Origin of the sequence: Planotetraspora sp. GP83 (assembly GCF_041262585.1) — a bacterium.
Lineage (GTDB): Bacteria > Actinomycetota > Actinomycetes > Streptosporangiales > Streptosporangiaceae > JAOEGB01.
Map to the genome: position 1 here is coordinate 1 of NZ_JBGCBZ010000024.1, position 105184 is coordinate 105184.

At 66.4% G+C, this 105184-nt stretch carries 87 protein-coding genes, 2 tRNA genes and 3 pseudogenes; 44 read left to right on the top strand and 48 right to left on the bottom strand.

Annotated features, from left to right (window positions below):
• Positions 1-559 precede the first annotated feature (559 nt).
• The 3 genes from ABH927_RS27670 to ABH927_RS27680 all read right to left on the bottom strand — a co-directional run bounded on the left by ABH927_RS27670 (position 560) and on the right by ABH927_RS27680 (position 3143).
• Positions 560-1051 (bottom strand): hypothetical protein, encoded by a 492-nt coding sequence (locus ABH927_RS27670; protein WP_370026291.1) that lies wholly within the window; start codon positions 1049-1051, stop codon positions 560-562.
• A 424-nt stretch (positions 1052-1475) separates the two neighbouring features.
• Positions 1476-1552, bottom strand: a tRNA-Thr gene (locus ABH927_RS27675).
• 58 nt (positions 1553-1610) lie between these two features.
• Positions 1611-3143: an alpha/beta hydrolase gene (locus tag ABH927_RS27680; RefSeq protein ID WP_370026293.1), complete on the bottom strand. Its 1533-nt coding sequence runs from the start codon at positions 3141-3143 to the stop codon at positions 1611-1613.
• Between the two features lie 175 nt (positions 3144-3318).
• Here ABH927_RS27680 and ABH927_RS27685 point away from each other — a divergent pair.
• A pseudogene (locus tag ABH927_RS27685) lies at positions 3319-3561 on the top strand (hypothetical protein); the annotation flags it as partial.
• Positions 3562-3615: 54 nt separating this feature from the next.
• Here the strand turns inward: ABH927_RS27685 and ABH927_RS27690 are convergent.
• The 6 genes from ABH927_RS27690 to topA all read right to left on the bottom strand — a co-directional run bounded on the left by ABH927_RS27690 (position 3616) and on the right by topA (position 13534).
• Entirely contained in the window at positions 3616-4458 is an 843-nt protein-coding gene (locus tag ABH927_RS27690; RefSeq protein WP_370026440.1) for a stage 0 sporulation family protein, read from the bottom strand.
• 154 nt (positions 4459-4612) lie between these two features.
• Complete coding sequence (locus ABH927_RS27695; protein ID WP_370026294.1) at positions 4613-6514, bottom strand: hypothetical protein; 1902 nt, start codon at positions 6512-6514, stop codon at positions 4613-4615.
• Positions 6511-7026 carry a SigE family RNA polymerase sigma factor gene (locus tag ABH927_RS27700; RefSeq protein WP_370026442.1) on the bottom strand — a complete coding sequence of 172 codons (516 nt, stop codon included), beginning with the start codon at positions 7024-7026 and terminating at the stop codon, positions 6511-6513. Before ABH927_RS27700 ends, ABH927_RS27695 begins: the two co-directional genes overlap by 4 nt.
• A gap of 203 nt (positions 7027-7229) precedes the next feature.
• On the bottom strand, positions 7230-8414 hold the full coding sequence (locus tag ABH927_RS27705; RefSeq protein ID WP_370026296.1) for a DNA polymerase III subunit delta': 1185 nt from the start codon (positions 8412-8414) through the stop codon (positions 7230-7232).
• 92 nt (positions 8415-8506) lie between these two features.
• Positions 8507-10564 (bottom strand): dTMP kinase, encoded by a 2058-nt coding sequence (gene tmk, locus ABH927_RS27710; protein WP_370026298.1) that lies wholly within the window; start codon positions 10562-10564, stop codon positions 8507-8509.
• Between the two features lie 258 nt (positions 10565-10822).
• Positions 10823-13534, bottom strand: coding sequence for a type I DNA topoisomerase (gene topA / locus ABH927_RS27715; protein WP_370026300.1), 2712 nt, complete (start codon positions 13532-13534; stop codon positions 10823-10825).
• A gap of 337 nt (positions 13535-13871) precedes the next feature.
• Here topA and ABH927_RS27720 point away from each other — a divergent pair, with 337 nt between their 5' ends.
• Positions 13872-14057: a DUF5703 family protein gene (locus tag ABH927_RS27720; protein ID WP_261582526.1), complete on the top strand. Its 186-nt coding sequence runs from the start codon at positions 13872-13874 to the stop codon at positions 14055-14057.
• 496 nt (positions 14058-14553) lie between these two features.
• Here the strand turns inward: ABH927_RS27720 and ABH927_RS27725 are convergent, their stop codons facing one another.
• The 3 genes from ABH927_RS27725 to ABH927_RS27735 all read right to left on the bottom strand — a co-directional run bounded on the left by ABH927_RS27725 (position 14554) and on the right by ABH927_RS27735 (position 19015).
• Positions 14554-16704, bottom strand: a complete 2151-nt coding sequence (locus ABH927_RS27725; protein WP_370026303.1) for a chaplin family protein — start codon at positions 16702-16704, stop codon at positions 14554-14556.
• 279 nt (positions 16705-16983) lie between these two features.
• The gene (locus ABH927_RS27730; RefSeq protein ID WP_370026305.1) at positions 16984-17622 is read right to left on the bottom strand and encodes a hypothetical protein; all 639 of its coding nucleotides are present in this window, start codon (positions 17620-17622) and stop codon (positions 16984-16986) included.
• A 94-nt stretch (positions 17623-17716) separates the two neighbouring features.
• Positions 17717-19015: a M20/M25/M40 family metallo-hydrolase gene (locus tag ABH927_RS27735; RefSeq protein WP_370026307.1), complete on the bottom strand. Its 1299-nt coding sequence runs from the start codon at positions 19013-19015 to the stop codon at positions 17717-17719.
• A gap of 308 nt (positions 19016-19323) precedes the next feature.
• On the opposite strand from ABH927_RS27735, the gene ABH927_RS27740 reads away from it, so the two are divergent.
• Positions 19324-19412 (top strand) — tRNA-Leu (locus ABH927_RS27740).
• On the opposite strand, the gene ABH927_RS27745 is transcribed toward ABH927_RS27740, so the two are convergent.
• From ABH927_RS27745 to ABH927_RS27755, 3 genes are all read right to left on the bottom strand, one after another.
• Positions 19391-21058 (bottom strand): recombinase family protein, encoded by a 1668-nt coding sequence (locus ABH927_RS27745; RefSeq protein WP_370026309.1) that lies wholly within the window; start codon positions 21056-21058, stop codon positions 19391-19393. The two genes, ABH927_RS27740 and ABH927_RS27745, sit on opposite strands and share 22 nt — an antisense overlap.
• Before the next feature lie 217 nt (positions 21059-21275).
• The gene (locus ABH927_RS27750) at positions 21276-22307 is read right to left on the bottom strand and encodes a site-specific DNA-methyltransferase (protein ID WP_370026310.1); all 1032 of its coding nucleotides are present in this window, start codon (positions 22305-22307) and stop codon (positions 21276-21278) included.
• The gene (locus ABH927_RS27755; RefSeq protein ID WP_370026312.1) at positions 22304-22816 is read right to left on the bottom strand and encodes an XF1762 family protein; all 513 of its coding nucleotides are present in this window, start codon (positions 22814-22816) and stop codon (positions 22304-22306) included. The genes ABH927_RS27750 and ABH927_RS27755 overlap by 4 nt, the downstream gene beginning before the upstream one ends.
• 274 nt (positions 22817-23090) lie before the next feature.
• Between ABH927_RS27755 and ABH927_RS27760 the strand changes: the two genes are divergently transcribed.
• The 8 genes from ABH927_RS27760 (at position 23091) to ABH927_RS27795 (ending at position 35796) form a co-directional block, all read left to right on the top strand.
• Positions 23091-24371 (top strand): pilin, encoded by a 1281-nt coding sequence (locus ABH927_RS27760; protein WP_370026314.1) that lies wholly within the window; start codon positions 23091-23093, stop codon positions 24369-24371.
• Positions 24372-24589: 218 nt separating this feature from the next.
• Positions 24590-26110, top strand: a complete 1521-nt coding sequence (locus tag ABH927_RS27765; RefSeq protein ID WP_370026315.1) for a conjugal transfer protein TrbL family protein — start codon at positions 24590-24592, stop codon at positions 26108-26110.
• Positions 26107-27045 (top strand): PrgI family protein, encoded by a 939-nt coding sequence (locus ABH927_RS27770; RefSeq protein WP_370026316.1) that lies wholly within the window; start codon positions 26107-26109, stop codon positions 27043-27045. Before ABH927_RS27765 ends, ABH927_RS27770 begins: the two co-directional genes overlap by 4 nt.
• On the top strand, positions 27042-28802 hold the full coding sequence (locus ABH927_RS27775) for a VirB4 family type IV secretion system protein (RefSeq protein WP_370026318.1): 1761 nt from the start codon (positions 27042-27044) through the stop codon (positions 28800-28802). The genes ABH927_RS27770 and ABH927_RS27775 overlap by 4 nt, the downstream gene beginning before the upstream one ends.
• Positions 28802-31171 carry a type IV secretory system conjugative DNA transfer family protein gene (locus tag ABH927_RS27780; protein WP_370026320.1) on the top strand — a complete coding sequence of 790 codons (2370 nt, stop codon included), beginning with the start codon at positions 28802-28804 and terminating at the stop codon, positions 31169-31171. The genes ABH927_RS27775 and ABH927_RS27780 overlap by 1 nt, the downstream gene beginning before the upstream one ends.
• A complete protein-coding gene (locus ABH927_RS27785; RefSeq protein WP_370026321.1) occupies positions 31168-32007 on the top strand; it encodes a replication-relaxation family protein in 840 nt (279 codons plus the stop codon). The genes ABH927_RS27780 and ABH927_RS27785 overlap by 4 nt, the downstream gene beginning before the upstream one ends.
• Entirely contained in the window at positions 32004-32678 is a 675-nt protein-coding gene (locus tag ABH927_RS27790) for a C40 family peptidase (RefSeq protein WP_370026323.1), read from the top strand. The genes ABH927_RS27785 and ABH927_RS27790 overlap by 4 nt, the downstream gene beginning before the upstream one ends.
• Before the next feature lie 1972 nt (positions 32679-34650).
• The gene (locus tag ABH927_RS27795) at positions 34651-35796 is read left to right on the top strand and encodes a hypothetical protein (protein ID WP_370026324.1); all 1146 of its coding nucleotides are present in this window, start codon (positions 34651-34653) and stop codon (positions 35794-35796) included.
• 756 nt (positions 35797-36552) lie between these two features.
• Here the strand turns inward: ABH927_RS27795 and ABH927_RS27800 are convergent.
• Entirely contained in the window at positions 36553-37038 is a 486-nt protein-coding gene (locus tag ABH927_RS27800) for a hypothetical protein (RefSeq protein WP_370026325.1), read from the bottom strand.
• A gap of 333 nt (positions 37039-37371) precedes the next feature.
• Complete coding sequence (locus ABH927_RS27805; protein ID WP_370026327.1) at positions 37372-37932, bottom strand: TetR/AcrR family transcriptional regulator; 561 nt, start codon at positions 37930-37932, stop codon at positions 37372-37374.
• 43 nt (positions 37933-37975) lie between these two features.
• Between ABH927_RS27805 and ABH927_RS27810 the strand changes: the two genes are divergently transcribed.
• A complete protein-coding gene (locus ABH927_RS27810; protein WP_370026329.1) occupies positions 37976-39208 on the top strand; it encodes an MFS transporter in 1233 nt (410 codons plus the stop codon).
• A 1684-nt stretch (positions 39209-40892) separates the two neighbouring features.
• Here ABH927_RS27810 and ABH927_RS27815 read toward each other — a convergent pair.
• The 13 genes from ABH927_RS27815 to ABH927_RS27875 all read right to left on the bottom strand — a co-directional run bounded on the left by ABH927_RS27815 (position 40893) and on the right by ABH927_RS27875 (position 53178).
• Positions 40893-41915: a DUF932 domain-containing protein gene (locus ABH927_RS27815; RefSeq protein ID WP_370026331.1), complete on the bottom strand. Its 1023-nt coding sequence runs from the start codon at positions 41913-41915 to the stop codon at positions 40893-40895.
• Positions 41916-42021: 106 nt separating this feature from the next.
• The gene (locus ABH927_RS27820; RefSeq protein ID WP_370026332.1) at positions 42022-42585 is read right to left on the bottom strand and encodes a hypothetical protein; all 564 of its coding nucleotides are present in this window, start codon (positions 42583-42585) and stop codon (positions 42022-42024) included.
• Between the two features lie 47 nt (positions 42586-42632).
• A complete protein-coding gene (locus ABH927_RS27825) occupies positions 42633-42941 on the bottom strand; it encodes a hypothetical protein (protein WP_370026334.1) in 309 nt (102 codons plus the stop codon).
• Positions 42928-44430, bottom strand: a complete 1503-nt coding sequence (locus ABH927_RS27830) for a YifB family Mg chelatase-like AAA ATPase (protein WP_370026336.1) — start codon at positions 44428-44430, stop codon at positions 42928-42930. The genes ABH927_RS27825 and ABH927_RS27830 overlap by 14 nt, the downstream gene beginning before the upstream one ends.
• Positions 44431-44434: 4 nt before the next feature.
• Positions 44435-45517 (bottom strand): DUF4192 domain-containing protein, encoded by a 1083-nt coding sequence (locus ABH927_RS27835; RefSeq protein ID WP_370026338.1) that lies wholly within the window; start codon positions 45515-45517, stop codon positions 44435-44437.
• A gap of 83 nt (positions 45518-45600) precedes the next feature.
• Positions 45601-45837, bottom strand: coding sequence for a hypothetical protein (locus ABH927_RS27840; protein WP_370026339.1), 237 nt, complete (start codon positions 45835-45837; stop codon positions 45601-45603).
• A gap of 131 nt (positions 45838-45968) precedes the next feature.
• Positions 45969-46349, bottom strand: a complete 381-nt coding sequence (locus tag ABH927_RS27845; RefSeq protein ID WP_370026341.1) for a hypothetical protein — start codon at positions 46347-46349, stop codon at positions 45969-45971.
• 72 nt (positions 46350-46421) lie between these two features.
• Entirely contained in the window at positions 46422-46853 is a 432-nt protein-coding gene (locus ABH927_RS27850; protein WP_370026343.1) for a hypothetical protein, read from the bottom strand.
• A complete protein-coding gene (locus ABH927_RS27855) occupies positions 46826-47302 on the bottom strand; it encodes a hypothetical protein (RefSeq protein ID WP_370026345.1) in 477 nt (158 codons plus the stop codon). The genes ABH927_RS27850 and ABH927_RS27855 overlap by 28 nt, the downstream gene beginning before the upstream one ends.
• Positions 47293-47736: a hypothetical protein gene (locus ABH927_RS27860; RefSeq protein WP_370026346.1), complete on the bottom strand. Its 444-nt coding sequence runs from the start codon at positions 47734-47736 to the stop codon at positions 47293-47295. The genes ABH927_RS27855 and ABH927_RS27860 overlap by 10 nt, the downstream gene beginning before the upstream one ends.
• Positions 47737-48292: 556 nt before the next feature.
• Complete coding sequence (locus ABH927_RS27865) at positions 48293-48943, bottom strand: hypothetical protein (RefSeq protein WP_370026348.1); 651 nt, start codon at positions 48941-48943, stop codon at positions 48293-48295.
• 848 nt (positions 48944-49791) lie between these two features.
• Positions 49792-51477: a pentapeptide repeat-containing protein gene (locus tag ABH927_RS27870; protein WP_370026350.1), complete on the bottom strand. Its 1686-nt coding sequence runs from the start codon at positions 51475-51477 to the stop codon at positions 49792-49794.
• A gap of 681 nt (positions 51478-52158) precedes the next feature.
• Positions 52159-53178, bottom strand: a complete 1020-nt coding sequence (locus ABH927_RS27875) for a hypothetical protein (RefSeq protein ID WP_370026352.1) — start codon at positions 53176-53178, stop codon at positions 52159-52161.
• 665 nt (positions 53179-53843) lie between these two features.
• On the opposite strand from ABH927_RS27875, the gene ABH927_RS27880 reads away from it, so the two are divergent.
• The 5 genes from ABH927_RS27880 to ABH927_RS27900 are packed head-to-tail and all read left to right on the top strand — an operon-like array spanning position 53844 to position 58480.
• Positions 53844-55268: a hypothetical protein gene (locus tag ABH927_RS27880; RefSeq protein ID WP_370026354.1), complete on the top strand. Its 1425-nt coding sequence runs from the start codon at positions 53844-53846 to the stop codon at positions 55266-55268.
• Positions 55265-55906, top strand: coding sequence for a hypothetical protein (locus tag ABH927_RS27885; protein WP_370026356.1), 642 nt, complete (start codon positions 55265-55267; stop codon positions 55904-55906). Before ABH927_RS27880 ends, ABH927_RS27885 begins: the two co-directional genes overlap by 4 nt.
• Positions 55903-56691 carry a methyltransferase gene (locus ABH927_RS27890; RefSeq protein ID WP_370026358.1) on the top strand — a complete coding sequence of 263 codons (789 nt, stop codon included), beginning with the start codon at positions 55903-55905 and terminating at the stop codon, positions 56689-56691. Before ABH927_RS27885 ends, ABH927_RS27890 begins: the two co-directional genes overlap by 4 nt.
• Positions 56688-57509: a hypothetical protein gene (locus ABH927_RS27895; RefSeq protein WP_370026360.1), complete on the top strand. Its 822-nt coding sequence runs from the start codon at positions 56688-56690 to the stop codon at positions 57507-57509. The genes ABH927_RS27890 and ABH927_RS27895 overlap by 4 nt, the downstream gene beginning before the upstream one ends.
• 2 nt (positions 57510-57511) lie before the next feature.
• Entirely contained in the window at positions 57512-58480 is a 969-nt protein-coding gene (locus ABH927_RS27900) for an N-acetyltransferase family protein (RefSeq protein WP_370026362.1), read from the top strand.
• A gap of 276 nt (positions 58481-58756) precedes the next feature.
• Here the strand turns inward: ABH927_RS27900 and ABH927_RS27905 are convergent, their stop codons facing one another.
• The 7 genes from ABH927_RS27905 to ABH927_RS27935 all read right to left on the bottom strand — a co-directional run bounded on the left by ABH927_RS27905 (position 58757) and on the right by ABH927_RS27935 (position 65792).
• A complete protein-coding gene (locus ABH927_RS27905) occupies positions 58757-59122 on the bottom strand; it encodes a DUF6300 family protein (protein WP_370026364.1) in 366 nt (121 codons plus the stop codon).
• Positions 59119-62703, bottom strand: a complete 3585-nt coding sequence (gene dnaE, locus ABH927_RS27910) for a DNA polymerase III subunit alpha (protein ID WP_370026365.1) — start codon at positions 62701-62703, stop codon at positions 59119-59121. Before dnaE ends, ABH927_RS27905 begins: the two co-directional genes overlap by 4 nt.
• 187 nt (positions 62704-62890) lie before the next feature.
• On the bottom strand, positions 62891-63100 hold the full coding sequence (locus ABH927_RS27915) for a hypothetical protein (RefSeq protein ID WP_370026367.1): 210 nt from the start codon (positions 63098-63100) through the stop codon (positions 62891-62893).
• A 32-nt stretch (positions 63101-63132) separates the two neighbouring features.
• Positions 63133-63693: a hypothetical protein gene (locus ABH927_RS27920; protein ID WP_370026369.1), complete on the bottom strand. Its 561-nt coding sequence runs from the start codon at positions 63691-63693 to the stop codon at positions 63133-63135.
• Positions 63690-64343: a TIGR02466 family protein gene (locus tag ABH927_RS27925; protein WP_370026371.1), complete on the bottom strand. Its 654-nt coding sequence runs from the start codon at positions 64341-64343 to the stop codon at positions 63690-63692. Before ABH927_RS27925 ends, ABH927_RS27920 begins: the two co-directional genes overlap by 4 nt.
• Positions 64336-65088, bottom strand: coding sequence for an aKG-HExxH-type peptide beta-hydroxylase (locus ABH927_RS27930; protein ID WP_370026373.1), 753 nt, complete (start codon positions 65086-65088; stop codon positions 64336-64338). Before ABH927_RS27930 ends, ABH927_RS27925 begins: the two co-directional genes overlap by 8 nt.
• Positions 65085-65792: a hypothetical protein gene (locus ABH927_RS27935; RefSeq protein ID WP_370026375.1), complete on the bottom strand. Its 708-nt coding sequence runs from the start codon at positions 65790-65792 to the stop codon at positions 65085-65087. Before ABH927_RS27935 ends, ABH927_RS27930 begins: the two co-directional genes overlap by 4 nt.
• Before the next feature lie 116 nt (positions 65793-65908).
• Here ABH927_RS27935 and cutA point away from each other — a divergent pair, with 116 nt between their 5' ends.
• Positions 65909-66244 carry a divalent-cation tolerance protein CutA gene (cutA, locus tag ABH927_RS27940; RefSeq protein ID WP_370026377.1) on the top strand — a complete coding sequence of 112 codons (336 nt, stop codon included), beginning with the start codon at positions 65909-65911 and terminating at the stop codon, positions 66242-66244.
• Here the strand turns inward: cutA and ABH927_RS27945 are convergent.
• The 6 genes and pseudogenes from ABH927_RS27945 to ABH927_RS27970 all read right to left on the bottom strand — a co-directional run bounded on the left by ABH927_RS27945 (position 66207) and on the right by ABH927_RS27970 (position 72146).
• Positions 66207-67538 (bottom strand): XRE family transcriptional regulator, encoded by a 1332-nt coding sequence (locus tag ABH927_RS27945; protein WP_370026379.1) that lies wholly within the window; start codon positions 67536-67538, stop codon positions 66207-66209. The genes cutA and ABH927_RS27945 overlap by 38 nt on opposite strands.
• Positions 67539-67841: 303 nt before the next feature.
• Positions 67842-68009: pseudogene (locus ABH927_RS27950) on the bottom strand (helix-turn-helix domain-containing protein); the annotation flags it as partial.
• Positions 68010-68141: 132 nt separating this feature from the next.
• The gene (locus ABH927_RS27955) at positions 68142-69242 is read right to left on the bottom strand and encodes a cytochrome P450 (RefSeq protein WP_370026444.1); all 1101 of its coding nucleotides are present in this window, start codon (positions 69240-69242) and stop codon (positions 68142-68144) included.
• On the bottom strand, positions 69239-70651 hold the full coding sequence (locus ABH927_RS27960) for a cytochrome P450 (RefSeq protein WP_370026380.1): 1413 nt from the start codon (positions 70649-70651) through the stop codon (positions 69239-69241). The genes ABH927_RS27955 and ABH927_RS27960 overlap by 4 nt, the downstream gene beginning before the upstream one ends.
• Before the next feature lie 699 nt (positions 70652-71350).
• On the bottom strand, positions 71351-71869 hold the full coding sequence (locus ABH927_RS27965; RefSeq protein ID WP_370026382.1) for an ATP-binding protein: 519 nt from the start codon (positions 71867-71869) through the stop codon (positions 71351-71353).
• 52 nt (positions 71870-71921) lie between these two features.
• Positions 71922-72146 carry a DUF397 domain-containing protein gene (locus ABH927_RS27970; RefSeq protein WP_370026384.1) on the bottom strand — a complete coding sequence of 75 codons (225 nt, stop codon included), beginning with the start codon at positions 72144-72146 and terminating at the stop codon, positions 71922-71924.
• Positions 72147-72466: 320 nt separating this feature from the next.
• Between ABH927_RS27970 and ABH927_RS27975 the strand changes: the two genes are divergently transcribed.
• Positions 72467-73849 (top strand): hypothetical protein, encoded by a 1383-nt coding sequence (locus ABH927_RS27975; RefSeq protein ID WP_370026386.1) that lies wholly within the window; start codon positions 72467-72469, stop codon positions 73847-73849.
• Between the two features lie 2 nt (positions 73850-73851).
• Here ABH927_RS27975 and ABH927_RS27980 read toward each other — a convergent pair whose 3' ends face one another.
• A complete protein-coding gene (locus ABH927_RS27980; RefSeq protein ID WP_370026388.1) occupies positions 73852-74859 on the bottom strand; it encodes an NAD-dependent epimerase/dehydratase family protein in 1008 nt (335 codons plus the stop codon).
• 305 nt (positions 74860-75164) lie between these two features.
• Here ABH927_RS27980 and ABH927_RS27985 point away from each other — a divergent pair, with 305 nt between their 5' ends.
• The 17 genes from ABH927_RS27985 (at position 75165) to ABH927_RS28065 (ending at position 88698) form a co-directional block, all read left to right on the top strand.
• Complete coding sequence (locus ABH927_RS27985) at positions 75165-75584, top strand: DUF6313 family protein (RefSeq protein WP_370026390.1); 420 nt, start codon at positions 75165-75167, stop codon at positions 75582-75584.
• 14 nt (positions 75585-75598) lie between these two features.
• Positions 75599-75838 carry a DUF6313 family protein gene (locus ABH927_RS27990; RefSeq protein ID WP_370026446.1) on the top strand — a complete coding sequence of 80 codons (240 nt, stop codon included), beginning with the start codon at positions 75599-75601 and terminating at the stop codon, positions 75836-75838.
• A 198-nt stretch (positions 75839-76036) separates the two neighbouring features.
• Entirely contained in the window at positions 76037-76243 is a 207-nt protein-coding gene (locus ABH927_RS27995; RefSeq protein ID WP_370026448.1) for a helix-turn-helix domain-containing protein, read from the top strand.
• A 124-nt stretch (positions 76244-76367) separates the two neighbouring features.
• Positions 76368-76859 carry a hypothetical protein gene (locus tag ABH927_RS28000; protein WP_370026391.1) on the top strand — a complete coding sequence of 164 codons (492 nt, stop codon included), beginning with the start codon at positions 76368-76370 and terminating at the stop codon, positions 76857-76859.
• A 72-nt stretch (positions 76860-76931) separates the two neighbouring features.
• Positions 76932-78383, top strand: coding sequence for a hypothetical protein (locus ABH927_RS28005; protein WP_370026393.1), 1452 nt, complete (start codon positions 76932-76934; stop codon positions 78381-78383).
• 316 nt (positions 78384-78699) lie between these two features.
• Positions 78700-79260 (top strand): hypothetical protein, encoded by a 561-nt coding sequence (locus ABH927_RS28010; RefSeq protein WP_370026395.1) that lies wholly within the window; start codon positions 78700-78702, stop codon positions 79258-79260.
• Complete coding sequence (locus ABH927_RS28015) at positions 79257-80054, top strand: hypothetical protein (RefSeq protein WP_370026397.1); 798 nt, start codon at positions 79257-79259, stop codon at positions 80052-80054. Before ABH927_RS28010 ends, ABH927_RS28015 begins: the two co-directional genes overlap by 4 nt.
• Positions 80055-80136: 82 nt before the next feature.
• On the top strand, positions 80137-80715 hold the full coding sequence (locus ABH927_RS28020; protein ID WP_370026399.1) for an SAF domain-containing protein: 579 nt from the start codon (positions 80137-80139) through the stop codon (positions 80713-80715).
• Positions 80716-80720: 5 nt separating this feature from the next.
• Positions 80721-81464: a MinD/ParA family protein gene (locus tag ABH927_RS28025; RefSeq protein ID WP_370026401.1), complete on the top strand. Its 744-nt coding sequence runs from the start codon at positions 80721-80723 to the stop codon at positions 81462-81464.
• Positions 81461-82774, top strand: coding sequence for a CpaF family protein (locus ABH927_RS28030; protein WP_370026403.1), 1314 nt, complete (start codon positions 81461-81463; stop codon positions 82772-82774). The genes ABH927_RS28025 and ABH927_RS28030 overlap by 4 nt, the downstream gene beginning before the upstream one ends.
• Positions 82771-83607 (top strand): type II secretion system F family protein, encoded by an 837-nt coding sequence (locus tag ABH927_RS28035; protein WP_370026405.1) that lies wholly within the window; start codon positions 82771-82773, stop codon positions 83605-83607. Before ABH927_RS28030 ends, ABH927_RS28035 begins: the two co-directional genes overlap by 4 nt.
• Positions 83604-84473 carry a type II secretion system F family protein gene (locus ABH927_RS28040; protein ID WP_370026407.1) on the top strand — a complete coding sequence of 290 codons (870 nt, stop codon included), beginning with the start codon at positions 83604-83606 and terminating at the stop codon, positions 84471-84473. Before ABH927_RS28035 ends, ABH927_RS28040 begins: the two co-directional genes overlap by 4 nt.
• 20 nt (positions 84474-84493) lie before the next feature.
• On the top strand, positions 84494-84709 hold the full coding sequence (locus tag ABH927_RS28045; RefSeq protein WP_370026409.1) for a hypothetical protein: 216 nt from the start codon (positions 84494-84496) through the stop codon (positions 84707-84709).
• Between the two features lie 26 nt (positions 84710-84735).
• Complete coding sequence (locus ABH927_RS28050) at positions 84736-85080, top strand: TadE/TadG family type IV pilus assembly protein (protein WP_370026411.1); 345 nt, start codon at positions 84736-84738, stop codon at positions 85078-85080.
• Positions 85077-85508 carry a TadE/TadG family type IV pilus assembly protein gene (locus ABH927_RS28055; RefSeq protein WP_370026413.1) on the top strand — a complete coding sequence of 144 codons (432 nt, stop codon included), beginning with the start codon at positions 85077-85079 and terminating at the stop codon, positions 85506-85508. Before ABH927_RS28050 ends, ABH927_RS28055 begins: the two co-directional genes overlap by 4 nt.
• Positions 85505-85924 (top strand): pilus assembly protein TadG-related protein, encoded by a 420-nt coding sequence (locus ABH927_RS28060; protein ID WP_370026415.1) that lies wholly within the window; start codon positions 85505-85507, stop codon positions 85922-85924. The genes ABH927_RS28055 and ABH927_RS28060 overlap by 4 nt, the downstream gene beginning before the upstream one ends.
• The gene (locus ABH927_RS28065; RefSeq protein ID WP_370026417.1) at positions 85921-88698 is read left to right on the top strand and encodes a LysM peptidoglycan-binding domain-containing protein; all 2778 of its coding nucleotides are present in this window, start codon (positions 85921-85923) and stop codon (positions 88696-88698) included. Before ABH927_RS28060 ends, ABH927_RS28065 begins: the two co-directional genes overlap by 4 nt.
• 157 nt (positions 88699-88855) lie before the next feature.
• Here the strand turns inward: ABH927_RS28065 and ABH927_RS28070 are convergent, their stop codons facing one another.
• Positions 88856-89854, bottom strand: coding sequence for an abortive infection family protein (locus ABH927_RS28070; protein ID WP_370026419.1), 999 nt, complete (start codon positions 89852-89854; stop codon positions 88856-88858).
• A 163-nt stretch (positions 89855-90017) separates the two neighbouring features.
• On the opposite strand from ABH927_RS28070, the gene ABH927_RS28075 reads away from it, so the two are divergent.
• The 3 genes from ABH927_RS28075 to ABH927_RS28085 are packed head-to-tail and all read left to right on the top strand — an operon-like array spanning position 90018 to position 93726.
• The gene (locus tag ABH927_RS28075; RefSeq protein WP_370026421.1) at positions 90018-91220 is read left to right on the top strand and encodes an ABC-three component system protein; all 1203 of its coding nucleotides are present in this window, start codon (positions 90018-90020) and stop codon (positions 91218-91220) included.
• Positions 91221-91258: 38 nt separating this feature from the next.
• Complete coding sequence (locus ABH927_RS28080) at positions 91259-91747, top strand: three component ABC system middle component (RefSeq protein ID WP_370026423.1); 489 nt, start codon at positions 91259-91261, stop codon at positions 91745-91747.
• 5 nt (positions 91748-91752) lie between these two features.
• Positions 91753-93726, top strand: coding sequence for a DUF3732 domain-containing protein (locus tag ABH927_RS28085; protein ID WP_370026425.1), 1974 nt, complete (start codon positions 91753-91755; stop codon positions 93724-93726).
• Between the two features lie 85 nt (positions 93727-93811).
• Here ABH927_RS28085 and ABH927_RS28090 read toward each other — a convergent pair whose 3' ends face one another.
• The 3 genes and pseudogenes from ABH927_RS28090 to cas3 form a co-directional block, all read right to left on the bottom strand.
• Complete coding sequence (locus ABH927_RS28090) at positions 93812-94009, bottom strand: hypothetical protein (protein ID WP_370026450.1); 198 nt, start codon at positions 94007-94009, stop codon at positions 93812-93814.
• Positions 94010-94276: pseudogene (locus ABH927_RS28095) on the bottom strand (helix-turn-helix domain-containing protein); the annotation flags it as partial.
• Between the two features lie 780 nt (positions 94277-95056).
• Positions 95057-98041, bottom strand: coding sequence for a CRISPR-associated helicase Cas3' (gene cas3 / locus ABH927_RS28100; protein WP_370026427.1), 2985 nt, complete (start codon positions 98039-98041; stop codon positions 95057-95059).
• A gap of 125 nt (positions 98042-98166) precedes the next feature.
• On the opposite strand from cas3, the gene ABH927_RS28105 reads away from it, so the two are divergent.
• Genes ABH927_RS28105 through cas6e form a run of 5 tightly spaced genes read left to right on the top strand, consistent with a single transcriptional unit; the run spans position 98167 to position 103162 of the window.
• On the top strand, positions 98167-99663 hold the full coding sequence (locus tag ABH927_RS28105) for a type I-E CRISPR-associated protein Cse1/CasA (RefSeq protein WP_370026429.1): 1497 nt from the start codon (positions 98167-98169) through the stop codon (positions 99661-99663).
• Positions 99650-100204: a type I-E CRISPR-associated protein Cse2/CasB gene (casB, locus tag ABH927_RS28110; protein WP_370026431.1), complete on the top strand. Its 555-nt coding sequence runs from the start codon at positions 99650-99652 to the stop codon at positions 100202-100204. Before ABH927_RS28105 ends, casB begins: the two co-directional genes overlap by 14 nt.
• On the top strand, positions 100129-101571 hold the full coding sequence (locus ABH927_RS28115) for a type I-E CRISPR-associated protein Cas7/Cse4/CasC (protein ID WP_370026433.1): 1443 nt from the start codon (positions 100129-100131) through the stop codon (positions 101569-101571). The genes casB and ABH927_RS28115 overlap by 76 nt, the downstream gene beginning before the upstream one ends.
• Positions 101568-102425 carry a type I-E CRISPR-associated protein Cas5/CasD gene (gene cas5e, locus ABH927_RS28120; protein WP_370026435.1) on the top strand — a complete coding sequence of 286 codons (858 nt, stop codon included), beginning with the start codon at positions 101568-101570 and terminating at the stop codon, positions 102423-102425. The genes ABH927_RS28115 and cas5e overlap by 4 nt, the downstream gene beginning before the upstream one ends.
• Positions 102422-103162 (top strand): type I-E CRISPR-associated protein Cas6/Cse3/CasE, encoded by a 741-nt coding sequence (gene cas6e / locus ABH927_RS28125; RefSeq protein WP_370026437.1) that lies wholly within the window; start codon positions 102422-102424, stop codon positions 103160-103162. Before cas5e ends, cas6e begins: the two co-directional genes overlap by 4 nt.
• Positions 103163-105184: the final 2022 nt, after the last annotated feature.

A 105184-nucleotide genomic window follows, 5' to 3' on the forward strand; every position in this document is an offset into this window, starting at 1 on the left:
CCCCGCCCGGCCCCCCCCCCCCCCCCCCCCCCCCATTTTAAAAAAAAAAAAACGCGGGCTCGCCCCCCATGTTGGCCCCCCCCCCCCCCCCGCCCCCCCCCCCCCCCCCGGCGGGGGGGGGCCCACGACGCCGTTTCGATGCAGTACAAGGCCGCCATACGCGAACACGCTCCGCAGCCGTCTCTTCATCCGCGTAGGCCGTTCGGAGATGTGACGCATCCTGCTGATCTCTTGCCCGCCGACTGGGTCTCTCGCCTTCGAAAGTCCCTCGGCAGCTGACTGACGTTGCAGAATAGGCCAGGCCCGTCCCCGTTGCTGTACGGCAAGCAAAAGGCCCGCACCGGTGTCCGGTGAGGGCCTCTGAGCTGGAGCCGCCTAAGGGACTCGGCCGGCCGCAACGGCTTCCGCCACGCCGGGCGTATGACTCAGTGAATCAAACTGGTGTAGAAGGGGTGCCACCGGAAAACGGCAGATTCGGGCCGCCTGGTTTCGCGATCGTGACCCCCGCGCACGCGAGGGGGTCACAGGCGCAATCGGGTTGTCAGCGGCCGCTGGACGCTCAGCAGTCGCCGAGCCAGTCGACCTTCGCGATCGTGTCGAACAGCGCGGGATCGACAACGACCGGCGTGCTTCGCTCGGTCGTGTAGGTGCGGAACGTCACGCGCATCGGCACCGAGTCGAAGGGGCCGACCGTGAGCACCGGAGTGCCGAACGCCGTCCTGAAGACGAACCTCCCGTGCCAGATGTCGGCGTTGTTCGTGTGCCGTGTATATGTGTGGGCGTGCCAGGTGAAGCGGGACCTGCCACTGGCGTCTGGCTTGTCCAGGCGAACCTCCGACTGCTCGGGCCCCAGTTGCTGACAGTCGCCGGCAGAGAACGGGGACGGCAGTGTCGATGTAATCCCCGGCGGAAGGCCTCGTGAGGTGTCGGTCGGCCCGACCCCGACTCCGACCTCGCTTCCCGAGGCAGCCTGCGCGACGCTCGGAAACAGCAGGACCCCAGCGGCCGCCGTGCCCAGGACCACTGCACTCCAACGGTTTAAGCCTTTCATCCTTCTCCCTTCAGCGGAGGTGCTCACCTCCGCAGTCTTAGGGCGTTCCAGCGCGTTCCAGCGCGTTCCACCCGTTCCAAAGGTGTTGGTAAGAAGGCCCTCCGCTCGGGTCCGTGCGATGAGTCCCAAAGTAGAGAAGTCCCAGGTCACAGCGGGTGACCGAAGCGCGGCTCAGACGCGGGTTCCGGTCGGGACGGTCAGGGATGAGTCGGGCGTGCACGGCTCTGATAACGCCGTGCGACGCGTTTCCCAGCTCGCCGTGCTCGGTAAGTGCTTTATGCCAAGCCGCCCGGGAACCCCTGGTCCATCGCCCACATCCCAGCGGTACGGCCGAGATCGGGCCCGCCAGTCTGACCTCGTGACGATCCCCGCGCACGGGGGTTGGCAAAAGGCCCTCACCGGTATCCGGTGAGGGCCTCTGAGGTGGAGCCGCCTAAGGGAATCGAACCCTTGACCCCTTCATTACGAGTGAAGTGCTCTGGCCGACTGAGCTAAGGCGGCGTGCCGTTCGACGGCACTCGAGAGTCTACAGGCTCGCCGGGGGTTCTCGCGCCCTTGACTACGGGGCTTTCGGGCACACCGTACCGTTCTTGGGCACCCGGAGGGAGATCATGTAGTCGTCGACCGCCGTGTCCACGCAGTTCGAGCCCATCTTGTAGGCGGTGTGGCCGTCGCCGTCGTACCCCAGCAGGACGCCGGAGGTGAGCTCCGACGCGAGCCCCTTCGCCCACTCGTACGGCGTGGCGGGGTCGCGCACGGTCCCGACGACGAGGATCGGCGGCGCTCCCTGTGCCCTGACCGGCTCGTCCGTGCCGACTGGCTTGACGGGCCAGAAGGAGCAGGGAAGCGAGCCCCACATCACGGTCGCCCCGAAGTGCGGAGCCGTCCTCTCGGCGTTGACCGCGGCCTTCTCGTAGGCCGTCATGGACTTGGGATACGGGTGGTCGAGGCAGTTGACCGCCATGTTCGACTCGGTCTGGTTCGAGTAGGACCCGTCAGCCCGCCGGTCGACCAGGATGTCGGCCAGGCGCAGCAGGTCGGTGCCGTCTCCGGCGAAGGCGTGCGACAGGGCCTGCCGTAGTTGCGGCCAGGCGGCGCGCTCGTACAGCGGGGTGACGATGCCGAGGACCGTCCACGCCTCGTTGATCACGCGGCCGTCCCCCAGGTCGTTCTTCAGAGGGTGCTCATCCGCCCGCTTCAGCAGCTGCGCGACCTCCGCCATCGCCCCGTCGGCCGTATGACTGGCGAAGGGGCCGGTCTGCCGTAGGGAGTCCTCGATGAAGGCCCTGAGCGCCACCTCGAACCCGCGGGCCTGCACCTCGTTGGCCTTGAGCGAGGGCACGGCCGGGTCGACGGCTCCGTCGAGGACCAGGGCGCGGACGTTCTTGGGGAACAGGTCCGCATATATCGCGCCAAGGTAGGTGCCGTATGACTTGCCGAGGTAGGTCATCCCAGAGTCCCCGACGACCCCGCGCAGCACGTCCATGTCCCTGGCCGCGTCAGCCGTACCGACGAAAGGAAGCAGACGGCCCGACTTGGCCTCGCAGCCCTCGGCGAACGCCTTGGAACTCTGCTCCAGCGCGTTGATCTCCGCCGGCGAGTCCGGGCTGGCGTCCAGGCCGACGTAGGCGTCCAGGTCGTGGCTCGACATGCACGTCACCGGCGAGGATTCGCCCACACCGCGAGGGTCGAAGCCGACGATGTCGAACCTCGCCAGCACGTTGGGGGTGAAGGCGGACCGGGCCGCCCGGGTGTACTGGATGCCCGATCCGCCCGGGCCGCCGGGATTGACGAGCAGCGAGCCGATGCGCTTCCCCGTCGCGGGCAGGCGGATCACGCTGATGTCGATCCGCTCCCCGGAGGGCTTCGTGTAGTCGAGCGGCACCTTGACGCGGGCGCACTGGAAGCCGTCACCACAGTCCGTCCACGCCGGCGACTGGCTGTAGAAGGGCTGGAGAGCGGGGGTCGGCGCCTTGATCGTCGGGCGCGCGTCCGGCGGTTCGGCACCCTGCCGCTGGTCCGTGGTGCAGCCTGCGGCACATCCGGCGGCGAGGACGAGCGCCGCGACGGCGGCGGCGAAACGACGGGTCACGCCTCGCCTCGTCCGCACCTCTGGCGTGCATACGTTCAACTCATGCCTCCGGAGGCAGAAATGCCCGAGTCTCGATGAATTGGATGACGATGGGTACGGGGGACGTCGCCGCGGCGCTTGAAGCTCGGCGTGATTTTGACTGACGGACTGACCGACCGCATAACTGTCGCATCTTATGTCCGGGCCACCCCGTAGGCGGCTCGTGACGTGCATAGATCTACTTAGCGTCGTGGGCACGACCGGCCCGGAACCCGCATGCCGCGCCTGCCTGGAATCGGCGCGGCTCCCAAGCTTCGATCACCCCAACACCCTGGCCGTCCGCCACAACCTCGCCAACGCGTACGAAATCGCGGGACGGCCGCATGAGGCCGTCACCATCTCGGAGGCGCTGGTCGCCGCCTCCGAGCGGGTGCTGAGCCCCGACCACCCGCCAACATCTCGCCAACGTACGGCAGGCCTGAAACCGGGGCCTCTACTCGGGATCGCTGACGGCCACCGACTGGGACTTGCCGTACATCGTGTCGTGTTGCTTGCGGGGCGAGCAGACGGAGGCGGAGGGGCACGCACAGCGCCGGCCTCCGTCGTCGAGGCGGACGATGACCGAGTCGGACGGCACGTTGTGCCCGACCACGGTGCCCGTGCCCTCGGGCGTCTCGACGGCCAGCCCCACCCGCGGCGCGGAAGCCCGGAACTCCTGATAGAGCGGGTGCTCGTACTTGAGGCAGCACATCAACCGGCCGCAGGCCCCCGCGATCCTGAGCGGGTTGACGGGAAGGTCCTGGTCCTTGGCCATCCGGACCGAGACGGGCTCGAAGTCCTTCAGGAACGTCGCACAGCACAGGTCGCGCCCGCACGGCCCGATGCCGCCCTGGAGCCTGGCCTCGTCACGAGGGCCGATCTGCCGCAGCTCCACACGGGCGCGCAGGTTGCGGGCCAGGTCGCGGACGAGAGCGCGGAAGTCGACGCGATGGGGCGCGGAGAAGTAGACCGTGTAGACGTTGTCCGCGTCCAGGTAATCGATGCCGACCACCTTCATGGGCAGCTCGTGCCGCTTGATGAGGCGCTTGGACACGCTGCGGGCCTCGGCCCGGTGACGGCGGTTGCCCTCGTCGCGGCTCAGGTGCTCCTCGGAGGCGATGCCCTGGCAGACGGGGAGTCCATCGACGTCCTCGCTCACGTACTGCGGTGCCCACACACACTCGGCCACCTCGGGCCCCGCGTCGGTCGGGACCAGCACCTTGTCGCCCACCTTGGGACTGTGGCCGCCCGGGTCGAGGTAGTAGAGCCGTCCGTAACGAGTGAAGCTCACGGCCATGATCATGCCCAAGAGCCGGCCCTCCTCGATCGTGTACGGCTTGCGCCTGAACCCCACCTTACGTGGCGTCCGCCGTACCCAATCATGACCATCTGTTGGCGCCGTCAATCCTCCGGTGGGCGAGAGGCCCGCCGGAGGATCGATGGCGCGGCGTCTACCAGGCGATCATGCCGGGGAAGACCATCGTGGCAGCGGCGTCGGCCGCTTCCACTGTCCGGTAGCCGGATCCGTCGATCACGCCGATGTCGCCATTCCGCGTCGTGATCACGTTCTGGCCGGTGCCGTCGAGGTCGAGTTGCCGCATCGCGCCCTTGTCGGCGTCCTTGTAGACGACTGCCACGGGTTTCCCGTCCGCCGTGCCGTACGCGATGACGCCGGCGGAACCGGGCAGCGGTCGCGGGGTGCCGTCCACGATCCGGACGCCGACGTGGCCGACCGAGGCGAGGATCCGGGTGCCGTCCGGCGAGATCGCCACTCCGAAGACCCCACCGGACACCCCGTCGTACGAGGCCGGGAGCGTGAACGTGCGGGCCTGGTCGACGCTGTCACCGGTCGTGGTGGTGTCGAGCAGCGACACCTCCGGGGAGTCCGCGCACGTCCAGACGCTCTCGGCCGTGACGGCGGGGGCCCCGGGCCCCGCCGTCGGCGGCGTGACCGGGATCGCGGGGGTCGGCGGTACGGCCGACGCCGGCGGGGGGACCGGCGCCTCTGAGGTCGGCGGGACGCCCGCGGAAGGGATGATCGTCACCGAGGGCGGCGACACGGGAGGCACCGCGGTAGACACCCCGGTAGGCACCGCGGGAGACGCCGCGGGAGACACCCCGGGAGGCAGGACGGCGGGGTCGAGGCTGTCGTCGAAGGGGGAGGACGAGCACATCGTGAACACAGTGACCGACGAGCCGAACGGGCCTTCGGCCGGCGAGCTTCCGCCCGCACCGGTCCCACCGCCGTCCGTCGCCTCGGCTCCGGGGGCGCCCTCGACGACGCTGACCACGGCGCCGGTGCTGGGGTCGACCGTGACCGTGTGCGACTCCGCGGTCGGCGGCCCGGAAGGCCGCGACCCGGCCGGGGACGGTGGCACGGGACCGCCGGACGCCACGGCACCCGCTCCGGGGTCGCCGCCGGGGCTCCCGGCGGGCTGGACGGGCTCCCCGGGGCTCTTGGCGGGCTGGACGGGCTCGGCGGGGCTCGCCGGCGGGGCGGTCGCCGTCAGGGTGAGCTCGCTCTCATACGGGGGCAGGGGCGAGACGCTCGCCGTCACGTCGTCCTCGGCGGAGAGCTGCGGCGACGGCTGGACGACGGCCGGTTCCGACGCCGGGATGAACGCGGACCCCCGGCGGAAGAGCACATAACGCCCGTCCGCGCTCATCGACACGTCGCGGACGCCGATCCCCTCCTTCGCCTTCCACGTACGGCTGTCGCCGGTCGCGGTGTCCGTGACCACCAAGCCGCCCGGCGCGTGACCGGGCCCGCACGGTGCGAGACCGTAGGCCAGCTTGGACCCGTCGCCGTTGACCGCGAGCGACGTCACCCTGGTGCCCTCCGGAGGCGTGAACGGCAGCACGCCGTACGACTTGATCTTGCCGTCGTCGTCGAGTGCGAACTGGTAGAGCCGGAAACGGCAGTCGGCGGCGCCCGCCGCGACGTAGAACAGCCGGTTGTCCTGGGCCGCCTGGATTCCGGAGAACAACTCGCCGCCTGAGGGGTGGGAGAGCTCGTTCGTGACCGATCCGTCCGAGACGCTCCTGATCGTGATCTTGTCGGGGCGGGCGTCGGCGAAGAACTTCGGCGCGGCGGGCGGACCGGCCGTCGAGGACGCGGACAGGTTCACCGCGTGGCCGCCGCGCTGGGCGACGGCCGCTCCCCCGGCGACCGCGACCGTGACCGAGGCGGCCGCGGCGACGGGCACCAGCCAGCTTCTCTTCCAGGTTCGGCTCTCGCTCTTCCGGCTGCGGCTCTCGCCCCGCCTCAGGACCGGAGCGTGGTCGATCGTCTCGCCCACGGCATGAGTGGCGTCACGGAGCCGGTTGACGATGTCCTCGTCGTGCTCGTTCATCGATCTTCCCCAAGCAGGCTGCCGAGCGCGTCGAGGGCTCGGGAGGTGGTGGATTTCACGGTGCCCCGGCTCACACCCATGACCTGGGCCGTCTCCTCTTCGGACAGGTCGGCGTAGTAGCGGAGCACGAGGGCCTCGCGCTGCCGCCTGGGCAGGCGATGGAGCGCCTCCATGACCTCGCGCCGTTCGGCGCCGAGGAGCATGGCGGACTCGGCCGACCAGACGGGCGGCTCGTACGTCCCGGCGAACCAGGACGGAAGGCGCCTTCTCCTCAGGACGGTCCTGGCGTTGTTTAGCACGGCACTGCGCAGGTAGAACAGCGCCTTGCCCTGGTCCCGAAGGGCGCCGAAACGACGGTGGAGACCGAGGAACGCCTCCTGGACCACGTCTTCGGCGCTCTCGCGGTCACCGACCATGATCAGCGCAAGACGGGTGAGCCCGAGCGCGTGCTCGGCGTAGAGCTCGGTGATCGTGTCGTCGGCGGCGGCCGACGACGGGGGCGAGGCGCTCATCGGCTCCCCGGGGGGTTTGTCGAGATCCAGCGTTTCGGCCTTCATGTACCAGAGACGCCAGATCGCCCCCTGGGTTGCTTCGCATTCCCACGCATGATCACGGTCGGCATCAGGTCAGGTCGGAACGGTCGGCGCGGAACCCGCGCATGATCACGCCCGGGGTGGGCCGAGGTCGGGGCCTGTGGTGCGGAAGCTGTGCATGATCACGCGGGGGTGGGGGCGCGGAGGGCGAGGGTCATCGCCTCCACGGCTATCTGGGGATTGACGTTGGCCGTGAGGCGTTCGCGGCACTGCATGATCGCGTTCGTACGGCGGAGCGTGTCCTCGGGCGTCGAACTCCGCGCCAGCGCCTCGACCTCGTGCCTGCGGTCCTCGTTGGCCAGCTCTATCCGCGCCCCGAACTGTACGGCCAGCACATCGCGGTAGAACGCGACCAGGTCGAGCAGGGCGATGTCGAGCGAGTCACGCTTGATCCGGGTAGCGCGTGACTTCTGCATGGTCTCGAGCTCCTTCAGCGCTCCCGCACCGCCGCGGACCAGGCCCTTGTTGAGGCCCTTGCCCGACGAGCCCTCGCCGTAGACCTGGCGCAGCTCCGTCGTCTCGACCTCGTTGAGGGCGGTCGTCGCGGCGTCCGCGTCCTCGGTGGAGGTCTTCACCAGCCGTTCGGCGGCGGTGATGCAGTCGCCCACGCCGGAGAGCGACCTGGGGATGGAGAGCACATCCTCGCGGCGCCGCCGTACCTCCTCGTCGAGGGCCAGCCGGCGCGCCCGCCCGATGTGCCCCTGGGCGGCCCGCGCGGCGAACAGGGCCATGTCGGGGGCGACGCCGTCCCTCGTGGCCAGGACGTGGGCGACCGCCTCGGTGGAGGGGGTGCTCAGCGTGATGACCCGGCAGCGGGACCGGATCGTGATGATCATGTCGTCGGGAGAGGGCGCGCAGAGCAGCCAGACCGTCCGCGGAGGAGGCTCCTCGATGGCCTTGAGCAGCGCGTTCGCCGCCGCCTCGGTCGCGCGGTCGGCGTCCTCGAAGAGCATGATCCGCCAGCGTCCGAGGGTCGGCGCGCCGGCGCCCTTGAGCACCAGCTCACGGGTCTGTCTCGCGCTGTACGAAAGCCCCTCGGGCCGAACCCACGTCACGTCGGGATGGGAGCCGACGTCGACCTGATGGCACGCGTCGCAGTGGCCGCATCCCTGGTCGGGGCAGAGCAGCGACGCGGCGAACGCCTTGGCGGCGTTGGACCGGCCTGATCCGGGCGGGCCGGTGAACAGCCAGGCGTGGGTCATGCCCGCGCCGCGACCTCCCGCGAGGGCCTCGGCCGCGGCGGCGGCGGCCTGCCGGAGCACGGCCACCGCCCGGTCCTGCCCCACCAGATCGCCGAAGAAACTCACCCCTCCAACCTACCCCCGTGATCATGCACAGGTTCCCCGGAAGCCATCGCGGGAACCTGTGCATGATCACCTCCCAACTTGGGGGGTGGTGGTCAGTCCCTGATGACGGGGATGGTCCCGGTGGCGGCCTCGGCCTCCTGGGGGACGGGGTCGGGAAGGACCTCCCGCACCCGGTCCTGGATGAGCCGGGACAACTCGCCTTGGGGCAGCGTGCCGTCGACCACGAGGTATCGCTCCGGGTCCGCGGCGGCCAGCGCCCGGAACTCCCTGCGGACCCGCTCGTGGAACTCCATCGGCTCGGCCTCGATCCGGTCGGCCGGGGAGGCCATCCGGCGGAGCCCGACCGACGGCGGCACGTCGATCAGCACAGTCAGGTCGGGCACGAGCCCGCCCGTGGCCCAAGAGTTGATCTTTGCTACCTCCTCCAGGTCGAGCGCCCGCCCCGCTCCCTGGTAGGCCAGCGACGAGTCGACATACCGGTCGGAGATGACGGTCGAGCCCCGGTTGAGCGCCGGCCGAATGACCTTCTCGACGTGCTCGGCCCGGTCGGCGGCGTAGAGCAGCGTCTCCGAGCGGGCGGACAGCCCCTGGTGGGTGGCGTCGAGGAGGATCGCGCGCAGCCGCATGCCGACCTTGGTCGAGCCCGGCTCCCGGGTCTGCACCACGTCGTAGCCCTGGTCGCGCAGCCAGATGGCCAGTAGCCGCGACTGCGTGGTCTTGCCCGAGCCCTCGCCGCCCTCGAAGGCCACGAACAGGCCGCGCGGCTGCTCCATGGTCTCCGGGACGAACTTCTCGCCCCTCAGCGCGGCGAGCAGGTCCACGCCGATGGGGATGCCGCGCCGGTCGTCCATGTGCCGGAGCGCGAGCAGGCCAACGATCACCGCGAGGAACGCGGCCACGACGAGGACCAGGTTCGAGCCGTCGAAACGGTAGCTCATCCCGGCGACCGTGAACAGATGCCTGCCGAAGACGGCGGCCAGCGTGGACGCCAGGGCCACCACGAGCAGCAGCACGACGCGGGCCAGAGACTGCAGGAACGAGAACGTACGGCCGCGCAGCCCGTCCTCCACCTCCAGGCCGATCATCGTGTAGCCGATGATCCACGCGATGCCGGCGCAGGCGCCCAGCACCACGGTCAGCATGACCACGATCACCAGGTTGGGGATGAGCGCGATGGCGGCGAGCGTCAGCCCGGCGAGGACGATCGACAGCCCGAACAGGCGGCGCCGGGACAGCCCGCGCAGCAGGCGCAGGCCGAAGAACATGCCCAGCCCCATGCCGAGGAACACGGCGCAGAACACCGCGCCATAACCCGCGTCGCCTCCCTGCAGGGCGCTGACGTAGGCCTTGGCGACGCCCACGACCGCTCCCCCGGCCGCGAAGGCGCCGAGCATGCCGATGATCAGCCCGCGGACGACCCGGTTGCCGCCGACGAAGCGCCACCCGTCCACGATCTGCCGGAGCACCGACGGCGTCGACACGTGCCGGGTGTGGTCCTTGGGGATCTCGCGCAACGTGAAGATCAGGACCGCGGACACCAGGTAGGCGAGGGCGTTGAGGCCCAGCGCCAGGTCGGTGGGCTTCGCCCCGAACCCGGGGATGGCGGTGGCCATCACGCCGGCGAGCGCCGACACGATCGCGAAGAGGGCGGCGGCGACGGGCGCCGTGCCGTACGTGACGAGGAGGTTGAGCTGGTTGGCCTCCTCCAGCCGGTCCTTGGCCACGAGGTTGGGAACGGTCGCGTCCTTGGCGGGCACCCAGAAGAGGTTCACGCATTCGAGCAGGAGCGTCGCGATGATCACCCACTGGTAGCTGCCGACCAGCGGGATCGACAGCACCACCGCGAAGCGGCAGATGTCCGCGATCACCATCGTCAGCCGCCGGTCGAACCGGTCGGCCACGGCTCCGGCGAGCGGCCCCAGCAGGATCGCGGGCAGCATCTTCGCGACGAAGACGCCGCCGATGGCGAGGCTCTGCGCCTGGTAGCCGGATCCGGCGGTGAGGTTCGCCGCGAGGGCCGTCAGCGCGATGATGTTGAGCCAGTCGCCGAGGCTGCAGACCGCCATCGCCGTCCAGAGCCTGCGGAACGCCGCGTTGGCCAGCACGTGGGGCGCCTTGCGCCGCTTGGCTGCCCGGCCAGGGGTGCTCATGATGTCAGCGTATCCAGGTGCTCGCTGGGCTGGGGAAAGGGCGAGCGGGCCGGATTTGCCCTGCCTGCTCGTCGCCTGAGGGTATTACGTCTGCTGTGTCCCCGCAGTCCGGACGCATGTATCCCCCCGCTACTTTTCCGTACGGCCACGCCCGCGGTCCGTACGGCCCCGATCGGTCCCCGGCTCCCCCGCCCCGGAACCCTTCTGGGAGCCGGGGCGGGAGCCGTACGGATCAGGCACTCAGGACCCTCAGGACACTCAGGACTTGGCTGCCGGCTTCTTGGTCGTCGGCTTCGCCCTGGTCGTGGTGCGCTTCGGGGCGGGTGCGCGCTCCCGGCGCTCGGCCAGCAGCTCGGCCGCCCGCTCGATCGTGATGTCCTCGACGGTGTCGCCCTTGCGGAGCGAGGCGTTCGTCTCGCCGTCGGTGACGTAGGGGCCGAAACGGCCCTCCTTGACCACCACCGGCTTCTTCGAGCTCGGGTCGTCGCCCAGCTCGCGCAGCGGCGGGGCGGCCGCGGCACGGCCCCGGCCACGGGCCTTGGGCTGCGCGAACAGTTCCTTGGCCTGCTCGATGGTGACCGTCAGCAGATCGTCCTCCGAGGGGAGGGAACGGGAGTCGGTGCCCTTCTTGATGTACGGGCCGAACCTGCCGTTCTGCGCGGTCACCTCCTCCCCGTCGATGTTCCCGACCAGGCGCGGCAGCGTCAGCAGCTTCAGCGCCTGCTCCAGCGTGATCGTGTCCAGGGTCATCGTCTTGAACAGGGAGCCGGTCCGCGGCTTGACCGCGTCGGCCTTCTTCGTCCGCTTCTTGCCGTCGGCCGGAGGCGGCTCCTCGGGCAGGACCTCGGTGACGTACGGCCCGAACCGGCCATCCTTGGCCACGATCATCCGGCCGGTCGACGGGTCCACGCCGAGCTCGCGATCGCCGCTCGGGCGGGAGAACAGCTCCTCGGCCTTCTCCGCGGTCAGCTCGTCGGGCGTCATGTCCTCGGGGATGTTCACCCGCGCGCCGTCGCGGTCGAGGTACGGCCCGTAGCGGCCGACCCTGATCACGATGTCGCTGCCCTTGATCGGGAAGGAGCTGATCTCCTTGGCGTCGATCTCGCCCAGGTCGGTGACCATCTCCTTGAGGCCCTCGTCGCCGTCCTCGCCGCCGAAGTAGAACCGGCGCAGCTCGGGCACCCGCTCGGCCCGGTCGTTGGCGATGTCGTCGAGAACCTTCTCCATCTCGGCCGTGAAGTCGTAGTCGACGAGGTTGCCGAAATGCTGCTCAAGCAGGTTGACCACGGCGAACGCCAGGAAGGACGGCACGAGGGCCGTGCCCTTCTTGAACACGTACCCCCGGTCGAGGATCGTCCCGATGATCGACGCGTAGGTCGACGGGCGGCCGATCTCCCGATCCTCCAGCTCCTTGACCAGCGACGCCTCGGTGTAGCGGGCGGGCGGCTTGGTCGAGTGGCCCAGGGCGTTAAGCTCCGCGGCTGTGAGCCTGTCGCCCTCGCTGAGGTTGGGCAGCCGCTTCTCGGAGTCGTCCCGGTCGGTGGACGGGTCGTCCGCGCCCTCGACGTACGCCTTGAGGAACCCGTAGAACGTGATCGTCCGGCCGGTGGCGCTGAACTCCACGTTCACGGGGTCCGGGGTCGTCCCCGGGGAGACACTGCCCTGGGCGCTCGAAGTGCCCACGACCTTGACCGACACCGACTCGCCGACGGCGTCCTTCATCTGGGAGGCGACCGTGCGCTGCCAGATCAGCTCGTAGAGCCGGAACATGTCCCCGGCGAGGCCGGTCTCGCCGGGCGTGCGGAACTCCTCACCGGACGGCCGGATCGCCTCGTGGGCCTCCTGGGCGTTCTTGACCTTGCTCGTGTAGACCCGGGGCTTGTCGGGCACATAGGCCGAGCCGTACAGCTTGATCGCCTGGCTGCGGGCGGCGGTGACGGCGGTCTCCGACAGCGTGATGCTGTCGGTACGCATGTAGGTGATGAACCCGTTCTCGTAGAGCCGCTGGGCGATCTGCATCGTGTACTTGGCGGAGAAGCCCAGCTTCCGGCTCGCCTCCTGCTGCAGCGTCGTCGTCCGGAACGGCGCGTACGGCTTGCGCGTGTACGGCTTGCGCTCGACGGACCTGACGGCGTACGACGCACCCTGGAGCCTGCCCACGAGAGCCGTGGCGGACGCCTCGTCGAGGTGGAGGACGTCGTTGCTCTTCAGCCTGCCGGTGGAGGCGAAGTCGCGGCCCTGCGCGACCCGCTTGCCGTCCACACCGGTCAGCGTGGCCGTGAACGTGCTCGGGTCGTCGGCCGCGCGGCCGGTGTCGAAAAGGGCCTGGAGGTCCCAGTAGTTGGCGGCGGTGAACGCCATCCGCTCCCGCTCGCGCTCGACCACCAGCCGGGTCGCGACGGACTGCACCCGGCCGGCCGACAGCCTGGGCTTGACCTTCTTCCACAGGACCGGACTGACCTCGTAGCCGTACAGGCGGTCGAGGATGCGCCGGGTCTCCTGGGCGTCGACCAGCCGAAGGTTCAGGTCGCGGGGGTTGGACACCGCGTCCTGGATGGCGTGCGGGGTGATCTCGTGGAAGACCATCCGGTGCACCGGCACCTTGGGCTTCAGCACCTCGCGCAGGTGCCACGCGATGGCCTCGCCCTCGCGGTCCTCGTCAGTGGCCAGGTAAAGCTCGTCGGCTTCCTTCAGAAGCTGCTTCAGCTTGGAGACCTGGGACTTCTTGTCCGGGTTGACGACATAGAGGGGCTCGAACTCGTGGTCGACGTTCACGCCGAGGCGGGCCCAGGCCTCTCCCTTGTACTTCTCGGGAATGTCGTCGGCCTTCTCCGGCAGGTCCCGGATGTGACCGATGCTGGACTCCACGATGTAGCCGCGCCCGAGGTACCCGGCGATCGTCTTCGCCTTGGCAGGCGACTCCACGATCACCAGGCGGGTTCCGCCGGCGTTGCCGTTATTGGCTGGCACGCTGCTTCCTACCTCGCTGTTCGCTGTCGTTCCCCGTGCTTCCGGGCCCTGTCTTGCCAAACTCCGTGCTTTCAGAGCCCGTAGTTCCCGTGCTCCCCGGCGTCGTGGTTCCTCGTGCTCGCGGCCCGAAGCCCCCCGGCCCCGGCCGCCCGGTCCCGTGACCCCCCGGACAGGAGGAAGCCAGGGGCCGCCTTGAACGTACCTGGCACCGCAAGTCCTTCCCCCTCGGGCTACCCGGTTCTGTCCGGGAATGTAACCCGCCTGGACCTGTTATCCACGAGGACGCAGAATAGAGGCCATCGGGTTTACCTAGCACGCCCCTCGGAGACTAACCGCTGTGCTCGACTACTCCTACTTGGAGCTCTATCTACCGCGTGGCACCTCGCGTGAAGTGGCCAGGCAAATGTTGACCGAGCACGCCGAGTATGGAAACTGGGAGCTCGACCGGCTGCGACTGTATCCCGACGGGAGCAGACGCGTCTGGCTGCGTCGCAGGATCATACGTGCCGCCCGAACGATGTGACCAATACATACACGTCAAACCAGATATAGAGACCTCAGACCACGCACAGTACCTCCAAGCGCCACCACGACGTACGACACAGCGCCCAGGCCATGCGCGAGGTAAGGCGTGACGTCAGGCGTGAGGGGCGTAGCCGCAGGCCAAGGGCAGTTCGTTGGGCAGTGTGTTGGGCACAGTTCATCGTTAGGCGTGGCCGAGCTTGGATGGGCTTTGACGGGGCCTGGATGGGCTTGATGGGGCCTTGGATGGGCCTTGATGGGCTTGATGGGCATGGGCAGGCAAAAGCGCTTTGCCCGCCCCGGGCCGCGCCCCCGGAACGGGCAAAGCTTCTGTGCTCACCTCCGCTGGATGCGGGCGAGCGTCCCTCGTCGCCCGCGCCGGGTGTCACTCAGGCGGCCGGTTCGCCGCCGAGTCTCCGGCGGCTGACTGGCCGCGGAGCTCCGGCGGCTGGCTGGCCGCCGGGCCACCTCCATGGCGCGGGCGAGTGATATATCCCTTACTTCCGGCCGAAGCGGAAGCGGCGGGTAGCGGCGAACAGGGTCGCCGAGGCGGCGAACATCGCGCCGAGAACCAGCGCGGCGAACGAGCCGGGGTTCATCCCGGTCACGCCGACCGGCTGCTCGGCGCTCATCAGGCCGAGGTTCTTGAGGGGCAGGGCGTCGGTCGCCTGGTCGACACCGTTCACCGGGAGGCCCTTGGTGACCTGCTCCACACCGTTGACCGGCAGGCCCTTGGTGGTCTGGCCGAGGCCGTTCGCGGGGAGCGCGCCGGTCGCCTGGTCGAGGGCGCCGTTGACGGGCAGCGACCCGGTGACCTGGGACACCGCCGGCGGCACCGGGGAGCCCTTGCTGGTCGTGGCGGCGTGGCCGGCGGGGGAAGCGGCGGGCGCGCCCGGCACGCTCGGCAACTCCGGAAGGCCCAGCATGTTGGGCAGGTCGCCCATGACCGGCGCGGACGGCGCCGCGGCGGCGCTCATCTGCTGGGGAACGCCGCTGGCCTCCTTGAGCCCGGACAGAGCCGGGACCCCTGGGAGAGCGGGCAGGAGCGCGCCACCCCGGGAGGCGACGCCGCGGGTCTCCGAACGGGCCCAGTAGCCGCCGTGGTGGTGGCCGCCGTGGCCGTGGCTGCCGACGCGAGCGCCGCCCAGGCAGCCCGCGGCGGCGTCGCCGAGGACCGCGACCGCGTTGCCGCACACGTTGATCGGAGCCGTGATCGGCGCGACGACCTGGTTGCCCGCCAGGATGCCGTACTTGCCGGAGGTGGTGTTGCGGCCCCCGCCGACGCCGCCGATGACCGACGCGCCGCCCTTGCAGTGCGCGTCCGACCGGCCCAGAACGGCGACCGCGTTGCCGCACACGTTGATCGGAGCCGTGATCGGCGCGACGACCTGGTTGCCCCCCAGGATCGAAGAGCGGCCCGAGGTGGTGTTGTGTCCGGCGCCCCAGTGGCCCCAGTGGCCCCAGTGCCGGCCCCAGCCGCCCTGCACCGACGCGCCGCCGCGGCAGCCTGCGAAGGCCTCTCCGGCGATCGCCACGGCGTTTCCGCAGATGTTGACCGGCAGGATGATCGGCGCGACCACCTGGTTGCCGCCCAGGATCGAGGAGCGCCCGTCGGTGCGGTTGCCACCGGCCCAGTTGCCCGGCCGCACGATGCTGATGGAGGAGCCGCCCTTGCAGCTCCCGCTGCCGTGGCCGACCGCGTTGCCGCAGACGTTGACCGGACCCGTGATCGGCCCGATCACCTGGTTGCCGCTGCCGGCGGCGAAACGGCCGTCGGTGTCGTTGCCGGTCGAGCCGGGGTGGCCGTGCCAGTGGCCGCCTCCGTAGCCGTGACCGCCGTGACCCCAGCCGTGACCCCAGCCGTGACCCCAGCCGTGACCCCCGTGGCCACCGTGACGCCAGCCGTGGCCGGGCCAGTAGTGCCCCCCCGGCTCGACGGACGAGCCGCCCCTGCAGCCGGAGAAGGCCTCGCCGAGGACCGCGACGGAGTTGCCGCAGACGTTGATCGGAGCCGTGATCGGCGCTATGACCTGGTTGCCGCCGAGGATCGAAGAGCGCCCGGACGTGCGGTTGCCACCGGCACCGCCCCCGGCGTTCCGGACGGAGGCGCCGCCCCTGCAGCCGGCGGTGGCGTCACCGAAGATCGCCACGGCGTTGCCGCACGCGTTGATCGGAGCCGTGATCGGCGCGATGATCTGGTTGCCGCCCAGCAGGCTGTGGTCGCCGTTGGTGACGTTGCCGCCGACCCCGCCCCTGCGGGAGCCCCTGACCGTCGCGCCGCCCTTGCAGCCCGCGTCGGACCGGCCGAACAGCGACACGGCATTGCCGCACGCGTTGATCGGGGCGGTGACGGGGGCGTTCACCTGGTTGCCACCGAGGATGCTGCCGTTGCCGGAGGTCCGGTTCGCGATGCCGCCGCTCGCCCCCTCGACGGACGCGCCGCCCTGGGACGAGGCGCTCGACTCGCCGGCGACGCCCACGGCGTTCCCGCTGATGTCGATCGGCAGCGTTACGGGCAGGTTGACCTGGTTGCCGCCACCGATCGAGCCGTTGCCACCGGTGTCGGCGAGAGCCGTACCGCTGCCAAGGGTCATGACGCCGACGGCGAGAAACGCCGCGGGAGCCGAGCCCTTCGCCCACGTTCGCATAATGAATGCTCCTAATAGTTCTTAAGGGGGTTACCTGACAGCTCGCGACAGATGTCCACGCCAAAGGCACAGCGAGGCTGTGGACCGTCACGAGGGTGAAGAGATTCCGCGTCACCCGCACGGGCCCCGCGAGACCGGATGCTCCGAGACCGGACCGAGACCGGATGTCCCGAGACGGTGGTCCGAGACCGGACTCCCGGTTGCCAGACCGGATGTCCACGGTCGAGGGCAGGCTCCGGCGCCGGTCACGGTCGAAGAGCGACCGGCGCGGAGGCGGGATCAGTCAGGAGAGAAAGATGGGTCGTCCGCCGCTGTGCGGACCACCGGGGGAAGCACTGCCGCCAGGGGGGCGGGCAGGTGCGTGAGACGCGGCTCGAAGACCGGCCGCGCGACATCCCCGAACAAGATGGATCCACCGCTCGCCTGGGGGACCAGACCATGGTCACCCGGGGCGTGGTCGGCGGTGGACGGTGATGGGAGCACGGGCTTCGACTGGCTGGTGAGCCCGTCAACCGTACGCCCGGCCATGGCCTCGGCGTTCATCGAGGCGTTCATGGAGGCGTTGTCACTCGCCGTGGGGAAACCATCGGAACCCGCCGTGGAGGCTCCGCCGGGACTCGCTGTGAGCGATCCGCCGGAGCCCGCTGTGGGGAAATGATCGGCGAGCACCGATCCGGCAGTGACATGTGAGGGTGCCGTCTCGGCCACGGACGTCGCCGTGCCGAAGACATTGAAGATCACGCCAAGCAGCCATCCGGCGGCGATCAGCCCGCCGATGACCAGCAGGCGGCCCAGACGGGAGCCGGCCGCGAACCGCGCCATCCGATCTCCCCTGCCGGACCCGGGCACCGTGACGTCCACGCACAGGCCAGCGGCGGGCATCGCTGCCCCCCGCTGCTCCTCCGGCGTGTGCGTCACGTAACCTCCCGAGTCCGTCGAGTCCGCCCGGTGCGGATTCAACCCTCAACGCAGAGTCACTGTAGCGGCACGCCACGTGATCGCAACAGATTTCTCAGCAGTAATCGAGGAAACGGTCAAGGACCCGCACCCCAAACCGGAGCGAATCAACCGGAACGCGCTCGTCGACGCCATGGAACATCCCTGAGAAGTCCAAGTCCGGAGGGAGCTGAAGCGGCGCGAAGCCGTACCCGCGGATGCCCAGGCGGCTGAACGCCTTGAGGTCGGTGCCTCCACTGAGCGTGTACGGCACGGCCTTGGAGCCGGGGTCCTCCTCGTGCAGCGCGTCGGCCATCGCCTTTACCAGGGGGCCCTTGAACGCGGTCTCCACCGCGACGTCGTGGTAGACGAACTCCCTGGTGACGTTCGGCCCCAGCAACTCGTCGACGGTCTGGAAGAACTCGTCCTCGTAGCCGGGCAGGAACCGCCCGTCCACGTGCGCCGTCGCCTCCTGCGGGATGACGTTGGCCTTGTAGCCCGCCTGGAGCATCGTCGGGTTGACCGTGTTCTGGAGAGCGGCGCCGATCATGCGGGCGAGCGGACCGAGCTGGGCCACCGCTGCCTCGGCGTCCTCGGCCTTCACCTCGACCTCGAAGACCTCCTCGAAGAACGCCTGAACCGTCGACGTGAGCCGGACCGGCCACTGGTAGCGGCCAAGGCGTGCGACCGCCTCGGCGAGCTCCGTCACGGCGTTCTCGTTGTTGAGCATCGAACCGTGGCCGGCCCGTCCCTTGGCTGTCAGCCGCATCCAGGCGATGCCCTTCTCGGCGGCCTCGATCAAGTAAAGCCGCCCCTTGTCGCCGATGGTCACACTGAAGCCGCCGACCTCGCCGATCGCCTCGGTGCAGCCCTCGAACACGTCCGGGCGCTCGTTGACCAGCCACTGCGCGCCGTAATGGCCTCCGGCCTCCTCGTCGGCGGTGAAGGCCAGCACGACATCCCTCGGCGGCCTCCGCCCGCCGCTGAGCCGCTGCCGTACGACCGCGAGGATCATCGCGTCCATGTCCTTCATGTCCACCGCCCCGCGCCCCCAGACGCAGCCGTCGGCGATCTCGCCGCTCAGCGGGTGGTGTGTCCAGTCGGACGCGTTGAACGGCACGACGTCCAGGTGACCGTGGAGGAGCAGCGCGTCCCTCTCCGGGGCGGCGCCCTCGATGCGGGCGATCACGCTGGCCCTGCCGGTGTCCGACTCGAGGACGCGCGGTTCGAGGCCCACGTCGGCGAGCTTCGCCGCCACGTACTCCGCGGCCTTCCGCTCCCCGGGGCCGGCGTTGTCCCCCGCGTTCGTGGAGTCGATGCGGATCAGGTCGCGGCACAGCTCGACAACCTCGTCCTCGCCGCTCAGTGGGGTCATTGCGCCTCCTCACACTCGCTGCCGTGTCCGGCTGGCGGTCTCTGTACGGCCTGCGGTCCCCGCACCTGCCTGCCGTGTTCTGCGCCTGGCGGTCCGGGTACGGCAGGCCGTCTCACATGTAGCGCGGCCCTGTACGGCTTGCCGTCCTGTAGCCGCTTGCGCCCTCCATCCTGCCGTTAGCCAGGCCGCTCGTTCACCTCGGCCTCGGCGCGTGTCGCTGGGCGCTCGATTCTCGGTATGAACCAGGCATTGGACAGTGCTAATCTGTATCAGCCGACGCGAGATGACGGTCCCGCGTCAGGCACCAAGTCCGGGTGGCGGAATAGGCAGACGCGCTAGCTTGAGGTGCTAGTGCCCAGTGATGGGCATGGGGGTTCAAGTCCCCCCTCGGACACCAACCAAATCCCAATGGGGATCCGAAGGTGCGAGGTCTATTGAGGCCCGCACCTTCTGAGTTTCTGGGTCATAGACCGCCTTGAGGCCGATGCTCCTGTAGACCGTGCTTCGCTTCTCAGCGCTGCCATCCTGCAAGGTCTTCACTATGTCTCCTAGGTTCTCGATCGTGCGGGCGAGTTGATCTCTCGTGACAGTCGGCTTGGAGTCGGCCTCGCGCATCATCGCGAGCGCCCCGGCGCGCTCGCCCTGGATCTGCTTAATCCACTCAGAGATCACGACGGGGTCTCCACCGGCGTCGAGTGCGGCTCGGTACTGGTTCAGCTTGCGATCACACTCGGCGATCCGGCGGTTCGCCTCCTCTACGAGCGCGGCGTCGGCCTTCGGCACGTCGGCGACGGCCAGTAGGGCATCGATTGTGGTCTGGATCCGCCCAGGCGAGAACTCCAGCGCCAGCCAGTGGTCCAAGCTGGGCAAGATCGCATCCTCGCGCAGGCAGACGTTCCGCGGGTGGCGGATCTTGTTAGCGATCGCGTACTCCTGAGGGAACCGGCAACGGTAGTAGGGCATCTTGTTCGCCCAGTGCCCTTCCATCCGGCGCTGACAAACTCCACAGAAGACGCAGCCGCGCAGGATGTAGTCGTGGCGAGCCCTATGCGGCTTGTGCACCGCGGGGCCACGGCCCCGACCGCCCATGATCTCCTGGACGCGTTCGAACATCTCCATGTCGATCAGCGGCTCGTGCACCGGCTTGTCCGACCAGACCCAGGCGTCCTTGCCGTTCCAGCGCATCTTGGAGGTATGGCCGAGTGCCACATCCTCCACATCGAGCAGTACCTCATCGGTACGCTGCTTGTTCCATACCTGATAGCCGGTATAGCGCGGGTTAAGGAGCATCGCCCGAACCGCGTACTTGGACCAGGCGATACCGGAGCGATGTCGGTTCCGTTGGGGATCTTGAGCTGCCGGTGACAGGATCCCGTCCTTTGTAAGTCCTTCCGCGATGGCGAATAGCCCGTGCCCCGCCGCATACTCGGTGAAAATTCGCTTCACGACCTCGGCCGTCACGGCATCGGGTGCCAGGCCGAAGAGCCGTTTACCGTCCGCAGCCTTCGCTGGGTTCGGGTGAGGGCCGAGGTCGACCAAGCGATAGCCATAGGGTGGTCGACCACCGAGGTAGCGCCCCTCGATCTGCGCCTGGGCGGCCATCGCCGTCCGGACACGGATCTTGATCCGATTGCGTTCCGCCTTGCTCATCCCTCCAAAGACGCTCATCACGAGGTCATGAGCCTCATTGTTCGGATCGATCGGACCACCAATCTCTGGCACCCACAGCGAGACACTGAAGTGATGAAAGAGCGGGAAGGTGAGGCCGAACTGGTTGTCGTAGAAGGCACGGTGCGGCTCTCCTATCACGACCGCGTCGAAACCCCGATCAGGTCGACGAAGAGCGTCAAGGAGAGCCGCTGCCTGGGGACGCCGCTTCCACGGCAGTGCTCGTGTATGGCTGATATCGAAGTACTCGGCGACGATCACCCCGCCGCGGGGTTCAACGAGGGTCTTTGCGCGGGTGAGCTGCCAAGCCCGAGACGAATCAGGATCTTGCTGATCCTCAGTTGAGACCCTGCCATAGAAGCCGAACGTCGTCATGTTCCTCCTAAGTCATGCGTAAGGGCGGCCGTGCCGCTGGATATGTACCTCAACCAAGAGGCTGAGCAGCGCCCGCGCGAGCTCCGCAGTGAGCGGCGGACGCTCGTCGGGCAGTTCGATCTCGACCCTCTTGGTTTCCTCTGCAGCGCTTCCGGGCCCTGCAGGGTACGCCGGTGAGTCTGATTCAGGAGGCCCTGAGCAGGCCCTTTGTGGCTGTTCAGTCACCCTCGCCTCCTGCCGGGAATACCGCGCCTGCGGAGGCGAGGAGCCGGGTTCGGGCGAGTTCGCAGTAGTCGGCGTTGAGCTCGATGCCGGCGAACTTCCGTCCGAGTTGCCGTGCGGCAATGCCGGTGGTGCCGCTGCCGGTGAACGGGTCCAGCACGGTGCCACCGGGGCGGCAGCTGGCGGCAATCGCCCGGAGTGGGATGTCGATCGGGAATGCCGCGAAGTGCGCCGCGCGCAGTGGCCGGGTGGGGATCGACCAGACGTCCCCGGGGTTCCTGCCGTTGGGGTGAGCGGCGGCATGCCGCTCTCCCGTGGGCCGCATCGCGGCCCCGTGCCGCGCGCCGGCCGAGTCTTCCGCGTCGGTGCCGTACTTGCCGGGAGGGGGCCATGCGGTGGTGATGCTGTTCGGCTTGTTGCCCCCGGATCGCGCGCGCCTGGTGATCGACCGGTCGCCGGTGTAGGACTGGCGGATCGGGTCGAGGTCGAACCAGTAGTGCCGCTGCTTGACGAGCAGGAAGATCAGCTCATACCGGTTCGACATCCGGTCGCGGACGGACTGCGGCATCGCGTTCGTCTTGCTCCACACGATGGCGTTCCTGAGGATCCACCCGTCCTCCTGGAGGGCGAAAGCGACGCGCCATGGCATGCCGAGCAGGTTCTTCGGCGGTACGGCAAGCCGGGCCTTGGGCCGTACCTCAGGCTGCTGAGGGTTGTAGTCCTCGCCCCGGGCCCAGCCGTCGGAGTTCGCCGAATAGACGTCGCCCAGGTTCAGCCAGCAGGTGCCGTCGTCAGCAAGCACCCGGCGCGCCTCCGCGAAGGTAGCCCGGAGGTTCTCGACGTATGCCGCCGGTGTGGGCTCTTGGCCGTACTGGCCGTCGCAGTAGTGCCGCAGCCCCCAGTACGGCGGGCTGGTGACGATGCAGTTCACCGAACAGTTCGGCATCTCGGCCAGCACCTCACGCGCGTCCCCGCAGTAGATAGCCGCCTGTTGGTCGCTCCAGTACGGCTCGCGCAGCCCGGTCATCGGCGACCTCCGGTGTCCCGGAGCTCCCACAGCACGCGGGCTGTGTCGTCTCCCTGAGTGCTACGGCTGTAGGCCTGCCACGTGAGCGTGCGGGGGACGAGGCGGAACCCGGCGGCCAGCAGGCTGGTGCCGGGCTCGTCGACGCGGGTGTGGGCGATCAGCCGTCGGTAGCCCTTCGCCCTGGCTGCCCGCCAGGCGGCGCCCAGCAACGCCGAGCAGGCGTTGGGCGTGCCGTCGGTGGACAGGCAGACGATCTCGGCTGTGCCGCCGTCGTCGAAGACCCAGCAATCGGGTCTGTCGACGAACACGACACCCACCAGGGTTGCGTCGCTGTTCTGGACACCGATGACGAACTCGGCCGAGATCGGCGGGGTGAGGTAGCGGTGCGTCCAGGCGGTGAATGCTCGCGCGGTCTGGATCGCGACCGGTGAAATCACCAGACGCCAGTTTTCCGCGTTGGTCAGCCTGCCGCTGTCGGCGTTCTTGGGAATGCCATTCCAGTTCTCCATTGCGTTGTCGGGACACGTCTTTTCCGGATGCGCGCCGCCAAGGCCGTGAGCAACGGCCTGGCGGTGCGTGACCAGGCAAGCAGCGGGCTCAGAGCTTGCTCAGAAGCCGAGCGGGCGGGCTTAGAAGGTCGTGCTCAGACGCCGTCGGGCCGGTCAGAATGCCGAGGATCTGAGAAATTTCTGAGCGAATACTCAGCTTTTCTCTGAGTCGTTTCTGAGGCGGTGCGTACACCGGTTTCGAGACCACGGACCCTTTCTCGACCCGGAGCACGACATGAGCGCACATCGCCTCGCTGAATCGCCCCTGGACACCGCGGAGACCTCGTTTCGGCTGCTGACGACCGGCCCAGGCGCGCTGTCCCTGAACTGCACTCCACTGGCCTCCGGCCTGCCCCGGGGACCGGTATGCCTGCGCGAGTTGCGAGTGCTGCTCACCAGCCGCGACATCACCGACGACACGCGTGACGCCGTCTGGCGCGAACTGGTCGCACGTGCCCGCCAGTCCAGGTCGACCTGGACGGTCGCGGCCGTCGGGATGGCCGTCCCGGCACTTCGCAGGATCGCGATAGCGCTGACCCGTGACCTGGTGTGCGGCGACCCTGTGGACATCGACATCGCGATCCTGGCGGGCTATCTGCGGGCCCTCCACCGTGTGGACACCCGCCTGCCCGATGTCCGCCCTCGTCTGTGTGAGTCGGCCCGCTTCGCCGGCGAGCACGCCAGGCGCCACATCGCCGCCACGGCCAGGCGGCACTGTCCGGCCGGCGAGCCAATGCCTCCGCCACGCCCCTGGTACCACCCCGACCTGGTACTGATCGAGGCGGTGGCCGAGGGCGTACTCAGCGAGCTGGACGCCGAGTTGATCAGCCTGACGCGGCTGCACGACGTGCCCCTGCGGGACCTCGGATCGGTCACTCGGCCGCAGAGCCGCCGGGACATGTCGCTGATCAACGGCCTGTGGCGACAGGAATCCGAATCCACCTTCTTTCCCCCGATCGCTTCTCCGGCCACAGGAGAAGCACACACGGCTTCCGCGCGGAGCCAGGGAACTCCGGATGCACATACGGCAACCGACCCGAAGGGAGGCAGGGACACCACCCCTGGCTCCGCGCGGATCTCTCCCAACCACCCGTCCGTACGAGCCGGCCGCCTCCACAGCTCCAGACAGCAGTGTGCGGCGCGGCAAATCGGCTGCCACTCCCGGCGCAGGAGACCTTCCCGACGTGAGATTGCCTCCTGGGTCCTGGCCACAACGGCAATCGCCGCCCTGGTGATTACCGTCGTGGCAACGGGTGCGTTTGCCGCTTCCCCGATGGCCGCCGCGCCGTCGGACCTCAACTCGGTTTTCACGAACCTGCGGAACTGGCTGATCGGCATCCTGGCGACGCTGGCCACGCTGATGCTGACCGTCGGTGGTCTTCGTTACCTCATAGCCGGTGGTGATCCCGGCGAGGTCCAGAAGGCCAAGGCGGCGCTGAAGGCGGCAGCGTTCGGCTACGCCCTCGCGGTGCTGGCTCCGCTCTTCGTGAGCGTCCTCAAGCGCATCGTCGGGTGAACCCGATGGCTCTCCGCTTTCGACCGCGCTTCACCGGCTCGGCCGACCTGAGATGGCCGGACGCCCGGCGCTCTGCTGGCGCGATTTCCCTGTCTGCTGCCCGGGTGGCAGCAAGACAGCCTGCAGCCGATCGTGCGGCGGTCGTCCGCCGCTCACTTTCGCGTACGGCAGTATTGCTGGTCGTCGCCGCTGCCGTCGTCACCGGATCGGTTGCCGCTATGACGGCAACCGCGCATGCCGCCTCACCTTCGCCGTCGCCGCCCGATCTGAGCGACATCCCGCTCGACACCCCTGGGTTCGGGTTCGGTATCGGTGACTGGATCACCGGCCAGATCAACTCGTGGTTCGCGAACCTGGTGGCGCTGGCGATCAAGCCGTTGCTGGACATGCTGGCCGCGACGCTGCTCGCGACTCCGGATGTGTCGGAGAGCGGCAGGGTGTTCGACCTGTGGAAGGCGAACGCCGCGATCGCTGACACCAGTTTCGTCCTGCTGGCCACCATCGGCGCGCTCACCGCGATGGGTCACGAGACCGTGCAGACCCGCTATGCGGTCAAAGAGGTGCTGCCTCGTCTGTTCGTGGCGGCCCTCGCGGCGAACTCCAGCTTCCTGATCTGCGGCAAGCTCATCGAGTTGGCCAATGCCCTGTCGACGGCGTTGCTGGGGCAGAACTTCGACGGCCGGCGAGCCGCGGCGACGCTTCGGTTCCTGGTCATCGCTCCGGGCCAGCAGGAGATCTTCTATGTCCTGCTCGCCCTGGTCGCCGTCATCTTGCTCATCCTGCTGCTGATCGCGTTCGTCATGAGGGCCGCGCTGATCCTGCTGCTGGTCGTCGCGGCGCCGCTCCCGCTCGCCTGCCTGGCGCTGCCGTACACCGACGGGCTGGCCCGGTTCTGGTGGCGTGCCTTCACCGGGCTTTTGGTCATCCAGGTTGCCCAGTCACTCACGCTGGTCGTGGCGGTGCGGATCTTCTTCAACCAGGACGGGCGGCTCCTGCTCGGCATCGCCCCAACCGGGCAACTCGTCAACCTCGTGCTCGCACTGTGCCTGCTGATCATCTTGATCCGTATCCCGACGTGGATCTCCCGCAGGATCTTCGCCCAGACCGCCGGCCGCGGCTCAATGGTGACCCGGATGGTCAAGTACGCCCTGGCCTACAAGCTCACCTCGCCCGTCCTGAACGCCCTCCACCTCGGTAGAGGCGGACGCGGCGGCAGGGGTTCCGGTAGTGGCAGGGGCGCGGTCGCGTCCGCCATGGTCGGCAGGGCGCTGCCCGCGCTTGCCGCAGGTCCTGTCGGTACGGCTGCCGCCACCGTGGGGACCGCCGCGTCTGCGGCTCGTGGCGGTGCGGGCCCGGCGAAGCATGCACCTGTCGCCGCCCGGCGCCCGGTGAACCCGGCGAGTTGGCAACCTGGCCCGGTCAAGCATGCCCCGTCCGCTCCGCCGGTCCAGGGCAAGTACCGGCCCGCACCGCAAGCCCCCGCCCCGGTTCCGCAGACGACGCCGGTGTTCGGCTATCCCCGCACCGCCTACTACGCCAACGGCCCGGCCGGGCTTCAGCAGATGTACTGGCTTCGCGCCCAGGGCGCCCCGCCATCGTCGTCTCAGCGGCCCGTGCGGCCGATCGTCCCGCCGGGCGCTCCGACCCCGGGCAGCATCGACTGGCCCGAAAACCCTGGAGCCCGTCGCACGCCACCCAAGCGGCGCCGTGGCCGCCCCACTGGTGGTGAGAGCCGATGAGCTGGGTTCAGCCCGTCCGAATCCCCGCCGATGTGGAGCAGGAAGATCGGATCGTCGGCGGCTTCACTGCCCGTCAGGTGGCGATCCTCGGCGGGACCGGAGCCCTGATCTATGCCGCCTACCTGCTCGTCGGCGACCGCGTGCCGCTGCTGGTCTGCGCCGCCGCAGCTCTACCGATCGCGCTGGCCGGCATTCTGCTGGCGATCGGCCGACGTGACGGCGTGAGTCTGGATCGCTACCTGCTGGCCGCGCTCCGGCACCAGCGTTCCCCGAAGGCTCTGGTCTCCACGCCGGGGGGCATTTCTCCGGCTCCAGGCTGGATAGCCGCCAGGTCCGCTCCCCGCCCTGCACCGCTGCGCCTTCCCGCACGAGGAGTGGCCGGTGACGGACTGATCGACCTCGGGCCGGACGGTGTCGCCGCCGTGGCGGAGGTGTCCACGGTCAGCTTCGCCCTCCGGACACCAGACGAGCAGGACGCCCTCGTCTCGACTTTCGGCCGCTGGCTCAACTCACTGTCCGGCTCAGCACAAATCCTGCTCCGAGCCGAACGTGTGGACCTCACCGAGACGATCAGCACCTTGGCAGAGAACGCCCAAGCTCTTCCCCATCCCGCATTGACGGCCGCCGCACACGAGCACGCGGCCTTCCTCGCCGACCTTTCTGCCCGGCATGACCTGCTGCGCCGCCAAGTCCTCCTGGTCATCCGAGAACCCGCCGCCGGGCCCAGCGGCCGGAACGCGGCGGCGGCCCGCGCGCTGCGGCGGCTGGACGAGGCATCCCGGCTGCTGTCGGCGTGCGGGCTGACCGTCCGCCTGCTGGAAGCCCCCACCACGAACGCGCTGCTGGCCTCCTGCTTCGACCCGGCCGCCCCACCACTGCCCGCCGACCAGCTCGCTACTCCGGGCCAGGTCATCACAACAGGAGAACGCTGGTGAGACTCATTCCACGCAGATGGTCGGGGGCCGCCACGCGGTTCGGCCCAGACGCGATCCAGGTCCGGCCGAGAGACCTGCGAGTCGGCGGCGGCCTCTGCACGACCTTGGCCATCAGCGGATACCCGCGTGAGGTTACGCCCGGTTGGCTGGAGCCATTGCTGAGCTACCCCGGTCGCCTGGACGTCTCGATCCATGTCGATCCCGTCCCGTCCCTCGTTGCCGCCCACCGGCTACGCAAGCAGCTTGCGCGCTTGGAATCCGGGCTGCGCAGCGACCAGCAGCATGGCCGTCTCCTGGACCCGGGGGCGGAGGTCGCCGCAGAGGACGCTCAGGATCTCGCCTCCCGGATCGCACGCGGTCAGGCGAAGCTGTTCCGCGTCTCGATCTATCTGACCGTCCACGCTGCTACTCAGGATGAGCTGGACGAGGCGTGCGCCCAGGTTCGGGCACTCGCTGCCTCGCTGTTGCTGGACGCCCGCCCGGTCGCCTTCCGTCAGCTCCAGGGCTGGGTGTCCTCTCTGCCGCTGGCCTTCGACAACCTGACCATGAGCCGTACGTTTGACACCCCTGCGCTCGCGGCGGCGTTCCCGTTCACCAGCCCGGACCTGATCACCGAGCTGGGGCCGACCGCCGTCCTGTACGGGGCGAACGCCGCCAGCTCGTCCCTGGTTGCCTGGGACCGGTTCGCTCAGGCCAACCACAACTCGGCCATCATCGCCAGCAGCGGAGCCGGGAAGTCCTACCTCGCCAAATTGGAGGCGCTCCGGTCACTGTATGCCGGGGTCGAGGTGGCGGTGATCGACCCCGAGGACGAGTACGCCCGCCTGTGCTCGGCGGTCGGCGGCGCCTACCTGCACCTCGGCGCGCCGAGGGTCCGGCTCAACCCGTTCGACCTTCCCCGAGAAAGCCGCCGGGACGGTGACCCGCTCACCCGGCGGTCGCTATTCCTGCACACCCTGGTCGCGGTCATGCTCGGCGGGCCTCTGGACAAAGCCAGCAAGGCCGCCCTGGACCGGGGCATCATCGCCGCCTACAAGCAAGCGGGGATCACCTTCGACCAGCGCACCTGGAACCGGCGCCCGCCGCTCATGAAGGATCTGGTAAGCGCCCTTACCAATGATGCCGATCCCAAGGCCGGGGAAGTCGCCGACGGGCTCGCGCCGTACGTGACCGGCACCCATCGCCAGCTCTTCGACGGCCACACCACCACCCGCCCCGACTCCCACCTGATCGTCTTCTCCCTCCGCGACCTCCCCGAAGAGCTCAAGGCCGTCGGCACATTGCTGACTCTGGACGCGGTCTGGCGACGCGTCTCCGACCCGCACAACCGCCGTCCCCGACTCGTCGTGGTCGACGAGGCATGGCTCCTCATGAAGGAGGCCGAGGGAGCCAAGTTCCTGCTGCGCATGGCCAAGGCTGCCCGTAAACACTGGGCCGGCCTGTCTGTGGTCACCCAGGATGCCGCCGACCTGCTCGGCTCCGACATCGGGCAGGCGATCATCGCCAACTCCGCCACCCAGATCCTGCTCCGGCAAGCACCCCAGGCCATCGACGCGGTCACCGACGCCTTTCGGCTATCCGACGGCGAACGCCAGCTCCTGCTCTCCGCCGAGCGTGGGACGGGCCTCCTCGCCGCCGACTCCGGCTCGGCCCGCGTGGCTTTCCACGTCCTGGCCAGCGAACAGGAACACCGCCTCGTCACCTCATCCCCTCAAGAACTCGCCCAGTACGAGCACGAAGAGGAGGACGACCTGTGATGCCGGACGACCTCTATGACCCGGACGCCATCGTGGACCTGGTTATGGCCTGGCTGAACGCACACGCCGTCCATCTGGCCGTCCTGCTGCCTGCCACCGTCATCCTCATCGAACTGCTCGGTTCCCTGCTCGTACGGCTTCGCCATCGCGCCATGACCGAGGGGGCACGCTGCCTGGAGATCCTGGCCCCGCCGGTCGCGGACCTGCCCGGCGCGGAGGCGTTGTGGGGCAACCTGCTCGGGCTGCTGAGACCGGCCTGGAAGCGGGCCTTGTTCGGCCAGCCGCATCTCGCCTTTGAGTACGTCTTCGGGGCAGGTGGCGTCCGAATCCGAATGTGGGTTCCCGGCACCGTCCCGCAGCACCTGGTGGACCACGCGATCGAGGCCGCTTGGCCGTCCGCGCGCACCGCCGTAATCGAGGCGGCTCCACCGATACCTCTCACTGGGCAGTCCGCCGGCGGGCGACTGGTGATCGCACGCAACGAGCGGTTGCCGCTCAGGCACGACCATGACCACGACCCGCTCCGTGCCCTGCTCGGGGCCGCTGTGGGAATGCCTGCCTGGCAGCACGCCGCCGTACAGATCCTCGCCCGTCCCGCCACCGGCCGCCGGCTCTCCAACGGCACGGCAAGCATCCCGGTGTCCTTGCTGCGAGCGGCTCTCGACCTCCTCGCGCCGGGCCCGGCCCGCCCTCGTGCGGACTACAGGGAGCAGGATTATGCCGTACGGCTGGAGCAGTACGCCGAGGCCCGCGCCATCAGGGACAAGGCTCTACAGCCCCGGTACGAGGTCGCCATCCGCTACGCCGTGCAAGGCGACAACGGCAACGACCAAGCAGCCCGCAAAGCACGCCGACGCGCCATCCGGGGCCGCGCCCATGCGATCGCTTCTGCGTTCGCGCTGTTCTCCGGGCACAACCGCCTGGAGCGACGTCGCCTGCCGCTACCCGCCCGCCACCTCGCCTCGCGCCGGCTCGGGCGAGGGTTCCTGCTGTCGGTCTCCGAACTGGCCGCACTCGCACATCTGCCGGTGGACGCCGCCGTGCCGGGGCTCCAGCGGGCCGGAGCGAACACGGTCGCCCCCTCGCCACAGGTTGCCCAAGGTGGCAAGGTGCTCGGCCTGGCCGACTTGGGACATGAGCGACCGGTCGCGCTGCGCGTGATCGACTCCTGCCACCACGTGCACGTTTTGGGACCGAACGGCACCGGCAAGAGCACGCTGCTGGCCCAGATGATCCTGTCCGACATCGAGGCCGGGCGCGGCGTCGCCGTGGTCGATGCCAAGGGAGACCTGGTCGCCGACCTGCTCGGTCTAATCCCCGAAGACGCCGGGGAGCGCATCGCTCTGATCGACCCGGACGACCGCCATTCCCGGCCCGCGCTCAACGTGCTGAGCGGCCCCGACCGGGAAACCCTCGTGGACAACCTTGTCGGCATCTTCCACAAGATCTATGCCGACTCCTGGGGCCCGCGCAGCGACGACATCCTGCGCGGCTGCGCTCTGACTCTTTCCCGCAACGGCGGCACTCTCGCCGACATCCCAGCACTGCTCACGGATCCTCTCTACCGCAGGCAGCTCACAGAGCGGCTCGACGACGGCTTTCTGCTGGGCTTCTGGAACTGGTACGAGCGCCTGTCCGAGCAGGCCCAAGCTCATGTCACCGCCCCCATCATGAACAAGCTGCGGGCGTTCATGCTGCGCCCGTTCGTCCGCGACATCCTCGGCTCAGCCCAATCCACCTTCGACGTCGGCGACGTCCTGGATGGCAAGATCCTGCTCGCCCGGCTGCCCAAAGGCGTGCTCGGCGACGACACCGCCCGCCTGCTCGGCTCCCTTCTACTGGCCCAGGTCTGGCAGGCCGCCTCACACCGCGCCCGGCTCGGCCGTACCCGCGCACCTTCGGCGCTGTACGTGGACGAGACGCAGAACTTCCTGAACCTGCCGCACGCCCTGGCGGACATGCTCGCCGAGGCCCGGGCGTACCGGCTGTCGATGGTGCTCGCTCACCAGCACCTCGCCCAGCTTCCCCAGGAATTGCGCCAGGCCATCAGCTCGGACGCCCGTAACAAGATCTATTTCTCGCTGTCTCCCGAGGACGCCCGCGAGACCGAACACCACTTCAGCCCGTACCTGACCCGGCACGACCTATCCAACCTCGGTGCCTTCCAGGCCGCCGCGCGGCTGATCGTCCGCTCCGCCGAGACTCCGCCGTTCACCCTGCGTACCCGCCCCCTACCTGCCCCTGACCCTGAGCTGGCGCGACGCATCCGAGTCGCCGCCGCTCAAGCCCACGGGCGTATGCCCACCCGCCTCGAAGCTCTGCCGCAGGACGACCCACGGCAGCACCCCAGACAAGGAGAGCAATCATGAACGAGCACTACACGCCAAGCGTCCTGGCCTCGCTCGCCACCCGGCTGACGGGCCGCGATCGGCACCTGCTCCGCCTGGTCTGGACCCACAAGGTCCTGACCTCCCACCAGATCGCCCGCGTCGCCTTCAACGACCCGACCACCGCACGGCACCGCCTGGTCAAACTGCACCACATCGGCGTCCTGGACCGCTTCCGGCCCAAGCCGCCAGTCGGCACCGCGCCTTGGCACTACGTCCTGGGGGAGCCCGGCGCGGCCGTACTGGCCACCGAGGATGGCATCGACCTGTCCGAATTCGGCTACCGCCGAGACCGCGCCCTGTCCATCGCCTACAGCCAGCGCCTCGCACACACCCTCGGAACCAACGAGGTCTTCGCACGACTGTACGGCACGGCCCGGCGTACGAGCGGATGCCACTTGGATACCTGGTGGCCAGAGGCGCGCTGCGCTGCTCAATGGGGAAAGCACGTCCGACCTGACGCCTACGGCAGGTGGACCGAGAACGGCCATAGCGTCGATTTCTTCCTCGAATACGACACCGGCACCGAGACCTTCGATCGGGTGCTGGCCAAGCTGAACGGCTACGCCACACTCGCCGCAGCCACCGGAATCACCACGCCCGTCCTGCTCTTGACCTCCTCGGCGCGAAGAGAGACCAGCCTGCACGGCCGCCTCCAACTCCGCGCAGGCCAGACATCGGTGCCCTGCGCCACCGCCGTAGCGGGGTCAACCCCCGAGGACACCATCTGGCTCCCCCACGACCGCCGAGAAGGACGGCTACGCCTGGCCGAGCTCGCCGATCACTGGCCCCAGCCCGCCAAAGAGGAACGCCCTTGATCATCGAAACCTGGCTGCCGAAAATCCTCGCCGCAAGCGGCAGCCTCGCGGCCGGCGTTGTCCTCTTGGCCGGACTGTCAGTCGGCGCACGGTTCGCGGCCATCTCGGCCAGCGCGATGTGCGACTACATCAGCCCAGCGGCCGACCAGCCGAGATCCCCTCAGAGCCGGAAGACGCCGCCCAGAACCGCCATAGGAGTGTGCGCAGAGCTCTTAAGCGGACAGCAGCCCACGGAGACGGCGGCCGGAACAGGACGCGGAATGATCGCCGCCCAGGCGGCGCTGCGCATGCGCGGCATCCCGTACTCCTGGGGCGGCGGCGGGCCCGCCGGTCCCAGCCTCGGAATCGGACGTGGTGCCCAAACCCGGGGTTTCGACTGCTCCGGCCTGGCCGAGTACGCCTGGGCCAAGACCGGGGCGCGGATCGGCGGTGATACCTCCGTGCAGTGGAAGACGGGAATCCACGTGCCCAGAAGTCAAATCAGAGCCGGGGATCTGATCTTCTTCGCCTACAACACGGCCAACCCGGCAACGATCCACCACGTCGGCATCGCGATCGACGCTATCCGCATGGTCCACGCACCGCACACCGGCAGCACCGTCCGTATCGACACATGGGCGGGCGTACCAAGCCGGGAACGCGAGTTCATCGGCGCCGTCCGGCCCAGATGACCGTAGGTTTCAAAGAGATCAGAGCTCGAACAGCGGCTGTCCTACGCCCTTAGCGCAGGGACAGGGATCACCCCGACCACCGCCCACCATGGCTCGCCACCGCTGACCGGCTTCTGAAATCTCAACCGGCGGTAATCAAACAGGTGCTCGATAATCACTTCAGTGAGCCGCCGCACCAGGTTCCGCTGCCGGTGCGCAGCCACTGTCAGACGCGTCCGGGAGGCTGTGGGCCACGTCGGCGGTGGTGATGGTCCCACCCGGTGGTGATGCGGTGATCGGTCTTGACCGCGAGCATGTACCGCAAGCCCAGCAGGCGCATGTGGTGCTTAACTGGCGTCCGCCATAGGCCTCGTCGTCGGCCACCCCGGCGTCGGTGACGTCACGGCCGTGCAGCATCGATTCCTCTATGGCAGTTGTCGGTATCCGGCATATGAGCGTCGTGCAGTTCTTCGCCAGCGCCAGGCGCCCACGGATCGGCAGTAGCCAGCAGCAGTCGACCCGGCTGTAGAGATCCGGTTCGACGGGTGGCTGATGCTGGAAGCTGGGATGAGCGGAAGAGATACCCAAGTCCTGATTTAGCTATTTCTCTATCGACCCTAGGGACGCCCCTGTCACTCGAAGCCCAGACCCGTGAGTGGTATGCTCTCGACAATCAAAGGAAGATCATAATATGCGGCAGTACGAAACCCTCAGCGAGGCACCCCTATCTGGCACAGTGCCAGTCACTCGCATTCTCGGACCGCAATCACTTGCGCGGCTAGTGAATGCCGATAACTGGGACGATGCGGTGAGCGCGCTGGAGTCAGCATGCAAAGGGTGGGGCGGTTCCTATAGTTTGCTACTGCCTGCAACTCCTTCCGTCGAAACTCTTGCTGATCCGTGGGCAAACTTGCTTGCGGACTCAGATATTGCCATGACTATCACTAGAGGAGTCTGGACTACCTCTGACCATCGATTCGAAGAATATGGTGGTGGACTTTGGGTGGAGGATAGTGGGGGTGAGCCTCTTATCAGCGTCCTTTCATATACTCCGCCTGCGAGATTTGAAGATATCCAGTTAAATACAGCCGGGTCAATCAGTTCTGATGATCCTTGGTACCTGTCGTATCTGGCAACTTGGGGAAAATTCCCTGATAGGATCTCGCCACAAGTCCTTCGCGTCCACGGGCTTCAACGAGAATTCACCTTTGACAACATAATAGATCCGAGCAATGACGCCGGCCCTCCGGGGGCAGAACATCTTTTGCAAAGCTTACGGAACTCGGGTCGACTAACAGCTCGACAACTTTCATGCCACCTGCTAAATACGACATCCGCGCCCCTGGGGCGGCAATTCGAAAGCCCCGGTAGTCCTACGGTCATTCCTCATCGCAGGCAATTTGCAGCGGATGTCGGCCCCAATATCGTAGTGGTCTACGAGCCGGGCAGCGTTGAAGATCTCTGCCTTATTTGGCAACTGCGAGCAGTCCACGGACTCCCGTCCGGGTTTCCTCTGGCCGTCCCTGTCACCGCCGATGTTGGCCATGCACTCAGATATTGGTGGAGTGAGATGGCCATGAAAGTCTGGGGAATGCGCGATGCATACTGTCTCGTTGTAAGCGCAAGCGTAGAAACTGAAACGCTCAACCAAATAGTAGAAGAAGTTGACCTTCCTTATCATGTGGGCGCTATTACCGACGTGCTCCAACCAAACTACGGATGCGGGCACTTTTCTCAGGATACGGCGACTTTTGTCGATGGGAAAGCTAAAATTCCCTCCGTAACCCCAGCGGAAGCTCAACGGTTCGGTGAGCCACTCCTTCGTGAGCACGGAGGGTGGTTCGAAGTAACGATCATTCCGGAAGGGGCGGAACTCCCACCCAGTCGTACTATGCGGCGAGATCGGTATGTAACGGGCACTAGGTACCACCGAGGAGCTGTAGCATCTAGCTCTTGGACACGATCGTTCACCACAGTCTCATATCCGAGTGGCATGGATGTCCTGTATGCCATAGGCCGCGATCGTTCGCTCGAGTCCGAGCCAAGTGGGCCCGGAGTGATCGCCGAGTCATTGATAGAAAGAGCGGGGGGAATTAACAATCTCTATCCACTGCTCGCACCCAATGCTCAAGATCTTCTAGTCCGGCTTTGTGAACGTCGGGGTGCGAATTATCTAAATGCGCGACTCAGGAAGCTGCTAGCCGTTGACCCGGAAGAAATGTCTGAAGACATTCGCCGCCAACTCGCGCGCATTGAAGACTTGCTTCGAAAGAGTATCGGGACACCGGACGAAACCGATCAGCGAAGCATCAAGTTCAGCGAAGTCAAAAAGATCCTCGGAACAGATGGGGCAGCTAAGGCTTGGCTAGAGTGGGCTGAGCAGAATGGGCTTGTTATTAGAGGTGCCGTGGCACACTGCCCGCATTGCCGTGGGCAAAACTGGCGACTGCTGCAAGAGTTGTCACCGCCTTTTCTGTGTCGTGGGTGTGCACGGAGCATCGAAGCACCATACGGACATGACGTTCTCAATTTCTCATACCGCGCAAGCGATCTACTGCTTAATAATGTCAGCAGCGATGCGATAGCACATGTTCTGGCGCTAAGATTCCTGACAGAGCTGTTCCGGTCAAGCTTCGCAGAGGTGGGCCCCATCTTCGGTGGCTATCCTGGTGTGAATTTCCGTGAGCCAGGATCTGCAACCGTCATAGGCGAAGCGGACGTACTGCTAGTGCTTGCCGACGGAGGTATAGCCATTGGGGAGTGCAAGACGCGAGCTGCTGGGCTTGTGGAAGAGGAACTCGCGAAACTTGCTGCATTGGCTGATCGCCTGGATGCCTCATGGACGTTTGTCGCAACCCTCGACCCATCAAGCGCTTGCGACTCAAACTGGAGGATCAACCCGAATGGCGATAAGCGTCCTCATTTTGCTCTGACGGCCGAGCACCTCTACGATGCGCAACCAGTCGCCATACTAGGTGGCCGCAACCCACTCGAATGGCGAGACTCATTTAGCAATTTCACAGGCCAGGAGAAAATTAGCCCAGACGAGCACAAAAAGATTTTCGCCAAAAACCTTGTATCGCAATTGAACTGGCAGCGCAGCGCCGCATTGCCCTGGTGGCGTGACAGCAGTGTTTGAGGAAAGCCTCCACTTACACGAAGGGACTCTTCGGGCAGGTGTTGCACCTCTCATCAGCGATTAAATCAAGCCTAGTATCACATAATGGAAGGCGAATACCACCGAATCGCTTACCTAGGACCTCGCCGGCCAGTAGATCGTTGACGCCTGCAAAGGCTTGGGCCTCAGCGCCTTCTACGACCGCAACATGGGTAACGAGTGATAGGGGAAGAGCTTCATACGTGAACAGCGCAAAGTGTGCGGCTCCCAGTCCCGCTTCTTCGTGCCGTTCATCTCCACAGAGTACCTAGCCAAGCTGATCCCGATGGACGAAGCCTCATCGGCCATGATGACATCGGTTAAGCAGGGTAACGGCTACGTTCTACCCGTCCTCATCGGCGACATACGGGGGCCTGCGGACCTTCTTCACCCGCACGTTCACTATCTCAGGGCCGAAGATTACACACCTCACCAACTGGCAGAGTAGCCCCGCTCAAAGGTGCAGCGAGCGCAGGCCAGGGGCCAGCAGCCCTGCGAAGTCGGCACAGTCCACCCGCGCCCTGAAGTCCCTGGAGAAATTGGCCACCGTAGCCGAGGCGCTGCAGTCTGATCTATACGAGCTGTAACCGACCTTCCTCAGTGGCTCCTCATCAACGCGCCGTGGACAGTCCTGGCATGACCGGCGGCAGGCTATAGAATCAAGGGCGACCGATCTCAATCTGCCTTTGATCACAGAATTGAAGTTGGTCGGAGGGCCGGTTCTTCACGAACCGGCCCTCACTCTTCTGGCAGGCATCGTTGCAACAGGAGAAAGCCGGGCATCTCGCCCCTCGGCCGGATTCCGATGTCAAAGATCTCCGGCTCCTCGAAGACGGGCTCTCCGCTCGGACGACGCGCGTATGCCACCCGCCCGTAGTCAACCCCGTCATCTCGATCGAAGCTCATCCACGTGATGGCCTCTTGCTCGCCCTCCCGTAGAGGATGATTGGAGACCGCTCGTACGGCTATCGTGCTCGGCGGCGTGAACAACCACACCTGCGGAACCGCGATCACCCAACGAGTGGCGTCGATCTCAAGGACTTTCTCCGCCGCCCTGGTCTCGAATGACGTCGCAGCAGCCCGGTCCCGCAGGTAGTCGTAATCACTCAGGAACAACCTGCGCTGGCCTTCCATCGCGACGAGCGCAGGGCACTCCCTGGCCACGATGTTCTTCTCCAGACGCTCCACCACGTCGAACAGCAGATGCGCGGTCGCCTCGTTCATATCGCCTCCACCACCTCGGTTGCGGCGTGCACCGCTTCGTCAGGGTCGCAGAAACAGCCATGGACGGGGCAGATCTCGGAGAAGCTCTGCGGCGTGGCGCATCAGGCGCTTGGCGGCCACCGGCGCATAGCACGGGCGCGCACTCGTCCCGGCGCGGCAGCCGAGTTGAGAAGGCACGCACCGTATGCCCAGCGCCGAGGCGCCGCTCGGCTCTTAGCCGTCCCTACCAACGATCACACCGACCTCGGCAAGATCCGCAAGTACGTCGCCGACTTCGGGGTTTCCGCCCCGGACCTGCTCGCCAGCCTCGGGCGGGTTACGCGGCTGGCCGGGCTACTGCGAGGGTGACAGGGCATTCTCGAAGAGCGCGTAGAACTGCCGCCTGCTGGGAGGAAGACCGCCAGTGCGCACCCGGAGCATGAATCCGTCGAGGACAATCGTGGCAAACTCGGCCAGGACCGCCGGGGGCAGATCCGTTCGGTAACGCCCGTCGCGCACGCCATCGGTCACCTCGGTGAGGATTGCCTCTTCCAAGGCCGCGCCGCGGGTCGCCCACTTGTCCCGGAACTCCGGATCGGACCAGATCCGCCGTCCGAGTTCGAGATAGCTGCCGGACAGCTCGCCGCCCGACTCCGCGAAGGTCTCCACGACGGCGGGCAGGCCGCCTTCCAGCCACAGCCGGGCGGCGCGGGCGCTGTCCTGCTCGGCGAGGGCGATGAACAAATCCAGCTTGCTCGGGAAGTAGTTGAAGATCGCGCCGCTCGACAGGCCGATCTCCGTTTCCAGCTGACGCACGGTCGTGCCCTCGTAGCCGTGCCGTGCGAAACACCGCCGCGCGCCGTCGAGCACCTGCTGACGCCGTGTCTCCGTGTACTGCTGACTCATCCGTGGCATGCAGGCTCCTTCCCATATCGAGCGCTCGTGTTATTTTATGCCCATGCGGACACAGACTGCGTCACCTGACAAGGCTCGGTCTCTGGTCAGGCTCCCGGGACTCCGGCCACTGCTCGCCGCCGAGGTCACCTCCACCACCGGCTCCCAGCTCACCATGCTCGCGCTGCCCTGGCTGGTGCTCACCACCACCGGCTCCCCCGCGAAGATGGGCTGGGTGATGGCCGCCGAGCTGGTGCCGGTGGCGCTGCTCGGCGCAGTGGGCGGCACCTGGGCGTCCCGGTTTGGTCCCCGGCGCTGGATGATCTTATCGGACCTGAGCCGCGGGCTACTGATCGCCGCCGTCCCCCTCCTCCACCTGGGCGGAATGCTGACGTTGCCCGTCCTGCTCGGCCTCGTCTTCGCCATCGGCCTCTTCACGGCCCCTTACCTGGCCTCCCAGCAGACAATCATCGCTGATCTGCTCGGCGAGGACGAGGTGATACTCGGCAGAGCCACCTCCCTGCTGCAGGGCGCGGTGCGCACCGCCCTGCTCATAGGCCCTCCCGTCGCGGCCGGCCTGATTGCGCTGCTCGGCGCCCCGGCCGTGCTGTTCATCAACGCGCTCACCTACCTCGCAACAGCCCTGCTCATCTGGTGCCTCGTCCCCGCGGGCCCGTCCGCCGTACCGCACAGCCGGGCGGGACGCGTCGCGGACGGCTGGAAAATCCTGCGCCGAGACCGCCTGCTCACCTCATGGACCCTCGGCACGGTCCTGACCGAGGCCGCCTGGCAAGCGCTGTTCGTCGCCATCCCGGTGCTCGCGGTGACCCGCTACGGCGGCGACGTGGGAGTCGTCGGAATCGTCATGGGCGCATTTGGAGCCGGCGCAGTGGGCGGCAGCCTGCTCGCCCTCTGGGCGCTGAAACGGTACTCAGCAATAGCGCTGACGAATGTCGGCAAGGTGGCACAAGGGCTGCTGTTCGGCCTGCTGCTACTCCACCTCTCCCCCTGGGGGCTCACCGCCTGCCTGCTAGCAGCTGGCCTCTTCAACGGGCTCACCAACGGCCCCGCCGCCGCTGTCCGCCTCAAGCGGATCACGCCCCCCCTGAGACCACAGACCCTGACTCTCATCTCCGCTATCACGGTGGTCGGCGGGTCCTCAGGCTTAATTCTCGGCGGAGTCGCCCTCGACACACTCGGAGAGCAGCCCACCATGGCCGGCATGGTCGCCGCCCAGAGTGCCGGCTTCATCCTCTTCCTGCTCGGCTCCCGCCGCTCGCTACGGGCGACCTGGTGATACCCGGAACCGTGCCGGTTTGCCCGACCAATCAGGCCGTGGGGGCGCGGACAGAGCCGTGCAGTGGCAGTGCAGATCCTGCCAGCCCGCCTATTGCTGTCCTGCCGCGCCTCAGCGACCGACTCGGCCAACGCCGAATGAGCAGTGGGAGCGTTCAGCACCCGCCCCTGGACGGCGGCGCCGAGGTCGCGGTCCTCATGGAGGAATTGGACGGAAAATGTGACTTGTTGAAGGACCTGTGGCCAGAAGGCTTGGTGTTGCATCTGCCGCCTAGCGGCCACACTCCGCCCCGCCCGGCACACGCGGCCTGCAGACGTGCCCATCGGACCCCACCACGACGAGAAGACAGGAATCCTGCTCATCGACCAGGGCACGTTCACTGTAGTGCCGTACCGCGAACGCGACGCTCAAACAGTACCGTCCGCAGGCGGAACTGGAGCGCGAGAGCCGCCAGGGCGGCAGCCTGAGATCGGGAGGGGATTGAAAGACGGCACCCCCAAGCTGTCTCCAGGATATCCCCGGCCAGCGCCGCCACTGGTGCTCATGCCTCGGTTATCCACCAGGTCAAGGGCGAGGAGGCTGACGCGGTCCTCGTCATCCTGCCTGACGATGACCGCACGCCCCGGCTGATCGACGCCTGGATCTCAGGAACGCACGATCCGGACCTGGCCGAGAACCTGCGAGTCACATATGGGCGGAGGCCGTGGTGTGGGCACCATGCTCGACAGAAGGACGATCGGAAGGGCGCCCCAATTAGCCAGCCTCCAGCATAGGTAGCTGTCGTTTCACGACAGCATCGGCGCAATCGCTCGCCGCTGATGCGTACGGCGCAAGGGCAACACGCCGTGGGACCTGCGGTTTCGCCCGACCATTCCGATTTCACCGAGATCGCACTCTAGTGTTCTCCTGAACCGGCGGTCGGCTTTAACGTGTTGCAACGTATTTCCTCCCATGTCGGATGCACACCGGTGGCATCCGACGCCACAGACGGGAGGTGATGCACAGTGCCCCGACGGCACTTGAAGCGGACACTCAGCCGACGGACGGTTGAGAGATGGGCGGGGGTGACATCCTTCCTCCTCGCTGCTGCGGCCGTCATCCAGGCGGCTGCGGCGTTGGTGAGTGCCATTCACCGCTGAGGAACGGGATGGCCCCCGCCTTCTCGCCCAGGCCGTCAAGGTTGCGATCCAGCCTTGGCGGCCCCCCTTTGTTCCTGGGTAGGTCTCTACCCGCATGCTTACACTAAGCGACTAAAACCCATAGTATTAGCGATAACAGATCATTGCAGGTCACGACGGCGTGTTGCATGGAGATCCGCACTGCAGGACCGTGCGCCAGAGCCGTCCGCCGGTGCCCCCTCCCCCCGATCCTCGGGAGGCAAAGCGCACCTATCGGTCTCGTCCACTCACCGCTGGCGGCAGCTCGACCTTCTGGTGAACGCGGCGGCAGAGGTGGAGCGCCGCGAAATGTGTGCCAGCGCGCGAAGCGCTCGCTGTTCCGTGTCCCTCAACCTTTTCTCGCGTGAGCGTGGGCTGCTACGTCTGGCACAGGCGACCCCTCGATGGCGTCGGCCCACCATTCGGACCCGTGCGTGCTTCGGAACCACGGCATCCTCCTTTCTTCGGTACGGCACCCCGCCCGTTGCGAGGGCAGGGAGCCGTACCGCGTCAGTCATCGTTGTTTCTCAGGCGGCGACGGCGAGCGGCTGATCCAGCACTGCGGACAGGGTGCGGAGAGTCCCACGGTCGAGTTCGTCGATGCCGCCGGTAACCGCGCGGAGCATGTTGCGTTCGGCTCGCTCCGCACCGCGTACGTTCTGCTCGTGGTGAGTGAAAGTGTTGACCGCCTGCACCACGCCCCAGGCCGTGCCGCACCAAGGCGACACCCGTAGGTCGTGGTTCCACAGTCTGGTTAGAGTGTCGCGCTTGTTCTCGGCCATCGTGCGGCTACGGCCTGGCTGATCGGGCATCGGCACGTGGGCGTCGAGGAACGCATCCCACTGCCACCGGTTGACCGAGGTCCGGCACAGGTCGCGTACCGACTCGGAGAACTCCTCCGCCAAGGCGTAGACGATGTTCAGCGCGTCCCGCGCTTCGGCGAGCCGGAACTTCGAGTGCCGCGAGTGCTTGATCTTTACTTGCTGGCCGCGTTCTGCCAGTCCGGCAGCCATGGTGTTATCACACACGATGTTGGTCACGGCGCGCTTGAACGTGGTGGCCAGCGATCCGTCGAACGAGGTCGCCCCGAACAGGTGAGGGCGGAACTCCACCCCTTCGGGCGTCCGGATGTTCTCTGGCACCTCGACCGACACCCAGGCGACCGCTCCGCCCTTCAGCAGGCCGGCCGAGCCGATGGACAGGTCAGCGTCCAGGAGTCGGGAAATGGTGTGGATCAGCCACTCAACATAGGGATGGGGTTCGTAGCCGTCGGAGAAGATCCCCATGACATGGCCGTTGTCGCTGCGGAGAATCGCCTGCCGCCCGGGGACTTGGGAAATTCCGCCTCGCGGATCCTCCACATAGACGGGGCTCGACACCGCCTCCCAACTGAAGAGCCGCCGCTTGACGTCGTCGACCGGGATCGGCCCGGGGTAGTGGTTGGGCTCCTCGCTCTGCATGCTGGCCCGGTAGTGCCAGGCGGTGCCGCGCTTTTCGGTGAAGCCGATCAGTGTGTTGGCGTTCAGCCACTCCAGAGACTCCCTGGACATGGTCTTGTTCCTTTCGGTGGAAATGAGAAAGGCACCGGCCGGAGCCGATGCCGTCGGTCTTGTGTGTGTCAGAGCCGAATCTGTGGGTTTCTGGGCGCGGAGGCACTCACATGGCGCGGTGCTGTACGGCGTAGGCCACGCGTTCGGTCAGTTCTCGATCGGCCGCGCGGATTTCGATTGCACTGCTGGTCGTATCGCCGTACACGGTGAACGAGCCGGAGGCGTCGCCCAACCGCCATCGGATGACGGTCTCTCGCGGCTTCTCGGTCAGCGTCGCCTGCGGCAGCATGGTCAACAGCGTCTCAACGAACTCGGCCCGGCCGCCGTTCTCGGCCGCCCTGTCGACCAGCCGCTCGCAGCAGATCACCAGATCTGGCCTGTAGCTGGGCAGGAGGCGGCGCTCAATCCTCTTGGCTACGAACCGGGCCCCTCGGGTGGCCGTCACAGTGATCTCATGCCGCGGTAGGTCAGGAAGAACTCCCCTGCTTCCGTCCGGGTAGACGCCGAGCACCCTGATTCGCCCTTTCTGGTTCCAGAGCGGATGCACGACGAGCCGGGCGCCGGCCGGTCCCACGAGGTAGGCGGGATGACCGGGCCGGACCAGCGGAGTGAAGCCCTCCAGGTGCTCGGCGACCTCGACCACGAGATCGTCGACCTCCCACTCGTTCACGAGCAGGCTCCTTTCGTATGTTGATTGATCAGCCATGCGTGGCGTCCTTATGGCTGCTCTTCTTTGCGGATCCGTTCTTGATCGGCGCGGAATCGGTAGACGTCACGGCCTGGTGTGGTGCACTCCTGGCAGCCGCAGCCGTACCGGTGGATATCGCTGACGTGGAAGACCTGCGTGCGTTTCTCCCACGGTGTTGTGTAGAGCGAGTCGTCCAGCTCCACGTGGGCGCGTTCACGTTCGTTGAGCTCGGTGACCGTGCCCGGGTAGTAGAAGGGCGACTGATAGGACTCCGCCCACCAGGGCCGCACCGGGATGTTGAAGAAGGGCCGGACCAGGACGCGGTCACCGACCTTCATCGCCGTCGGCCCCCTTCCACAGCTCCAGGGCGCCCGCCGCATCGTCGACCTCCGGGCGGTCGGCGCCGCGCAGGTCTGCCAGCGTCCAGGCCACCCGCAGCAGCCGGGGAAGCCCCTCAGCCGTCAACAGGCCGGTGTTCACAGCGGACCGGAGCAGCTCGACAGCCTCCGGCTCGACAGGGAAACGCGTCCGCAGCTCCAGTGCGGGAACCTCGGCATTGACCTGCCAGGGCGTTCCGGCCAGCCGATAGGCCGCCCGTGCGCGGGCCGCGAGTACCCGCGCGGCTATCGCCGTGCTCGACTTGCCCGCCTGCGCCTCGCGATCCCCCCGTTCGATGGGGGCTCGTACGGCCACGCGCGGCAGGAGCAGCGCGAGACGTCCCAGATAGCGGCGTCTATCCACAGGTGTGCACGCGCACACCCGGTCCTGTGGGCAGGGGCACCGCTGGGCGTCGAGCACCAGCATGAACCGCGCCGGATAGCGGACGGTGCGGCCCAGCCCCGTGACGCGCACCTCCCCGGTGTCCATCGGCCGGCACAGCCCGTCCAGGATCTGGCGGCCGAACTCGGGCGCGTCGGCCAGGTGCAGCACGCCGCGGTGGGCGAGCGAGACGGCACCCGGATGGTTCCTGGCCACGCTGCCGAAGATCGCGGCAGGCGTGGACGTGTGGTGCGGTGCACAAACCGGCGGCCTGAACCCTGACGCGTGGTCGGACCGTCCGGCCAGGGAGTAGATCTCCGCGACCTCCCGGGCGGCCTCAGGATCCAGCGGCGGCAGGATGCCCGGGAGTCGTTCGGCGAGCATCGTCGCCGGGCCGTCCCCGGACAGGTGCAGGTGATGCGCGCCCGCCGCGCACACCTCCAGCGCGCGGCGGGCCGCCCCGTTACCCGGTACGTCGGCCAGATCCAGAACGGGCGGCGGTGGGTGCGTGGAGGCCCCGGGCGCCCGACAGTGGTAGTCCTCCAGCCTCCCGCTCTTGAGGTACTCGATCACCTCGGCCAGCCGGGCCACGGGGATCACCACGGCCCCGGGAACCTGCGCCGCTTCCTGCGCGCACTCGGCGGGCACCACCACCGTGGTAATCCCGGCCCGTACGGCGGCGCCCACGGCAGCCACGACGCCTCTGACCGGGCGAATCCCGCCGTCCAGCGCCAATTCACCCAGGAACACCCGTCCGGAGATCCGTTCAGGCGGGATGACGTGAGTGACCGCCAGCGACACCACGGCCAGCGCGAGATCGGCTGAAGAATCGTAAGGTGGCGGAATCGCCGGACTCACGCTCACCGTGACCCGGGCGTCCGGCCACTCGGTTCCGCTGTTGAGGATCGCCGAGCGGATCCGGGCGCGGGTCGGCCAGACCGACAGCTCCGGCAGGCCGATCAGTTGCAGCTCGGCCCCGCCGGGTGCGGCGTCGGCCTCGATGTCCACCACCAGCGCATTCAGGCCGACCAGGACCACCGATCGGGCGGATGCGTAGCTCGTCGTCAAGGGATCACCACCCCTCCGGCAGCACCGGCCGCGTCCGGTCGGGATATTGGGCGGCCTGTGCGCTGATCTGGTCCGCCATCTCCGCGAAGTCGATGCTGGAGGTCATCTCCGGTGGCAACCCGTGATCCAGCGCGCATTTGACCAGCTTCGCGAGGCTGTACTCGGAATTGGTGGACAGCGCCCGCTCGACCGCGACGCGCGCCAGCGGCCCGTCTCCGGTCCGCAGGGCGACGAACGCCAGCAGCGCGGCCGGTGCGGCGGCGAACTCCGGTTCGACCCTGCGGGTCACTTCGGTCCACAGCCTGATGTGGGCGTCGTCGTCGTGTCGGCCGATGAAGGTCATCGCCCCGTCCCGGACGATGATCGAGGTCAACAGCACGCCCAGCCAGGCGACCATGTCAGCGGGCAACTCCTGCCCCGCTTCGATGTGGTCGAGGGCTGCGGCGACCTGCGTAAGACCCTCCTGATACCAGCCAGAGCCCCCGCCCTTACCGAGCGTGCTACGGACCTGCCCGCACACTGTACGTATCGCCGTGTTCACCCGTTCCCGGTCCTGCCCGCCGACCGGGGCGAGCATGGCCACCAACGCCGCACGGTCGGGACGGGCGACGTACCCGGCGAACACCGCCGTCGCGGTGGCCGGATTAGTCGCCAGGTCGTACGGCATGCCGTCCGGTGGGCAGCATTCGGGATCCGGGCACACATACGACCAGTAGCGGCCACCCTCGACCCGCAGCGCGTCCATCGTGTCGATGTCCGCATCGGCCAGGCTGCCGCGTACGGCGTCCATCACTGGGGTGACATGCCACCCGGGTCCGTACCCGATCAGCATGACGCGCTGGGTGCCGTTGCGGGTGAGCATCTCGGCGAACTGCCGAGCTAGGTCGGGCGTGTCCTCGGAGTTGTCCGGCAAATCGAACCGCGTGCTGAAACGCAGCGCCCGCACCCCGCTATCGGCCTCCTGGCGTGGCTCGAAGCCCATCGCGACGATGCTGCGCTCCGGGTGAAATCCCAGCATGTAGGGCACGATGGCGATGAAATCCGCTGGGCGGCTCAGCCGTACGGTGTGATCCAGTTGAGCGGTCATGAGAGTCCTCCTGAACATGAAGAAAGCCCCCGGCGATCGGCTGCCGAGGGCGAACGAATAGACGGAACGAAAGGAAGTAAGAGTCAGCAGCGCTCGGAGCGGATGCCGCCGCGCGGGCCGAGAAAGACCCGGCGGTCCGGATAGTCCAGCGCGTCGCGAGAGCCATACAAGGCGATCTCGCAGTCGTCCCCTACGCACGGAGTCAGCGCGTCACCGGGCTCACGTGCCACGAAAGCGAAGCGGGAGCGCTGCCAATAGCCGTGTCGATGCCGCTCCATCAGCTTCGTCTCGGCATCGGCCAGGGAGGAAAACTCCTCCAAATCATTCGGCTCCGGCGGAGAGCACCCGCTGCCTCCATGCCAGAGCCCGTACCAAACGCCCAAGGGTCATCGTCCTTTCGATGGGCCGGACCAGCGGCCCCGTCGGATGCCCGGGCTTCGGCGCCGGCGATTCAGCGAATCCAGATGGTGGGGGTCTTCTCTCCCCCATAGATCCGGCAGGCGTACTCCTCCTGCTCGGCCAAAACGATCACCGGCAGTTCGGCGACCTCCTCGCGCAGAGCGCGGGCGATGCGGTGCCAGCCGTCGATGATGAACAATCCCGCGTCTGGGATTGGCACGGCGATCAGCGGGACCGTGAGGTCAACCTCGCTGACACGGACCTCGTCGATCCAGATCGCGGCCAGGTAGCGTCCCCATGCACGCGGAGACAGCCGCCCGCCGGGCTTGCGCCCATGGGCGTAGCCCTTGGCTGCGGTTATGTTCCATGACCAGGCCAGGAAGTGAAACACCTCCGTCTCTTCCTGGCCCGCGTCGGCGTGAGCTGTATCCATGGCGATCAGGTCCCTTTCGGCAGGTGAAGGGGATTCCGAGAGCCGACCGAGAAGGACTCGGCTCCGGCACAGTTATTCGTTCTCCTCTGCCTGTTGCTCGTGATCAATGTGGTCGACCTCGGTGTCTGGCTGCTCGGCCGCAGTGAGGAGCTCTCCGCTGGCGGCCAGAAACTGGCGGGCGGCAGCCCGGGAGGCGTGCGCCAAGGCATGGTCGAACAGGCTGCCTGGCCGTAGGGCGGCTGGTTCGCCGGTCAGGTAGTGCCGAGCCCGTGCGCGTACCCGCCGTACGGCGTGCGCGGCCTCCAGGGCCTCGTGGTCGATCTGGGCGGAAACCAGTTCCCACCAACCGCGAACGGCGTGGCAGTAAGCCGCGCTGTACAGCGGTTCTGATGTAAGCCGCTGGCCACGCTGAACCTGACATGTCAGCTCGGCTGATGCCGCGTAGTCGGCGTGCCGGGCCTGAGCGACCGCCTCCGCTATCCGGTCCCCAGGCCAGACGTCCAATGATCCCCCTCACCTTCGGTACCTATGGGTCGGCGGGAGACACAACCGGGTGAGAGGTGGCCCCCTCCGCAGTAACCGCACCAGCCGTCCATGGCGTACGCGGAAAGGTCCTCTGCATACTGCTCGCTCCAGAGCCGTTGCTTCTGGGTGTAGTCGGCGAAGTATTCGGTATCGCCGTCAGTGACGGTCAGAAAGTTGAGTACCGATCTGGCTGCGTCGAGCAGATCCTCAGTGGTACCGACCGCGCCGACAGGTGAGCGGATGTCGGAATCCTCGAAGATCGTACGGCCGCGCCTCGACAGCCGGTATCGCCAGCGGATCCTGTTGTCATCCGTTCGCTCGGCGGGCTCCAGTTCCAGCATGTGTTCGGCGTCGATCTGCCAAGCAGGCATCAGCCGAGAACTGATGACCCAGCCCGGGGGCAGGGTCAGGACAGACGTCATCGCCACGGCAACTCCCAAGGTCCTCTGAATCGAATAGGTAGGTGTGGCGGCCACCATCGCGGCGTCAGATGGCGCCGTTCCACGGTCGTACTGGTCGAGTGGATCTCGCAGGCGCGGGCGTAGTACAGCGCGTCGGTGAAGCATCGTGCGCAGCGGATCAGCCGACGCCGGAGCCCACTCGGACCATGGGTCTGGGTGGAGTCCACCCAGAGATGGGTCCGTTTCAGGCAGCCATAACAAGTGATCGTCTCGGCCTCCTTGGGCATCGCGACAAGCGCCAGCGTCATCGCGTACTCGGGCCGCCCTTCCGGATCAGCGTGAGGCAGCATCGTCGCCATGGCGGGGCGTATCTCCCCCATGGCGGTCACCCGCATGACCTGTCCGCCACGGCTGACGGCGAGATCACCGACGGTCCACGTATCGGCAGAGACCACCTCCATGGAAGCTCCTTTCGAATGGGTTATCCGGGCGGCCTGCCGTACCGCCCGGCGGTGATCGTGAAAGGTTGGAGTGCCCGACCATGTCTTGGACGTGTCGGTTCGCCGCTCCCAAAGAGCAACTAACGCCACCAGCGCCGTTGCACGGGGCGACCCAATGCGGAAATCAAGCTTTCCGGGTTGCGAACGAAGCAATCACGACGCTGTGAGGTCGGGAACGCTCTCACTTAAATACGGTGACCGGAACGGCCCGACCGTCCGCGCTCGGCAACACTTTCTTTCGCGCCGCGCGCCGAACGAACGGTAAGGCCGTTCCGGCCGCCCCTGCTGTTCACGGCATAACGAAGTGAGGCCGAACAACAGCAGCGGAGAGAACGCAACACCGCCGACCGCGTCAGGCGCGTACCGGCGAATCTCGCTCTCACATAAATACGGTGACGGGAACAGCCCGACCGTCCGGGCACTTCCAAGGAAGTTCCGTCTTGGGAAGCGCTCGATAGGGTGGATGCAAGCAAAAGGGCCTCAGAGCGTTCTCTGAGGCCCTCTCGTGTCCTTTCGGTTAGTCGCCCGAACTTTCGGTGTCGCCGTACACAAGCGTGTTCCTGGCATCGTCGAGGCGCTCGGAGAGTTCCCGCCATTCCGCCCGCGCAGCGTCGCGCACCCGGATTACGGCCCGCCGAGAGCCGTACGCGCCGCCGTAGCGCTTCTGAGCTACCTTGCTCAGGATCCCCGCACGGCCTAGATCATCGGCATGGGCTGCTGCTTCCATCACTTCCGTGATGGTTGGGAAGTCCTGTCCGTCTCCGTACGCCTGGCGAAAGACAACGGCGCTGTTCTGAGCAGTGCAGAAGGCTACAGCCGCCCGTGTGACGTTCTCAGCGTGCGGCAATCCACGCATGAGTTGAGCGCCCGGCGTAGCGTCGATCTCGCTTGGAGGAACGTCGATCCGGTAGCCGTTCCGTGCGGCGGCATCACGGACCGCCCACCTTTGGAGCGTCGTTCGTGTGATCGTCATCTCTCCGCCGTCGCGCCGTACATAGACCCACTCGGGAGCCTCCGCCGTGCTTTCGGGAGCCCTACGGCATGAAGTGACGATGTCCCTAAGCCGTTGAGCAAGGAGAAGAACAGCGTCCTGTGTGACGTCATCCGACACGTCATCAGTGCCGTACGGCGCGTGTCCCTGCTTAACGATGGTAGCGCTCCCATCCATACGCTTACGGGATCGCGTGGCGTCAACCGTGCGGCAATAGCCGCGCGCCAACCGCTGAATCTCCGCCCAGTCTTCCGGCGTCACCCGTGCCATGTCTTCCGGTGTGAGCCTTTCCCCGGGGACATTGGCGGGAACGCACTTTCCGGGAGCCCCGTTGGACATCGTCCGTCTCCGATCCGTTCTGTGCGGCGCGCCTTTCGCGCCACTCTGCCTTTGATCGGTTCAATTCAACCCCGAAACGCCACTCAAATCAACGACATCCGGCGTTTCTTTACCCTATTTGATTAATGAGGGACGGCAGAAGTACAGACAGGCAAGGGAAACGCTTCACCGGCTAGTGCTTTTGCACGCACCCAGAAGGAATATAAGAGACATTTAACAGGTAGAGCGGGATAACAGCTCAGTCGGCCACGCAAGCTTTGGGGAACTAAATTAAAGAGTGCATTTCCTGGAAAACCCGGGTGCGATATTGAAAGACATGAATATCCAATGGGCCCGCCGACCTCTTCTAACTAGGCGTTCGCCAGTCAGTCGGGCCGCCAAGTGGCCAGGGCACCCTGTCCCTGACCTGGTGTTATACACCATACCCGTCGGCCGTTCTCAATTGGCTGTTCATCGGCCTGCTATTGGTCATCCGAACGGTCATTGGGTTCCACTGAGATGCCAGTCCGCCTGAATTCGCGGCGGACTTCCATTAAGGGTTTGGTCACCAGGAGAGAAGGGGTCCCGCACGCCCGCTCATCGCCACACGGCAGGCCGTCGAAGAAGCCGGTGAGCTGTTGTCGGCTGCGCAGGCCACGGGGGCCATGCCGGCCTTGTTGCGGTCAATTCACCGGGACCGCTGGGGCTCACTTGGACGCGCGACGGACACCGCCGAGTGCTTCCCGCCCCTCCTGTACGGTCTTCGCCACTTTGTGGAGTTCTTTCACGTCTGTGGCACTGGCCAGGGCGTCCTTGGCGGTGTCGTAGGCGTCCAGCGCCTCTCGCCATCCCTTGTCCTTCGGCTTGCGGCGGCCCGAGGTGGTCTTCTCGTCGTTGAGGCCGGCGATCTCCTCCCCCAGTGCAGTGACGTCCTCTTCGGTCTTCCGCCGTAGAGCGATGAACGTCGCCCTGCGACGTCTCGCCCGTGTGATGCTCACTACCAGCCGGCCGAGGAGCGTCAGCGCCGCGAGTATCACCAGCGTGGTGACAGTGATGCGCCACCCAAGGGGCCACCTGCTGGTTGATCCAGACAGGTCGGCGTGCTTTGCCCGCGAGAGCTCGGCGCCAGTGACGTCGGCGTCGGTAAAGCGCGCCCCTTGCAGGTTCGCCCAGCGGAGATCAGAGTCGATGAGCGAGGCTCCCTGGAATATGGCGCCGAACAGATCGGCCTCGTGCAAGTCGGCGCGGTCGAGCTTGGTGCGCGTGAAGTCGGTCTGCGCCGCCTTCGAGTAACTGAGAGTGGCGTCCCGGAGGTCGGCGTCGATCAGCTTCGCGTTCTTGAGATCGGCGGAGTCCAGTGTGGCGTGCCTGAGATCAGCTCCGCTGAGGTCGGCCCCTTGGAGGGTGCGTAACGAGGCTCCGGCCAGGGACGCTCCGCGCAGGACGGCCCTGTTCAGCTTCGTCGAGGTGAGATCCAGCCCATCCAGATTCGCGCTTGTCAGGTTGGCGCAGCTCAGGTCGGGGATGTCGGTGACACCGCGGAGATCCCAACCGGCATAGTTCTGGCCGCTTCCGGGAGGGCACGTTCCATCCGGGATGGCGGGCAGTTCCTTCGGCACACCCTTTGACCCGGCCAGGTCGGCATCTCGCGTGTCACGCAAAACCGCTCGGGTGAGGACGGCACCCTGAAATGAGGCTCCGTCCATAGGAGACAAGTACATTTGTGCGTCTGTGAGGTCGGCACTGTCGAACACCGCTCCCGACATAATCGCCGTCCCCATATCCGCCCCCTTTAGATCGGCCTGGCGGAGAATAGCATTCAGCAGCGTGGTTCCGTAAAGCCGCGAATCTGTCAGCTTCGCCCGCGTGAAATCGGCCTTGCGCGCATCGGCGTCACCGAATTCGGCGTTGACGAGATTCGCGTCGACGAACGTGGCCCCATCCAGTTCGGAGTCGAAGAGGTTGGCACGTGTCAGCACGGCTTCGCTGAAGCCGGCCCCCTCGAAGTGGCCCCAGCCAAGGTCCGCATCGGCCAAGACGGCCTTGCTGAAATCGGCCCCTCGGGCCTGGGCGTGTGTCAATTCCACCTCGGCGAGATCGGCGCCACGCAGGTCGGCGTACTCCAGGTGGGCCTCGGGCAGGCGGGTGCCCTTGAGCGAGGCGCCACGCAGATCGGCCCCAGTGAGCCGGCTGCGCACGAGCGCTCCATCGAGCTTGGCTCCACGCAGGTCAGCGCAGCGCAGATCCTGCGGCAAGATGGTCTCCGTGAGGTTACGGCCGGCGAGTTTGGGGCCGCTTCCGCGCTTGCAGGGCGCCACATCGGCGGACGAGGGCGCCGCCACGAATGGCAGGCAGGCAATCACCGAAGCCAGCAGCAGACCACGAATATGCAACGACTGCCTCCCAATACCGGCGGCCCCGAGTGCACCCCGACTTCCGCAGTTCGCAGGCATACACCAGCGCGAATTATGGGCTGAGCAGGAAGGCCTGCCCTACTGACCGGTACGGCGTGTGCCCACACGGCATCTCGGGGTCCTGAACTGCAAGGATGCTCGCATTGATCCAAAAGATCAACACTTGTGCAGTAGGAGTCGAGCGGAGCAAGGGGGATCGGGTCGATGTAGATGATGGGTGCGGTCAGCATGCAACCCAAAAGATGAGGTCTTCGGAAACTCCGATAGCGCCTGAGCTGCGAAAACGCCTTCCGGAGGCGGGGACACACGCCCATGCGACGCCTCATCGCCGTTCCCCGCAGGTCAACTGCAAGTTCACCAGCTTCCTCTGTCCACCGACTGCGGAAGTCGAGGTGTATTCAGTGCAGGTATGACACATTCAGCCGTGTTGCGGTTTTGCGACACAAAGATCCCGAATACGAAAGCGCTCGGAGAGCGGCAACCGTTGGCGTCGAGCGCAGCTGCGGGGAACGACTGTCTGGGCGGATAGCCAGCGACGGGCGATCCCCTGCCCGTATCTGGCGAAAGGCTGGACATTCACCGAGCCCGGCCACCGTGCACGGCAACGGCTTCGCCGTACTGGCGCTTCATGCCGACTTCCGGCCTCCGCGTATGTCATAGTTACGAAGTCGGCAGCAGCGTGTCGAGGTGACCACGGAACTCCTCGGCTGCCGGCTTCTTGGCGGGGAGCCGCCTGGCGAAGGCGCGGAGCTGGTCGGCGACGCGGCTGGAGTCGACCTCGGCGACGAGCTCGACGGCTCGGCTGGCCGTGTCGATCGCCCCATCGAGGTCCCGCTGGTCGAGCTGGGCATCCGCAATAGCGGCCAGTCCCAGCACGATGTCGCGGTTGTAGTCGCTGGTGCGGTCGGCCATGCCTTCTTCCAGCAGCCTCACGGCGGTATCGGACTGACCCATAGTGACCAGAGCCATGCCGACCTCGATCGTCCAGCTCGGGCGGCGCATCCAGTACATCCATCGCGGGTCGGCGTCGGGGTCCCTGTGCTCCCAATGGTCGTCGGCGCGAGACAGCACGCTCATGGCCTCGCGCGGCTCGCCGAGCACGGCGTGAGCGCGGACCTGCCAGGCGTCGAGCATCGCGTGTACCGTGCGGGATGCGCGCGGGCCGATCCTCTCCCGGGCCGCCTCCAGCAGGTTGACCGCCGTACGGCCGTCCCCCGCGTAAGTCCGCTGCATCGCCATCTGGGACAGGACGTAAGCGCCAGTTAGGGGATCGCCACCGGCGGCGGAGGTCCGCAGCCCGGCGTGCCAATACCGCTCAGCAGCCGCATGCCGGTCGGCGTCGAACGCGGACCAGCCGGCGAACCGGAGGAGTTCTCCAGCCGCGCCGTACAGGCGTCGCTCGATGTGCTCGCTGTAGCGGCCCCGGTCAAGCAGCCGCGAGACCAGCTGCAGGTCGGCCTGGGCCAGCTCCAGGCATTGGGTCCCACCGATCAGGTCATCCAGGTGCCACAGGTGCTCAATGCGGCCTTCGAGCCAGGTCGCCAGCTCAGCGTCGACAACTCCGCCCTGCTCGGCGGCGGTCACCTTCTCCGCAGGGATGGCCACCCACGTGCCGGCCAGCGTGGTCACGTCTTGCGCCGAAAACAGCAGGAACGCCCTGCGGTCCATGTTCGCGTCCAAGCACCCCGCCATGGTCTGTTGGGCCATTTCAGGCGTCCAAGGCCCGCCGAGAGGTTCGGTCCCATCGACCAGAAGCAACCAGGACGGCCACGGATGATTCAACACCGTCTCGACCTCAACGCCCACTGCTGCGGCGATGACGAACTGGGCGTCAAGTTCGGGCACGGTACGGTCCTGCTCCCACCGCCAGACCTTCTGACGGTTGGCCGCCATGTTGAGACCTGACTGCCGTGCTACCAGCTCAGCCACGTCGGCTTGGGTCCATCCCCGCTGGTGGCGCACGTAGATGAGTGGGTGATGGAACAGGGGCAGATCGCTGACCATGTCATGTTCCCGGGGTGGCGGCGAGACTACAGCGAGACTACGGCCGCGTCCTTTTCCACGCTCCCGACTCCCGCTTGTCTGAGATCTGAACGTAACTAGGCGAGTGAGTCGTGCGACAGCAGTGGCCTACGGGGAGCTGGTTGCGCGCGCTTCCGCCTTCAGACGAGGAGCTTTTCGATGGCCTTCAGGTTCGCAGTCAGCAGGCGACGGTCCCACTCCGCTCAGCTCACGGCGGGCTGGGCAGTGACCAGCGCTGGCGGCCGGCGATGAGCCCGGCGGCGCGAGCTGCGACCGTGGAAGTCCGCGGGGAACCCACGGACGTGCCAGGAATGTGCGACGCGGTGATCCAGGGGATCGCGAAAGTCGCTGACGTCCTGGATGTGTCTCCAGCCGACGGGACCAGCTCGGACGTGCGGGTGCGCCTCGGGGGCGACGCCCGTATCCGGCTGCTCGGCGGTGCGCTCGCTCAGCCCAAGTGCGCCCCCAAAGGCACGTTCACCATCACGCTGGTGCTGGAGGAGCCGGGCTCTCTTTCCTCCGCGCAGACCTCCGCGGTCCTGAGCGCCGTCCAGCGGGTGCCGTTCACCGCGACCGAGATGCGGGAACTGCGGCGCCAGATGCCGCTGACCGGGGAGCTGCCGATGTTTCTCCCCTCGCACTGTCTGGCCGACGTGGCACCGGTCCTCACCGTCCACCACATGACCGACTTCCTCGTCATGGTCGAGGCGGTTCGAGCGCTGGGCGCGCCGGCAGAGGCCATCACCGTGATCGACAAGGGCTACCGCTACCGGCACACCGACCGGGTCGATGCGCACCTGGCCAGCCAAGAGATCGTGGTATGGCCGTGGACGCGGACCGCTGACGCGTTGGACGACCACGCCAAGAGGGCCGCCGCGCTGGACCGGGACGGGCTGCTGATCGACGACGGCGGCTACACCCTCCCTGTGTTGCTCACCCAACGCCCTGGCCTGCTTCCCCACTTCGTCGGCCTGGTCGAGCAGACCATCTCCGGCATCACGAAGCTGGAGCAGTGGAGCCAGTTGCCCCTGCCGGTCTTCTCCGTCGCTGAGAGCAGGCTGAAAGCGGCCATCGAGTCGTACGGCATCGCCGACGCCGCGATCCGCAACATGCTGCGACTGCTGCCTGAGGAGAAATTCGAGGGCCAACCCGCCCTGGTCGTCGGGTTCGGGCGGATCGGTGAGCAGATCGCCGAGCTGCTCCGCGCCCGCCGCATGCGAGTGGCCGTGCAAGACCGGCAGCTGATCCGGCTCATCAGTGCGCACGAACGTGGGTTCCTCACCAGCCGCTGTCTTAGCAGCCTGCTGCGCGACCACCAGCCGCTGCTCATCGTGGGCAGCACCGGCCGCACCAGCATCCGCGGCGAGCACGCAGCCGTTATCAAACGCGACTGCTACCTGGTGTCCACAACCTCGCGTGATCGGGAGTTCGCCATCGCCGAACTCGGCGAAGAAGCCGCCGAGATCGGCGACGCCGGGGTGCTGGGCACCCGTCTCCGTCTGCGGTCTGGGGCCAGCGCGACGCTCGTCAGTGACGGCTTCCCGATCAACTTCCACTACGCCGAGTCGCTGCCGAACATGTACTCCGACCTGATCCTGGCCAGCCTGATCGTCGGCGCGGCCACCCTTGCCGCGCCCGGGCACGGCTTCGCGCCCGGCCACAACGTAGAGGCGACGAACCGGGTACTGGAGGGGTGCGGGCTGCTGGAGCGGTATTACTCGCGTTTCGGGCCGGAGGCCACGCGATGATCATGCAGCGGGGGGAGCGCTATTTCACCACCGCGGACGCGGGCGCCCTGTACGGCCCGGGCGTCGTCACCAGCGGCATGGGGCGGCGCCGGGTCTGGTACGAGGAGCACGATCCGCAAGCCGCGGTGCGGATGGCGCTCGCGGTCGCCCGCCGGTCCTGGGTCGACGCTGTGGCCGTCCTGCCTCTCGGCGCCACACTCGCGCAGGGCGGACTGGCGTTGGCGTTCGGCGAGCATCTTCACGAGGTGCGGCGCCGTCGCCACCTCGCTGGGGCCTGTATTACGAGCCCAATGCCACCGCCCCTGCCAAGGCCGCGGCTATGTCGTGTCCCGCACCTGGTGACCGTCGAAGGGGCCGACGGGACCTGGCGCGACACCGCCGTGTGGGAGGTCATGACCGCCGAACGGTTCCAGGCGTGGGTCGGCCGCGAACCCGCTGGCCTGGGCGCGCTGGAGAAACTGCTCCCCCGCCTGCTCAGGCTGCGCCGCTCCGCCCGCGAGGACACCCTGCCCGACACCCTGCCCGGCCGTGAACTGCGCGAACTCCTCCGCACCCGCTACCTGTCGACCCTGCTCGTCCTCGAACACCCTGACCTGTTCAACTCCCTACTCGCACCACCCCAGGAGGCACGACTATGAGCAACAGCTGGATCTCCGCGTCCGGTGCTGACCTGTCGGCCGGCTACGCCCGGCACGCCGGGACGCTCAGGGGCGCGCTGCGGCACGCCCTCGTTGCCCGGGCTCTGCGGACCCATCTGCCGCCAGGGGCGCAGCTGGTTCTCGACGTCGGTGGCGGCGACGCCCACCAGGCCGTGCAGCTCGCCCGTGCCGGACACCACGTGACCGTGCTCGAACCGGACCCCGCGATGCTGGAGCGGGCCGCGCAGCGACTTGCCAGTGAATCCGACCCAGTTCGCGGCCGGGTCAACCTCGTGCCCGGTCGCGGCGAGCAAACCGCCGAACTCGTCGGCGGAGGGTGGGACCTGGTGTGCTGCCACGGCGTACTCATGTACCAAGACGACCCGGCGCTGCTCCTCGCCACGCTCGTCAACGCCGCCCGAGAGGGCGGGCTCCTGTCGATCCTGACGAAGAACGGCGACGCGCTGGCCATGCGCCCCGGGCTGGAGGCCCGCTGGGCCGACGCCCTGGCCGCCATGGGGAGCCGTCGCGAGGTCGGTCGCCTCGGCGTGCCAACCCGGGCGGACACGCTCTCGGACGTTCAGGGGATGCTGTCCGCGGCCGGCGCCGAAACGGTCGCCTGGTACGGAGTGCGGATCTTCACCGACCACCTTGGCGACGCCCCCGTCGGGGAAGGCTTCGACCAGATCCTGGAAGCCGAATGGGCGGCAGGTGAGCGTGACCCGTACCGCCTGGTAGCGCGCAACATCCACATCATCGCGCGGAAGGCGGCGGATGGGCGATGACCACGCCGCCCCTATCCCCCGGGTTCACCGGCGATTGGCATGCCGCGCGCCGGCACTGCCGCCGCTCCTGCTTCTGCTACCACGCGACCTGGCGGCTGTTCCGTACCGCAGGGGTGAAGGGCAGTCCGGCCTGGCATGAGCGCCTCTACCGGAAGGGCCTGGACGACCGCGCCCCCTGGTGGCCGTCACGGGTGCTGGTGTGCGGCTCGTCCGACGAGACCATGCCGCGCGTTCTCGCCGGGCTCACCCCCACCGCCCACATCACCGTGGCCGACGCCTGCCAAGCGCCGCTGGATGTCATCCGCGGGTGGGCCAACCAGGCTGAGGTCGACGTGACCACGATCCAGTCGTCCGCGCCCGAGTTGGACGGCGTGACCGGCCGGTACGACCTGGCCATCACCGACGGGCTGCTGTCACTGCTGCCCGATCAGGAAACCCGCGACGCGGCGATCACCCGCCTCGCTGGTCTACTCGCCCCGGACGGACTGCTGCTGTACACCACGCGGATCGCGGGCCCGGGAGGGCGACTGGAATACGACCGGCTCGGGCGAGCAGTGCAGGCAGCCGCCGCGGCGTTCTGGTTCGCCCCGCCCATAGAGCGGTGGCGGCTCGCCCAAGACCGCTGGCTCCGCCCTTCCCGCCCCTCCCCCTACACACACCCCGCTCAGGTAGCCGACGCCTTCTTCGGCGCCTTCGAGCAGGTGCGGTTGTTCACCCGGACGACTCCGCCGACGCCCGCACTGTCCGTCCACCCGGCGTTCCTGGCCAGGCGCGGCAGTGTCTGCGTCGGCGTGGCCGCCACCAACCCCCGGAGCTGACTGTGACCGTTCAGATCATCACCACCCGTTACCAGCCCGGAACGGCGCTGGACGACGAGCTCGCGACGCTTGGATACGCCGCGATGCGCGGCTGGCCCGACCAGCGGCCCGTCACCGGCGCACTGGTACGGTCCCGGCTGCGCCCATCCGGCGGCACCGGCCCGGCAACCAGCCTGATCCTCGCCCGGACCCCCGCCGGCAACCTGGCCGGCGCCGCCGCTCTGCGCCACCCCGCCGTGCCAGGTACGCCCGCACGACTGTGGGGACCCGTCATCGCCCCTGAATGGCAGCGCGGCGGCATCGGTACCCGGCTCCTTGCCCACGCTCAAGCGTTCTGGGTGGACCGGGATACGACCGTGCTCACGGCGGAGATCCCGGCCTCGCGCGGCCATGGCTGCCGCCTGTTCGAGCGGGCCGGATGGGCGCGCCGGCCCGGCGCGGTTCTCCTCAAGGGCGACATCACCGACACCCGCGACAGGGGCCTGGCTGTACGTCCGCTGGAACCGGAGGACTCGGCCGCGCTCGCCGACCTGTACCTTGCCATCAATCCTGGCCACGGCCAGGCCGTTGCCGACGACACCTACCGCAGGTGGTCCGCCGACGAGCGTTTCGTCGCCGACGGGCTTCTTGTAATTGACGGGCCTGGTGCGGCTCTTGCCGCCGCTACCCTGGTCTACCCGCTCATCCATGCCACCTGCGGCGAACCGGCGGAGGTGCTCGTGGCCGACGTGCTGGTCCACCCCGGCGCGGACCGCGCCGCCGTAGCGGGCCCGCTCATCGCGGCCGGCATCGCCGCCGGGGCCAAACACGGTGCCCTGGTCGCCCGCGCGATCGTTCCGTACACCGACCGACCCCTGATCGGCGACCTGCGACGTGCCGGACTGGACCCGGTCGCTGAGACCGTGTACTACCAGGCGCCACCGGCTGTGGCCGCTCCGTGTGAGGAGGTGTCCTGTGCGAGCGCCCGCTGACCCTCTGCCTCTGCGCAGCCTCGGCGGGTGGAGCATCACCGCTCACCATCCGGGCGAAGGTGGCAGCTGAAGGACCGGATCGGAGACGTTGAAGAGTTCGTCGACGCGCTCGTCCGAGTCGCGAGTGGCAGCACGGTCATACGCTCACCGACGAGGGATTGCGGGCTGCTGGCGTTGCGCACCACACAGGACTGGCCGTGCTCGACCTCAGCCAGAGGATCCGTCGCTATGTTACGGCGTCACCTCCTGTCCTGCTGAGCGCACCAAAGATCGAGGCTAAAGGTCACCTTCCCGCCATGCTTGGATTTCCGCTTCTAGTGCGCCTTCGTCGAGAGGAGGAACCCTGGTCACTGACGCCCATGTATGAATAAGCCGCGTCGCCTGCATCAGATTCTCGCTATTTATTTCGCCATGCACAGTGAACCAGGCGATTAGGGCGCCGGCTTCGGGATGGCCGATGTCGCAGCTGGGACACAAGACGATGATCGCGAATCCTTTAACGGGTTCCTCGCGTGCATTAATCCAATTGTGTGGGACCCGGGCGGACAGGATGGCTTGCCTGTCGCACCGTCCACATTTTGGAGTGTCCTTAGTAAGCGACACCTCGATAGGGCCGAGCGGAAGCGGCAGATCTCCTGTCATGGGCCAACCAGCGCACCTGCGCCGAGAAGGACCTTGATGTCCCCTGCAAATGCCCCGTTGCTGACGTTCACCGTGTAGTCGGGAAGGTCGAGAATACTGATCCTGCGGTTGAGGCGTTCCACCCGGAGGCGGACTGGCGTGTCTCCACGATGTACCGTCAAGATTCGTTTGAGTTCGCTGACGAGGTCAATCGTTGCGCGTTCCTCGCGAAGAGCGATGACCACGGGTTCACGCCCGTCTGCTTGGATTCCGGAGATGTCCAGGAACGTAATGTCGGTGGCGTTGAATGAGATTGTGGCGTCCTCACCGTCTCCGCGTGAACGGATTCGGCCTGTAACGGAGACGACCAGGTCAGGCTCGAGGTTAGTCCCATACAACTGGTAGGTCTGCGGAAAGCAGGGCACCTCGATGGATGCGTCGTGGTCCTCTATCTTGAGGATGGCCCAGACATCGCCCTTTTTGGTGACCTTTTTGTCCACGCCGGAGATGATGCCGGCGATGCGGACGTTACCCGCCCCGGCCTGCCCATCGAGGACTTGGGCGACGGTCAAGTCGCGATTGCGTTCCAGGATGCGTTCGGCGCCGTTGAGTGGGTGGTCGGAGACGTAGAGGCCGAGCATCTCCCGCTCGAAGGACAATTTCGTCTTCTTGTCCCATTCCCCTTCGGGAATCGGAACGTGGAAGACGCTACTCGTTCCGCTATCGTCGTCGAACGCCCCGAACAGAGAGTCTTGGCCAGTGGCCTCTTTGCGTTTGACATCGATGACCGAGTCCACGGCTTGGTCGTGGATCTGGACGAGGCCGCGCCGGGTGTGGCCGAGCCCGTCGAATGCACCGGCCTTGATCAGCGATTCAATGGTGCGTTTGTTGCATACAACCTGTGGAACCTTTGCCAGGAAATCATTGAAGTCAGTGAAGGCACCTTTTTGAGCACGTGTGGTAATGACGCCATTGATGGCGTTTTCCCCGACGTTTTGAATCGCACCCAGCCCGAAGCGGACGTCCTCGCCAACGGCGCTGAAGCGCAGCCCGGATTCGTTGACGTCGGGCGGTAGGACCTTCAGCTTCATTCGGCGGCATTCAGCGAGGTAGAGCGCCATCCGGTCCTTGTTGGTCCCGACCGAGGTAAGTAGGGCGGCCATGTACTCGGCTGGGTAGTTGGCCTTGAGGTAGGCGGTCCAGTACGAGACGAGTCCGTAGCCGGCGGTGTGGGACTTGTTGAACCCGTAGGAGCTGAACGGTTCTAGGACATCCCAGACGGCTTTTGCGGCTTCCTCCGTGTACCCCTTCGCAACCATCCCGGAGGAGAAGGTGGCCCATTGCTTGTCCATCTCCTCTTTCTTCTTCTTGCCCATCGCCCGGCGCAGGATGTCGGCGCCGCCGAGGGTGTACCCGGCCAGTTGCTGGGCGATGGCCATGACCTGCTCCTGGTAGACCACCAGGTGGTAGGTGGTGCCGAGGATCGGGTCGAGAGCTTCCTTGAGCGAGGGGTGAATCGGGGTGATCGCTTGCTGTCCGGCCTTTCGAAGGGCGTAGTTGGTGTGGGCGTTCGCGCCCATTGGGCCGGGGCGCCCCAGGGCCAGGACCGACGAGATGTCTTCGAAGCGGGCCGGGGCGATCAGCTTGGTGAGGTCACGCATCATCGAACTGTCGAGCTGGAACACGCCCAGCGTCTCGCCCCGCGCCAGCAGTTCATATGTCTTCTTGTCATCCAGTGACAGGCTGAGCATGTCCAAATCGACACCGCGGTTGTCCTTCACGTTCTGGACGGCGTCACCGATGACGGTCAGGTTGCGCAGGCCGAGAAAGTCCATCTTCAGCGCGCCCATGTTCTCGCTGCTGGGCCCGTCGAAGCCGGTGATGCGGGCGCCGTCGTCGGGCCGCATGAAGATGGGCATCACGTCGATCAAGGGCTGAGAGGACAAGATGACGCCCGCGGCGTGCACGCCGGTGCCACGGGTCAGGCCCTCCAGGCCGAGTGCGGTATCGACGACCCGCTTGACGTCCTGGTCTTCCTCATACAGCTTGCGCAGTTCGGTCGCCTCGGCGTACCGGGGATGCTTTTCATCGAAGATGCCGGTGAGCGGGATCTCCTTGCCCATGACGGCGGGCGGGAACGCTTTTGTGATCTTTTCCCCGACAATGAAGGGGTAGCCAAGGACGCGAGCCGCGTCCTTGACGGCCGCCTTCGACTTGATCGTCATGTAGGTGATGATCAGCGAGACGTTGTCCACGCCGTACCGCTCGGTAACGTAGCGGATCATGTCGCCGCGACGACGCTCGTCGAAGTCAAGGTCGACGTCAGGCATGGAGATGCGTTCAGGGTTCAGGAACCGCTCAAACAGCAGGGAATGCTCGATGGGGTCGAGTTCTGTAATGCCGGTGACGTAAGCCACCATGGAGCCGGTGGCCGATCCTCGGCCCGGGCCAAGCCAGATACCGTTATCGCGGGCGTATTGGCAGATGTCGGCGACGACGAGGAAGTAGCCGGGGAATCCCATGTTCTCGATGACGCCGAGCTCGTACTCGATCCGTTCCAGGACATCGGCCGGTACGGCATCGCCGTAACGGCGGACCGCGCCGCGCTGGGCCTCCTTGCGGAGCCAGCTCATCTCGGTCTCCCCATCGGGGACCGGGAACTTGGCGGCAAGGTCTCGGTGAGCGAACACCTCGTCGTAGGGTTCGACGCGTTCGGCGATCAGCAGCGTGTTCTTACAGCCCCGCGCCCAAATCTCCGAGTTCGGGTCGAGTGCCCACATCTCCTCGGCGGAGCGCACGTAGTACCCGTTGCCGGAGAAACGGAACCGGTTCGGGTCGCTGATCTGGGAGTTGGTTCCGACACAGAGCAGCGCGTCGTGGGCGGTGGATTGGTCTTCGGTGACGTAGTGGGAGTCGTTGGTGACCAATGGAGGGATGCCAAGAGTCTCGCCGATCCGCAGCAGGTCACTACGGACCCCCGTCTCAATCGGGATCCCGCCATGATCCATGATCTCCAGGAAGTAATTGTCGCGCCCGAAGATCTCCTGATACTTGGCGGCGTGTTCCAGCGCCTTTTCGTACTGTCCCAGCCGGAGCCGGGTCTGGATCGCGCCGGATGGGCAGCCGGTAGTGGCAACGATCCCTTCGTGATACTGCTCGAACAGCTCATCGTCCATGCGCGGGTACTTCTTCATGTGGCCCTCAAGGGAGGCCAGCGAAGAGATCCTGAACAGGTTGCGCAGACCTTGGGCGTTGACCGCCCACATCGTCTTGTGCAGGTAGGTGCCACTGGCCGACACGTCGCCGCCCAGCCCGGTCCGCTCGTCAGACTTGCGCTGGTGGGGCTCCCCCCAAAACACCGGCTGCTTGTAGTGGCGGGATTCGGGACTGACGTAGCCTTCGATCCCGATGATCGGCTTCACCCCGGCGGCCTTCATCTTGGCCTGGAACTCGTAGGCGCCGAACAGGTTGCCGTGGTCGCTCATCGCGATTGCCGGCATCTCCAGTTCAGCCGCGCGCGTAGCCAATTTGCCGATCTTCGCCGCGCCGTCCAGCATGGAGTACTCGGTGTGAACATGCAGGTGAACGAACGAATCAGCCACGGGTGATCTTGGCCTTTCGTGGTGGGGCGAGTGGGGCGCGCGAGGCGACCCAACTCTATCGAGCGAGCCGCTGTGCCCGGTCTCGCTCGACCGGAAAGGACGCAATCAGTGGCAGGGGCGACCGTCTCCGAACGCAGGAGGGCCCCGCAGCCGGGCTGGCTGCGGGGCCCAATGACGCGAGCGTCCGTCAGGTGGCCGAGTGTGCCAGGGCCACGGTGGTGGCGGTCCGCAGGGCGAAGTTGTCCTGCATCCCCTTGTCGCAGGCGGTCTCGGGGGCGATGAGCCCCTTGCGGGTGGCGTCCAGGAAGGTCGCGGTGTCGTCCGGGTCGAGGCCGAGGCCGAGGCCGGGGCCCTCCAGCCTCAGACTCGTAGCGGCCCTCTCGTTGGGCTGCGTCATGGTTCGGTTCCTTTCTGTGCGGCCCGGTCGGGTTACCGGGAGCAGGTGGCCACGGCCATGACGAGTTGCTGGCCGTGCTCGATGGGGACGACCGAATGGGTGAGCCAACCGGGGGCGATCGCCAAGGCGCCCGGAACGGGCCTGATGAGGACCTGTCGCCCCCAGGGCAGGCCAGGCATCGCGGTTAGGTCGCTACCCGCGCGAGGGTCGGCCAAGGACAGGCAGCCCGATTCGGCGGTCGAGGGGGCGGGCGTCGCGAACAGACAGCACCAGCCGACGTACGGGGAGGATTCGGCGGCGGCGGGGATACCGTGGCCTTCGCGCCAGCCCTGGATCCGGACGACCACCGACGTGATCGGCGGTGCTCCGTCCATGCGTGCAACGGCGTTCATCCCTGCCAGGAACACCTCTTCCAGTGCGGCCGGGTTGGTCACGAATCGGGCAGGGGCCAGGTCCTCGCATGTTGGCCCGGCCTCGGGGAGGCGTACGTCATCCCTGACGATGTCCTGCAGTGCCGCCTCCTCCACCAGGACGTTGGTGCCCCAGAGGAACTGGACCGGCCTGTCGCTACGCGCCGCGAGCAGGGTCGTCATCTCATCCCCGTCCAATCCTTGTCGTAGGCCACGTTCCAGGCGATGCAGATGCGCCGGCCGCCGCCAGTCAAGGTGGCTTGGACCGAGTGGGGCAGCCATCCCGGGAAGGCCACCATCCGTCCGGGTATGGGTTCGACGCGGTACACGCCCGCAGAGGCTTCCCGGGCGATTGCGGCGGGGCGAGGGTCCAGCAGCTGCAGGTACCCGGCGTCGCCTGTCCCGCCGCCGTCGCCGGACTCGACGTAGTAGACGCCGGACCAGGCCGAGTCATGGTGGGTGTGCGGGCGAAGGCTTCCGCCCTCGGCGTAGACGACCGTCCATGCCTCGGCGATCACGCCCTGGGTGACCTCGCTGGCCGCGTCACCGAGTACCGCGTTGGTTAGCGCGGACACAGCATCCATGATCCGGCTCTTGAACCAGTCCACAGCCGGGTGATCCCAGCCCAGAATGTCCTGGTTGGCCTTGGTCGCCGAGATCACTCCGAAGTTCGACGCCTCCGGATCGGTCAGGGTGCGTGTGACGATGAGGTCCCGCAGGGCCTCGTTGTGCTCGGCGGCGGCAGGGAAATCGGCGATGTACAGCGGGCTCTTCCACACCGACATCGGTTTGATCCCGACGTCGTTGCGGTCGGGGGCGGTGACGCTACTCATGGGCCTCCTTCAGATGGCGGGCGATATCACGCCCTAGATCGGTCAGGTCGTCGGCGACCTGGTCCAGCAAGGTGAGGCACCCCGCCCGGTAGATCGCCAGCTTCTCAAGGCGTCCTTCCGGGGCGTCTCCTGTCGCCGTATAGAGGCGGGTCAGTACGGTGGCGACATGAGCGGCCCCCACGACCTCCGACGGTGAGCGGTTCGCGGTCCCGGACGGGAGCGTGACCGGTTGCGCGGAGGGCAACTCGATCCGCCACAGCTCTTCGATGAGGTAAAGCCACTGATGAGACAGTTCGTGCGTGATCTGCTCGCGCAGTTCGACGGGAGTGGCGAATGCCTCATCGGAGAGAAGCACGTGCTGCGGCCAGGCCCTGGACGACGCCGATATCGCACCGGTCGCGGGGTATAGCGAGCCGTACCGGATCGGCAGGGCGATCAGCGATACCCACGCCGGAATCAGCGACCCAAGCTCCTGCAACGTCGCAGTCACCTGGCTCTTCTGCTCGGGGAGCAGAGGTATAGCGGGTATCGACCGCCCACCGGCCAGTAGCAGAGCGCGGGATGGGCCGAGCCAAGTCTCGACGGCTCGGTCAGTAATCCCATCCGCTTTTCCTTCTGCCTCGGCGGTGACATGGCGGGCTGCTGCCACCCCCGCCAGGAGCCGTTTGGCCGCGAACCCCTCGTCCAGAAAAGGCAGGCCGCCAAGCAGTGTCAGAGGGTCGGACAGGTCATAGGCCAGCGTCATGCAGAAGCCTCCAAGACGATGTCGTGGCCGGTCAGCGCCGGATGGTGGTCGAGCGGGCTTTCATCGAGGCCGATCACGATGAGCCCTATTCCAGATCGTCGTCCGACCTGAAGGCAGGGCAGGGGCCAGTCGGCATCAGGATCCGGTGTCCAGTAACGCGCCGGCGGGGAAGGCATCGCCGCGAAGATGGCCGGGCCGCAAGAACGCCCGGCGTAGGTGTCGAAGGAGAACCGTGGGTGCCCAATGTCGAAGTCATCGACCAGAACGATTCCCTGAGCGACAGCAGCGAGTTCGGCGTCCAGCGGCCATCGGTCTTCCCAATGGGCGTCGAGGTAGATAAGCGGCCGCTCGTGCAGCCGGCTGATCGTCTCTACCAGGGCGGGAGAGTCCGTGCAGGACACCAAGGCGTTCCGACAGCCAGCCGCAGCCAATCGGCGGCGGGTGAACTCGGCGTGCTCCGGGACGATGTCGCAGCTGTAGACGGGTAGATCAGGGTAACGGGCGGCCAGGTAATAGGTGGTGTCTCCAAGAAAGCAGCCCGTTTCCACGATGGCATCGCACCGGAAGGCATCCAGCAGATCGTCGACCAGCAAAGCGCGCGTAATGTCGAACCCGAACGGGCCCCCGCCGTCGGACAAGCGGATCGCGCCTGCTCGTTCCACCCGGTAGAAGACCTCGAAGGTCGCCTGCACAGGGCTTTCCACCAAAGCAGCCTCCGTTCCTCGGGCTGATCAGCCGTACCGCTAGTGAAAAACGCGGAGCCCAATGCGCCTAGAGGAGATCAGAGGAGATGATCTTTTTGGGGGGTACTCTCGTTGGCATGTCCGCACATCTTGAAGTCCACGTGACCGCCGGATCCTTGGACGAGGCCGAACAGATTGCCACTGCGGTAGTGGGAAGACGCTTGGCGGCCGGAGCTCAGATCACCGGCCCTATTACTTCCACCTACTGGTGGAAGGGCGAAATTCAGCGCGCCGAGGAGTATCTAGTCCTCATGAAGACCACTAAGGCACGGCTAGATGATCTGATTACGGTGGTCAGAGGTGCTCATTCCTATGACACGCCGGAGATCGTCGCCGTGCCGATCGAGGCCGGTTTGGCCAGCTACCTGCAGTGGATTAATGAAGAGACGGCCGAATCAGCTCTGGACGCGTAGCAGCATACTCTTCGCGGAACTGACGGGCTACCTGCTCGCGGGACGGTGCGAGTTCCGCGGCGAATTGGTCGAGCCGATCCCATCCTAGAGGGAATGCCATCGCCGATGTCGCAGCAAGGGAGCTATGGGCGTATCTCACGGCTTCGGTCGCGTCGCCAAGGCGCACGCGGGCCAGTGCGAGGTCGGCTTTTACAACGCAAAGCTTTTTGATCTCGGTATTTGGCCGGAGATGCATGATGATTTGATCAATGGCTGTCACTGCGTCTTCTTCTCGCCGCAATCGAGAGTAGACGGACAAAGTCATAGACACGAAACGCCCAGGGTCGAGGAAGCAGGTCCAAGGGCGAGCGTTGATGTCCGCTTCGACATAGACATCCTCGGCTTCGTGGATCGAATTCAATGCGGTCTGGTAGTCGCCTAGCATGGCCGCTTCTTCTGCATGACGCGCCAGGAGCCACGCCCGCGTTGCGAGGTCAGCGTTGCCGAGGCGTTCCAGGGCGACTACAGCCAGCCGAGCACCTTGAAAGTTGTCGCCACCGGTCATGTATGTGCGATATCCAGTCATGCAAGCTGCGATCGCATCGTCCCCACCACGCCGGGCGGCCAGATTAGCCAGCCGAGAGCAAAGGGCCGCTTGAGCGCCGTCTCCAAGTTCCCAGGCGAACCAGGCAGCCAGGAGTGCGCTTTCCCCAGCAATCACTGCCAGGCGCTGTCGCAGAGGCTCAGGTGGCCCACTTTCGAGCAATGCGCTCACCTCACCAAGATGAGTCATGAGCGCCGGGTACAAGGTTCTCCCTGGAAGGTGTTCCTCAAGCCGATGGAAGCCCTTTGTCCGATCCTCTAGGTGCGTAACGGTAGCGGTGTCCGTCCTGTGATCACCTGCCAGCGCCCGCATCAGTCGCTCCGCTGGGCCCAGCACAGCGTTTGCTGTCGTAGTGGCGGCAAGTCGCATGAGGGTGCGTCGGTCCACACGTTCCCCAAGCCTTCCCACAGTCCACGAAAGCAGAAGAGGGTTACCCTGAAACTCGGCCTCTGTTGCCGATTTGGCACGCTCGGCATGCTTTTCCCACACGCGGCGATAAAGCTCGGCATACACCGGGCCAGGTTGATGGGATCCGCTTTCATGGAAACGAATCTCTCGAATGATCGAACTTCGGCTTGGCAGGTGAGCACGCGTCCTGTCGTCTGCGGCCTGCTCTATCTGCTTGGCCAATTCGTTCTGCGTCCAACACAGGCTGAGGCGCTTCGTGCGGATTTCCTGCGCCCATGCCGGCCTGTTTTCCTCACCGCTCAATTGGACCCCCTCGACCGGTACCTATAGGTTTCCGTTGCCTCCTTAGTTTCCTACTGACAATATTCAGTTTCTTGCAGCAATCAATCAAGGAAGCGGATGCTATCCGGAAGTGCTGGCTCTGAGGTCCCTGATGCCTCCCCCTGGCGATACATAGCCCGCTGCATGTGGATGGGCCTGCCGTGTGCCCTCGCCCGCTTCCCCAGGCTGATCGTTAGGCCGTAGGGGGGTGCTGATCGCAGCTGGGCTACCGTCCGGCAAGGCCGCAAGAGCGTCGATCATGGCGGTGTCGATGGCGGGGTTTGCCTTGAGGTAATCGATGACCTCCTGCTCGTGCACACGAAACACACGCCCGACACGAATAGCAGAAAGCTCGCCGGCGTGGATTAGCCGGTACACGGTCATCTTCGAGACCCGCATGAACTTGGCGATCTCCGCCACGGTGAGGAATTTGACCTCTTTGAGCGCACTCATGGGAGCGTCCTGTCCCCGACCGAAGGCAACACCCTGGTCAGTGAATAACGTGGCGGATGTGCCAGACATACACCGCCTGCCAGGGACGACCGTTGTTGTGCGAGCCGCGGCGGTGGCGCGCATAACGGTGTGTCATGCATCGCGGTGCGGTGTGTAGTTGACGGGCAGGGACGTCAGGCCATTGCCGACGATGGAGGTCAGCGGGGTTAAGTGCTGGCCTCGCACCGCGAGGGTGAGGTCGGGGAACCGCTCGAAGAGCAGGCCCAGCGCGGTCCAGGCTTCCAGCCGAGCCAGCGGGGCGCCAAGGCAGAAGTGCGGGCCGTGGCTGAACGACAGGTGCCGGTTACGCGTCCGGGTGACGTTGAACTGTGCGGCGTCGGGGCCGTGCTGGTCGGGGTCACGGCCGGCCGCCGCGTAGCACATCAGCACCGCCGACCCGGCGGGGATGACCACACCGCCGATCTCGACGTCTTCGAGCGTGTAGCGGAAGGGCAGGTTGGCGATGCTCGGGTCCCAGCGGAGCGTCTCCTCCACTGCCGCCTCCCAGGTGGCCGCGCCGCTGGTGACGAGGGCGAGCTGCTCGGGGTGGGTCAGCAAGGCTCGTGCCGCGTTCACGATGAGGTTCATCGTGGTTTCGTAGCCGGCCCCGATCATCAAGACCAGCGTCCAAGTCAGTTCCGTTTCGCTCAGCCGGTCGTGTCCGTCCCGTGCGTCGATCAACGCGGTGGTCATATCGTCGCCAGGCTCGGCTCGCTTGTGCTCAACAAGAGCTTTCAGCGTGTCGTACAGCGCTTGGTGGTTGCCGACGGCCTGCGCCTTGGTGATGGTCTGGTCGAACACCGCCGCACACAGCTTTTTCAGCTGCTCCCGCTCATGCTCTGGCACGCCAAACAATTCGCTGATCACCGTTAGAGGCAACGGCAACGCCAGGTGGCGTTTCAGGTCGACGCCGCGGCCGTCAAGGTGGTCCATGCGGTCCAGCAGGCCACTGGTGATGTCTGCGATCCGCCCTGCCATTGCTCGCACGCGGCGCCGGGTGAACGCCTGCGAAAGCAGGCTGCGCAACCGGGCGTGGTCGGCACCATCAGCGGTCAGCATGTTCTCCACAGCGACCCAGGAGATCAACTCCCAGTCGCCGGGGATGCGGCCCTCGGCCCATGCTCGCCAGTGGCGCACCTGCTTGGCGAATCGCGGGTCGCCCAGCACGTGCTCCAACGCGTGGTGCTGGGTTATCGCGTACGCCTCGACCTGACCAGGAAGCTCCACCAGGGTGACCGGGCCGTGCGCGCGGAGCCGCGCGGCCTGTTTGTGGAGGTCGCCGCTCCGGGCGTCCAGGACGAAGCGGGATCGTTTCGGTGCCATTGAGTGCCTTCCTGTGCGGAGGAGTGGTGTCCACGATTGGGGCTGGACCAAAGGTCGGGGTCGGTGGGGACGAAGCGGACCGGGAGCGCGGTGAGGGCGCGGGCGAACAACGAGGGGCGCCAGGTGAGCTCTGCGGGCGGGACGTCCAAGTGCAGCCCGGGGAGCCGGTGTAGCACGGCCCCGATGGCGGTCGTGGCGATCTGGACCGCCAGATCGCTTGCAGGGCAGCGGTGCGGGCCGACGCCGAACGACACGTGAGCGCGGTTGGACGCAAGCAGGTCCCGCCGGCCTTCCACCACGGACAGGTTGGACGCAGCTAGGCCCATGCCGACCGCGGCTCCTTCGGGGATGGTCACCGAGCCGATCCGCACATCACGCCGGGGGTACACGAACGGGTAGGTCTGCATCGGGGTGTCCCACCACAGCACGTGGTGGATGGCGTCGTTGATGCTGATGCGAGCCCCTGCCACGGCACTGCCGGTCTCGCGGTCGGTCAGCAGCACCCTCAGCGCGTTGCCGATCAGGTCTGCTGTCGGGGCGTTACCCGCTCCAATGAGGATCACCAAGTGGTGGATAAGTTCCTCGTCGCCCATGTTGGCGTGGTGGTCGAGCAGGGCGCTGGTGATGTCCGGGCCCGGGTTGCGGCGTTTGGCGGCCACGAGGTTGCCCATGAACCGCTCAAGGTCGGCGCCTGCACGGACGGCGTCGCTGCCGTCCCAGATGCGGCGGAGCACGTTCACCAGCCGTTGGCCGCCGCGCTCATCAAGGCCGAGAAGATGATTGAAGACGCGCAGCGGCACCTGTGTCGCGTACTCGGCGACGAGATCGGCCACTCCCCGGGTCGCGAAGGTGTCGATGACATCGTGGGCGACGATACGGATCTGCTTGTCCAGGATCCGCAGGTCGATGAGGTGCAAGCCGTCGTCGACCGCGCGGCGTAGGCGGGCGTGCTCGGCGCCGTCGGCGAACAGCAAGTTGGGGCGGTACATCATCATCGGCAGCAACTCAGAGTCGTCCGGGATGCGGCCTTGGTTCCATTCCGCCCATAGCCGCGAATCGTGCGACCAAGTGGCAGTGTCGCGGGAGATCGCCAGCATCGTCTGGTAATCCAAAATGATGAAGGCGGGCACACCCGGTGCCAGCTGCACCGGCGCCACAGAACCGTAGGTTTCGCGTAGCCGCCGGAAGACCGCTGCTGGATCAGCGTGGAAGGCGTCGCTGAACAACGGCTCGCGGCCCATCGGGCAGCGCGCGGGCGTCTTGTCGGAGGGGTTCGTCATAAGGGGGTAGCTCCCGGGCGGGATGTCGTCGGGGGTTCAACAGGGTCAGGTTCACTGGGGCCCGAGCGCGGACCCAGGTCACCACTAGGAGCCAGGCCAACAGGCACTGGGGCATCAACGGGCGGCGTGTTTGGCCGGCCCACTTCAGCGAGCACGCGTTCTATCCGGTCCGCGGCGCTGGCGATGTCGTCGACCGGGGCGATCCGCTGAGGCCAGGGGAAGGCGAAGCCCCAAACCCCATCACCGTCCGGCGCAGCGAGGACGTTGTCGGCGAGGACCGGGGCCGCTAAGTTGATCACCCTGAGGTGTGGCGGGCGGTCGTGACGTGAAAGCACCCGCACGGCGAAGTCGCGGCGCCGCAACTCCGCGGCGAGGGCGTCCAGGTGCTTGATGGACTGTTCCGCATCGGTATCAGTCGACATGAGCACGGCTTTCCGGGGTGAAGGAGAGGCCCCGGGGCCAAGAGCGGGTTCCCGCCACAGCGTGATCGACGGCTAGTGCTGTGGCGGCACATCCGCCCGAGGCCCCGGGGGTGGGGGCGCTGGCAGGCCTGCTGACCGGCCTGAGGTGGGGGCGGCGCGGTAGCGGGAGGGGTGCCCCTGCCAGCCAGGGGTGGTCAAGGGTCAGCGGCCCCGATCACGCATGGCCGCGTGGGAGCGGGGTGCCGACCGTGGCTATGTCCCGGAGGTCAAGGGCAAGCTATGCCGGGCGATCTTGGGTGGGCAGACCGAACCACACACCGGTGCCAGCGCGTCCGGTGCCGCACAGCCGAACCTGTCGGCCCCCACATCTACCGCCTGTTAGGGCCGCCACCAGCCGGAGGCCGCGCCCACCCAGCTCCAGGTCCTCGATGCTGTCCGGGATGACGAGCGGGCGATCCAGCAGCTCGTCTACCAGGTCGGCACCCGTGCCGGCGTCGGCAACCTCGGCCTCAACTGGCACGCCTCGGTCATACAGGACCCGCAGCTCGTAGGGGCCTCGTGCGTGTCTAACCGCGTTGGATGCCAGCTCGGCAACCACCAGTTCCACGTCGCCGATCAGTTCATCCGCGATCCGTAGAGCGGTGAGCTCGCACCGGAGCAGTGCACGAGCGCGGTGGACGGCGCTGTCACGGTGCAGGCACCACGCGGCCAGCCGCGGACCGCCTTCGACGTAAGCCGTTTGGTGCGCGGCCAGATTCTGCAGAACGGTGATCGGAGGAGCGTGCACGCCAGGCATCGCGGTTCCTATCCGGTATCGAAGGTCTGATGTAACTGGTCGGCCCTATCGATCACACGTCGAACTCGCCCCCCTTCGCCCCGGCGAGGAAGGCGGCCCACTCGCCGCGGTTGAACACGAGCGCCGGGCCGTCCGGGTTGGTGCTGTCCCGCACGCCGAGCTGACCGTCGGGCAGGACAGCAACTTCGACGCATGCACAGTTGTTGGCGCTTCGGGTGCTCTTCCACCACGAAACTTTGGACAGATCAGCAGAAACCGGCTTACTCCAGATGGTCATATCGGTCCTTTCTCGCGGTGGGGTGTGACGCTCGGCGACGCGTGGACGCCAAGGGCTCCCCTCTGGCGCGCTGAGGGGAGAGTCCACCCCACCGCTGAGCGTTAAGTGGTGAATGTGATGGCGTGTGAATCGTCATTGGTCGGCCTCGACATCGCCAGGACGCGGAAAGCGCCGTCCCCGACTTCTCCGCGACGTCATTCCGACTTCTGGTCGACTTGTCCCGACTTTCTCGCCGCGCATGCTCAAACGCCTTTCCCGGGCGCGATCTCGGCCCTACCTTGAGCACAAGAGCCGCGTCGCGTCCGGCAGGAAGGGCCAGGATGGATGTGACTGTGCTAAAGCAACTCGCGCAGGCCAGGGGATTACTGCAGTACCGCCACTTCTCCCGGGCCTATGAGGCTGCAGCCCGAGAGCTGGGCTACCACGACCTCGCGATCGGCGAGAGACAGTGGGAGCGGTGGCTGTCTGCCAAGTTAAAAGGCTTGCCGTACCCCAAAGCGTGCGAGGTCCTTGAGCACATCTTCGGCTGGCCGGCGACTGAGCTTTTCTCGCCGGCTTCCAGCACCACTGACGGTCCTGATGTCGAGCCGAGCCCGATGGTGCTCACGCCCAATCGCCTGGTCGACCAGCCCGTCAATGTCCAACCCAGGGGGATGTACGAAATGATGAAGGACGCCGCTTCCCAGTCGAGGGATGCCGCGGGTGACGCTGAACGCGAGCTCGGGCAGGCGGCGATGGAGCAACTGCAAGATGACGTCGTTCACCTGGCGCGCACGTACCTGCTGCGGTCACCGATTGGGCTGTTCCCGGAGCTGGCAGCCGTTCGCGATCGTGTCGTCGCCAAGATGCAGGAGACCCGGAAACCGACTCAGCTGTCCGAGCTGAACTTCCTGGCCGGAGTGTCGAGCACCTTGCTGGCTGAGGCGTGCATCGACCTCGGTGAGACGAAAATGGCCATTGACCATGCACGCGCCGCCTGGTCGTACGCCAACTCGATCGACCATGTGCCGCTCGCGGTGTGGGCTCGCGGGATGATGGCCACCAGCGCTTACTGGGCCAACCAGCCTCGTGACGCCGTGGCGGTCATCAGCAGAGCCGAACAGCACCGGCCGGTCGGCATCGCCGCGGCCCGGGTGCACAGCATCGCTGCCCGCGCGTGGTCCCATATGGGCGATACCGACAGGACAGTCGGGTCTATCCACGCGGCAATGGACGCCCGCGCCGCCGAGCAAGGTGGTGACGAGTTGCAGGGCATCGGCGGCGTGTTCGACTGGGACCCTGTTCGCGAGCAGCGCTGTTTCAGCTCAGCCCTGCTGCAACTGCTACAGCTACGTGGCCACGAGTTCGAGCCCGCCGCCGTACGCCGATTCACTGGCGAGGTACTGGCCTACACCCGAAAGGCGCTTGAGGACGCCCAAGCGCTACCAGTCGGCGAACGGTCCGCGATGATAGAGGCCACCATCGAGATCGAGATGGCCACCGCGTTCGTCATCCTGGGCGACCTGCCCAACGCCAGCCAAACGCTGGCTGAGGTGCTAGAGCTGCCGTCCGACCTGCGCACCTTCCCGGTAGTGCACAGGCTGCATGGGTTGCAGGCCCAACTAGCCATCGCGCAACAGGAACGGGCAGTACGGGAGCTCAGCGACGACCTCACCTCGTTCATTCACGGAAGTACCGTGCGAGCGCTGCCGCCCGGCTCTTAGATCTAGCGGCGCCGCGCGTCCCACGCCGCGAGGATCGCTGCTTCCCGCTCCGGGGTGATGCCGAGTTCGGCCGCCCGCTCATGATGGATGAGCGGGCCGCCGTCGTTCAACCACGCCCAAGTGTCAGCCACGGTGTCCGCGAGCGGGCGGGACGTGAGTCCGTCCCCGCGTGCGCGCGCAGCGTCCACCCGCCAAGTCCCCGCGTACGGCCGCCACAGCGGCAGCTCGGTCCACTCGCCGACCTGCTGCTCGATCAGGAATTCGTGGTCCACCCACTTCAGGACAGCCCCGCTACCTGTGACCTGCCGGCATGCCTCCAGCAGCTCGCCGAAAGTGGCCGAGCCTATGGGTGCGGCGAGGTTGTAGGAGCCTGAGAAGTGCTGTTCTGCGGCGGCCAGGGCGAAGGCGGCGACGTCGCGGACGTCGATCGGCTGGATGGGCCAATCCGGTGTGCCCGGTGCGAGCACTCGGCCGCCTGCGGCGATGCGGCGCAACCACCAAGGGAAGCGGCCGACATATTCGTGCGGGCCGACGATCACGGCTGGCCGTAGCAGGACGGACCTGTCGCCGAAGGTGTCGGTGACGGCTTTCTCGCAGCCGGCTTTCTCCCGGCCGTACTCGTCGGCGCCGCTCTCCCCCGGCGGCCCTTGCGGGCTGTACGGGCGGACGGGTGAATCGTCATCCAACGGGTTGGTCGGCCACCCCTGGTAGACGTTCACAGTGCTCACGAACACATAGCGGTCAGTGGCGTCGGACAATGCCTTGGTGGACGTCTCCACGAGCTGGGGTGTCATGCCGCTGGTGTCAATGACGGCATCCCATGGACCCCGTGCCGCCAGAGCGGCCAGGTCGTCGGCGCTGCTGCGGTCTCCCCGGACGGGAATCGTCCCGGCCACGTCGGTGCCGGACCTACCCCGCGTGAACGTCGTGACTTCGTGACCACGTTCCAGGGCCTGTTCCACCAAGGTTCGTCCGAGGAACCAAGTGCCACCGAGAATCAGCAGTCGCATGACCATGATCCTGGCGCAGCAGGGCGACTCCGGGAAGGGGGACTGAAGCATCCTGGACTACGCTCGCGCCAACAGCTCCGCCACCCACCAAGAGTGCTGCCAACAGAGGCTGCCCACCAAATAGGCAAAGCTGGCCCACGACATGGTGATGTCCCAGGGGACCCGCCACCCCCTCCGAAGGCAGGTCCCGGATGCTAAGTATCTAGTAATCGAGTGATCACTTTTAGTGAACAGGTCGATTAACCTAGCCGGACAGACGCTTCTGAGCCCCTTGAAGGATCTGATGTAACCGTTATTTTCAGGACATGCCGCCTGCGACGTCGGAGCCGCCTCCACAGCTGTCGTTGCCAGCTCATTTCCGCCGGCTCTTCCGGTCGTTGGCGGCGCTCAATAAGACCCGATATTGGCTGCTCACCCGCGCCGCATGGCTCATCTTGACGTTCGTGGTCCTTTTCATGGTTGATGGGTGTCTCATCGGCTGGTCACGTGCGTATGAGGTGATGGTCGGCATCACGTCGCCGGCGGCGGTCGGTGCTCCTTTCGCCAGCTGGGGGGTCTCGGTCCTTGGGTGGCTCATGATTCCGGCGTTCGTGGGGGGTGTGGTGGGCTATGTGGTCAACAGCCAGATCGACGCGCGCCGTACGCAGACAGAGGACGACGTAGCCGAGGGACTGCGCAGGCGGGCCCGGGCCAGTCGTCGCCACTCGGGTGGAGGAGGGCAGTGAGATCCCTGGCGCGGATGCACGATAAGGGGAACGAGGACGAGAAGAGCTTTGTGCAGATCTTCATACGAAAGGCCCATAGAGGCCAGGGGGAACCCGCCGAAGACCATTGGGAGCGCACGGTCGTGGAGTTCCTGAACACGCGGGAGATGGAGAAGTTATCGCCAGCGAAAGCCACCGAACGCGCAGAAAGGATGGCCATGGCCACCCTCTGGTACACCGCCAAGCGGTACGGGCGATGCCCATGGTGTTCATGATCGCCGGATTCCCCCACATGCCGTGGCCTGGAGGTTGGTGACATGGCGAGGACCCAGATAACGGAGCTGGAGGTCGCCGCGCACTTGATCGCGCGCACGACCCATCACCGCAGCACTGCGGATGACATCCGTCGTGCCGCCGAGGAGGTGGTGCAGCTCGCGCAGGCACCTCCCCTCCGCGAAGCGGACATCGACCGCCTGGTCGACACGCAGGCCCGCCGGGCCGCCGATGACCTGACAGTAGAACAGGCCGCCCGCCTCCTGAGCGTCTCCAAGATGACCGTGTACCGCTTGGTGCACTCGGGTGAGTTGCCAGCCGTCCGTGTCGGCCGCTCATTCCGCATCGCCCGACGAGATCTTGACGACTACCTTCGTCGCTCTAATCCTCGGATCCTCGGTGGCTAAGGATCCGAGGCTCTTAACGCCGTAAGCTCGACAGCGGCGATTTGAGGCTGCCTCGCGGCCCGGCAACCCGCACGTTCTTTCGAAGTACGCGACCACGATCGCCGCCTGGCTGTACGATCCCGCCATGCCGCAGAATGAGATCTGGAATCGATTGCCGCCCCGAAAGAAAGAGCAGTGGGTCAGTATCCGGTTCACCGGCAACATCGTGCGGTTCTTCGATGAAGACCGATGGAGCATGGGATGCGTGCTGCGTACTCCCGCTGACAACATCACCTTCCGGGACGGCCAGGTGATCGTTCGGAATGGATCCCATGAGATCGGCCGCTATCCCGCCGATCAGTTGGTCAGCATGGAAATCTGGTTCGGTTATGCCGGGCATGACCCCGCTTACCGCGTCGCCGACGTCCGCGAGACCAATCCCAACGCCTACCGCCGATGGACAGCCGAGGAAGAACAGCGCCTCCGCCAGCGTCATGCCGAGGGTGCGACCATTGAGCAGCTAGTCGTCGAGTCCGGCCGCCAACGCTCAGCGATTTGCGCACGACTGGGCATCTGGGAGACGCTCACCCCGCCGCTCAGCGCATTCCAGCACCAGCAGCGCACGGCCAACGATTAGCACCATGCCAGCGCTGTGTCGGTGTTGTGCGGCATGCTGAGACACATTTAAAGGCGTTAAGGGGGAGGCACCATGGCGTTGGACTTCGACATCAGCTCCCCACCCGTGCGGCCCGTCGAATTCGTAGCGCTGGCCGAGGCCATCTTCCATGCCAGCGACGCCGATGAGAGTTGGTGGCTGGAATGGAAGTCCACCCTGGACCTGACCAGCAAACACGGATGCCATCACATCGCTCGAGCGATCATAGGCTTCGCGAACCGGATGCCGGACGAGGCAGAGCGCTTCACCTGCGGCCATGCCTACTTCGTAGCTGGCGTCTCCCCGGGAGCGTTGGATGGGATCGTTCCGATCGACGTGGTGGACCTGGACAAGGGACTCACCCCGTATTTGGGAAGCCCAGGCCCGCGCTGGCGCCCCACCTACGTGACCGTCGCGCTGCCAGCTGGTTCGGCCCAGGTACTCATCATCGATGTCGAGCCGCCGCAATGGGGCGATCCCATTTTCTGCATGCGCAAAGAACTCGGCGGAGTGGCCGAGGGCGCCATCTTCGTCCGTGCAAATGGGGCGAGCCGGCCGCCGAAGGCCCGCGAGGTCGATGCGTTAGGTGAGCGAATTCGCCGAGGAGCTCAGCAGGTCGAGGTCGAGCTGCTCCTGCAGGCCGGTGCGCCGGTGCGCCCGGTCAACTTTGGTGAGCAGGCCGTACAGCAATGGCTCCAGGCCGAGAAGCGCGAGGCTATGGCGTCGCTGCTGAGCTGGGAGCGGCACCGACAGGGAGGGCAAGAGCGCACGCCTCGCCGTGCCTACTTATCCGGCACACAGGCCGGGGCTGCGGCCTTGAGCGAGGCCTTCGAAGGCCTCGGATATGGCCTGGTCAGGGAGATCCCCGAAGACCGCACACCACAGGAATATCGCGAGCAGGTCGCTGACTACGTACAGCGCTGCGCGGACAGTTGGCCCCAGGCTCTTCTGCCCGGTGCAGCTGCACATGTGGCTCCCATCGAGCTCGAACTGAACAACCTCCTTTCGGCCAACCTGGCCGAGGTAGAGGTGCGGTTGTACGTGCCCGGGAACGTGCAGGCTGTCCGGCCCCGTTCTGCCGACTCGATGGTGGTCAACGAAAGCTTCGTCGCCTTACCGGATCGGCCTCGGCCCTACGGCCCGCGGCAGGCTTCGCTTTTCAACGGCAACCACTACAACACCGCCCACACCTCCCGGTTGATCATGGGGCCAAGTAATAGGCCCCGTCCGCCGATACCGCGCATCGACAACGGCGGCTCAACCACCATTACCTTCCCGCCCGTGCATCTGCGCCCGAACCATCGGGTCCGCCTGGACCCGATTGTGCTGGTCGTCGAGGCACCTGCCCCGGCCGTCATCACAGCCCAGTGGTGGGCCACCTCAACCAACATGGATGGCACTGTCACCGGCCAGCTGCCCATTCCCATCCACGACGAGCCGCTACCGCTCGCCGTGGTGCTGGTCGAGCCTGAGGCGTGGCAGCAGCACAGGACCAGATCCCGATAGCTCGCTCGCCTGGACGCCTTCCCTGCGGGGCACCGTGGGCACCTCTTGTGGAGAACACCTCGGCAGAGGAGCGGACTGAGACGTGTGCAGTCGCCAGGATTCCAGTTTCGCCCATATTCGCCGAAGTTATTCTTTCTGTCGATTTCAACATGTTCCTCCCGGCAAGAGAGGCAACTGCTGTGCGACCGGAATCCAATTCGATAAATCGCAGGTAATAAATTGATGGCCGGGCTGTTGGAAGTTCCGGCGGGACTACTAGCCTGATCTGACAACTCGATGCAGTGAATCAATTCATCCTCAGTAAAGGTGCTGCACAGTGACGGTCGTTTCGTCATGCCCGAGACGAGTCGTGCCCTTGATGGCGATGCTCGTCGTTACGGCAAGCGCGGTGGCTGCCTGTCAGTCCGGCGGCACCGCCCCGGAGCCAACCCGTACGGCGGCGCTGCCGTCGGCCACGCCGATACCCACCACGAGCGAGGACGCCGTCCTTGCCGTGTACCGCAACCTCTATCCCTCTGGCCAGCGCGCCGAGCGGGCTCTTCCGGCAGAGCGCCAAACGATTCTCGAGCGGGTGGCCACTCAGCCTCTTCTGAGCCGGATGCTGCGAGGTATCGCTGCGCTCCGCGCCACTCACCGCGTTACCTGGGGACACCCCGAACATCACACGTTCGACGTGCGGATCAAAGGCGACCACGCCACCTTGCACGACTGCCAGGACGCTCGGAAAGGCGGTCAGTCAGACGACCGGACAGGACAGCACCTCACCCACGGCATGAGTCGCATTCATCTTGTCGCCGCCCTTGCCAAGGGGGCGGATGGTGCATGGCGAGTGTCGAAGGTAGAGCAGGTGAAAGAACCTTGTTCACCTACGGCATGACTTATGTCCTTGTCGTCGGCCTCCCCTTCGCCCCTCTCGGAGACGGGGACGGCGTCGGAGCGTCGAGCGACTACACGGGCTACATCATTTCGGCCAGCCACCTGCCCCGTCCTGGATCCGCAGCTCCGGTCGGCAAGGGCTCGAAGGTCAGGTGTTCCTATCAGCCTTGGTTCGCGAACGGGCGGCAGAACGGCGGTCTGGAGTTCGTCGACCCTGGCAGCAACCTCAGTAGTGAGCCGACGGGTAAGGGTGCCTACTATCTGGTTGAATGCTCCGACGGTTACCGGGACGTCGTCTGGATCCCGAAGCGGCGCGGTCCTGTTAATCCTGAGCAGCTCGCCCGCCGGGCATACAAGCTGATACCGATCACGCCGCCGAAGGTGCTCACCGCCCCACCGCGCGGGCAGAACGGCCTGGTTGGGCTTCCGCACTGGTTCTTCCTGGCCAACGGTCAGTGGATCCCCAGGTCCAAGCGGGTGCACAGCGGGGCCGTCTGGGCTCAAGCCACCGCCACTCCGCAGCGGATGACGATCAATACCGGGGATGGCCAGACGCTCACCTGCGACGGCCCTGGAACCGAGTACGACACCACCCGGCCTGCCGACCAGCAAAGTTCCACGTGCTCACACACGTACCGGCATCCGGGAAGCACCTACCGGGTCACCGCGTCAGTGACCTGGAGCGGCACCTGGCGCGGCTCGGGCGGCACAGGTGGCGTGCTGCCCCCCATCACGAAGTCGGCGACCTTCTCGGTCCGCGTCGTTGAAGCTCAGGCGCTTGTCACGAAGGGATAACCCCATGCTCCAACGGCTCACGCCGAGCAAGGAAGCGGGCCAAATCAGTCAAGTCCGCCCTCTCCCGAGCAGGCGCAGCCCGATGATGCTCGCGGTCAGCATCGCGCTGACCGCGCTCGGGGCATTGATCGCCTGGCAGGTGTACGGCATAGCCGGCCATCGGACGCCGGTCCTCGTCATGGCCCGCGATGTCCCCATCGGTCAGCAGCTTCAGCCTGAGGATCTGCGGACGGTCGCCATCGGCATGGACTCGGCGGTCCAGGCACTGGACGCCGGCGACAAGAGCGCGGTCATCGGTAAACGCGCCGCCGTGGACCTGAAGGCCGGAAGTCTGCTGGCACCCGCTCAGGTGGCCGAGACGATCGTTCCGGGGCCGGGTCAGGTCGTGGTGCCGGTGGCGCTCAAGCCCAGCCAGCTGCCGGCGAGGGGGATTCAGCCCGGTGACCAGGTCGTTGCCACCGCCGTACAGCCCACTGGGTCAGAAGGGCCGGGCGGGAGGTTCCCAGTCGATCACATGGCCCGCGTCGATCGGGTCGGCCAGCCAGACGCCGACGGGCTCATCGTGGTCGATCTAGTCGTCCCAGCCGGAGACGGCACGGCGCTGGCCCGCCAGGCCGCAGACGGCAAGATCGCGATCGTCCTGCAGTCGCGGGCGGGGTGAGTGTGATGCTGATCGTTGTTTCCTCGGGCGGACACAGTCCCGGCGTCACCACTACCGGGCTCGCGCTCACGCTCTCCTGGCCGCGCAAGGTGCTGTTCGCGGAATGTGACCCCGCCGGTGGCAGCGTGCTGTGCGGATATCTGATGGGCCAGCCTCAGGACCGCGGCTTGGGCGAGTGGGCGGTCCAGCTCCGGCGCGGCGCCGATCCCGAATCCACGCTCGACCAGCAGGTCTTCCATCTGGCCGGGCCCGGGTCACGCCGGATTCTGCCCGGTCTTGCCGAGCCCGCTCAGCTGTCGTCGGTTCAGCCACTTTGGCCGGGCATCGCCGAGACCTTCGCCGCAACGTCCGGGGATGTGATCGCTGACATCGGCCGTATCGGCGGCTCGGACACGCCCGTTCCGCTGCTGGTGCGTGCTGACCGGGTGCTTGTGGTCGCGCGCCCCTGGCTCGTGGACCTGTCTGCGCTGGCTCCCCGCCTGGCTGAGATCACGGCCGTGCGCGGTCCTCGGTCTGCTCCCCAAGTTCTGCTTGTCGGAGCCGGGCCGTACAGCCGCAGGGAAGTCACCAAGACGCTGGGCGTGGAGGTCGCCGACCACCTCCCCCACGATCCGCGGGCTGCGACGGTCCTTTCCCATGGCGGCGGCAATGAGCGATACCTGCCACGTGCCCTGCTGACTCGGGCCGCTCGCTCGCTGGCCCATGACCTGTGCGAGCACGCCGTACAGGACGGGGTGAGGGTGTCGTGAGCTTCGATGTTCAGCAGGCGGTGCGGGAGATCCTGCCTACGGTGACCGAAGCGCTCGACACCGCAGCGGTCACCGGGGACGACGCCGTTCGGGAGTATGCGAGAGCAGTCATCATCGAGCTGGTTCGTGAGTACGCCGACGGCAGGGCGCTGGCGGGCAGGAACGCGCCTACCTTGCATGAGGAACGGCGGTTCGCGGAGGCCGTTTACAACGAGATCTTCGCGCTGGGACGGCTGCAGCCGTTCGTCGATGACCCCGAGGTGGAGAACATCGACGTCAACGGCTGCGACCAGGTGTGGATCATCTACCGCGACGGCCGCAAGGTGCTCGGTCCGCCGATCGCCGACAGTGACGAGGAACTGGTGGGCAACGTCCGCCGGTGGGCCGCCTACCAGGGTCAGACCGCCCGGGATTTCTCGATCGCCCGGCCGCGTCTTCACCTGTCCGTCGGCCAACGGACCCGGATCGCCGCGTTGATGGGGGTCACGCCGCGTCCGTGCCTGTCCATTCGCCGGCACGGCATGCTCGAGGCCGATCTGGACGACCTGATGGCGAACGGCACCGTAGACAAGGGGCTCCGCGCGTTCCTGGCCGCCGCCGTACGGGCCCACAAGGACGTGGTCGTCACCGGTGGGATGGGTGACGGCAAGACGACTTTCGCTCGGGCATTGGCGGCTGAGATCGAACCGGACGAGCGGATCGCCACCGTGGAGAAGGAGTACGAGCTCTTCCTTCACCTGCAGACCGACCGGCACCGGGATGTGCTCGCAATGGAAGCTCGCGAGGGCAACACCGAAGGCTTGGGCGCAATCACAATGCACCAGCTCATCGAGGACGCGCTCCGGTTTAACGCCCGGCGGATCATCGTCGGTGAGGTGCGCGGTGACGAGCTCGTGCCGATGCTGGAAGCGATGAACACCGGCGGGTCCGGCTCCATCTGCACCATGCACGCCGACTCCGCCGACCAGGTGTTCGCCCGGATGCTCATCCTCGCCGGATCGGGCGGCCTATCCATCGCGCCGGACACGCTGTTCCGCACGATCGGCATGGCCGTGGACTTCGTCGTTCATCTGCGGCACGAACTCCGTCACGACGTCAACGGACTGGCGAACCGCCGTTACGTGGCCGAGGTTAACGAGGTCCTGCCGCCGGGAGATGGCCTGGAGCCAGCGGTCAACCACGTCTATGTCCCAGGGCCGGACGGGCGCGCCGTACCGAACACGATCCCGCAGTGCATGGAGGAACTGGTCGCCGCAGGCTTCGACCCGGACCTGTTCGCGCCCCGGGCCTGGAGCGGAGGTTATGCATGACCGGCTGGCTCGCCGCACTGGCCGGCGCGGCGCTCGTCGCTGGACCACTGCTCGCCCTTGCCGGTTCCCGACGGGCTCCGGTACGGCTGCCGCGCCCGTCTCGGCGACGAATTCCGCGGATCCCGCCGATCCCTGCCCTCACGGCGACAGCGGCTTTCGTCGTGACGTTGTGGCTGACAGGGTGGCCGGTCGCCGCCATCGGGGCAGCCGTGGGCGCGGTGACACTGCCCCGCATGCTGACCACTCGCAACAGCACGCTTCGGATCGAGCGCCTGGAAGCGCTGGAGGCGTGGACCCGTCATCTGGCCGACGTGCTGGGCGGCAGCGCGGGAATCGAGGAGGCGTTGCAGTCCGGCGCGGACAACCCGCCGCCCCCCATCGCCGCCGAGGTGCGGGCGCTGGCGCGGCGGCTCGCCTTCCGTACTCCGACCGAGCAGGCGTTGCGGGCGTTCGCCGACGACCTCGACGACCCGACCGGGGATGTGATCGCCGCCGCGCTGATCCTGGCCTGCCGTGCCCGCGGCAAAGGGCTGCGTGAGGTCCTCCAGGGTCTGGCCCGTACGGTGGCCAAGGACGTGGCCGCACGGCGGGAGATCGACGCCGAACGTGCCACCCACCGCACGACCGCCCGGTGGGTCGTCGGCGCGCTGCTCGGATACACCGCCTTCGCGCTGCTCAACAGGACCTATGTCGCCCCGTTCAGCACGGTCGGCGGCCAGTTCGTGCTCGCCATGGTCATCGCGCTGTACGCGGGTGCCTTCGCGTGGCTACACCGCCTGGCCAGGCCGCCGAAGGGACATCGTTTCCTCAACGCCACAGGTGATGCTTCGTGATCGCGCTTGTCCTGACCTGCGGCGCGTTGATCGGCCTTGGCGGGGCCCTCGCCATCATGGCGATCTTCCCGGCCCCGCCCGCGCTCGCGCCGGCGATGGAACGTCTCCGGCCTGGTGCCAGCCGTACCGAACCGGAGCGCGACTGGCGTTCGCGTCTGGCCGGAAAACTGTCCGGAACGTTGATCGGCGCACGGGTCCCCCGTGCGGATCTGGCGGTGCTCGGCAAGACACCTGACGACTACCTCGCCGAGAAGGGCATGGTGATCGGGCTTGGCGCGGCTGGTCCGGTCGTCTTCTGGGCGTGGTGCGCGCTGCTCGGCGTCACCATCCCGTGGGTTGTCTCCTGGGGAGCGTGCCTCGCCTTCGCCGTCGCCGTGTTCTTCGCTCCCGACGCTTCGATTCGCGGCCGGGCCGCCGAGGCGCGTGCGGCGTTCCGGCAGGCCATCATCGCGTACCTGGATCTGGTGGCGCTCGCTCGCGCTGCCGGATCGGGGCCGGCTGACGCGCTGGAATCAGCCGCCAAGGTCGGCGGAGGGTGGACGTTTCGGCGGCTGTGCCTGGCGCTGGACCCAGCACGCCGTACCACCGCGAGCACGTGGGACGAGCTCACCCGCCTGTCTGAGGAGATCGGCGTTCCTGAGCTCGCCGAGCTGGCCACCATCGCCCGGCTCGCCGGAACGCACGGCGCCGGCATCCTCGACACCCTCATGGCCAAGGCCCAGTCCCTGCGCGAGGTCGAACTGTCGGCCGCAGTCTCCAAGGCCAGATCCCGTACCGAGACCATGACCGTCCCGATGGCCCTGTCGGTCCTCGGGTTCTTGCTGCTGCTCGGCTATCCCGCCTTCGCGCGGATGACCGGCGGATGACCCTTCCGGAGGTACACGCCATGATCTACAGACGCCTGCTTGCGATAGCCGTATGGCTGGAGCGGATGTCACTTGCTGTCATCAATAGGCACGCCGCGCGGCGTGGCCGCAGTCTGGAACGTGGCGGTTCGACGGTGGAGTGGGTGATCCTCGCCGCAGTGGTGTTCCTGTTGGCCATCGCCGTGGGCGCGAAGATCACGTCCGTCGTCAACGACCAACTCGCCAAGATCAAGTGAATGGTCGTGAGCGGGGATCGGCGACATTGGAGGCCGCGCTGGTCTATCCCGTGGTGCTCCTGCTGATCCTGCTCGCGGTCAACGCCGCGCTGTGGTTCCACGCCAGGAGCATCGCGTTGGCAGCGGCTCAGGAAGGGGTGCGGGCTGGGCGCGCCTACAGCTCCAGCCTTTCCGCTGGGCAGGCGGCGGCGGAACGCTTCGTTCGGCAGGTCGGCGGATCGTTCCTCACGTCTGCGCAGGTCGGCGCCGAACGCAACACGGACACCGTCGTGGTGACGGTGCGCGGCCAGGCGATCAGCCTGATCCCGCTGCTCACCCTCAGCGTGGAGCAGGTCTCCAGGGCGCCAGCGGAGAAGTGGACATCCGAATGACCGTCGAGCATGAGCGCGGCTCCATGGCACTGGAGGCGGCGATCATCGCGCCCGCGCTGGTGGCCGTGCTGGCCATGATGATCGGGCTCGGGCGCATCACCCTCGCGCACGGCGCCATAGAGGCCGCAGCGCGTGACGCGGCCCGGCAGGCATCCATCGCACGAGACCCCGGATCGGCACGATCGGCCGCCCTGACCAGCGCGCGGGCTGCGCTCACGCGTGAAGGCCTGGCGTGCTCGCCATCGGTGACCGTGGACACCACAGGGTTCTCCGCCCCGTTGGGCAGGCCGGCTGCCGTGGTCGCCCGTATTGCCTGCGAGGTCGACCTAGCCGACATCGCTGTGCCCGGAGTCCCCGGGTCCAAGACGCTGACCAGCAGCTTCAGCAGCCCGATCGACCCCTACCGCGCAAGGCGAGAACAGCCATGACCTTGTCCCGGGAGCGGGGCTCCATCACCACGTTCGCAGCGGTGGTCGTCTTGGCGCTGCTGATATGCGCCGGGCTCGTTGTAGACGGCGGCGCGAAGATCCAGGCCTACCGCGAGGCCTACGCGGTGGCCGAGGAGGCCGCCCGCGCCGGGGCGGGACAGATCAACGTCGACCACGCCTACACCGGCGGCCGGTTCGAGATCGACACCGCCAAGGCCACGGCCGCCGCCGGGGCGTACCTGTCTTCTGGCGGCCACTCGGGCCATGTATCCATGTCCGGCAACCGCACAGTTCAGGTCACCGTAACGGTGACCCGGCCCACCATGCTGATCTCTTTGATCGGCATCGGAAGCGTGACCGCCACAGCCAGCGCCTCAGCGCAGATGTTCCACGGCATCGAGCAAGGACAATCATGACGATGTACGGGCTGCGTCACCCCATCCTCGCCAAGACAGCAGCGGTCGTGGTGCTCACGGGACTGGTCGCCGGTATCCCCGCCATCCTTCTGAGCTTCTTCTGGCCGGTCCAACTGCCCACCGTTGATGACCTGGCCACTCCCGCCGAACCCGTTGTGATCAAGGCGCTCCTACTCGGAACCGTATGGACGTGCTGGGCGCTGTTCGCCTGCGCCGTACTGATCGAGCTGGTCGGAACGGCCCGTGCCCGGCACAGGAGGGTACGCATGCCGTTTCAGCGGCTGGCGGCCTACCTGATCACCACCATTACCGTCGCGGCGACCGCTCCGGCCATCGCACCGCGTGGCCTGGTACCGGCCGCAGCAGTGGCGATCACACCGGCGGCCTTGCCGGAGCACTCCCTGACAGCAGCGGAACCGAAGACCGCGGAGCCGACGAAACCGTACGCAACCTATGTGGTGCAGCCCAGAGACACCCTCTGGGCGATCGCCGGGAAGCGTCTTGGGGACCCGATGCGCTACCGGGAGATCGTCGCGCTGAACCAGGGACGCACCATGGACGACGGGCAGACCTTCACCCGAGGGGACTGGCTGAGCCCCGGCTGGACGCTCCGCCTACCCGCCGACGCCACAAAGAAAGAATCGTCCACCTCTGAGCGCACGCACACCGTCGCAGCTGGCGAAACTCTGTGGGAAATCGCCGAACAGCACCTCGGAGACGGCGAGCGATACAAAGAGATCTTCAAACTGAACGGAGGCCACCCGCAACCGGGCGGGGCGCGGCTGACCGACCCCGACGTGCTGGAATCCGGATGGCGGCTGATCCTGCCCGAACGCGGCCGGGAGCCCCGGAAAGCCGAACCGACTCACCGCCGAACGCCCTCACCGCTTCCCACGACCAAGCCTGAAACGCATCAGACCACCCACCGTCAGGCCGCCGTACCCCATTCCAGACCCGCATCTGAGCCGGGCCAACCCGCCCATCACGAGGCCGCCTCGCCTCGCCCTCCGTCCGAGCCCGCGCAGGCAAAGAAGCCAGCCGCGGCGATCTCTTCGCCCGATGTGGTCATGCTGCCCGATGGCGGGATGATGGCGATCTCCTTCGTCACAGGCCTGGCCGTCGCGCTCGCCTCCGCCCGGCTCCGCCACCGGCGGCGCCTGGCCGTCCCAGCCATCGACGAAGCGGTCAGCGTGCCCGCCCCCAATCCACAGCCACCTGCCGTACGAGCACTAGAGCAGGCGCACCACCGCAGCTACACCGATTCAGAGGAGGGGCCACCGGACGACTTCAAGCTGGTCACTTCCACGTTTGCGATCGACCCGCCGGTCATGCTGAAAGCCGGGATCCGCGGCGAAGATTCGGTGTCTCTGGAGTTGTCCGGGCTGAACCTGGCGTTGACCGGTCCTGGAGCCGGCGACTGCATACGAGCGATCGTGCTCGACCTCCTGGCCCAGGCCGACCAGCACCGCGCCGAGATCGTCATCCCCCGCCAGGACGCGTCACGGTGGTTCGGCGAGGCCATCACCACGTTGACCCAGCATCTACCCGGCCTCCGGATGGTCGCGACCCTGAACGAGGCCATCGACTACCTGGAAGAACAGTTCGTCGCCCGCCGCCGCATACTGCGCGACCATGACGCCGACGACATCCCCCAACTCCGCCAAGATGAGCCTGGAGAACCGCTCCCAGCGCTGCTGCTGACCGCCTGCTCCACGGACGGCAACGCGTATCTGGACACCCTAATGGGCCTCGCGTCCACCTTCGGTGTCGGAGCTGTGCTGGCCGGCCGATCGGCTTCCGGCACGACCTGCGAGATCGGCGAGGACCACCGCGTGACCAAGGCGACCGGCACGCTGGCTGAGGAGCTACTCGACGTGACGCTGTTCCACCTGCCAGCGGATACGGCGGCGACGGTGCTCCACAAGCTTGCCGTCGGGAACGGCATGCCGACCGAGGAGCCCATGAGCGCAGCAGACCTCCCGGTTCCACCACCCAGCGCGGCAGCGCAACCGGTGCGGTTCGGCATCGTTGGGGAACCGGTCATTGAGGTATGCGGCAAGGTAGCGGACATCTCCGGCCGAACCAAGGCGTTGGAGCTGTTCGTCCTCCTGGCCGTCCACCCCAAGGGCCTGGACCGCGAGGAGATCTGCGAGCACCTCTGGCCGGATGTGGAGGAAACGCTGGCCGGGTACCGCTTCCACGCCGCGCTCAAGGATCTGCGCGCCGTGTTGCGCGAATCCTCCGGCCTGGGTGAGAAGGAGGCCAGCTTCGTCGAGCGGAGCGGCAAGGCCTACCGCATCCAGGCACAGCACGTCGATGTAGATCTGTGGAGCTTCCACCGGGCGCTCGCCGATGCCCGTACGGCCACGAACGAGGAGGCCAAGGTGACCGCGCTGGAAGCGGTCGCGGGCATCTGCCGGGGACGCCTGGCTCAGAGCCTCAAGTACGACTGGCTCGACCAAGACCACCGCTGGCCGCTGACCGTGGCCAGCGTCAAAGCCCTCCTCCAGCTCGGGGCACTCCACGAACGCGCGGGACGGGCCGAACGGGCTCTGGAAATCTATGACCAGGCCTGCGCCCTCGACCCTGACATGGAAAGCGCAGCCAGATCCGCCATCCGCCTGCTGCTACGGCTTGGCCACGCCGACGAAGCGCGCATCCGAACTAACCATCTAAAGACCCGCCTCGCCTCCCTCGGCGTACTCCCATCCCCCGAAACTCAGGCAGTCCTCGACCAGACACGTGCATCTTCTAGGCCGTCAGTCACGCATTAGCTCCGCACCCGTTAGTCGTCATCCTGAGGCTGCCCTTGGGGACCTCGACGACCTGGCAGACCTCAGGCAACATCGAGCATTGTTGCTGGGTACTGAGCCGGCTGGGCGGAGGGGCTCGCCGCCAAGCGCGCGGGCCAACAAGGTGAGGGCGTGGAGCTCACTCCCCGCCCCGTTCGGCGCGATAGTCGGCGATGTCGAGCCAGATGTTACGCGCCCCCTCGGTGCGTAGGACGGCCTTGTGCAGGCGCATCTCCTTGACGACCTCCGACCACTGGTGGGCAAAACCAGATGACCAAGCGGAAGTCCCCAGCTTCTTCTTAAGGTCGGTCAATACTCGTGCTGCATCGGGGTGCGGGAGCAACACCTCGATGGCAAGCCGTACTCCCAGCCGAGAGTCGTCCACCTGCGTCTGCCCGAACTGGTCGATGAACAGTCCCTCCGTGAGGCCCTCACGATAGGCGAGTGGCCACACAGCATCGTCGTGGCTGTCGGCGCAGGCCTGAACTCCGTCGATACGCACCGTGAAGGTGTTGCTGGCGGCCCGCTGTCCCACAGCCACTCCGAGCGCGCGCTGATGCTCGGGCTCAAGCTTTGGGAGGTCGGCTGCCTGGAGACGGCTAGCGAGGCTACCCATGGTGAAGGTGCCATTCCGAAGGTCATTGATCAGCGGCTGGAGAGAGCCGAGCAGGAGGTGCTGGAGGCGGCGCAGCGCCCAGCGGGTCCACAACAGCGCGCCGTCGACGCAGGTCTCCAGGACCTCGTCCGTAATCGGCTGGAGGGTGGCCTTGCCGTGGCCGGTCCCGTACGTGTTGCGTAGGTCACGCAGGGTCCCTGCCAGCTTGCGCGCCGAGTTGGCCGCCTGCCGTACGGGTGCATCGGGTGCGACGTCAGCGCCGGGCTGGTGCTCGATAAGTTTGTGAGCGGCCGAAAGCACCTTGTCGTAATCCTCCCCGCTTCCGGCGGGGTTGCCGCGGACCTGGAGGATCACGCGAGCTGTGGCCTCCACCAGCTCCTTCGCCGAGCCGACGATCAAGGGCCGGTCGTCGTCACCAACTGCCTTCTTCAGCCGGTTCAGCGGATCCTCGATCGCTGCCCAGGACGCTGGGTCGAGAGCCTGCGGCTTCTTCAGCTCTGCATGGAGCACATGGGTCGGCACTGAGCAATTCTGCCGCACCGCCATCCACGGTGTGTGGACGGAAGTAATACCGCGACCGTTTTCAACTCCCGCATTCGACCCGGTGACCGGAACCGGCTAGGCGCACGCGACGCTGAGACAGACCGCGACGTCCGGTTGCTATCTGGACCTGATCGTTTCCTCGGTGGAAACTTACGCTATGGCTCAAGGTTCGCACAACGCCGCTCCCAACGCGATCGGCTACCAGCATCAAACCTGGTGGGCATTGGTGGAGTTGCTGCGATCCGGTCCGGACAGACCCGACTCAGCCATCAGCCTAGAGCTGTATGACGACATCGCTTGGGACCAAGCCGGCACACCAACCGAACTGCTGCAAGTCAAGCATCACCAAGGCAGTCACCGTGCGCTGACGGACCGGGCGACGGACGTGTGGAAGACATTTCAGGTGTGGATGGACACCGCATCGCCCGGAAACCCAGACGGGCCAACTCTTGTGCTGGTTACCACTCAGGTCGCAGGCGAGGGGTCCGCGATGGCGGCCTTAAGAGCCCTGGGGCGCAACGAAGAGACCGCATTGGATCGACTTGAAGCGGTCGCTCGGGAAGCTGGTTCGGAGACCACGAGGACCACACGTCAAAAGTTCCTCGACTTGGCGGCCTCCGAGCGCCGTACTTTCCTCCACCGCATTCGAGTGGTCGATGGGTCCGCCCACGTAGAAGACGTACATGCAGCCGTGCGCGCCTGCCTGCAGTGGACCCTACCGACAGGACACGAAGAGCTCTTCCTGTCCATGGTTTGGCAATGGTGGGATAGTCAAGCACTGGCCCTACTGCAGGGACGCCTGGACAGCCTCGATGTCGGTGCCGCACAGGCCGCCATCGCCGACATTCGCGACCAGTTCACCCGCGAGAACCTGCCAACGCTTATTCACCTCGCTGAGGTGAACGAAGATGAGATCAGCGAGCAGTACCGCACCCGCCCGTTCGTCCAGCAGATGAAGTGGGTGGCTTATCCACCCAGGAACCTGCAAAAAGCCATCGTGGACTACTACCGGGCTTACACCCAGGCGGTCCAGTGGGTGGACGAGGATCTCATCGGCGTAGCCGAGTTGACGAGATTTGAAGATGAGCTGGTTGACGAATGGGAGAGGGAGTTCGAGTGGATGCTGGACGGTCTCGACGAAGACGCCGACGACGCTGCGAAGAGAGCCGTGGGTAAAGAACTACTCCGAACTTTGCTAGCCCAGACTGGGATCGCTGTCCGCTCCCGCTACAACGATCCGTTCTTCGCCCGAGGTCAACGACATATTTTGGCGGACTCCGGCCGAATTGGCTGGCACGCTGACTTCAAGGCCCGCATCGAAGAACTGCTCAGCATCCGTATATGAAAACGGCTGACCATCAGCGGCGTCTGTGAGAGGGGAAGGTGTTGGCGTCCTGGAGCGAACGGTCTCCCATCGTGGCTGCGATGCTGAATCCCGCGCTTGTGGCAGCAGTTCTTGTTACGACAGCAGACGGCTATCACAAGGAGTCCGGAACGGGAGTGCCGTGGATGCTGTCCTTCGTCGTGGCGCCCATGGTCCTGCACCGCGGCACCCGGGAGGCGCTTCCTTCAACGACGAAGACTCACCTGGCTACCTGGGTCTCGCGGCACCCAGTGTTGCGAGCGGGCTTTCCTTTGCGCGCGCAGGGGCTGGTCGAACCCGTGCGGGAAGGCATCCGCTTCGGGTTGGCGCACGAGGTCCTGCGTCTTGAAAATGATCGACTACTTGCCCAGCCCCGCAGCCGACCCCGGGGTTTCCGCTCTCCGAAAGATCTCGAGGACATACTGCGCAAGGCGAACCTGGTAGGGCGTTGGCTGGCGAAGACGGATAGCCCAGCGACCATCTTCGCCCTCCTCGGCGTGGCACCCTAATCCCTGTGCAACTCCTCGCGATCGTCCTCTACAGCGCCACGGGGGCCAAGCGCATCCTGGACTTCAAGCCGGGAGCGCTCAACGTCGTCACCGGCGAGTCCAAGACCGGCAAGAGCGCCCTGCTCGATATCGTCGAATACTGCCTCGGCCGCGACACCATGCAGATGCCCATTGGGCCGATCACTCAGACGGTTGCCTGGCATGCTGCCCTGTTCGACCTCGGCGGAGGACGTGCCTTCGTCGCTCGACCCGCACCGCGACCTGGACGGGGTTCCACCCAGCGCGCAATGCTCCGCTTCGGCACAAACCTCGAGCCGCTCGACTTCACCGAGCTCGAAGCTGACACGGATTCCAATTCGATCCGCGAACAGTTAGGGCGCAGGATCGGTATCGAGGAGAACCTCCATGAGCCACCTGCTGGATCGTCGCGGAACGCTGTCGAAGCCCATCTAGGGCACGCCACCCTCTTGTGCTTGCAACGGCAGAGCGAGATCGCCGACCGGAACTTGCTGTTCCACCGGCAGGGCGAGCAAGGCATTGCACAGACGCTCAAGGACACCCTCCCCTACTTCATAGGAGCTGTTCCTCGTAATCAAGCTATTCGACGCGCTCAACTAGCCTCAGCTCGGCGGGACTTGCGCAGTGCTGAAACTGCTTATCGGCGTGCCGAAGAAGCAAGCCAACTTGCCGGGGCTAGTTTGGCCGCGCTGTGGCGTGAGGCGTACGCCCTTGGGATGGTCCACTCGCCGGAGCAGCCTGAGCGTCTCGCGGCCATCTCCGCACTGCAGGCGGCGATCACGGCGCAACGGCCTACGCGGGAGGCAGACGGGGAGATTCTTGCTCGCACAGCCCAATTGGAGCGTGAGCGAGACGACCTGCGCGCCGAGATACGAGGTGTCACCGCGGAACGGGAGATCCTGCTACAGCAGGAGGACTCAGAAGTTGGCTTCGCCGGTGCTGTACGTGCGCAGACGGCGCGCCTAACTAGCTTGAACCTCCTGGGGTTGGTTTCACAGCAAGATACGCCGGACCACTCTGGAAGCGCCCCGACCACCTGCGCCCTCTGCAGGAGCACGCTGGAGGAACCCGACCCTACCGTGGCCGACCTTAACCACAGTCTTAGAAACCTCAGCGCACAACTGGCGGGAGTCGACGCGGCGCGGCCAGCACGCCGCGCAGCACTTACGGCGCTCGAGGAACAATCCGCAAACCTTCGTGCCCGTCTTCGCGCCGTGGAGGCAGCGCTTCGGTCCATGACCGCCAGCAGGTCTGCCACGGACCAGCTTTCGCAGGAATCGCAGCATGACTTCACTCGCGGCCGTATCCACGCCACTCTGGCCGCGCTGCCCAGCGGCTCCGACGAAGAACTCGACCGTCTCAAGCGCCTTCTTGAGTTCGCTACTGAGCGAGTCCGGTCGCTGGAAGCCGAACTAGACCCAGCCGAGGAACGCGAGCAGTTGACATCCCGCCTCGTTACGATCAGCCAGGACATGACGGCCTGGGCCAACCGACTACAACTGGAGCACGGTGAAGGCAACGTGCGACTCGACGTGAGTCGGCTGACTGTGGTGGCTGACACCGAGCAGGGACCTGCTCCGCTCTTTCGGATCGGTAGCGGTGAAAACTGGGTCGGCTACCATCTCGTGACGCACCTCGCCCTACATCGCTACTTCGTTCGCCAGGGTCGCCCAGTGCCACGCATCCTCATGCTCGACCAGCCCACGCAGGTCTGGTACCGATCAGAGGTCGACCAAGCCTCGGGGGCACCCAGTTCGGACAGCGACCGTGAGGCTGTAAACAGGCTCTTCCGCCTGATCCACGATGTCGTCCGGGAGCTTGCACCGGACCTCCAGGTCATCGTGTGTGACCATGCAAACCTTGCCGAAGAATGGTTCCAAGACTCCGTGGTACATAACTGGCGCAACGGGGACAAGCTGATTCCACAAGGCTGGATCGACGAGATGGCCGACCGGTCCTAGCGCCTCGGCGCGGGCGTTCTTCACAAGGCTTCCCCACCGCAGTCGGCCATAGCTGGGCCAACAGCGCCGCAACGACCGGATCCCTTCACGTCTTGTCGAGCGCCGGCCGGGACTGTAAGGACAACGGTCCACTCCAGTTCCAGCTTGGCCTGAACCTCGGTTCGCAGATCCGCGTCTTCCAGCAGCCGACCTTGGCGGGCGCGCCGGGCTCGTTCCGCGCCCGGGCATGGGCCAGGTCGCCGTCGTAGATGCCCCGGTCGTGCGGAAGGGTGTTGCGGCGCATCTCGCGACTGCTGGTCGAGGGTGATCGGCCGAGCCGTTCAGGTATCGCGCGTACTCCCAGGCCGCGCGCCCACAAGGTAGCGATTCTTTGCCGCTCCAGCAGCGACAAGAACCGGCTCGACCGGGCAGTCTCAGCCAGCCGCGCCGGAGGGAGCCCGCCGTTCCCCGCCCGCCACCGGTATCCGGTCTTGCGACCGATTCCAACGGCACGACACGCCTCGACCGTCGCTACGCCTGCCAGCACCAGCCGCCAGTGCTCCGACTCCACATCCAGCCTGCGCTTGGTCCTCGCCTCGCCATCAACACGCCCCTCATGATCAGGTGTGTTGCGACAAGCACTAGAACCCGGGCGTCGCCTGGGGGTCAGTTTTCACGTGTCGCCGACACGCAGCAGCAGGGGGCCTGCCCCGCGTGCGCGGGAAGCACGGGACGCTGTTGCCCAGGCGAGCCCATCGCTCGGGACCATCCCCGCGTGCGCAGGGAGCACAAGGAGTGCGTGATCGTCCACGCCTGCACCACGGGACCATCCCCGCGTGCGCGGGGAGCACAGCTCCTCCAGGTCGCCGAGCTCGGCGCGGTCGGGACCATCCCCACGTGCGCGGGGAGCACCCGATCTGGACGCCGCCGCACCCGGTGCAGGGGGGACCATCCCTGCTTGCGCGGGGAGCACCCTTGCCGAGAATCATCGCCAACAGGTGCGCGGGACCATCCCCGCGTGCGCGGGGAGCATGTCAACCTCGCCTTGTTCTCCGCGAACCATGTGGGACCATCCCCGCCTGCGCTGGGAGCACGGGACGCTGTCGCCCAGGCGAGCCCATCGCTCGGGACCATCCCCGCGTGCGCGGGGAACACTACGGGTCCTGCGATCATGAATGGGCGTTTCTGGGAACACCGCCGCGTGCGTAGGGAGCACTTCAGACCTTAAGTACAAGGCCTTGGCGCTAGCCCCGCGACAGCGGGGAAGAGCAATGACTGATGACTTCATCGAACCGGCCAGCGGTTCATCCCAAGAGCCTTGGGATTACCTGTCTCGACGGTACCGCTGAGCTTAAGGCCGTCGCCAGTTGACCCTTTGCAAACCGGTCTCCTTGGTGAGGGTCAGTTCTCCGGGCAGGCCGTGGATGCATTGGCCGTCGGGCTCGAAGAGCAGGGTTGGTCGGTGATGGAGTGGACCGTTGCTGACCGGTTTCCATTGAGGTGGAAGTGGCCACTTTCCTTGCTGGAACCAGCGCTGAGGGATGCGGATCGTGTTGAGCAGCAGTTGGCGAAGTTGCTCGCGATACTGGGTGGGCTGTTTGTCGCGGTCGTAGTGGGCGAGGTCCGCGACGTTCGTTCCCGCTTGGTCCCAGGTGAGTTCCCCGCTGGCTTGCTTGAAGAGGCACACAATGTCGTGGCTGTCATCGCCGAGGCGTGATCGAGCAGCGAGGTGGCGGGGAAGCCCCGGCTCGGATTCCTCACCATTCAGCCAGTCGGAGGCGAGATCCTCGACTTTTGCTCCTTCATCGTCACCTGGGAAGTAGGCAAGCACCATGCGGTCCGATGCTTCCTGACGCTCCTGTGCGAGTTGCCCTTGCATGTCCTCCCAGGTGCGATTGAGCAGTTGCTCTAGCGGCGGCGTACGCCCGTGGAGACGATCCCCATAGACCGCTTCGATCAGGGTCGGCACGTCGTCTGGGGCGATGACCGTGCGGTGAAGACCGTCTGGGAGTTGCTCGGTGTGGCCGTCGGTGAGTACGTGCCAGGTGGCCGCGAGCAGGTAGGGCGCGTAGACGGCACCGTCAATGTTGTCTGGGTAGGCAACGAGCGGCACGTTCTCTGCTGTGGGTAACCACAGCACTCGCAGTGGCGCGACGCCTTCGAGGTGGGCTGGGCGTTGTGTGTCGTTGACGCGGTGACGGCGAACGCGTCCTCGCCGTTGGATGAGTAGGTCGAGGGGGGCGAGGTCGGTCATCATCAGGTCGAAGTCCAGGTCCAGGGACTGTTCAATGACTTGTGTGGCGATGACTAGGAGCCGAGGCGGCCGGTTGGGATTGGGCTGGTGATCGCGTAGTTTTGGGTCGGGATGTGGGCCGAGGAGATCGAGCAGTCGCTGTTGGATATGGTTGCGATCGCGCTCGAGGAGTCGCCCATGAAGGAGGATGATTTCCTCTGGATCCCAGCCGAGTTCCTCGCCGACTGCGCGTGCTTGCTTGTACAGGTCGACGGCGCTGTCCACGCGGTTACGGACGACCGCGAGGATCCCTCCTTGCTGGATTTGCTCTAGTACGGCCTGCGCCCACCGGCGCTCGAGACTGTGGCCTTCCTTCGGAGACAGGGAGCCTGGGGTAAGAAGCTCCAGCAGGCCGCTTCGGGTTGTCGTGTCCGTAGACGTCGACGGGGTGTCGCCGCGAAGTTGACCTGCGGCGTCGACCACCGTGATGGTGTCTTCTGCTGAGCTTTGCCGGGCGAGAGTGGTCCGGCGCCCCCGGCACCAGGCCTCGATGAGGGAATGCTTGATCGCACGGGGGAGCGTGGCGGACAGGACGATCACTGAGGCTCCCGCGTCGGCGAACCAGGTGATGGCCTCACTGAGCAGAGTTTGCTGGTAGAGCTCGTATGCGTGCGCCTCGTCGATGATGACCACCTTCTGGGCGAGGCCAAACAGACGCAGGAACCAGAAGCGGGATTTCTGTATGGATAGGACGATCTGGTCGACTGTTCCGATGCCGAAGGGTGACAGCAGGCCGCGTTTACTGGAAAGGAACCAGTCGTCGAGGACGGCGCCTTGGCAGTCTTCGCACGTTAGGTTGATTCCGTCCACTGCGGTTGCCGGACCCATAGTGGCGGCTTGTAGGAGTTCTTCGGCGACGGCGGAAGCAGCGGCCGTTCCGTGCACGATGGCAAGGTTGGCTTGCTCGGTGTTCCCGCGGAGGCTGGCGCTTACGAAGCGTTTGGCGCGGCTCCCTGCCTGCTCGGTCGCGGCTCGGCTGGGCAGTGCCATGTACATGCCCTGATAGCCGTTTGATCGGGTTAGGTGATGGGCGGACCACCACGCGGCTTCGGTCTTGCCGCTGCCGGTGTCGGCCTCCACGATGACCATAGCGGGTCCGGCCTTGGGTAGCAGTTTCATGACGCTTTCCTGGGCAGGCCGCGGGGTGTGCTTCTCGCCGAACAGGGCGGTCCATTCCGCCTGCTGAACCGGCCAGCGGCGCAGACGGAGTGCGTGCACGACCTGTGTCGCTTGTCGTTGCGACTCTGCCCACCAACGGCTTATCGGGTCATCCGGATCGCGATAGGTGAAGAACTTCTCATTGGACGCGAGCCAGTCAGCAAGCACGGTGAGACCAGCAAAGACGGGAAGGGCTGCAGGACGGGGGGCGAGGGTAACGATCCTCGCAAGGTCTTTAAGGTCGATTTCTAGGGTCTGCGCGAGGTCGTCGATGAGTGCCTGGTGGACGTCGTGCCATGGTTTGCTCTGAGCGATATCGATGGATCGGAGTTGAGCCAGACCCGGGATATGGCCGTGGTGTCCACCGAGGAGGTCGGCGATCATGTGGAGCGCAGGGAAGTCTGCCCCATTGCCTGCACAGCGTCGTCGGCATGAGCAGCCCAGGATCGCAGGGAGCATCTGGGCGGTGACCTTGGCGTGCGCGATGGATGGATGGTGCTCTAAGTTCGGGGCCAGCGGGAGCCCGGCGTTGCGTGCTTGCCTCTCCCACTGCCTCGCCTCGTTCTTCAGCCGGAATCTTTCGAGGCTCTGGTGAAAGGCGCATTGGAATTCCGAGCACGCTTTGCCCGGAATGTCGTGCAACGCAACTAGGAAGGCCACAACCTTCCTGGCTTGGTGGAGGTCTCCGCCGCCCAGGGTCTCGGCAAGCAGAAGCCTGCACGGGTCCGCCAAGTAATCGTCGAACAGCAGGACAGCGACAGCAGCCGTATCGAGTGCGTGGGCTAGCAGCGGGTTCCATGCGGGCCCCCCGGCTTTCCGGCTGTTACCGGTCCGATCGGTCTTTCCCCATACCCATAGGTGCGACTTTCCCGAATCGCCACGCATGCCGGCTCGGTTCGACGTACTGTCCACTGGTGTCCAACCCTTCCAACCTGGCAGGTGCTATGAAAGGCGCGAGTACAGAGAGCGGGGTATCTAGGCCGACGTTCGATCTGGCCGTCCAAGGATGCATGCCGGCACTGACAAAATCCGGGCCGGAGGTGGTCTGGCGCTCACTTCCAGAGGTCTTCCTGCACGCCGAGGACGACCTTGCGATCAGCCATTCATCTCCTGGAACGGTGATCGCCTGCTACGAACTTCTGTTGGCCATTTGCCATGCGGCAGGCGTGACACCGAGGCGTGCCAGTCAATGGAGGTCCTGGGTGGAGGAGCGCCATCGGCTTGACGTGGTCGCCGATTGGCTATTGCAGCCCGAGAACAAGGGCCGGTTCGAGTTGTTTCATCCCGAGCATCCCTTTGGGCAGAATGTGCTGCTCGCCGACCACCTTGATGAACACGGTTACAGCCCTGTGCAACTCATGCTCGAACGGGCGAAGGACTACAACCAGTTCTCTGACCACGTTCATCTACATGACCCAGAGCCTGTGATGGCCCGTGATGCCTTCCTCGCGATGATCACACAGCATGCCTTTGGGCTGGGGGGTCGCACCATGGTTCCCGTGAAGGTGCTGGGAAGGCCGTTCACCTACGGGTCGGTTGGCAGGCTCTCGGCCCGGGTCCGAATCCTCGCCATGGGCGAGAGCCTGGCCGACACTCTCAGACTCAACCTGTGCCCCGCTCCTGAAAGCGGAACCCTCAACACTACCTGGACAAATAAGGCGGGGCGAAGAGCATTTGTCTCGACCAGAGAATTCCGGTCGCCAGACGGACCAGCCGACTGGCACAGCACGCTCGGTCGTTCCGTCCTGATGCGGGCACGTAGTGACGTGGCTGCGCCACCTGGCGAGGTGGTCGTTGACCGCGTGCTTCTCGGCGCCGGCGAGATGATTTCCGTCAACCCTGTCACCGACCATGATGCGGTTTACATCGGCACCAGGCCGCTGCAGGCGAGCCTGAGCCGGGCGCTCTGGCGCGACGCGCATGCCATCTACGGCGCGAGCATGGCGTCCGGCCGGGGCATGAGCCTGTTCGATCTAGTGGCCGGCCTCGACCGGCCCATCAGCCTTCTGGCCACTGGCCTGGATGCGACCAACAGCAAGGTCGCCGGGTGGGTCCGGGACGTCTTCCCTTACAACCCCGCGCGCAGGGGAGCACTTCACCAAGCCGCCGAGCACGGCGTCCAGCTTGCCGATGAAGCGGTTCAGGCTGTTCATCGCGCAGCCGCGGTTGCCTGCAGGTATGCCTACCCGGGCCGCAGTCGTGAGAATAGTGCGACGTTGATGGGCCGATTCGACGCCTCAGAAGAAGTATGGGCTCGCGCTGGAGCCCCCTTCCACCGCCTCCTCCAGGCGGTCGCCGACGGCGCTGATCACATCGACGCGATCCGTGACCACGCAGTGGCCATGCGCACGATCGCCACAGGCGCTCTCGATGAGCGGCTGCGCTCACTGCCATCCAACATTCGGGGGTGGCGCGCTGTCGTACAAGCCAAAGAGGAACTGCAGCGCCAACTCGCCGCTAAACGCACATTCCAGATGTATCCGGAGATCAGCGATGAAACAGCCTGACAGCGACCCACTCGACTTGGACGATCTACTCCAGGCACCGCAAAGGACACCGGAGCAGCAACTCGTCGGATGGCTCGCAGGTCTGGTGCGATCCCGGGATGTGGGCGCGCTCGCCGACCTGCGTCGGCCACAAGCCAACACCGTGCCGCGGCTATTAGCGGGGAACCTCGCGTACGGAGACCCGGCTGGCATCGTCGTATTCGAGCGCGTCGCTTTCTATTTCGCCCGCTTCCATGCAGGCCGTAGTGAGCCGCACATCGGCTGGGGGAATCTCGGCCGAGCCATGCGGAACATCGGCGGGAAGAACGCCAAAGGGCCCGACAACGACGGCTGCGTACGGCTTATCAACCAGATTCTGGTCTCCCGGCAACCCCCATGGAAACGGGTGCAGCACGCGATCGACCAGCTCAGAGCCGATAACGCGCGACCTCCCTCCTGGCAACAGCTCGCCACCGATCTACGCCGATGGACCGATCCGGCACGGAGCGCCCAGCACGACTGGGCGCACGACTTCTACCTCCCGCCCAAAACACGGAGATAGCCATGGAAGATCAGTACCTTTCACTCCACGCGATCATCACGTTCGCCGGCGTGCTTTTGAACCGGGACGAGAACAACCTCCCCAAAGACCTGGTCTACGGAAGCGAAGTCCGCACCAGGGTCTCGGCCCAGTGCTGGCGGCGCGCCGAGCGAATCTACTTGCGGGACCGTGCCAATGAAGGCATCGGCCCGCTAGCCGGACACTCCTTCGGCATCCGAACCCGCGAATGGGGAGTGAAGACCGCACGAGAGCTCGGCATCCTCGGCTGGGAACCTGAACAGGCCATCGAGATGGCCAGAGCCGTCCTATCCTCCTGCGGGCTCAAGTTCGGCGAGGAGGACAAGAGACCAGAACTCACCAAAGTCGCGGTCTTCGCACCCTCGGACGCCGCCGTACGGCTGGCCACCATCATTCACGAGCACTCCGCTGCGCTGAACCCATGGCTGGTCACCGAAAGGGAAGCCCGTAAGCAAGAAGCAGCCAAGAAGGGGAAGGGCGCCCGCCGAACCCGCGCCGCCAAAGCACCAGCGGACGAGCAGCCCGCTGAACCGGCCTCTCCCGACACTGCGACCGCTACCGACGACGGTCAGGTGGAGAAGAACCCGCTGCCGAAGGAGATTCGGACCCAGGTGGTCGCGGCTCTCGCTCCGGCGGACGCGATCGACATCGCGTTGTTCGGCCGGATGCTCGCCGAGATCGCCGAATCGCCGAATGTGGACGGAGCCGTGCAGTCCAGTCACGCCTTCACTGTGGAGGCGGGCGTCACCGATGAGGACTTCTTCACGGCTGTCGACGACGAAAAAGACCAGCGCAAGAGGTACGCCCTCGATGCCATCGACGCGAGCTTCGGTGACGACAGCGGCGCGGCCATCACCGGATACCAGAGCCTGACCTCCGGAACCTTCTATCGGAACACCGTGCTGGACCGCGAACAACTCCGCCGTAACCTCCGCAACGGTGGCCTTCCCGCGCCGGACGTCGAAGCCGCCGCAGTAGCCGCCGAACTGGCCTTCACCGAGGCCTTCTGCCACGCCGTCCCCACCGCGAAGAAGACAACCACCGGGGCCCCCGGAGTCTTGCCCAAGCTGGTCCTGGCCGTCAGCGGCTCCCGCCCGATCAACTACGCCTCCACCTTCGAGCGCGTGCTGACTGTCACCGACGGCGAAGCGGTGAGCACACAAGCCGTACGGCGACTCATCCGCCAGCACCACCTCGCCTCACGGAAATTGCCAGGCCTCAGCCGCGGCGCCGTCTTCACCTACGATCTCGACATCGCCGACCTTCTCGCCAAACTCAGCGCCGAGAACGCGCTCAGCGTCACCGAAGTGAACTCTCCCGACGACCTTGTCCAAGGCGGGCGGGCATGACCTCAACCCTGCTTATCCGATTGGCCGGCCCTCTGCAGGCATGGGGCACCGCGTCCCGGTTCCTCCACCGCGACACCGACCCTGAACGCCCAACCAAAAGCGGCGTCATCGGCATGCTCGCGGCCGCTGATGGCCACCACCGCGACGAACATGACACCGACTACTCCGACGCACTACCGCTCACGACACTCGCGAGACTGCGCTTCGCCGTACGAGCAGACCGGCCGGGCGTGCTCATCCGCGACTACCACAGCGTGGGGGGCGGCCGTTTCCCAATCCGTCCCCGGGACTTGATCCTCGACCCCAAACGAGCCGAAGCCTCCGACCGGGTGGCCACGGTCAGCACAACAGGAACCTTCGGCACCGTCGAACTCCAATCCTGGTACGGCGCACCGAAAGGGATCCACCGAGATGGCTCCGGTCACCTCCAGGCGGGTGTCACGATCAACCGCACACCCCTGATCACCACCCGCTGGTACCTCTCGGACGCCGCATTCGTTGCAGCCGTCGAGTCCAGCAACCGTACACTCCTCGAACGACTCGCGGACCGGCTCGATTACCCCAGGCGAGTGCTATGGCTCGGCCGTAAGAACTGCCCCCCCGCTGAACGACTGAACCACGGCGTCCACGACGGCAACCTCGAATCGGTGCTGGCCCGCACAGCACTGCTCCCCAACGCAACCGAGATAGCGCCCTACTACTGGATCGAATGCGATCCTGACGAGCATGACGCGGTCGCGGTGATGGACCAACCCGTCTCCTACACCTCCCGCAACCGTGCCCACGTTCAGCGGTGGGAACGCCGCCAGCGCATCCCGCTGACGGCACCCACCATCACATGGGAGTCCGAGTGACCGCCGTCTTCATCACCTGCCACAGCATCCTCGAACTAGACGCTCGTCACCCCCTCACCGCCCGGGTCCTCCTGGATGCACAGGCAATGCACCGGCTCATCATGAGCGGCTTCTATGGCTGGCTAGAAAACGGATCCAACGACGCGCGCGCCCAACTGCAAGTCCTGTACACCGCGAACGCCGACCTCAAGGCGGGCAAGCTCACCGTGGTCGTGCAATCCAGGGTGCAGCCAGACTGGTCAAAAATTCCCTCGGCAGCCTTGGCCGAGTCACCAGCCGCCCTACTCATCGACCAGAAGATCGAAACCGGGCAGCAATACCGCTTCCGAGCAGTGGTCAACCCCACCCGAATGAGCGACCGCCACCAACGGCCCGGCACCGAACCCCGTCCAGACGGCAAGAGGGAACTGAAGCGTCTCGCGGACACAACCCCCGACCATGCCCGCCGCTGGTTCGCCGAACGCCTCCAACCCCCCGGTGAGCCCGCTGTCAACGACCGGGGCGTACGCAGGATCGGCGCCTACGCCGATCCTGCCGGACTCGCTGCCCGCATCCTCCCCAAAATCACGAACGTCCCAGACAAACCAAGCATGCGCATTGGCCGTGCAGAAATCCGCGGCCAATTCACCATCACCGACCCCGACGTCTTCGTCAACGTCCTCACCACAGGCCTCGGCCACGCCCGCGCCTACGGCTGCGGACTCATCTTGATCAAGCCCGTCGCAAGGTCCGACTAAGGCGGTTAAGTTACGGATGGTCTGCCCCTCGGGGCTGGCACTCCTGCGTCGAATTCGTTGCTTCATGCGAGGAGCGCTTCAACGGTCTCACCCATGCTGCCGCGCCTCCCCGCGCACGCGGGGATAGTCCCGAGCCTGGCGTGTTCTTCTTCACCACGGATGGGTGCAGCTTCCCGCGCACGCGGGGATGGTCCCGGCTGGAAGCTGAGGTATAGCTGCGCGAGGTGGTGCTCCCCGCGGACGCGGGGATGGTCCCACCGGGTCGATCGGTGTGGAACTGTGCGACCTGTGCTCCCCGCTCACGCGGGGATGGTCCCTTCATGCGGTACAACAACCTCCCGGCGGCCTCGTGCTCCCCGCGCACGCGGGATGACCCCTGGTCCGTGCCGTATACCAGGACCGGCTTACTGTGCTTCCCGCACACGCGGGAATGGTCCCCCGAGGCGTCAGGGTGAGCCTCGGGCCGCCAAGTTGCTCCCCGCGCACGCGGGGATGGTCCCGCCGGGTCCATGAGCGGCTCGAACACGTTTCGGTGCTCCCCGCGCACGCGGGGATCCCCGATTAACCCCGTACTTCATACGGACGTCCTCGTGCTCCCCGCGCACGCGGGGATGGTCCCGAGGTCACCTGGCTGTCCTGGCCACGCACGGGTGCTCCCCGCGCACACGGGGATGGCCCTGCCGGGTCGTACAACGTCGGAGGCGCGTCCTCGTGCTCCCCGCGTACGCGGGGATGGTCCCAAGCGGGCGGAGATGTGGTTCGCCGGCCGGTCGTGCTCCCTGCACGCGGGGATGGTCCCCCGGTCCTACTTGAGCGCGTCGCCGTCGCGATGTGCTCCCCGCGCACGCGGGGATGGTCCCCTGCTCGCCCGCATCTTCGCCAAGCTCGACGGGTGCTCCCCGCGCACGCGGGAATGGTCCCCATCCCGGCCAGGCCGCGCGGTCCGCGCCGTCGTGCTCCCCGCGCACGCGGGGATGGCCCCAGCCAGCTCAGCAGCGCGAAGTCGTGGGCGTCGTGCTCCCCGCGCACGCGGGGATGGTCCCCTGCTCGCGGACTTGGGCGTTCAGGCCCCGGAGTGCTCCCCGCACACGCGGGGATGGTCCCGCGACGAAGCCCGACATGCGGGTCGCGCTCCTGTGCTCCCGGCGCACGCGGGGATGGTCCCGGAAAGGGACGCAAGGCAGCATGAGCTACCCCGTGCTCCCCGCGCACGCGGGGATGGTCCCGACGGGGTGCCGCTCACCGATGTGAAGGCGTCGTGTTCCCCACGCACGTGGGGATGGTCCCCCCACGATCGTGCAGGCTATGGAGACCGGCCTGTGCTCCCCGCGCACGCGGGGATGGTCCCGGCGGCAGCATCAAGGCCGCGATCCTCGGCCTGTGCTCCCCGCGTACGCGGGGATGGTCCCAGACTCGACTGGGTGATCGTGGGCGGTGAGTCGTGCTCCTCGCGCACGCGGGGATGGTCCCGCGCAGGTCGCGGCGACGTTCTCCAGCGCGGCGTGCTCCCCGCGCACGCGGGGATGGTCCCACGATCTTGGAAGGCAAGGAAGTTCCTCCGAAGTGCTCCCCGCGCACGCGGGGATGGTCCCATTCAGCGTCGTATCCTGTGCGCCCTCCTCCTGTGCTCCCCGCGCACGCGGGGATGGTCCCCGGAACGGGAACCCGATCTGCTTCATCTTCAGGTGCTCCCGCGCACGCGGGGATGATCCCGTCGTACCGGTCGAGTCGGGCGGTGAGACGGTGTGCTCCCCGCGCACGCGGGGATGGTCCGATCCATTTCTCTGAGCTTGAGCCGGTCGTGCCGTGCTCCCCGCGCACGCGGGGATGGTCCCTTGACAAGGTGGCAAGGTGTGCCGGACAGTGCGTGCTCCCCGCGCACGCGGGGATGGTCCCACACCCTCACGGTCGTCGTGTCTCATAGCGTCGTGCTCCCCGCGCACGCGGGGATGGTCCCTTGACAAGGTGGCAAGGTGTGCCGGACAGTGCGTGCTCCCCGCGCACGCGGGGATGGTCCCACAC

Bases quoted from the DNA above. Each gene is read 5' to 3' on its own strand.
- ABH927_RS27815 (WP_370026331.1), bottom strand. From the start codon at position 41,915: ATGTCCAGGGAGTCTCTGGAGTGGCTGAACGCCAACACACTGATCGGC.
- ABH927_RS28000 (WP_370026391.1), top strand. From the start codon at position 76,368: ATGCCGCAGAATGAGATCTGGAATCGATTGCCGCCCCGAAAGAAAGAG.
- ABH927_RS27835 (WP_370026338.1), bottom strand. From the start codon at position 45,517: ATGACCGCTCAACTGGATCACACCGTACGGCTGAGCCGCCCAGCGGAT.
- ABH927_RS28060 (WP_370026415.1), top strand. From the start codon at position 85,505: ATGACCTTGTCCCGGGAGCGGGGCTCCATCACCACGTTCGCAGCGGTG.
- ABH927_RS27780 (WP_370026320.1), top strand. From the start codon at position 28,802: ATGCCGGACGACCTCTATGACCCGGACGCCATCGTGGACCTGGTTATG.
- ABH927_RS27800 (WP_370026325.1), bottom strand. From the start codon at position 37,038: ATGAACGAGGCGACCGCGCATCTGCTGTTCGACGTGGTGGAGCGTCTG.
- ABH927_RS27750 (WP_370026310.1), bottom strand. From the start codon at position 22,307: ATGACCGGGCTGCGCGAGCCGTACTGGAGCGACCAACAGGCGGCTATC.
- ABH927_RS27760 (WP_370026314.1), top strand. From the start codon at position 23,091: ATGAGCGCACATCGCCTCGCTGAATCGCCCCTGGACACCGCGGAGACC.
- ABH927_RS27960 (WP_370026380.1), bottom strand. From the start codon at position 70,651: ATGACGAACCCCTCCGACAAGACGCCCGCGCGCTGCCCGATGGGCCGC.
- ABH927_RS28065 (WP_370026417.1), top strand. From the start codon at position 85,921: ATGACGATGTACGGGCTGCGTCACCCCATCCTCGCCAAGACAGCAGCG.
- ABH927_RS27980 (WP_370026388.1), bottom strand. From the start codon at position 74,859: ATGCGACTGCTGATTCTCGGTGGCACTTGGTTCCTCGGACGAACCTTG.
- ABH927_RS27825 (WP_370026334.1), bottom strand. From the start codon at position 42,941: ATGAAGGTCGGTGACCGCGTCCTGGTCCGGCCCTTCTTCAACATCCCG.
- ABH927_RS27865 (WP_370026348.1), bottom strand. From the start codon at position 48,943: ATGGATGGGAGCGCTACCATCGTTAAGCAGGGACACGCGCCGTACGGC.
- ABH927_RS28090 (WP_370026450.1), bottom strand. From the start codon at position 94,009: ATGCGCCGCAACACCCTTCCGCACGACCGGGGCATCTACGACGGCGAC.
- ABH927_RS27670 (WP_370026291.1), bottom strand. From the start codon at position 1,051: ATGAAAGGCTTAAACCGTTGGAGTGCAGTGGTCCTGGGCACGGCGGCC.
- ABH927_RS27735 (WP_370026307.1), bottom strand. From the start codon at position 19,015: ATGACCCCACTGAGCGGCGAGGACGAGGTTGTCGAGCTGTGCCGCGAC.
- ABH927_RS27770 (WP_370026316.1), top strand. From the start codon at position 26,107: ATGAGCTGGGTTCAGCCCGTCCGAATCCCCGCCGATGTGGAGCAGGAA.
- ABH927_RS27695 (WP_370026294.1), bottom strand. From the start codon at position 6,514: ATGAACGAGCACGACGAGGACATCGTCAACCGGCTCCGTGACGCCACT.
- ABH927_RS27920 (WP_370026369.1), bottom strand. From the start codon at position 63,693: ATGACGACCCTGCTCGCGGCGCGTAGCGACAGGCCGGTCCAGTTCCTC.
- ABH927_RS27915 (WP_370026367.1), bottom strand. From the start codon at position 63,100: ATGACGCAGCCCAACGAGAGGGCCGCTACGAGTCTGAGGCTGGAGGGC.
- ABH927_RS28015 (WP_370026397.1), top strand. From the start codon at position 79,257: ATGACTTATGTCCTTGTCGTCGGCCTCCCCTTCGCCCCTCTCGGAGAC.
- ABH927_RS28105 (WP_370026429.1), top strand. From the start codon at position 98,167: ATGCCGGCACTGACAAAATCCGGGCCGGAGGTGGTCTGGCGCTCACTT.
- ABH927_RS27745 (WP_370026309.1), bottom strand. From the start codon at position 21,058: ATGACGACGTTCGGCTTCTATGGCAGGGTCTCAACTGAGGATCAGCAA.
- ABH927_RS27810 (WP_370026329.1), top strand. From the start codon at position 37,976: ATGCGGACACAGACTGCGTCACCTGACAAGGCTCGGTCTCTGGTCAGG.
- ABH927_RS27965 (WP_370026382.1), bottom strand. From the start codon at position 71,869: ATGCCTGGCGTGCACGCTCCTCCGATCACCGTTCTGCAGAATCTGGCC.
- ABH927_RS28055 (WP_370026413.1), top strand. From the start codon at position 85,077: ATGACCGTCGAGCATGAGCGCGGCTCCATGGCACTGGAGGCGGCGATC.
- ABH927_RS28025 (WP_370026401.1), top strand. From the start codon at position 80,721: ATGCTGATCGTTGTTTCCTCGGGCGGACACAGTCCCGGCGTCACCACT.
- cutA (WP_370026377.1), top strand. From the start codon at position 65,909: ATGTCCGCACATCTTGAAGTCCACGTGACCGCCGGATCCTTGGACGAG.
- tmk (WP_370026298.1), bottom strand. From the start codon at position 10,564: ATGAGCACCCCTGGCCGGGCAGCCAAGCGGCGCAAGGCGCCCCACGTG.
- ABH927_RS27970 (WP_370026384.1), bottom strand. From the start codon at position 72,146: ATGACCATCTGGAGTAAGCCGGTTTCTGCTGATCTGTCCAAAGTTTCG.
- ABH927_RS27690 (WP_370026440.1), bottom strand. From the start codon at position 4,458: ATGGCCGTGAGCTTCACTCGTTACGGACGGCTCTACTACCTCGACCCG.
- ABH927_RS27845 (WP_370026341.1), bottom strand. From the start codon at position 46,349: ATGGATACAGCTCACGCCGACGCGGGCCAGGAAGAGACGGAGGTGTTT.
- cas5e (WP_370026435.1), top strand. From the start codon at position 101,568: ATGACCTCAACCCTGCTTATCCGATTGGCCGGCCCTCTGCAGGCATGG.
- ABH927_RS27700 (WP_370026442.1), bottom strand. From the start codon at position 7,026: ATGAGCGCCTCGCCCCCGTCGTCGGCCGCCGCCGACGACACGATCACC.
- ABH927_RS27765 (WP_370026315.1), top strand. From the start codon at position 24,590: ATGACGGCAACCGCGCATGCCGCCTCACCTTCGCCGTCGCCGCCCGAT.
- ABH927_RS27755 (WP_370026312.1), bottom strand. From the start codon at position 22,816: ATGGAGAACTGGAATGGCATTCCCAAGAACGCCGACAGCGGCAGGCTG.
- casB (WP_370026431.1), top strand. From the start codon at position 99,650: ATGAAACAGCCTGACAGCGACCCACTCGACTTGGACGATCTACTCCAG.
- ABH927_RS27895 (WP_370026360.1), top strand. From the start codon at position 56,688: ATGACCACGCCGCCCCTATCCCCCGGGTTCACCGGCGATTGGCATGCC.
- ABH927_RS28115 (WP_370026433.1), top strand. From the start codon at position 100,129: ATGGACCGATCCGGCACGGAGCGCCCAGCACGACTGGGCGCACGACTT.
- ABH927_RS28020 (WP_370026399.1), top strand. From the start codon at position 80,137: ATGATGCTCGCGGTCAGCATCGCGCTGACCGCGCTCGGGGCATTGATC.
- ABH927_RS27990 (WP_370026446.1), top strand. From the start codon at position 75,599: ATGCACGATAAGGGGAACGAGGACGAGAAGAGCTTTGTGCAGATCTTC.
- ABH927_RS27890 (WP_370026358.1), top strand. From the start codon at position 55,903: ATGAGCAACAGCTGGATCTCCGCGTCCGGTGCTGACCTGTCGGCCGGC.
- ABH927_RS28045 (WP_370026409.1), top strand. From the start codon at position 84,494: ATGATCTACAGACGCCTGCTTGCGATAGCCGTATGGCTGGAGCGGATG.
- ABH927_RS27985 (WP_370026390.1), top strand. From the start codon at position 75,165: ATGCCGCCTGCGACGTCGGAGCCGCCTCCACAGCTGTCGTTGCCAGCT.
- ABH927_RS27925 (WP_370026371.1), bottom strand. From the start codon at position 64,343: ATGAGTAGCGTCACCGCCCCCGACCGCAACGACGTCGGGATCAAACCG.
- ABH927_RS27785 (WP_370026321.1), top strand. From the start codon at position 31,168: ATGAACGAGCACTACACGCCAAGCGTCCTGGCCTCGCTCGCCACCCGG.
- ABH927_RS28035 (WP_370026405.1), top strand. From the start codon at position 82,771: ATGACCGGCTGGCTCGCCGCACTGGCCGGCGCGGCGCTCGTCGCTGGA.
- ABH927_RS28005 (WP_370026393.1), top strand. From the start codon at position 76,932: ATGGCGTTGGACTTCGACATCAGCTCCCCACCCGTGCGGCCCGTCGAA.
- ABH927_RS27885 (WP_370026356.1), top strand. From the start codon at position 55,265: ATGATCATGCAGCGGGGGGAGCGCTATTTCACCACCGCGGACGCGGGC.
- cas3 (WP_370026427.1), bottom strand. From the start codon at position 98,041: ATGCGTGGCGATTCGGGAAAGTCGCACCTATGGGTATGGGGAAAGACC.
- ABH927_RS27975 (WP_370026386.1), top strand. From the start codon at position 72,467: ATGGATGTGACTGTGCTAAAGCAACTCGCGCAGGCCAGGGGATTACTG.
- ABH927_RS27805 (WP_370026327.1), bottom strand. From the start codon at position 37,932: ATGCCACGGATGAGTCAGCAGTACACGGAGACACGGCGTCAGCAGGTG.
- ABH927_RS27795 (WP_370026324.1), top strand. From the start codon at position 34,651: ATGGATGTCCTGTATGCCATAGGCCGCGATCGTTCGCTCGAGTCCGAG.
- ABH927_RS27860 (WP_370026346.1), bottom strand. From the start codon at position 47,736: ATGGAGGTGGTCTCTGCCGATACGTGGACCGTCGGTGATCTCGCCGTC.
- ABH927_RS27930 (WP_370026373.1), bottom strand. From the start codon at position 65,088: ATGACGCTGGCCTATGACCTGTCCGACCCTCTGACACTGCTTGGCGGC.
- ABH927_RS27725 (WP_370026303.1), bottom strand. From the start codon at position 16,704: ATGCGAACGTGGGCGAAGGGCTCGGCTCCCGCGGCGTTTCTCGCCGTC.
- ABH927_RS27905 (WP_370026364.1), bottom strand. From the start codon at position 59,122: ATGACAGGAGATCTGCCGCTTCCGCTCGGCCCTATCGAGGTGTCGCTT.